The organism is Pelagibacterium montanilacus, assembly GCF_003992665.1.
Taxonomy (GTDB): Bacteria; Pseudomonadota; Alphaproteobacteria; order Rhizobiales; family Devosiaceae; genus Pelagibacterium; species Pelagibacterium montanilacus.
Window position 1 is genome coordinate 57,286 of record NZ_RZMX01000006.1, and the last position, 84,821, is coordinate 142,106.

Consider the following 84,821-nt stretch of genomic DNA (forward strand, 5'->3'; position numbering starts at 1 on the left):
GATCTCGCCCGCGAGGCAACCGCGCTCAAGGGAAAGCGACGGCGCAAGGGCAACATCACGCTGCCGGTCGGAAATGACGCCGAAGGCTGGTTCGCGCTGCGGCAGGCCGAATGGTTCAAGTTCCGCATGCCCGGGGGGCAGCGCAGCGCCATTCGCCAGTTCGCCGCCCTCGTCGGTTTCGATTTCAACATGCCGGTCACGGTCTCACGTGAGGGCGCGGTGCCGGGCGATCGCCTCGTGGGCATCCTGCACCAGAGCGGCACTATGACGGTCTATCCGATCGACTCCGACGCGCTGGCAGACTATCACGATCAGGACGTGGGCTGGATCGACGTCCGATGGGACCTTGAGGGTAAGCCTGAGCGCTATCACAAGGTCTCGATTGCCCTGCAGTCGGCCAACCGCCCCGGCGCGCTCGCTCAGATTTCCTCCGCGATTGCGGCGTGCGATGCAAACATCTCCAACCTCGTGATGCGCGCCCTGTCGTCTGACTTCCACGAGATGATTTTCGAGCTCGAAGTGCGCGATCTGCCGCAACTGACGGACGTTCTGGCGACGCTTAAGCGGACGCCGGGATTGACGCGCGTGGCGCGAGCCAGCGTGTTGCAGGCCAGCGCCATCGAAGGCATGGAGAAGGTATTCGAACATAACGGAGATTCAACGCCATGACCCAGGACGAAGTGCTCGACGTCTTCCGCCAATCCGATGCTCTGCTGGATGGCCATTTCATCCTGTCGTCCGGCCTGCGATCGCCGGTCTTTCTGCAGAAGGCGCGCGTTTTCATGTACCCCGAGCGGGCCGAAAAGCTCTGCAAGGCGCTCGCGGAGAAGATCCGCGCCGAGGTCGGCGCGGAGATTTCACAGGTAGTGTCGCCCGCCATGGGCGGGGTCATCCCCGGCTATGAGACCGCGCGCCATCTTGGTATCCCAGCGATCTATACCGAGCGGGTTGAAGGTCAGTTCGAGCTGCGGCGCAGCTTTGCGGTGCAGCCGGGCGAGAAGGTGATCGTCGTAGAGGATATCGTTTCCACCGGGCTCTCGATCCGCGAGTGCATCGATTGCGTGGTGCGGCTGGGGGCCGATGTGGTCGCGGCGGCCTGCATCGTCGACCGGTCGGGCGGTGAGGCCGATGTGGGTGTGCCGCTCGTTGCGCTGACCCGCTACAAGGTGCCGGCTTACGCCCCCGATGCGCTGCCACCCGAGTTGGCAGCCATCCCTGCGACCAAGCCGGGCAGCCGGGGCCTGCAATGATCCTGGGCCTGGGCAACGACATCTGCGAAATCGCCCACGTCGAGCGGACGCTCGAGCGGTTCGGAGAGCGCTTCATACAACGGTGCTTTACCGAGATCGAGCGCAGCCGATCCGATCGCAGGCGGAACCGCGCCGCGTCCTACGCCAAACGCTTTGCAGCCAAGGAGGCATGCGCGAAGGCGCTGGGGACAGGCCTTTCAAACGGCGTATTCTGGCGCGACATGGGGGTGGTCAACCTTGCGAGTGGAAAGCCGACCATGGCGCTGACCGGTGGCGCGGCCGAGCGCTTGGCCATGATGGTCCCTGAGGGCCACGAGGCACGGATTCACGTGACCATCACCGATGACAACGGCCTTGCGCAGGCGTTCGTCATCATAGAGGCGCTGCCGGTTGACCGGTCCCAGCCACTCCCTTAACACAATGACGCAATTGACCCGAACATGAGCGAACCGATGTCGGAAACTGACAAAAAGAAGAAGTCCGGCAAGGGGGAGCTTCGGGAAACCGTGGTGATCCTGGTCCAGGCGCTGTTGATCGCACTGGTGTTCAGGACGCTGGCTTTCGAGCCATTCTCGATTCCGACTGCCTCTATGCAGTCCAACCTGTTGATCGGCGACTATATCCTCGCGTCCAAATACAGCTACGGCTATTCGCGCTATTCGCTGCCCTACACCGAGATGCCCTTTCGCGGTCGCTTGCTGGGCAACACGCCCGAGCGCGGCGATATGGCGGTCTTCAGGCCAGTTCCCCAGACCGACAACTACGTCAAGCGCGTCATCGGCCTGCCCGGTGATACGATACAGGTCATCGAGGGCATCCTGCACATCAATGGCGAACCGGTCGAACGCGAGTCCATCGGCCGGATCGAGGACGTGGACAGCAACGGCTTGACCCTGCCAGTGTCCGCCTATCGCGAAACGCTGCCCAACGGGGTGAGCTATACGATCCAGGAAGTGTCCGACAGCGCCCAGTTCGATAACACCGCCGCCTATCAGGTTCCCCCGGGCCACTACTTCATGATGGGTGACAATCGCGACCGCTCGCTCGACAGCAGGTCGCTCAATTCGGTGGGCTACGTGCCGTTCGAGAATTTCGTCGGAAAGGCCCAGTGGCGCTTCTTCTCGATCGAGGGCAACATACCGCCTTGGCAGATATGGCGCTGGCCCGGTAGCGTTCGCTGGGATCGCATGTTTACCTCGGTATACGATTGAGCATGAGAGCCAAGGAAAAGGAACAGATCGAGCAGCGGCTCGCCTACAGCTTCTCAGACCAGACCTTGCTCGAGCGCGCGCTGACTCATTCTAGCGCCGTGGCGCCATCGCGTCGTACTCGCGAATCCTACCAGCGGCTCGAGTTTTTGGGCGACAGGGTGCTGGGGCTCGTGGTTGCCGATCTCCTGTGCAACCGGATGCCCCTGGCCAATGAGGGCGAGCTGTCGCGCACGCTCAATAGCATGGTCCGCAAGGAGAGCTGTGCGCGCGTGGCCCGCAAGCTCGGGCTTGGTGCCTTCCTGCGGTTGGGCGACAGCGAGGCCCGTACAGGGGGCGCGGACAAGGATGCCATTCTGGGCGATGTCTGCGAATCCCTGATAGGTGCGATCTTCGCCGATGGTGGCCTGCAGCCGGCCTATGAGTTCGTGTCCCGCATGTTCGGCGATGATCTCGATCTCGCCCATGCGCAGCGCGCCGATGCAAAGACCACGCTTCAGGAATGGGCTCAGGCCCAGGGGCTCGAACCGCCGACCTATTCTCTGACCGCTCGGTCAGGCCCGGATCACGCTCCGGTTTTCACGATCTCGGTGGAGGTGCGCGGATATCCCACGGAATCCGCGACCGGGGCATCAAAGAAACTGGCGGAGCATCAGGCCGCCGAAAAATTCCTGATGCGGGAGGTCGTATGGACGACGGATCGATGACTGAGGCTTCTGGCGCCGGCCCCACCCGTTGCGGTTTCGTGGCTCTGCTCGGTGCTCCGAACGCGGGGAAGTCGACGCTGCTCAATGCTCTTGTGGGCGCAAAGGTCTCGATCGTCACCCACAAGGCGCAGACGACACGCGCCCAGGTTAGGGGCGTCCTGACCACGGGTCGGGATCAGCTCGTGTTCATCGACACGCCGGGCGTGTTCCAGCCCAAGAGGCGGCTTGACCGCGCCATGGTCAATTCGGCATGGACCGGGGCAGGGGACGCCGACATGGTCGCGCTGATCGTGGACGCCCAGAAGGGGCTGACCCCGGAGATCGAGGTTCTGGTTAACGGGCTCGACGTGATCCGTCAGCCCAAGGTGCTGGTGCTCAACAAGATCGACAGGGTACGCCGGGAAACGCTTCTGGAGCTCTCGAGCAAGCTCAACGAGAAGGTACGGTTCGAGACCACGTTCATGATCTCGGCGCTCAACGGCGACGGCGCGCAGCATGTGGTGAACTGGTGTGCCGCCCAGGCGCCCGAGGGGGAATGGCATTTCCCAGAAGAGCACCTGACGGATCTCACGCTGGCCCTCACGGCTTCCGAGGTGACGCGCGAAAAGCTGTTCATCCGCATTCACGACGAGATCCCCTATCAGGCAACCGTCGAAACCGAGGCGTTCGAGGTCCAGGCCAACGGGTCTTACAAGATCAACCAGGTGATCTATGTAACCCGGGACACGCACAAGAAGATCGTGCTCGGGGCCAAGGGCCAGACGATCAAGACGATCGGCGCCGAGGCGCGGGCCGAGATGATGGAGCTCTTCGAGGTTCCTGTGCACCTGTTCCTGTTCGTCAAGGTGCGCGCCAACTGGGCCGATGATCCCGAGCGCTATCGGGAAATGGGCCTCGACTGGACCAAGTGACATGGAATGGACCGGCGAGGGGCTCATCATCGGGGTCCGCCGGCACGGTGAGTCCAGCCTTATCGTGGAGGCGATGGTCCCCGGACGCGGGCGGTGCCTGGGGCTGGTGCGCGGCGGGCGGACCCGCAAGCAGTCCGCGTTCCTCCAGCCGGGAAATTCCGCACAGCTCGTCTGGCGGGCGCGGCTCGAAGATCATCTGGGTCAGTTCACCGTGGAAGTCACGCGGGCGCGGGCCGCGGAGATCATCGCCGACCGGCCCCGGCTTTATCTCAGTCAGTTGCTCTCGGACCATCTCAGACTGTTGCCGGAACGCGATCCTCACGACGGCTTGCTCGGTCAGGTGATCGACCTCATGGAACGGGAGCGCTCCGAGCCCGATCTCGGCGCTGCGTTGGCACGCTTTGAGCTCTACCTTCTCGAAGAGCTCGGGTTCGGGCTCGATCTTTACTCCTGCGCGGCCACGGGTGTTGACACCGACCTCACACATGTTTCACCCAAGTCCGGGCGCGCGGTTTCGGCCGAGGCGGCTCAACCCTATCTCGACAGACTTCTGCGGCTGCCTGCCTTTCTGATCGACGATGTGGAGCCGGGCGCCGATGATCTGGCTGCCGCATTCGCCTTGACGGGGCATTTCCTCGATAGGCACGTCTGGACGCCCCGTCAGATCGAGCCGCCGCCGACCCGGGACTGGCTGATATCCAGACTGTCGGGCACTCTAGCCCACACATGATTCGCTGAACGCAACCACGAGCACGCACACCATGGCCGACATCATCGATCCCCCTGCGGGAAGTGAGCGTATCGTCGATCTCAAGCAGGCGCTCGAGGAACGATATCTCTCCTACGCGATCTCGACGATTACCCAGCGGGCATTGCCCGACGCGCGCGACGGGCTCAAGCCGGTTCACCGGCGCATCTTGCATGCCATGCGTCTGCTCAAGCTCGACCCGGGACAGGGCTACAAGAAGTCAGCCCGTATCGTGGGCGACGTGATCGGCAAGTTCCACCCCCATGGTGATCAGTCGGTTTACGATGCGCTGGTGCGGCTCGCGCAGGATTTCGCCGTGCGCTATCCGCTCGTTGACGGGCAGGGCAATTTCGGCTCGGTCGATGGCGATGGCGCGGCCGCCATGCGCTACACCGAAAGCCGAATGACGGAAGTTGCTTCACGCCTGCTCGAGGGGATCGGTGAGGACGCGGTCGACTTCCGAAAGACCTATGACGGGGAAGACGAGGAACCGATCGTCCTGCCGGCCAACTTTCCCAATCTGCTGGCAAATGGTTCAAGCGGTATTGCGGTCGGCATGGCCACCTCCATCCCGCCACACAACGTGTCGGAGATCTGCGACGCGGCGCTCCATCTGCTCGAAAACCCGACGGCGGTATCCAGCGACCTGATCCGCTTCATCCCTGGTCCTGACTTCCCGACCGGCGGTGTGCTGGTCAACGACCCGGCGGCCACCGAGCAGGCCTATACGACGGGCCGGGGCGGGTTCCGCGTGCGGGCCCGGTGGGACACCGAGGACAATGGCCGCGGCACCTACCAGATCGTGATCACCGAAATTCCCTATCAGGTCCAGAAGTCGCGCCTGATCGAGAAGATCGCCGAACTGATCTTTGCGCGCAGACTTCCGCTTCTCAAGGACGTGCGAGACGAGAGTGCAGAGGATATCCGGCTGGTTCTCGAGCCCAGGTCCCGGACCGTCGATCCGGTGCTGCTGATGGAGTCCATGTTCAAGCTCACGGATCTCGAAGCGCGGTTTCCGCTGAACCTGAACGTTCTGGACAACGGCTTGATTCCACGCGTGATGAACCTCAGCGAGGTCCTTCGGGCGTGGCTCGAGCATCGGAAGGTGGTGCTGGTCCGGCGCTCGCGGCACCGGCTGGGACAGATCGAGCACCGGCTGGAAGTGCTCGGCGGCTATCTCGTGGCCTATCTCAACCTCGATGAGGTGATCCGGATCATCCGTGAGGAGGACGAGCCGAAGGCCGAACTGATCAGCCGGTTCAACCTGACGGACGTTCAGGCAGAAGCGGTCCTGAACATGAGGCTGCGGTCTTTGCGCAAGCTCGAGGAAATCGAGATCCGCACCGAACACGACAAGCTCAGCGCCGAAAAACAGCAGATCGAGACGCTGCTGGGCTCGGAAAAGCGTCAATGGGGCGAGATCCGGAAACAGGTGGAAGTCCTGCGGGCCTCTTATCCCAAGCTCGCCGCTGACGGCAGCCGCCACCCGGTGGGTGGGCGTCGCACCACCTTCGCCGATGCCCCCGACACCGACATTGCCGATATCGAGACCGCGATGATCGAGCGCGAGCCGATCACGATCATTCTTTCCGAGAAGGGTTGGATTCGTGCGCTCAAGGGCCACAGCAACGACCTGTCGACCCTGGCCTTCAAGGCCGATGATCGGTTCAAGCTGGCTCTCCAGTGCGAAACGACCGACAAGCTGCTCATGCTTTCCACTGACGGACGTGTCTATACACTGGGCGCCGACAAGCTTCCGGGGGGGCGCGGCCATGGCGACCCGGTCCGCATCATGGTCGAGATCGAGGAGGGGCGCGATATCGTGGACCTGTTCATCTATCGGCCAGGCCAGAGGCGGCTTCTGGCGTCCGACGCCGGCAATGGCTTCCTCGTTGCCCAGGACGATCTGGTGGCCAACACCCGAAAGGGCAAGCAGGCCCTCAACGTCTCGGGCAAGGTGGAGGCGCGTATATCGGTGCCGGCAGAGGGCGATATGGTCGCCGTCATCGGTCAGAACCGAAAGCTTTTGGTGTTCCCGATCGACCAGGTCCCGCAGATGACGCGCGGCAAGGGCGTGCGGCTGCAAAAGTACAAGGACGGCGGTATTTCCGATGCCCGGGTGTTCAGTTCCGAGACAGGGCTGACCTGGACCGACAGTTCGGGACGCAACTTCACCAAATCCATGGGTGACCTGACCGAATGGCTCGGTGAACGGGCGCAGGCTGGCCGTCAGCCCCCTCCAGGATTCCCACGCAACAACCGGTTTTCGGGATAGAGCGCTTCCTGCTCCGGTGGCAGAGAAACTGAAACGTTCAGGAAGTTGTGTTGAGGCGTTTTTGCGAGGCCGGCAGCTTTGGCTTGACGGCGCGCGTCAGCTCGCAGGCACCGAGAAGGTGACGACGATGGGCAGGTGATCGCTGGCTGAGGGGGCAGCAGTGTCGATCGAATGAACCGACAGGCCGCCCCGGGTCAGCACGTGGTCGATCGGCAGGATGGGCAGTGCCGGCCGCCAGGCACCGAGATAATGCCAGAGCGCGGGAAAGGTCGGACGGTTGTAGGTGTGCCGCCTGAGGCCCGCGGTATCGACGAAGCCGCGCAGCGCATAAGACCAGGGGGTGGAGTTGAAATCCCCCACCATGATGATCGGGTCCGGCGTGCCCACCAGCGCATCGGCCAGTGCGGCGAACTGGGCCGTCTGGCGCGTGATCGGCGCGGGCCAGTCATTGTGGGTGGTGGCCAGCGAAAAAGCCCGGGAGGCCTCGGGATCGAACCGCACCATGATCCGCGCGGTCCGGTCCGTGCTGACGGCGCTGGCCGAGCAGGCATCCTGGGAGAGCGGCTCGAACGCCAGCTTGGAATAAAGCCCGACAAAGGCGCGCTGGCCCCCGACGCAATACTGGAAGTGGTCGAAGCGCTCGGTCAGCTCTGTGTGGATCGCGCGCCGAACCTGGGGGCTGTATTCCTGCAGAGCGACGATATCCGGATCGATGGTATCCAGTGTATCGAGGATCAGCTCAGGCCTTTCGTTCCGACCGAAGACATTGAAGGTGACCAGCCGGTAGACCGTGGAGTCCGGTGTCTGCTCATCCATGCCTGCGTTCCATCCGCGAACGGCCTCCGGGATGTAGATCATCGAGGAGGCCACCACGCCTGTGGCAGCAATCGTTAGGACGAGCGCGCGCCAGGGCTCGGCGCGGATCATGAGGGCGGACAACACCAGAACCGCGATCAGCCCCGAGAGCAGCAGTGGCTGAAGGTGGTTGAAGAGGTCGAGCACGGGGTGCACGAAGCCCAGCGCAGCGGCGACCGCAAAGCCCGCCAGCAGAGCGCATCCTGCAACCCAAGCTGCGCGTAAAGCAACGATCATGAGAGACATGAACCCGCGCACGACCTAGCTGTCGTTTCCCTGCCGATCGACAGACAGGCGACGCCATCCCTGCGCCCCGCGCTGGACTTCCAATGGCTGGAACGAGGCCTTGTAGGCCATCTTGCGGGAGCTCTCGACCCAATAGCCCAGGTAAAGGCGCCGCCCGGGCATCGCGCGTGCGCGCTCGATGTGGTCGAGGATCATCATGGTGCCGAGGCCACGGGCGGGCATGGACGGGTCAAAGAAGCTGTATACCATGGACAGCCCGTCTCCCATGACGTCGGTAAGCGCGACGGCGACCAGCCGGCCCGAGTCTTCGCCCGACGAAAACCTGTACTCTACGAGGATGGAGTCGACCGGTGTATCCTCGACCATGAACTCATAGTCCAAGTAGCTCATCTGGGACATTCCGCCCCCGTCATGCCGGGCCGCCAGATAGCGCTGGAACAGCTCATACTGTTCGGCGGTAACGATGGGTGTGCAGGACTGCGAGGCAATGTCGCTGTTTTGCCTGAGGTTCCGGCGGTGACGCTTGGCAGGCACGAACTGATCGGTGACCACGCGCACGGACTGGCAGGCATCGCAATCCACGCAGGCAGGGCGATAGATGAGGTTCTGGCTGCGCCTGAAGCCGTGATCGGACAGCAGCCCGTGCAGAGCACCGGCCCGCCGTCCGCTGAGATGGGTGAACAGCTTTCGCTCCTGCCGGTTCTCGAGATAGGGGCAGGGTGTAGGCGCTGTCAGATAGAACTGAGCACTTTCGGGCGTGTGATCCATTGTCGACCTTTTGGGGTCCCTCCGACCGCGACCCTTGCTGCAATCTAGACCTCGACGAAACGACCCGCAACAGCGGCCATAGGCGAGGTCGACATTTGGGGGCGGATCAAGCCTCGATGGTCGGGCCCGTTCCTGCTGCCCACCGCCGCTCCATGGGCGAACGTCGCACCATGAGTACGCCTGCCACGAAATCGTGAAGCAGCTGGCGGCGGCTAGTGAACAAGCCCAGCAGCAGCACGAAAGGAGTGAGCAAAGAACACGAGACCCAAAACAGCACAACGTGGATCATCGCCATCCAGCCATTGAGCGGCGTGTCCCGGGTCGGGGTGAGCACGATATCCATCGCGCGCATGCCGAAGGTTGCGCGAGACGAAGAGCCCAGGGTCAGCGCGTAATAGAGCACCAGCATAAGCGGGCCGACCAGAGGAAAGGTCAGCCACGCAAGGCCCAGGGTGAGGATTCCAAGGATAGCGGCGGCGATGAGTCCGGCAACCGTCAAGGCCCCCACAATCACGCAGTCGATGATGAAAGCAAAGACCCTCCGCGAGAGGATGCTCTCAAAGAGCGCGGGGGAGTCAGCGGGGGTAGGGAGGTTGTCCCGCATCGTGCGCCCAAAAAAATCGCTTGCCATTGTGTGATCCTTGTAACTTTCGGCAACAGATTGGATTTTCATGCCGCCGATGCAAGGCCAACGGGGTTACCGATTGAGCTCGCGGGCCATCTCCAGCGCGAAATAGGTGAGGATGCCCGAGCATCCGGCGCGCTTGAAAGCCATAAGGCTCTCAGCCATCGCCTTTTCCCGGTCGATGGCGCCGGCGGCCCCAGCAAAGCTGATCATCGCATACTCGCCGGAGACCTGGTAAGCAAAGACCGGCACATCGAAGCGGTCCTTGGCCATCCGGCAGATGTCGAGATAAGGCATGCCGGGCTTGACCATGATCCAGTCCGCACCTTCAGCGATGTCCTGCTCGATCTCGCGCACGGCATCTTCGTGGTTGGCCGGATCCATCTGATAGCTCAGCTTGTCGCCGCGCAACCGGGCGCCCGAGCCGACTGCCTCGCGAAACGGCCCGTAGAATGCGGACGCGTACTTGGCGGCGTAGGACATGATGATCGTCTTCTCGAAGCCTTCGTCGTCGAGGACTTCCCGGATGGCGGCAACGCGCCCGTCCATCATGTCCGAGGGCGCGATGATGTCGGCACCCGACTGGGCCTGGACCAGCGCCTGCCGCGTCAGGATATCGACGGTTTCGTCGTTGAGGATTTCCTCGCCGGCCATGACGCCATCATGGCCGTGGGTGGTGTAAGGGTCGAGCGCCACGTCGGCCACGAGCCCGATCTCCGGCACGGCCTCCTTGATAGCCGAGAGCGTCCGGCACACCAGATTGTCGCGATTGGTGGCCTCTGACCCATCTTCGGTGCGTCGGGCCGGATCGGTGTTGGGAAAGAGCGCGAGTGCGGGAATGCCTTCGGCACGGGCCTCGCGCGCCGCGGCGACGGCCAGATCGATCGTGAGCCTGTCCACGCCCGGCATGGAGGCGACCGGCTGTCGCTCATTTGTGCCCTCGATCACAAAGATCGGCCAGATGAAGTCCGAGGGCGACAGCTGGGTTTCACGGACAAGCGCGCGGCTCCAGCCGGCCATGCGCGGACGGCGCAGCCGGCGTCCGGCGAGGAAGCTCATGTCATGCTTTGTGTGTGGTCCGGTCAATATTGGTCTCCGATCAGCTTTGCCATCGTCTCTACCAGCACTGGCCCGATCAAGCCAACGGGTCTTGTCGGCACCGGCCAAATCACTATAGCTCTTGGCGCAAGGGGGATCCGCCATGGATTTGCGCGCAGAACCGGCCGACAAGGGCGCACGGCTGCTGTCGTTAGCGAGCCTGCTTCTGGGCCTGGGGGATGCCATGAGCCTTCTGGGCGTGAGCACGGGCGGTGCCAGCCCGGTGACAGCGCTGGGCGCGTCCGGGTTCGCCATGCTCGCGGTTCTGTGCATTGCAAGACTCTTTGCCGCTGTGGGGCTGTGGATACAGTCGGTCTGGGGCGCGGTGATCTTTGGCGGATCGCTGCTGGCCGAAGTGGTGCTTTTCGTTGCCGCACCGTCACTGGTTGGGACGTCTTTGATCGGATTTATCTTCAAAGTTGCCCTCTTGCTGGCAACCATAGCCCTGCTGCTGTTTGCGCGCAGGGCGTCGGTCAGACGCGCCGGCGATTAACGCCCAATCCCATATCGAAGGGAGAATCGGAGCGTCGGCGAGGCTTGGCGCAAGCCCCGAGCGCGCATGGAAACCCGCGGTCAGCGCCGCGTTCACGGGCTGTAAAGGTTACAGAATTCGTACGCGTAGTAACGTCTCGAAAACCAAAAAAACCCAAGTTTTCCCGTAAGATAAAGTTAAGGCTGTCTCTTAAACCGTTCTTATGTGGGCGTGGCTAGATTGCCCATACAGACACGAAAAATCGTGCGAATTTTTACAGTGAGGCAAAACCGATGGCTAACAACACTTCCGCGGCGAGGGCAGGTTCATCTGAACGGCAAGACAGTTTGAAGCCGTTGTATCTCGAGGCAGTCTCGCGCGTTGAGCGGCTGCACCGGCGGTTGCTCGATCTGATCAAGGACGAGTTCGACCGCATGGGCTGGGACGATATCAATCCGGTGCAGGCACTGCTCATGTTCAATATCGGCGACAGCGAGCTAACGGCAGGCGAACTGCGCACTCGCGGCTACTACCTGGGCTCCAACGTCTCGTACAACCTCAAGAAGCTGGTTGATATGGGCTACATCTTCCAGGAGCGCTCCAAGACCGATCGCCGGTCGGTGCGCATCCGTCTGACGCCCAAGGGTGAGGAAGTCGCGGAAGTGATCGACGAACTTTACGATCGCCACCTCAACTCAATCGAGAAGGTCGGCGGGCTCGGCGAATCAGAGTTCTCGGGGCTCAACACCGCGCTGTCGCGACTGGAGCGGTTCTGGGTCGACCAGATTCTCTACAAGCTCTGATACCCTCGGCTGTTGCACGTACGCCACATCGACTTGGAAACGCCGGGCGCTCGTCCGGCGTTTCTTATTTGCGCCGCAAATAATCTATAGCCGCTGGTGCATCTGGAAAGCAGCCGAGGGTGGAATCGGTCAAACCCTGTTGAAGGGGCGTTGAGACCGGCAAGCCATTGGTGCAAAAGGGACGGCAATAGATATATCTGCCGCCAATCCAGGTTCAGTTCGGTGACAAGAGGAATGTGTTAAACCATGGCCACGACCAACAGGCGTCATGCACTCAAGCTTCTTGCGGCTATGGCGGCGGGCGGAGCAGTCCTGCCTTCGGCGGCGCATGCGTCAATCTTCGGGTCGTTCGCGACCAGCCGTGTGCTGCGCGAGACCGATCGCGAAGCCAATTCCCGAATCGCCATGGAGGCGATTGGTGGCACCGACCCGATCATTTCGATCGATACCGAGTACAATCTCCAGCGCGTTGCTGAATACTATCAGCGGCTCGTCGCCAATGGTGGCTGGCCCGCGCTGGAGACCAACGTCTATGAGCTGCAGCTTGGCTCCAACACTCGGCCTGTGCGCGATCTTCGCACGTTCCTGATGTACACTGGCGACCTTGCGCAGGAGGAGGGCGTGTCCGATCTGTTCGACGCGCCCGTGGACGTGGCGGTCAAGGGGTTCCAGGCCCGCCACGGCTTGCAGATTACAGGGATCGTTGATGAGCCGACCTATTGGGCGATGTCGGTTCCCGCCGCCGAGCGGCTACGGCAACTCGAGCTCAATCTCCAGCGTGTGCGCGGTCTCGAGGGTCATCTAGAGGCCGACCGCTACGTCAACGTTAACATCCCGGCCGCAACCATCGAGGCGGTTGAGGCCGCGCAGGTTACGCGTCGGCATACGGCCGTGGTCGGCCGGATCGACCGTCAGACTCCGATCCTTCAGAGCCGGATTCATGAGATCAACTTCAATCCGTACTGGACCGTGCCCAAGTCGATCATCGAGCGCGATATCATCAAGCTGATGAACGACAATCCTAATTACCTCGCCGAGTACAACATCCGTATTCTCGACGGCAACGGGAACGAGATCCCGCCCGAGCAGATCGACTGGTCGACCAACGAGGCGGTCAATTACACGCTGCGTCAGGATCCCGGCTCCGAGAACTCGATGGGGCACGTCAAGATCAACTTCCACAATCCGCACGCCGTGTATCTGCACGATACCCCGCAGCGCGCGCTGTTCACTGAGTCGGCCCGCTTCCATTCCTCGGGCTGCGTGCGCGTTTCGGACGTGGATGCGTTCGTCGCCTGGATCCTGCGCGAGAACAACTACGACATCATTTCGGTCAACACCGCATTTGCATCAGGGGACCGTCAGGACGTGTCGGTGAGCAATCCGGTACCGATTCTCACGACCTATTTCACCGCCTGGGCGAACCGGAACGGTGTCGTGAGCTTCCGCGACGACGTCTATGATTTCGACGCCGAGGGTCGAGTGGACTTCCCCGAAATAATTTCCTGACTCCTTAGGGAGCCGCCCGCGTGACCACCTCATCGAGCGGCCCCCGAGAAGTTCTCTTCGAATTCAGGCCGATGGGTGCCCAGGTCCGGGTCGCAGCCATCGATTCGGCGTCCGGCGTGGAGGTGGTAATCATTGCCCCGGCGAGTTCGTCCCAGGCTCAGATGAAGACGGTTGCGCTGGCCAAGCTGCGCCGGCGTCTTGGCGCCGCCCCCGGTTCCGGCCAGCGCTAGCCTGGCCCTCAACCGGTGTGTCAGAAGCCCTATGGGAAGCGGCTCGGTGCGGCATCTTTGTTTTGGATTCGCGGGCAGGGCTGTGTTAAGCGAAGCGCGCTTCTTCACACGACAATCCCAACGGTCGAGGTCTGCCGATGAGCGCCACCGAAACAGCGATGTCCTTTCCGGGCTTTTTCACGCGCACGCTTGCCGAGGCTGACCCCGCGGTCGCAGCGGCCGTCGGTGACGAGCTCACGCGTCAGCGGACCGAAGTCGAGCTGATTGCGTCCGAGAACATCGTTTCCCGGGCAGTGCTCGAAGCGCAGGGGTCGGTGCTCACCAACAAATACGCTGAAGGCTATCCCGGCCGCCGCTACTATGGTGGGTGTCAGTTCGTCGACATCGCCGAAGAGCTGGCCATCGATCGCGCCAAGGAGCTTTTCGGGGCCGCGTTTGCCAACGTGCAGCCCAATTCTGGCTCCCAGGCCAACCAGGGCGCGTTCCAGGCGCTGGTCAAGCCGGGCGATACCATTTTGGGCATGAGCCTGGACGCTGGCGGTCACCTGACCCATGGTGCGCGCCCCAACCAGTCCGGCAAGTGGTTCAATGCCGTCCAGTACGGCGTGCGCAAGCAGGACGGTCTGGTCGATATGGATCAAGTCCGCTCGCTCGCCCTCGAGCATCGCCCCGCCATGATCGTAGCAGGCTTTTCGGCCTATTCGCGCGTGCTCGACTGGGCTGCGTTCCGCGAGATCGCCGATGAAGTGGGTGCCTATCTGCTGGTCGACATGGCCCATGTGGCCGGGCTCGTCGCCGCGGGCGTCTATCCCAATCCTGTCCCCCATGCCCATGTCTGCACGACGACAACGCACAAGACTCTGCGCGGGCCGCGCGGCGGAATGATCCTCACCAATGACGCGGACGTGGCCAAGAAAGTGAACTCGGCGATCTTCCCCGGCATCCAGGGCGGGCCGCTGATGCATGTGATCGCAGCCAAGGCGGTTGCGTTCGGCGAGGCGCTGACGCCCGAGTTCAAAGCTTATGCCAATCAGGTTGTCTCCAATGCCCGGACGCTGGCCGATGCCCTTGTCAGAGGCGGGGTGGATATCGTGACCGGTGGCACCGACAACCACTTGATGCTCGCCGATCTCCGGCCCAAGCAAGTGACGGGCAAGGCCGCCGAGGCGGCGCTGGAACGCGCGCACATCACGTGCAACAAGAATGCCGTTCCATTCGATCCGGAAAAGCCTGCGATCACCTCAGGCATTCGTGTCGGGACCCCGGCTGCGACGTCTCGCGGTTTTGCCGACAAGGAATTCCAGCTCGTGGGTGAGCTCATGGTCGAGGTGCTCGACGGGCTGGCCGCGAACGGGGAAGACGGCAACGGATCGGTCGAGGCGGACGTCAAGGGCCGGGTCATGGAATTGACCAGGGCGTTCCCCATCTACAGCTAGCAAGGCAGGGTCATGCGCTGCCCCTATTGCGGAAATGACGAAACCCAGGTCAAGGACTCCCGTCCGACCGAAGATTCGAATGCAATCCGCCGCCGCCGCATCTGCATCGGCTGCGGCGGGCGCTTCACTACGTTCGAGCGGGTGCAGCTGCGCGACCTGACGGTGGTCAAGAAGTCTGGCCGCAAGGTGCCCTTCGACCGCGAGAAGCTCTCGCGCTCGGTGACCACCGCGTTGCGCAAGCGCCAGGTCGATCCAGAGGTTGCCGAGCGCATGATCTCGGGCGTGGTCCGGCAGCTCGAAAGCCTGGGCGATGTGGAAGTCACGTCCGAGCAAATCGGTGAGTATGTTATGGACGGGCTCAAGGAGCTCGATGACGTCGCGTTCGTGCGCTTCGCCTCCGTTTACAAGAATTTCTCGAGTGCAGACGACTTCCAGTCGTTTCTCACCGATCTTGTCGAGGCGGAAACCGCAGCTGAGCGCGATCCCGAAGGCGAGGCGTGACAGCCATCGGCAGGCAGGACCTGCGCTGGTTGGATGCAGCCGCGCGTCTCGCCATGCCCTACAGGGGCACGACGGCAGAAAATCCCACCGTGGGTGCGATTGTCGTGGCGCAGGGCAGGGTGGTGGGCCGGGGCGTCACAGCGCCAGGCGGACGCCCGCATGCCGAAGTCTTGGCGCTTGAATTGGCAGGCGAGGCGGCGCGGGGCGCCACACTTTATGTCACGCTTGAGCCCTGCGCTCACTGGGGGCGGACGCCCCCCTGCGCGGACGCGACGATCGCCGCGGGCGTCGCGCGTGTGGTCTGCGGCGCCAAGGACCCCGACCCCCGGACCGCCGGCACCAGCATCGCAAGAATGCGCGACGCCGGGCTGATCGTGGATGTCGGAGTGGCCCTCCCCAGCGTCGAAACACTTCATGAGGGATTCTTTTCACGTATGCGGCGTGGACGTCCCTTCGTTTCGGTCAAGCTGGCGGTCTCACCTGACGGCTATATCGGCCGGCCCGACGCGCCCAATGTCCCGATCACCGGGGAGGCTGCGCGCGCATGGACGCATATGCAAAGGGCCATGGCCGACGCCGTGGCCGTGGGCGGAATAACGGCGCGCACGGACAATCCCAGGCTCTCTGTGCGACTGGCCGGGCTAAAGGACAGGCAGCCGCTTCGCGTCGTGTTCTCAGGGCGCCATGAGCTGCCTGCCAACCTGAATCTGTTTGCGAAAAATGCTCCGCAAGAGACTGTGGTCATTGCAGACTCTGCGCCCCCCCCTGCGGCTGATGATGGGATTGCGGTGCTTGCCGTGCGCGGCACCGATGGGCGGCCCGGACTGCGCGAGGCGCTCGGCGCCCTGGCCAGAATGGGGGTGTCTTCGGTTCTTGTGGAGGGCGGCGCGGCGCTGGCCGGTGCGCTGCTCGAGGAGGGACTCGTCGACCGCTACCATCTGCTCGAGGGGGCCGTTGCCATCGGCGCAGGCGGTGTACGCGCGACTGTTCACTCGTCATTGCCGGAGCGTTTGCGCGAGCTGGGTCTTTCCGAGGTTGATCGGGTCGAGCTTGGGTGCGATAGACTGCGCACCTTCGAATGGGCTTGAGCCTTCATGTTTACTGGAATCATCACCGATATCGGCATCCTCGATCGGGTCGAGGACGACCCTGAAGGGCGTCGGCTGCGCATCGCGACAGCCTATGACCCCGCGGGCATAGACCTCGGCGCGTCGATCATGTGCGAGGGCATCTGCCTCACCGTGACCCACAAGGGCCGCCAAGGCAACAAACGCTGGTTCGACGTTTACGCGGCGCGGGAAACCCTTGCCGTCACTGCGATCGGGTCCTGGCGCGAGGGCCGGCGGATCAATCTCGAGCGGTCGCTGGCCGTCGGTGCCGAACTCGGTGGCCATATCGTCACCGGGCACATCGATGGGCTCGCCACTATTGTCGAGCGCACGGAGATCGGAGACCAGATCACCTTCGGTCTGGAGGCGCCAACCGAGCTTGCCCGTTTTGTCGCGCGCAAGGGCAGCGTCGCGCTCAACGGCACCTCGCTCACCGTCAATTCCACTGAAGGCTCCCGCTTCAGCGTGCATCTCATTCCCCATACCCTGTCGGCCACCAACTGGACCGACTATCACGTGGGAGACAGCGTCAACCTGGAAGTCGACGTCATGGCGCGCTATGCAGCGCGCCTGCTCGAAAGCCAATCACACGGAAACGATACGATGACCACCGACACTGCCGACGAGCGCACGAGAATACTGATTGTGGAGGCGCGCTTTTATGACGACCTCGCTGACGCCCAGCTTGCCGGCGCCAAGGCCGCGCTCGAAGCGGCAGGCGCGCGGGTAGACGTCGTCACCGTTCCCGGCGCGCTCGAAATCCCTGCAGCGATCGCATTCGCGATCGAGGCCGGTCGTGAAGGCACGCGCACGCGGTACGATGGCTACGTCGCGCTTGGATGCGTCATTCGCGGTGAGACCACCCACTACGAGATCGTGTCAAACGAGTCGGCACGGGCGCTGATGGACCTCGCCGTCAACCAGCGGGTCGCGCTGGGCAATGGCATTCTGACGGTCGAGAACGAAGATCAGGCATGGCGGCGTGCGAGGGCAAGCGAGCTGGACAAGGGCGGGGACGCAGCCCGCGCCGCGCTGGCGATGATCGCGCTCAAGCGCAAGACGGAGGCCGGCAAATGAGCGACGGCGATGATACCGGGGTCAAGCCTGCCAATCAGCGTGGATCGGCGCGGCTCGCAGCCGTTCAGGCGCTCTACCAGATGGATGTCGGCGAAATCTCGCTGGAGGAGACGCTGTCCCAGTTCGAGCGGTTCCGGTTGGGTCAGGAGATCGAGGGCGACGAGTACCTTCCCGCGGATGCGGACTATTTCCGGCACATAGTCCGGGGTGTGGTCTCACACCAGCTCGCGCTGGATCCCATAATCGACAATACGCTACAGCAGGGCTGGCCGATCTCACGAATCGACGCGACCCTACGCGCGCTTCTGCGCGCCGGGGTGTTCGAGCTGACCCGCCGCAAGGACATTCCGTTCAAGGTTGTGATCCGCGAATATGTGGATGTGGCCAAGGCCTTCTACGAGGACGATGCGCCGCGCATGGTCAACGGAGTGCTGGACGCCGTCGCCAAGAAGTACTCGGAAGGGTACGGGGCCTGACAGGCGATCGGGCCGGAGCGCATCCGGCCCGTCATAACTTTCTCGATCAGATAGAATTGAGCAGCGACTGGATAAACGACTGGTCCTGCCCGAAGGACGGCGTGCGGCGCTGTTCGATGGCGAAGACGCGCCCATCCTGCAGCGAATAGACCGCCGTATCCGCAACGCGGTTGTTGGAGTCGAAATACACCGCGAGAACGGTGCGCTCACGCGAGGTCGTGAGGCCGAAAGCCGTCTGCTGCACGCGGGTCTCGACATAATACCAGGCAGTTTCGCTGTCGAAGACGCTGGTCGTCTGCGGCGAGCCGAGCACCACACGAACGAGATCCTGGCTGGAGCCGGGTCGGACTTGCTGGATCGCATCCTGGGGTATGACGTACCCTTGGGTCCGGGTCGAGACGACGCCGGTGCTGGCGCATGCGCTCAAGGCAAGGCCGAGTGCGGCTGCAGTCACTATCGGGGCGAGGCGGGCAAGTGCGGTACGCGCAGTCATCGAATTGACTTTCCTCATGGCTCTCGACTATAGCCTCGCGCAACGCGCCGAGGACGTCGGTGTTGTTTAGCCGTCCGAGGACGGTTCTGGCAAGCGACCAATCCAAATGCAACCGCTTGCACCCGGATTTCCAACAAGGCGTATTTCGAAATGATCCTGCGTTTCTTTCGCTCGACCAAATCCGACGACGCTCTTTACGCCGTTTACAGCGCCATTGTGGCGCAATCCCGGCTTCCTGTGTTCTATGAGGCATGGGGTGTGCCCGACACGGTGACCGGCCGTTTCGACATGATCTCACTGCACACGGCGATGGTCTTTCGAAGGCTGCGCTCGCCGGATACGCGCACGCGTGATTTCGCCCAGGGCCTCTTCGACGTCTTTTTCAAGGATATGGACCGGGCCCTGCGCGAGATGGGGGTAGGGGATCTCTCGGTCGGCAAGAAAATCGAGAAGATGGGCAGTCTTTTCTATGGGACGCTGACCGCCCTTAACGATGCGCTCGATGCGCCCGATCCGATGCCCGGGCTGCGGGCGGTCATCGCACGCAACTTCCACGACGGGGAACAGCGCCCGCATCTGGACGCTTTCGCAACATACATCGTAGCGTGCGACCGCGAACTTGCGACCCAGGATGTCGAGGCCATCAAGGCTGGCACCATAGCTTTCAGAGAGGCCAAATGACTGGCGATGCCGATCACATCGATCTCGATGCGAGCATGCGGTTGGACAAGGTTACACCGACCGGACGCACGGAAACGATAGGCACGGACGAGCAACAGCGCGAGCTGCTGGCCAGGCGCTATGGAGTGACCAAGGTCGGCGCTTTCAGCGCCCGCGTCACGCTGACCCGGTTTCGGGGCGGCTATCGTGCACAGGGCGTTGTCGAGGGCTGGGTTGTGCAGCCCTGCGTGGTGACTGCAGAGCCAGTGACCCAGGATATCTCCGAGCCAATCGACAGGGTGTTTCTTCCTGGGGCTCCTCCCTCCGAGGATGTCTCGAGCGGCGCCGAGGTCTTCGTCAATCTCGAGCGCGATGACCTTCCGGACTATTTCGAGGGCGACGAGATTGATCTGGGCGAACTCGTCATGGAGGTATTCGCGATGGCGGTCGACCTTTACCCCAGGCTGCCCGGCGCCGAGTTGCCCGGTGAGGTCCTAGGCGACGATCCCGCCGAGCTGTCTCCGTTCGCTGTTCTGAAAAACCTGCGTGACGACAAGGGCAATTGAGTTTGCACGGTTGGGTGCATTGAGTATGGTGCGGCAACCGCCGGCAGGGAGACCGCGGGTAACAAAGGCGAGCAATGAGTGGGACTATAACAATCTCCGTGGACGCGATGGGCGGAGACAACGCGCCACATGCGCCGATAGAAGCCGCCCGGCTGCTTCTGCGTGAGCGGCCGGACGTCAGGTTCATCTTCCACGGGCGCAAGGCGGATGTTGCGCCGTTGATCGAGGCGCGCCCGGACCTCGCCGCAGTCAGCACCATCAAGCACGCCGATGTCGTGATCACCATGGACGACAAGCCCAGCCAGGCGCTGCGCAAGGGCCGGGACACGTCCTCGATGTGGTCCGCTATCCAGGCGGTCAAGGATGGCGATGCGCACGTCGCGATATCTGGCGGCAATACCGGCGCGCTGATGGCCATGTCCACGTTCTGCCTCCGGCCCATGGAGGGTATAGCCCGTCCCGCCATCGCGGCGATCTGGCCGACGCTCAAATCGGACATCATCGTTCTGGACGTCGGCGCCACCATCGGTGCGGACGCCGAACTCCTTGTCGACTTCTCGATCCTTGGCGCTGCGCTGGCCAAGGCGCTGTTCGACATGAACAGCCCGACCGTGGGCCTGCTCAATGTCGGTGTCGAGGAGGCCAAGGGCAATGAATCGGTCAAGGACGCCGCCAAGATTCTTTCGGAAACGCGCGGCGCCGGGTTCACCTATCACGGGTTTGTCGAGGGCGACGATCTGGGCAAGGGCACCGTAGATGTCGTTGTGACAGAGGGTTTTACCGGCAATATTGCGCTCAAGACCGCTGAGGGTACGGCGCGGCAGGTCGGAACCTATCTGCGCAACGCGCTCATGGCGGGGTTCCTGTCCCGCGTCGGTGCGCTCCTTGCCCGCGGGGCTCTTTCGGCGCTTCGCAGCAAGATGGACCCTCGAACCGTCAACGGCGGCGTGTTCCTCGGACTTAATGGCGTCGTTATCAAGAGCCATGGTGGCACCGACGAGGTCGGGTACAAGAGTGCTCTGGGGCTCGCGTACGACATGGCGCGCAACGATGTGCTGGGCAAGATCGGCGATGGTATCGCCAAGCTCAAGCCGTTGAAGGGTGCCGAACACCAACACCAAGAGGAGACTCCCTCGGCGTGAGCAGAATTCAGTCCCAGGTCCGCGGAACGGGCGGTTACCTCCCCGAACGCATTCTGACCAATGACGAGCTCTCCAAGTTCGTCGACACATCCGACGAGTGGATTGTCCAGCGCACCGGTATCACCCAGCGCCATATTGCGGCTCAAGGCGAGCTGACTTCGGATCTGGCGCTCAAGGCGTCCCAGAACGCGCTCGAGAACGCAGGGCTTACACCGGAAGATATCGACCTGATCGTCGTCGCGACGACCACGCCTGACCGGACGTTTCCCGCGACCGCTGCAATCCTGCAGAATAAGTTGGGCATGCGCCACGGCGTAGCCTTTGACATCCAGGCGGTCTGCTCGGGATTCGTGTTCGGGGTCGCGACGGCCGATAGCTATATCCGCAGCGGCATGGCGCGGCGTGCACTCGTCGTGGGCGCCGAGACGGCATCGCGCATCCTCGACTGGTCCGATCGCACGACCTGCGTCCTTTTCGGCGATGGCGCCGGCGCAATGATTCTGGAAGCGACCGAAGTCGCCGATGATGCTCCGGAAAAAGGCGTGCTGGCCTGCAGCCTGCGCACCGATGGCGGGCATTGGGACAAGCTCTATGTCGATGGCGGCGTCTCCTCGACGCGCAGCATCGGTCACCTTCGGATGGAGGGCAGGGAAGTTTTCAAGCACGCAGTGGGCATGATTTCGGACGTCGTCGAGGATGTGCTGGAAAAGTCGGGCAAGACGACCGGGGATCTCGACTGGTTCGTGCCTCATCAGGCCAATCGCCGGATCATCGATGGAGCGGGCAGGAAGCTGGGCGTGCCGGAAGCCAAGGTCATCGTGACCGTGGATCGACATGCCAACACGTCGGCAGCCTCTGTGCCGCTTGCCCTCGCGGAAGCATCTGCGGACGGTCGGATCAAATCGGGTCAACTGGTGATGATCGAAGCCATGGGCGGTGGCTTTACGTGGGGCGCGTGCCTGCTGAGGTGGTAGGCGTTGACCCCGCCCCATTGGGGGCGTTAAGTATTTGAAAGTCCGGGGTAGCGCGTGCCCGGAACGTTGAGGGGTATGCAATGGCGGGAAAAACGGTCACCCGTGCGGACCTGGCGGAGACGGTCTATCAGTCCGTCGGCCTGTCACGCACCGAATCGGCCGATCTGGTGGAGCGCGTTCTTCAGATCATGGCCGACTCAATTGCCACCGGAGACAATGTGAAATTGTCATCCTTCGGCTCGTTCCAGGTCCGATCGAAGAATGAGCGGGTCGGGCGAAATCCCAAAACCGGCGAGGAAGTGCCAATCCTGCCGCGTCGGGTGCTTGTGTTTAAGCCATCCAACGTCTTGAAAAGCAAAATCAACAAATCTATGGTTGGGTCTGGAAAATAGACACTTTTTGACCGGAGCCAGCGTTGGACAAATCGCCAGACGCCTTCCGGACGATCTCCGAAGCGGCCGAAGAACTCGATCTTCCTCAGCATGTCTTGCGTTTCTGGGAAACGCGATTCAGCCAGATCAAGCCGCTCAAGCGGGGTGGTGGAAGACGGTACTATCGTCCCGATGACGTCCAGCTTCTCAAGGGCATCCGACACCTGCTCTACGATCAGGGCTTCACGATCAAGGGCGTGCAGCGCATCCTGAAAGAGCAGGGCGCCCGTCACCTCGTTGCGATCGGGGAAACCGGTTCGATACAGCCTATCGCGCCGCAAACTTCCGATGAGGACGTCCACCCGGTTGTTGTCCCGGCAGAAACTCGACACGAGCCTGCGTTTGAACCACCAAATGAGCCCGTACTCGGGCAGGTCGACCGGTATGCGCTGGAGCAGGCCCTGGCCGAGCTCCTGGAGTGCAAGCGGATTCTGGATGCTGCACGTGATGCTTAGTTAACCTGAATTTTTTGATCAAGTAATGTTGACGGCGCCGTGGCGTGCCGACATAAAACATGACCGGTGCGGTCTGGTTATCTGACCGCGCGCGACTTGATCTCATTCAGGATTGGACGTTCCCGTGTCACACCATCACAGCCTTCTTCGTGTCTCCTCTGCGGTCGTCGCTCTTGCGCTGGTGGGCGCTCCGTCAGCTTTTGCTCAGGACATCACGGTCGAGCACGCGCAGGGCGAGACCACGCTGACGGGTACGCCTGCGAAGGTCTTTACCTATGACATGGCCACGCTCGACACTCTTGACGCGCTTGGTATCGAGGTGCAGGGCATCCCTGACGCCAACCTGCCCAACCACCTTCAGGATTACGCTGACACACTCAAGATCGGCTCTCTGTTCGAACCTGACTACGAACTGGTCGCCGCCGAGCAGCCTGATGTGGTGTTCGTCGCCGGTCGATCCTCGAGCGTGTATCCCAACCTGTCCGAGATCGCGCCGACCGTCGATCTCTCGGTGGACTGGACCGATTTCCCCGGCACGATCAAGGAGCGCTCGCGCACCGTGGGCGAGATATTCGGCGAGCAGGAGGCGGTCGACCAGTTGATCGCCGAACTCGATGGTGACATCGCGACGGTGCAGGAGCACGCGCCGACCGTGGGCAATGCGCTTATCGTCATCACTGCAGGGGGCAGGGTAACCGCATTTGGACCGGGCTCGCGCTTTGGCTGGCTGCACGATGACCTCAACATCGTCCCGGCGATAGAGGACGTGGAAGCGGCGACCCATGGCGAGGCCGTATCGTTCGAATTTCTACTGGAAACCGATCCGGACTGGCTGTTGGTGATCGACCGCGATACGTCGGTGGGCGAGGCCTCCCAATCGGCTCAGCAGATCCTAGACAACGAACTGGTCCATGAGATGAGCGCCTGGCAGAACGACCAGGTGGTCTACCTGGATCCGGTGAATTTCTACATCGTCAATGGCGGGCTCAACACGCTGCACACCATGGTGCGCGAAGTGGGCACCGCCATCGGCGCCGACCTCCGATAGCGGGCATCGACGCGCGCTGGATCGCCCTGCGCGCGTCGGCCCCCGAAACGGCCTCACACCGTGCCCGGATTGGCAATCGCAATTTTGTTCACTGGCGCCCTGGCAGGTGTGAGCCTGTTTGTCGGCGTGTCCGACGTCTCTCCTGCCGCGCTCCTTGCCGGGGGCGTGGATGGCCGCGCGGCACAGGTCCTGCTCATCAGCCGCGTGCCCCGCACCCTTGCCATCATCCTCGCCGGCATGGGCATGGCCATTGCCGGCATGATCATGCAGATGCTGGCGCGCAACCGGTTCGTGGAGCCCTCCACGGCAGGGACCGTCGAATCGGCAACACTCGGCATGCTCGTGGTTATGATCTTCGCCCCGGGTCTTCCGGTGATCGGCAAGATGCTTGTGGCTTCGCTATTCGCACTGGCCGGGACTGCGCTGTTTCTGCGGATTCTGCGCACCATTCCGCTGCGTTCGGTGCTGCTCGTGCCGCTGGTGGGCATCATGCTTGGCAGCGTTATCGGGGCCGTCACCACGTTTTTCGCCTATCGGTTCGAGTTGATGCAGTCCCTGGGGGCGTGGACCACCGGCGACTTCTCGGGCGTGCTGCGCGGGCGCTATGAGTTGCTCTGGATTTCAGCCGGCCTGACCGGTGTCGCTTTTGTGGCGGCAGACCGGTTCACGGTGGCGGGCATGGGCGAGGATTTCACCACCAATCTCGGTCTCGACTACAACAAGGTCATGACCCTGGGCCTCGTCATCGTCTCGCTGGTCAGCGCCACGGTGGTGGTCAATGTCGGGATGATTCCGTTTCTCGGTCTGATCGTCCCCAACGTCGTCTCGCTGATGATCGGGGACAACATGCGGCGCTCGGTGCCGTGGATCGCGGTCCTCGGCGCGGGGTTCGTGCTCGCCTGTGACATCATTGGCCGCGTGATCCGCTACCCCTACGAGATCCCGATCGGAACCGTGGTCGGTGTCGTCGGGGGCGTGATGTTCCTTTACCTACTCCTCAGGCGCGAGGCGCGGCATGGCTGATCTCGTCATGTCGGTTCGCCGCCGGTTCACCCCGGGCCTGATGGTCGGCATTCTTTCAGGCATCGCGCTGGTCCTCGCTGTCCTGTTCATGACCGTCGAGGCGCGCGGAAACTGGGGTTTCGTGCTGCCGTTCCGCGGGGTGAAGCTGCTCTCGCTGGTTATCGTGGCCTATGCTGTCGCGCTTTCTACCGTGCTGTTCCAGACCATCACCAACAATCGCATCCTCACGCCTTCGATCATGGGCTTTGACGCGCTCTATGTCCTGATCCAGACAACGGTCGTCTTTTCCTTCGGCGGGCTGGCTGCCGCGACGGTCGATCCCTACCTCAAATTCGCCGTCGAACTCGGCGCCATGATGATCTTTTCGGTTCTGCTGTTCCGGCTGATGTTTTCAGGCGCGCAGCGCAGCCTGCACCTGCTGGTTCTTGTGGGCATAGTCATTGGCACGCTGTTCAGGTCCACCTCGGGCTTCATGCTGCGCATCATTGATCCCAACGAGTTCGCCATGATTCAGGATCAGATGTTTGCGAGCTTCAATTCGGTGCACAGCCAGCTGGCCTTTCTGGCTCTGGGCATCGTCTGCCTCGTCTCGCTCGTCGCCTGGCGGATCGGGCATGTCTTTGACGTGCTCACCCTCGGGCGCGACAACGCGATCAATCTCGGTGTGCCTTACAAGCGCACGGTCATGCTGATTCTGCTGCTCGTCACGATTCTTGTGGCGGTCTCAACCGCTCTGGTGGGGCCAGTGACCTTCTTTGGGCTTCTGGTCGCCAATCTCGCCTACATCCTCGTCGGCACGGCGCGGCATCGCTACGTCATTCCCGCAGCCGCGCTGCTGGCCGTCATCTGCCTCGTGGGGGGGCAGATGGTCCTCGAGCGGGTGTTCAATTTCAATTCGGCGCTATCGATCATCATCGAGTTCGTAGGCGGGCTGATGTTCATAGTGCTGCTGCTGAAGGGTGCCGCCCGATGATCATTGCCGATAAGGTTTCCAAGGCCTATGGCGAGACCTTCGTGGTCGACGCCGTCAGCATCACCATTCCTACCAAGGGCATCACCTCGATCATCGGGCCGAACGGAGCCGGCAAATCGACGTTTCTCTCAATGGTCAGCCGACTGCTGGGCATGGACGCGGGCACCGTCAGCGTGGATGGGCTGGACGTCACCCGCACACCGAGCGATGCGCTGGCCCGCAAGCTGTCCATCCTGCGCCAGGACAATCACATGTCCACGCGCCTGACGGTCCGGGACCTCGTGTCGTTCGGTCGGTATCCGTACTCGAAGGGCCGGCTCACAGTCGAGGACAGGGAGCATATCGAACGCGCACTGGACTACCTGCATCTCCATGAACTGGTCGATCGGTTCCTCGACGAGCTTTCCGGTGGCCAGAGGCAGCGGGCCTTCGTCGCCATGGTGTTGTGCCAGGATACAGACTACGTGCTGCTCGACGAGCCGCTCAACAATCTCGACATGAAGCATGCCATGCGCATGATGAAGCTGCTCAAGGGGGCCGCCCAGGATTTCGGAAAGACGGTGGTCCTGGTGCTGCACGACATCAATTTCGCCTCATGGTATTCCGACTACATCGTCGCCATGCGCGAAGGCAAGGTGATCCGCCAGGGGCCGCCCAGCGAGATTATCGAGCCGGCGGCGCTCAAGGCCATCTACGACATGGACATCAACGTCCACGAAATCGGTGGGCATCGGGTGTCGCTCTTTTACGACTGAGCGGCCCGTCAGCGCCCGAGGCGACGCAGCCCCCAGATTATGGCAAAGACGATGGTCGCTGCCAGAACGATCCAGAACAGGGCGACGAGGGCCGCGGCACCAATCAGCGCACCGAGTGCCTCCCAGAATCCTAAAGTGCCGATCAGGATCGCCAGCAGGACTAGAATGACTATCGGCATCGGACTGTTTCCCCGCGTTAGATGACTTCGGGAAGCTAACCCGCAGGCGTGATTCCCGATAGGGGGCCGTCGCAATGGCATCTAAAGTCTGCGCGACGAAAAAGACGCCATGGCCCGGGAACTTCTGAGGATACCGGACGTTTGAGTCACGGTTTCTCGAGGAAGGGCTTTCATCATGATCAAGCAGATATCTGTAGTCGTCGTTCTCGCCGGTTCGCTGGCATTGGCTGGGTGCACTACCACCGAGCGCGCCATGACCGGCGCCGCGATCGGCGGCGCGGGCGGCGCCGTTGTCGGCAACGCGATTGCCGGACCGGTCGGCGGGGCCGTTGGCGCTGCGGGCGGCGCGGCAACCGGCGTCTTTGTCGCCGACAACATGCGCTAAGGACGCGCGGCCTTGCCGCGGCGCTTCTCTTTATATGTGAACGATGCCGCTCCGGGGAACCGTCCCCGGGGCGGTATTGCGTTTGGATCGAACCTCGTTCCTCGAAAACCGGCGCATCGGAGACTCATAGTTCCTGTTGGTCCAATTAGAAAAGGAAATGCACTAGCCGGGTCTCTATCCTTCACTCGTCGTCTGAATCCTGCTTGTCGGACCACCAATGGGCATAGGGCGTGTTTTCGATCATGTGCCGGTTGTAGTCGGGTGCGCCATCGCTCCACCAGACAGGTCCGCGTTCGCCCAGACCTCGCTTGGCTGCGTCTACCCGGGCGCGGGCGTCAGCCTCGGCGGTCTTATCGCTTGATCGAACGGCCTCTCTGACGTCCCTGCGCGCCCTCATCAGTGACGCGACGAGTCCGGTCTGCTCGCTCTCACTCAGATCGGGGCGGGTCGCTCGCCACAGGCGCCCCTTGACGACGATGTATCGCCTGTCCGGCGTCATTGGCGGCATTCCGACCTTCCTCCGTGGTCCGAGATGAGGCGCCATCCAGCCCGATTGACCGGCTGGACCGTTCGGAATTGCCAATGCGCGATCGGAAACGAAGGTTGCGGAGGCGGAGAGGAGCCCAGGCCTGCCTGGACCTGCAAAGGCAGGTCTAGTGGCGCGCCTCCCCAGGGGGAGCGGCACGATACACGTTGTGAATATTGGGAATGGTCGGAGCGGCCGGATTTGAACCGACGACCCTCTGTCCCCCAGACAGATGCGCTACCAGGCTGCGCTACGCCCCGACGTGCAGTTCACCTATATAATCGCGCTCAATGATGCAAGAGCGCTCTCGGGCCAATTTGCACTTCCATCAGGCTTTTCTTGCGCGTAGTCACGAACGCGGTGCTGCGGGCAGGGGTGAGGCATAGGCATGTTCTGGGACTGGGGGCAAATTCTGGCGCGCTGGGCGGTGATCGATCCGTCCGCCAATCCGACGCTGGTCAACCTCTCGGAAAACCATACCTTCCGCATCGACGCTCCAAATGGCGCACGCTCTATCCTTAGGGTCCACCGGCCCGGCTATCACAGCCTCGCCGGCATCAGGAGCGAATTGGAGTGGATGGAGGCTCTTCGCGCCGACACCGGTCTTTTCACCCCCCGCGCCATCGCCGGCACCAACGGGGACCTGGTTCAATCCGGGCCATTCCAGCGCGCCGACGATCTCCGGTTCATGGTGCTCTTTGCTTTCGAGGATGGTGAGGAGCCAGCAGTCGGCGACGATCTCGAGCCGGTCTTCGCCCAGCTCGGGGGGCTCGCGGCGCGGTGCCATGCCCACGCTCGAAAGTGGACGCCTCCACGCTGGTTCGAGCGCCAGCGCTGGACCGAACGAGCCATACTCGATCCCGAGGCGATCTGGGGTGATTGGCGCGCCGGACCCGGCGTTGCAGGCCCGTTGCGGTCAATTCTCGACGCGCTCGATCAGAGATTGCGGGCCGATCTCGCGGCCTATGGCGCGGAGCCGGATCGGTTCGGACTGATTCATGCTGACATGCGGCTGGCCAACCTGCTGGTTGCGGACGGCGTGACGCGGCTTATCGACTTCGATGATTGCGGCTATTGCTGGTTCGGGTACGACTTTGCCGCCGGCGTATCGTTTTTCGAGGATCACCCGATCGTCGGAGCACTCAAGGCCCGGTGGCTGGAGGGCTATCGTGCGATCGCGGAGTACCCCAGGGCCGACGAGGACATGCTCGACGCCCTCGTACTGTTGCGCCGGATGGCACTGCTGGCCTGGATGGGCACTCATGAAGAAGCGCAGATCGCGCAAGATCTCGCGCCGGTTTACGCGCAGGGGAGCGCAGAACTGGCGGAGCGTTATCTCACAAAAGGTCAGATCACCGCCGATTGAACCTTCAGGGAAGCCCGCCCTCGGCGCCAGCGTCGCGACGGTCATAAGCGGCGACGATGCCCCAGACCAGTCCCGTGACCAGGAACCAGTGCCTCCAGTGGTCGGTGTCGATGATGGCCGAGAGCAGGATCATCGGCACGAATGTTCCGTATACGGGGATGAGCAGCACGCGGCTGGGGGAGGCCCGCAGCAGGGCCTTGGCACCCTTCGCCAGCGTCCAGACGACCAGCACCATATAGACCATCCCGCCGCCCCATCCATAGGCATGGAGGACGTTGACATAGGTATTGTGCGGCTGCTCGGAGATGCGCAGATAGCCGAATTCGAGCGGGCCCAGCCCGAGCGGGTGAGTGAGCGCCAGGTCAAAGGCGTAGCCGATTCGCCCGAATCGCCCGGTCTCTCCGGAGTCATAGCTCTGGGTAAGCGCGAAACGATCCGCAAACAGGGCCGCCACGTCCTCGACACTCAGGAGCGCCACCAGGGCAAGAGACATGGCCATCAGGCCAGCCATGGCGATGAGCAACATCCTGACCTTGTCGCGCCCCGAGGCTTCGAGGAAGAAACACAGCACGAACACCATCGCCGCAGATGCCGCGAAATGGCCCCAGGCCCCACGCGAGAAACTCAGGAATATGCCAGTGAACAGCACCAGGAACAGCACCGCATTGCGAAGCGGTAGCCGCTCACGCCCTAACAGCAGCCGCTGGAGCAGGATCATCGCCGGCAGGACGAGGAAGGGTCCGAAGACGTTGGGATCCTTGAAAAAGGCCTTGGCGCGCCCGAAGCGCAGCAGCAATTCTTCCCCGGGTATGACGCCGAGATAGGCGAGGCTGCCGACCGCCGCACTCACAACCGCGGCGGCAATATAGGCCGATCCGATCAGCCTGACATTGCGCAGTGGGGATTGGGCGACGAAATTGGCGGCGAAATAGCTGGTCAGCAGCAGGAAGACGGTGACCAGCGTGTAGATCAGCGTGGTATCGAGGTCGTTGTAGCGAACCTGGAAAACCGCGATCAGCGCAAAGGGCACGAAGCAAACGAACATCCCGAGCAAGGGCAGGGTGCCGGGATAGACCCGGAACCCAGCAAAGATCGCGAGGCCCAGCACGGCGAGAAACAAGAGCTCGTAGGGCGCGGGTTCGATGAGGACGAAGAAGCCCGAGAATATCCAGAGCCCGATCATCACGCGCAGGAGCGTGGCCGCGCGCGCGGCCATCCACGGGCCGCCCGAGGCCCGCCCGACCGTGGCGCCGCCGGTCGCGGTCAAAAGGCGTTCTCGTTCTTGGTCAGAAGCGAAACCGGTGTCATCGCCAGGATGTAGAGGTCGAGCAGAAGCGTCCAGTTTTCAATGTAGTAGAGGTCGTGGTCGACTCTCTGCATGATCTTTTCGATCGTATCGGTTTCCCCACGCCATCCGTGGATCTGCGCCCATCCCGTGATGCCGGGCTTGACCTTATGGCGCCCGAAATAGCCTTCGACGGCCTCGTGATAGAGCTTGTTGGCGGCCTTGGCCTCGAGCGCATGAGGACGCGGACCCACGATAGAGAGTTCGCCCTTGAGGACGTTCAGGAGTTGGGGAAGCTCGTCGATCGATGTGCGCCGGATGAAGCGCCCGACCGGGGTCACACGGGGGTCTTGGCGCGTGACCAGCCGGCTCGCGGCAGCGTCGGCGGTCTCGACATACATCGAGCGGAATTTGTAGATCTCGATCAGGTTGTTGTTAAAACCATGCCGCTTCTGGCGGAAAAATACCGGCCCCTTGCTGGTGGCCTTGATCGCAATGGCTGTGCCGATCATCACCGGCATCAGCACGATCAGCGCGATGAGCGCGACGATCTTGTCGAACATCCATTTGAAAATGCGGTTCCAGTCCGAGATCGGCCTGTCGGCTATCTCGAACACGGGCAGATTGCCGATATAGGAATAGGTCTTGTCGGTGAAGCGCAGCTTGCTCATATGCGCACTCAGCCGAATGTCGACGGGCAGGATCCAGAGCTGGCGGAGCATGGTGAGCAGCCGCGCTTCGGCCGACAGCGGCATCGAAACGATGATGAGGTCGATGCGTGCGCGGCGTGAGAATCCCACGAGATCGGAGACCTTTCCCAGCTTGGGAATGCCCGCAACCACGGGCGGAGAGCGCTTCTCGTCCCGGTCGTCGAAAAGCCCCAGGAGTTCGATATCTCCGGACGAGCCGCTCTGGAGTGCGCCGATAAGGGTTTCTGCGGCCTCTCCACCGCCGACGACGACGGTTCTGCGGCGCAACCGGCCCTGCCTGCTCCAGCGCAGCACGACGGCCCGCAAGGCGAACCGGAAGGCCACGAGGCCAACTGAGCCGGCAAGAAACCAGGTGGCCAGCCAGACGCGCGACACCAGCTCCCCGGCCTTGAAGGCATAGAGCGCGGCAACCACGAGCAGGATCACCAGCGCCCAACCGAGAAGGACCCGCAGGCTCTGGAGATAGAGGGTGCGATACGCCGCGATGCTGTGGGTCCGGGCGACGTTAAAGGCGATGTTGGCCAGCAGCGTGGTGCCGAGTGCGAGAGGGATGTAGAGTTCGGGTTGATTGAAGTTCAGATAGAGCGCGAAGATCGCCATGCCGATGACGAACAGCACTCCCGCCTCGATCAGCTGGGCGACGCCGGCCACGACCTTGTGAGAATATCCGGACTCGACCGGTTGACTAGCGATTCCCTCGGCTGCGTCCGAGAGCTTGCCGCCTGGCGAGCCGGTTCCCGACATGTGGTCGATCACAGCCTGTTTGGTGTCCACCCGGAACATGCGCATACCTATCCTTTCGCTTGCGGACTGTAGGTGCGCAGGTATGAAAACTCGGTGAAATCCGGTGTTAAATGACCATTCACGCGCTCGCGATGACGCGGGTGTAAACGGCCTCTATCCCGCCTGCCATGCGGTCGAGTGTAAAGGCATTGCGAACGTGATCGAGACGGGCTTCGGTCCGCGCGCGCTGGGCGTGCTGGCGGGCAAGAGCCTCATTGAGCGCGGCGCCCAGGGCGTCACGGTCATCGGGCGGAACGAGTGTGTCGCGCGTGGGGCCGAAGATTTCCGGGATGCCGCCAACATCGGTTGCCACGACAGGCCTGCCCGCCGCTGCGGCTTCCATGACCACGTAAGGCAGCGATTCGGCGCGCGAAGGGACCACCACGCAATGGCCCATGGCAAAGACGGCACGGGCGGGCTGGACGCCCACGAAGCGGACCCGTTCCGCCAGTCCCAGCTCTTCCGTCATGGCTCTGAGCCGGTCCGCATCCGGTCCGTCACCCGCCACGGTCAGCGTAGCGGGGCGGCCATCGGGCCTGACAAGGGGAGCGAGCGCCCCCAGCAGCAGGTCCAGGCCCTTGAGCATGCGCAATTCGCCGATGAAGACGAAGTCGGTCCCATCGGCGTCCAGCGTTACTGGCTCGAACTCTCCTGGCCGCAGGCCGTTGTGGATAACCGTCCCGCGCGTCGATGGATCGGCGACCTTTGCCGCATAGGCCGTCCGGGCGTGATGGCTCTCAAATATCAGGGCATCGGTCCGCCCGAGAAGGGCCTTTTCGAGCTGCAGGAATGTCCAGCCGGAGGCCGTTCGCGGGTCGTAGTGCAGAACGCCGCCATGTGGGGTGTAAACGACCCTGACCTGCTCCTGGGATAATGCGGCCAGCCGCGCCATGAAGCCGCCTTTTGCGCCATGGCCATGCACGATCCCGACGCCCAGCTTCCGGGCGAGCCTGGCGATCCTGATGGGTGTGATGGCATCTGCAAGCCCCAGCACCCTGGGGATGGGAAGGCGATGGATCCCCAGCGTCGCGTGGGCGCCAAGCGCAGTCAGACGCCCCTCTGTGGCGGCGTTGCCCGTGCTTTCATCCACGACCACGCCAACGTCGTGACCGCGCGATGCGAGCGCTTCGGTGAGATCGGCAACGTGTCTAAACAGCCCGCCGACCGGCGCGCGCATGACGTGAAGAATGCGCATGGAGCGGCCTAAAGCCAGCGTTCTGAGATGACGATCGTGTCGCCGGGCTGGATGGGGAAGTCGAGTCCGACATTGCCTCGGACCATCTCTTCGCCCTGCCGGCGATAAACCGTCGCGTTGGTCTGGTTCGCTGTGTCGGAATACCCCCCGGCAGCGCTGACCGCAGCACGGACGGTCATGCCGTAGACATAGGGGAGCTGGCCAGCGCTGGCGATTGCACCCTGAATGAAAAAAGGACGATACTCAGCAACTTCCACCGCGACATTCGGGCTGCGCATCAACCCGTTGGCCAGCGCGGATGTGATCCGGGCGGCCGCGGCTTCCGTCGTGATTCCACGGGCCGAGACGGTTCCGACGAGCGGCATGGCGATGTCGCCGGCATCGTCGATGCGGTAGGTGTTAGTGAGTTCCTCGTCGCCGTAGACCGAGACGCGGACCACATCGCCCGAATCGAGCCTGTAGGGCCCGGCCTGCTCGACGAGATAGGTGGCAGGGCCATTATGTGCGCACGCGGAAGCGAATGCGACGAGGCAGAGCGCGATCGCCATTCTCAAGATGTGCATTTCGGCTACCTGCAGACTTAACCCGACGGCCAAGCTCGCATTTCATGGTTAAGAACTGATTATCACGCCCTCTGGCGGGCTCGCTTAACCGATTGCTTACCATGTGGGGGCCATAAGCAGGAGCCGGTGTCCTACTCTGCGGCAGCAATCCAAGAGGGAACGCGATGTCCGCTTCCGATTTCCGTCAATCACCGGATGCGAGTATCGACCTCGGTGCCGTTGCGCGCGCAATCCTGCGCCGACTGCCCGGCATTATCCTTTTCACACTGGTTCTGTGCGGGCTCACCTATGCGGGCCTCAACTTCCTGCCGCGTCAGTACGAATCCAGCGCCAGCCTGCTTGTCGAGCCGCGACTGAACTCGTTCACGCGCGCAACAACGGATACAACGACAAGCCTTCTGATAGATGATGCCCTGGTGGCCAGCCAAGTGGAGTTGATCAAGGCGCGCGATACGATCACTGATGCGATCGAAATTGGCGGGCTTGCCAATGAGCCGGCTCTGGCACCATCCCGTGGGCCTTTCGGTTTGCTCGGGCGGGGCGATAATCCGAGCGAGAATGCACTTGTCGGAGCAATAAGCGAAGATCTTCGGGTCGTCCAGGAGCGGTCCTCGCGTCTCGTAACGATCACGTTCCGGTCCACTGACCCCGAAATCGCTGCGCGCGTGGCCAATGCCGTGGCGCAGGCCCATATCGGCCGGCGGGCAGGCCAGCAGATCAGCGACACAATCGATGCAACGGCCTGGCTCGAACGCGAGATTTCGGACCTGCGGTCGCGCGTTGCTGAAGCCGAGGGCAGCGTAGCCGAATTCCGCGTGGCCAATGATTTGTTTTTGGGCTCCAACAGCACCAGCCTCGTCGACCAGCAGCTCTCCGAGCTTTCCACTCAGATCACCGCCACTGCAGAGCGGCGCAATGCGGCGCAATCGAGGGCAGAGCTTATCAGGAGTCTCCTTGATTCCGGCCAGTCGGTGTCCGGTGTCAGCGATGTGCAGGGCAATGCGATCGTCCAGCAACTCAGCCAGGACAAGGCGCGCCTGCAGGGCGAGCGCGCCGAGCGGTCCGCCACGCTGTTATCCAATCACCCATCGATCCGGGCGCTCGATGCCCAGATCAACGAGATCGACGCCCAGATCGCCGAAGAGGGGCGCCGGGTGGCCGACGCGCTCGATGTGCAGGCGAGGATCGAAGCCGATCTGCAGGGATCGCTGCAAGCCGATCTCGAGCAACTCAAGTTGACCGCCGGAACGGCCACCCGCGACGGAGTTTCGCTGGCCGAACTCGAGCGCGAGGCGACGGCACAGCGTGAGTTGCTCAACGCCTATCTGATCCGCTTCAGCGAGGCACGTGCCCGCAGCGAAAACGAATCCGTGCTGCCCGACGTGCGGCTGGTCAGCGCCGCCGCCATATCCAGCTCGCCGGTCTTCCCGCGGACGACGCTGACATTGCTTGCGGTATTGCTCGGGGCGGTCACGCTTCAGGTCGGAGCCATCATCTTTGCGGAGCTGCTTTCGGGCCGCGCTCTTGTGGAAAACCGTGGCGGTCCGCGGGGCGGCGGAGTTGGAGGCCCATCAGGCGACCGAGCTGATGCGCCAGAGCCTGAACTGAGGACCGAACCCGGTCCGGCGGCCGACGTAGTGCCCTCGATCTTACCCGGAAAACCGGCCGTGGCCGTGGCGACTCCGGCCCGCCGCGCGTTCGACGACATCGAAGAGATCGCCGCGCGGCTGCAGGCCGATGGCGAGCGGCGCATCGTTATCGCGTCGATGGGCAACGACAAGGATGGGCGTGCCTTTGCAGAGCGCCTGTCGGCCCGTCTGGTTCGGGACGGGCTGAGCGTGGCCGAAGTGGATGCCGCAAGCCGCGTGCAGGGCCTCGAGCTCGGGCTGAGCGATCTGTGCGCCGAGGAAGCCGATTTCGGCGATGTGGTCTATCGCGACAAGGACGACAGGTTCGCCTTCGTGCCCTGGGGGCAGACCGCTGCCCTGCCTCGGCACACCCGTGCCCCGGGAACGCTTGTGGATGCGCTTGCCGATATCTACGAGATGGTCATCGTGGTAACGGGCAAGCTGGGCGTGTCCTCCACCCTGCCGCTGTTTGCGGACGAGCAATCGGGTTGCCTTGTGCTTGTCTCCGGGGCAGAGGATGGCGAAGACATCAGGGTCGAGGTCGAGGCGCTCGGATTTGGCACTGTGCGCACAGCCCGCTGGCGTGAGCGCCAGTCCGACGTTGCCTGATCCGTCCCGTCCCGCCGACCGGAGAATGTCATGTCGCGCTACAGCATCTACCGGATGGCGTTCGAGGCGCTTGCGCGCATCAATGCAGGGCCGGCGATCCGCAAGCTGTCGCGCGCGCGGGGGGTGATCTGGACGCTCCATCGCGTTCTGCCCGAGGCGCCCGAAGCCTTCGCGCCCAACGCCATTCTCCAGGTGACACCCGATTTTCTGGAGGCGGCGATCATAAAGGCCCGTGAAAGCGGGTTCGATATCGTGGACATGGACGAGGCGGCGCGCCGGATTAAGGCGGAACCGCCCGAGCGGCCCTTCGTGGTCCTGACCTTCGATGATGCCTATCGCGACAATCTCGTTCACGCCCTGCCGGTCCTCAGGCGCCAGAATGCGCCCTTTACCCTTTATGTCCCGACCGCGCTCGTGGACGGGGAAGGCGAAGTCTGGTGGCAGGCGCTCGAGGACATGGTCTCTGCCAATAACGTGGTTGTGGCGCCCGGCGCTTCTGGACCGCGGTACATGGACACGGGGACCCTCGAGCAGAAAGAGCGCGTCTACGGGGCGCTTTATGCCGAATGCCGCGCCATGCCCGAACACAAGCGGGTGGGGATGATTGCGGAGATGGCCGCGGATCATGACCTTGATCTGGCGGCCCATTGTCGGTCCCTGATCATGGATTGGGACGAATTGCAGACCTTTGCGCGGGAGCCCCTGTGCACGCTCGGGGCGCACACGGTGCACCACTTCGAGCTCGCCAAGCTCAGCGCCGCCGAGGCGCGGGTGGAGATCGAACAGTCCGCCAACGTGCTGTCGGCGGCCTTCGGTGTGCGGCCCGTGCACCTTTCCTATCCCATAGGTGCCAAGGTTTCGGCGGGGCCGCGCGAATTCGCCATCGCGGGCGATCTGGGGTTCGAAACCGCTGTAACCACGCGTCCCGGTGGCCTATATGCCACCCATCGCCAAACGATGACCGCCTTGCCCCGGATATCGCTCAATGGGCGGTTCCAGGACCCCCGCTATCTCGATGTCTTTTTGACCGGCGCCATCTTCACGCTGCAGGCGGGCAGGGGCTGAGGATCAGTCTGGCCGCGCCATCCAGCGGATGATGGGCATGGCCGGCAGAATCCAGGCGAGTCCCATGAGAACGAAGAAGACGAGATGGACCAATGCATGGGCGCCCACAAGGAGCAGCTCGTAGAGCCACATGCCCAGAACGGTCCAGACGACCAGCGTGACGAGCGTGAGAATGGTTCCCACGGCCTTGCGTTGTCTCTGGGTCAATAGGGGCTCCGGCCTGCGGCGATTGTGAACATTGCATTGGCTCGAGGTTGGCTTTAGCAGTTCCGCCAGTTTAGACAAACCGGGTGTCATCCGTGAGCACGCTTTCCGTCGCAGCCCCTGCAATGGATACCGACCGGCTCAAGCCGGTTCGCATCTGGCTCTATGTGCTGGCGGCGTTCGTTCTGGTCATGGTCTTTGTCGGCGGCGCCACCCGGCTGACGGAATCAGGCCTTTCGATCACGGCCTGGAAACCCATTTCAGGGATTATCCCGCCGCTCTCGGACGCCGACTGGCAGGCCGAGTTCGAGGCCTACCGGCAGATCCCGCAATACCAGCAGGAATTCGCCGGCTGGATGGGTGTCGAGGAGTTCAAGCTCATCTTCTGGTGGGAATGGATCCACCGGTTCCTGGGCCGGATGCTGGGCTTTGCCTTCGCCATTCCCTTCGTGATCTTCCTCGTCCAGAAGCGCATTCCCGGCTCACTTGCCGCGCCGCTCGCCGGCCTGTTTGTGCTGGGTGGGTTCCAGGGACTGCTGGGCTGGTGGATGGTGTCCTCGGGCCTGAGCGAGCTGACCTCGGTTTCCCAGTACAGGCTTGCCGCGCATCTGAGCGCGGCCTGCGTGCTGCTGCTGGCTTTGGTGGGCGTGGCCCGGTCGATCAGCCCGCCGGTGGAGACGCGCATCGCTGTGCCGCGCGGCTGGACCTATGCGGTGTGGGGACTGCTTGCACTCTTGTTCCTGCAGATCGTGTTCGGTGCCTTCGTGGCGGGTCTGGACGCAGGGCATTCGCACAACACCTGGCCGCTCATGAACGGTGCGCTTGTGCCGGCGGGCCTCATGGGGATCGACCCGGCGTGGCGGAGCCTTTTCGAGGACGTGATGACCGTGCAGTTCGTCCACCGGATGATCGCCTATGCGATCGTGCTCTATGTGGGCGTGATGGTCTGGGTCGGCGCCAGGCGCGTGGGACTGGAAGGGGTGCACGGCTGGATGGGGCGGATCGCGTTGATGACGCTGTTGCAGGTCGTTCTGGGGATCGCCACGCTGCTGACGCTGGTGAACATCCCCCTCGCGCTAGCCCACCAGATCCTCGGCTTCATGCTGATCGCCATGGTCATGGGCTATATCATTGACATGCGCAGGGTTTCTGCGCGGTAAAATGATACCGCAATCGCAAGCCTATGAAAACGTTGACGAAAATATTTGCGCTTGACGGTGGTGTCGCGTCTCGCTAATACGCCGCCGACACATCGCTCCACGATTGTGACACGGGCCGCTCCAGCGTGAGCGGTTTGTCATATCTGCCAGGGAAACCGAACCATGAAAACCTACTCTGCCAAGGCTGGCGAGATCGAGAAGAAGTGGGTCGTGATCGACGCCGAAGGTCTGGTCGTCGGCCGCCTCGCCGCTCTTATCGCCACCCGCCTGCGTGGCAAGCACCTGCCGACTTATACGCCGAACCAGGACACCGGGGACAACGTCATCGTCATCAATGCCGACAAGGTGAAGTTCACCGGCAAGAAGCTCGATGACAAGCGTTTCTACTGGCACACCGGCTATCCCGGCGGCATCAAGGACCGCACCATGCGCGAGCTGCTCGAGGGCCGTTTCCCCGAGCGCGTCGTTCAGAACGCCGTGCGGCGCATGCTGCCCAGCGGTCCGCTCGGGCGCACCCAGCTCGGCAATCTGCGCGTTTATGCCGGCGCCGAGCATCCCCATGAGGCCCAGCAGCCCGAGGCGCTCGACGTCGCTGCGCTCAACACCAAGAATGTAAGGGTGTAATCCAATGTCCGAGACCATCAACTCCCTTGAAGACCTCGGCACGGCCACCCAGACCGAGACCTCCGACGCTCCGGTGCGTGTTCAGAAGCTCGACGCTTATGGCCGCGCTTACGCCACCGGCAAGCGCAAGGACGCGGTCGCCCGCGTCTGGATCAAGCCCGGCAGCGGCAAGATCACCGTCAACGGCAAGGAGCACACCGCTTACTTCGCGCGTCCCGTGCTCCAGATGATCCTCCAGCAGCCGATCGTCACTGCCGAGCGCGTCGACCAGTACGACGTCGTCGCGACCGTAGCCGGTGGTGGACTCTCGGGCCAGGCCGGTGCCGTACGTCACGGCATCTCCCAGGCTCTGACCCTTTACGAGCCGGAGTTGCGCGGCGTGCTCAAGCGCGGGGGCTTCCTGACCCGCGACAGCCGCGTGGTGGAACGCAAGAAGTACGGTCGCGCCAAGGCTCGTCGGTCCTTCCAGTTCTCCAAGCGCTGATTACTGCGCCAACCCATCGGCAAAAGGCCCCGCAGCGCGGGGCCTTTTCTTTTTTCAACGCACTGGTCAATCGTCATAGAGCGCCTATATACCCAAGCGCGGACGCTGAACCCGGAGACAACCGGGCGGCGGACGACCTGCCATTCCGGAGGCGAATCCCTTGGATACACATGCTCAGGCCGCCGTGGAGATCTCCGGCCTCTACAAGACCTATGACACCGGCTTCAGCGCCCTCAAGAACATCGACCTGACCATCCATAAGGGCGAAATCTTCGCGCTTCTGGGTCCCAACGGCGCGGGTAAGACCACCCTGATAGGCACCATCTGCGGGCTCGTGCGCCCCACCTCGGGTACCATCAAGGCCGGCGGATATGACGTGGTCCGCGAGTTCCGAAAGTCGCGCGCGATCATCGGGCTGGTGCCCCAGGAGTTGACCACGGACCGGTTCGAATCGGTCTGGGATACGGTCGTCTACACCAGAGGTCTGTTCGGCAAGCCGCGCGATGACGCCCATGTCGAGAAGGTGCTGCGCGATCTCTCCTTGTGGTCCAAGCGCAACGACAAGCTGATCACGCTGTCGGGCGGGATGAAACGCCGTGTCCTGATTGCCAAGGCGCTGAGCCACGAGCCCGATATCCTGTTCCTCGACGAACCCACCGCAGGGGTGGACGTCGAGCTGCGCAAGGACATGTGGGCCGTGGTCCGCGAGTTGCGCGAGAGCGGCGTGACGATCATCCTGACCACCCATTATATCGAAGAAGCCGAGGAGATGGCCGACCGTATCGGCGTGATTTCCAATGGCGAAATCATCCTTGTCGACGGCAAGGACGAGCTGATGCGCAAGCTGGGCCGCAAGGACCTCGTGATCCAGCTCCAGGAGCCGCTGGATGCTGTTCCGGACTCGCTGGAAGAGCTGGGGCTGGGCCTTCGCGATAACGGCAACGAGCTGATCTATTCCTATGACAGCACCGCCGACCGCACGGGCATTGCCGGGCTGATGGCCGCGGTGCATCGCGAGGGAATCCGCATCAAGGACCTGAGCACGCACCAGAGTTCACTTGAAGAGATTTTCATCGGGCTTTTGAAGGACCGCACATGAATATCCATGCGATCAAAGCCATCTATTATTTCGAGATGGCGCGCTGGTGGCGCACCATCTTGCAATCGATCATCTCGCCGGTCGTTTCGACCGCGCTGTATTTCGTGGTCTTTGGTGCTGCCATCGGCCAGCGGATCGAGTCGGTCGAGGGGGTGAGCTACGCGGCCTTCATCGTGCCCGGGCTCATCATGCTGTCGCTGCTCCAGCAATCGCTGTCCAACGCCTCGTTCGGGATCTATTTTCCCAAGTTCGCCGGAACGATCTACGAGATTCTCTCGGCTCCGATATCCCATATCGAAACGGTCATCGCCTTCGTGGGCGCAGCGGCCACCAAATCCATCGTTCTCGCGCTGATCATTCTGGCGACGGCGACGCTGTTTGCCGATATCCGGATCGATCATCCGGTGTGGATGGTTGTGTTCCTGATCCTGACGGCGGTGACGTTCTCGATGATCGGGTTCATCATCGGCATCTGGGCCGAGGGCTTTGAAAAGCTGCAGCTCGTCCCGCTCCTGATCGTGACTCCGCTCGCGTTCCTCGGCGGCACGTTCTACTCGATCTCGATGCTGCCCCCGGTCTGGCAGACAGTGACGCTGTTCAATCCGGTGGTGTATCTCGTCAGCGGGTTCCGCTGGAGCTTTTACGGGGTCTCGGACGTCGATGTGGGGATCAGCCTTGCGATGACGCTGCTGTTCCTGGCGATCGCGCTGGCCGTCGTCGTCTGGATATTCCGCACAGGATACCGGCTGCGCGCCTGATCGGCACGGCGTTCGTGTTCAATGGCATCAGGCCCGGCGGCGCTGCGCCCCGGGCCGGAAATTGGCCATCACGCCCTCGATGAACTTGATCGCGTTAGCCTTGCCGTCCTCGGCCCGCAGGCGTGCGCCGAGGGCCTGGGCGTTTTCCTTGTACTCGGGCGCGGTATCGAGCGCCTTGAGGGCATCGGCGAGGATGTCCGCGGTGAGCTTGCGCCGGCGCACGGGCTTGGGACCACACCCGAGCTCGAAAATGCGACGGCCCCAATAGGGCTGGTCGACGGTCTGGGGCACGACGAAGGTGGGCAGGCCCTGATGCAGACCGGCGGCCGTCGTGCCCGCGCCGCCATGGTGGACCACGGCCTTCACGTGCTTGAACAACTGGTCGTGGGGCGCGCGCTCGATCACATAGACGCTGTCCGGCATGTCCGAGGTGTTGATGCCGCCCCAGCCGCGACCCACGACGACGCGGCCCGAGAACTGGGTCATCGCGCCGCGCAGGATTTCGGTGTTGCGCTCGGCGCCGAACGGCATGGATCCAAAGCCCACATAGATCGGGGTGGGACCGGCCGCGAGGAAGGTCCGGAAGCGCGCGTCAGGCTCCCAGCCGGAATTGTCGTCCAGCATCCAGTAGCCGGTGACGATCGAGGAGCGTGGCCAGTCGCGCGGGCGCGGGGAGACCACCTCCGAATAGGCATTGAGCGTCCAGAGCGAACGCCCGTCATTGTCCTTGAAGAACCCGCCCTTTTTGCGCGGCTCTAGCCCCATCAGCTCCCGCCGCAACTTGTTGCGCGGCAGGTTGTAATAGATCTGCTGGACGGTCATGGCCGAATAGGTCAGCCGGTTGATCGCCTTGCCGAAGGTGGGGGCGTAGTGAACGCACAGCGGGAATTCGCTGGTGGCGTTGAGCGGCTGGAGCGCCACCACGATGACCGGGATATCCAGCGCCTCGGCGATATCGACCGAAAAGCTGGTGTTCATGTGCATCAGGATGCAATCGGCCCCCTGGCACATGTCCCACGCGGCGCGGGCCGCCTGATCCACGATCTTCTGGCCCTGGCGCAACAGCCCGGGCGCGTTGACCAGAAAGCTCTGGTTCATCGCCTTGTCGAACTGGCTCTGGGTGACGAATTCCTGGATCGACCCGCCAAGACTGCGGAACTCGATTCCGTAGCTCTCGACCATGGCCGCGAAATCGTCGGTGGCGCCCAGAACGACGGAATAGCCGCGCGCCTTCATGGCAATTGCAAGGGCCAGATAAGGCTGAACATCACCTTGCGTGCCGAGTGTGGCCATCGCAATGCGTTTCGTCATGGACACCTCACATACGGCCGATGCGGATTGTGCCCGTCATCGGCTCTGGCCTTGCGGCGCCATTTACTTTGCCGTCCGGCGGCAGTAAGAGGGCCTCGCGCCACGACTTCATTTGCATAATCCCGACATGAGAGCAAGTCAGATGCCATCGCCGAAAAGAGCCGCGCTTCTGGGAGCTTCGGGCTACACCGGGGCCGACCTTCTGCGTCTTGGTGTGCGTCATCCCGGCCTCGAGTTCGTTGCCCTGACCGCCAATACCCATGCGGGCAAGCCCATGGCGTCGGTGTTCCCCCATCTGGCCCATGCCGGCCTCCCCGATCTGGTCGCCAATGACGACGTCGATTTCTCTGACGTCGACGTGGTGTTCGCCGGGCTGCCGCACGGGGCGAGCCAGGAGCTTCTCTCGCGCATCGTCGATTCTCATCCCGATCTGGTGGCCATCGACATGGGAGCCGATTTCCGGTTCCGGGATCCTTCCCATTACGGGCCAGTCTATGGTGCCGATCACGTGGCGCCCCATCTTCAGGCTCAGGCGGCGTATGGGCTGACCGAACACAACCGCGATTCGATCCGCTCATCCCGGATCATCGCGTGCCCGGGCTGCTATCCGACCGCGACGCTGCTGGCGCTGCTGCCGCTGGTCAAGAGCGGCGCGATCTCGGATCAGGACATCATCATCGACGCCAAATCCGGTGTTTCCGGGGCAGGGCGGGGGCTCAAGCAGAACACGCTTATGGCCGAGGCCGGTGAAAGCCTGACGCCCTACGGGGTGGGCGTGCATCGCCACGCGCCCGAGATCGAGCAGGAAATCGGGCTGGTCGCGGGCAAGCCCGTGAGCGTCAATTTCACGCCCCATCTTGTGCCCATGGCGCGCGGCGAGCTGATCACGGCTCATGTGCGGCTCGGCAGCGCAGCCAATGCGGCCGAAGTGCGCGAGGCGCTCAAGGCGGCCTATCGCGACGAGCCGTTCGTGCGGATCGGGGAGGCGGGAGAGATCCCCTCGACCGGCCACGTCCGGGGCTCGAACTTCTGCGTCATCAACGTCTTTGACGACCGCATCAAGGGCCGCGTCATCGTGATCGCGACCATCGATAATCTCGTCAAGGGAAGCGCCGGGCAGGCGATCCAGAACTTCAACGTCGTCTTCGGCTTTCCCGAGGCGACCGCTATCGAGGCTCTGCCGCTCTTCCCTTGAGGGAATCGAGCGACAGGGCCGGTAAAGATCACGGTCGCTTCGGCCAGATCCGTGGCGCCGTTCACAGTTTGAACACCATGATCGTTTGATACTGACCGGGTGCGGGTCGCGATCCGTCGCGCCGCACGGCCGGAGCCAACAGGGGTAAGCAGTTTCCCCTACCGAGGATATCATGAGCGAAGAATTTCATCGCATCCGCCGCCTGCCGCCCTACGTTTTCGAGCACATCAACCCCATCAAGGCTAAGGCAAGAGCCGACGGGGTGGATATCATCGATCTGGGCATGGGCAATCCCGACCTGCCCACACCCCAGCACATCGTCGACAAGCTCAAGGAGACGGTGAAGGACCCGCGGACCCACCGCTATTCCACCTCGCGTGGTATTCCGGGCCTGCGCAAGGCTCAGGCGTCCTACTATGGCCGCCGGTTCGGGGTTAAGCTGAACGCCGATACCCAGGTCGTGGCCACGCTGGGGTCCAAGGAAGGCTTTGCCAACATGGCGCAGGCGATCACGGCGCCGGGCGACGTGGTGCTGGTGCCCAATCCGACCTATCCGATCCACTCGTTCGGCTTCATCATGTCAGGCGGCGTGGTGCGCTCGATGCCCGCTGACCCCAACGAGGATTTCCTGCGTTCGCTGGACCGCGCGGTGCGCCACTCGATCCCCAAGCCGATCGCGCTCATCCTCAACTATCCGGCCAACCCGACCGCCTACGTGGCGGATCTCGAGTTCTACCGCGAGGTGGTGGAGTATTGCCGCAGGCACGAGATTTTCATCCTCTCGGACCTCGCCTACTCCGAGATCTATTTCGAGGACGAGCCGCCGCATTCGGTGCTCGAAGTCCCGGGCGCCATCGACATTTCGGTGGAGTTCACCTCCATGTCCAAGACCTTCTCCATGCCCGGCTGGCGCATGGGGTTCGCCGTGGGCAATGAGCGCCTGATCGCGGCGCTGGCGCGGGTGAAATCCTATCTCGACTATGGCGCGTTCACGCCCATCCAGGTGGCCGCCGCCTCCGCGCTCAACGGCGATGATTCCTGCATCGAGGAGGTGCGCAACATCTACCGGCACCGCCGCGACGTGATGGTGGAGAGCTTCGGGCGGGCCGGCTGGCACATTCCGACGCCGGCGGCGACGATGTTTGCCTGGGCACCCATTCCCGACCAGTTCGCGGAACTGGGAAGTTTGGAATTCGCCAAGCTGCTGATCAGGGAAACCGGGGTCGCAGTGGCGCCGGGGGTCGGGTTCGGCGAATATGGCGACCAGTATGTGCGTCTGGCGTTCGTGGAGAACGACCAGAGGATAAGACAGGCGGCGCGGGCCATCAAAAAATTCCTCGGCAGCGGCGCAAGTCACGGAAATATCGTGGCTTTGGGCCAGCGATAGGGCAAATCCTTCTCGCGTGCAGGTCCGCTGATCTGCACGTGATCCGGGCCTGATCGTGTTTGATCGTGCAAGTTGACCATGATCGGCCTTCACGATCGAGGCGCCCGGGGTTGACCGGATAGGTTCTTTCCTATTTAGAGATAGGAAATTGCCATTATTCCGAATTGGTCCCATGAGCGACATCGAGAGCTTCAAGCAATCCGTAGAAACCTTCATCGCCTCGCGCGGCTGGAGCCCGACCCGGTTCGGCCGTGAAATCGCGGGCGACCCGTTGTTCGTCTTCGACCTGCGCGAAGGTCGCGAGCCGCGCAGCGAAACCCGCGAGAAGATCGTCCGCGCCATGCAGGCGCAGCGCGAGAAGCGACCGGTGGTCAACCGCCCGCTGCGCATAGGCATTGCAGGGCTGGGCACGGTCGGCGCGGCGCTGATCCGAATCCTCGAGACCGACGGCAAGGCCATCGCCAGCAAGCTGGGGCGGGAAGTGGTCGTGTCCGCGGTCAGTGCGCGGTCACGCTCGCGGGATCGCGGTGTGGACATTTCCGGTTTCGACTGGTTCGACGATCCCGTGGCGCTCGCCAAGTCCCCGGACGTCGACCTGTTCGTCGAGCTGATCGGCGGGGAAGACGGGCCGGCCTTTGCGGCGGTCTCGGCGGCGCTCGAGCGCGGCTGTCCGGTGGTCACCGCCAACAAGGCGCTGCTGGCCCGGCACGGGGTCAAGCTCGCCCAGATCGCCGAGAAGGGCGACGCGCAATTGAGCTTCGAAGCCGCTGTCGCAGGCGGCATTCCGGTGATCAAGACGCTGCGCGAGGGGCTGGGCTCGGCCTCGATCACGCGCGTCTACGGGATCATGAACGGGACGTGCAACTATATCCTCACCCGCATGGGCAATGAGGGAATATCGTTCGATACCGGCCTGAAGGATGCGCAGGATCTGGGCTATGCCGAGGCGGACCCGAGCTTTGATATCGATGGCTATGACGCCGCGCACAAGCTGGCGATCCTGACCAGCCTGTGCTTTGAGACCGAGATTGCGACCGACCAGGTGTTCGTGGAAGGCATTTCGCGCATCACCCAGGCCGATATCAAGGTTGCCGCGGATCTGGGGTTCAAGATCAAGCTGCTGGGCATCGGCCGGCGCACCCCCGACGGGATCGAGCAGCGGGTGCACCCGACGCTGGTGCGCAAGACCTCGGCGATCGCCGGAGTGGACGGCGTGCTCAATGCCGTGGCGCTGGAAACCAACCACGTCCAGGAGCTGATGCTGGCCGGGCCGGGCGCGGGGGGCGACGCGTCGGCGGCCTCGGTGCTGAGCGACATCCTCGACATCGCGCGCGGCGCGCGGGTGCCCCCGCTCGGCGTGCCCTCGAGCGCGTTGCTGCCCTATACCCGCGCGCCGATGCGCGTCCATGAGGGCGGCTATTATATCCGGCTCAACGCCCGCGACGTGCCCGGAGCCCTTGCGGCGATCGCCACGCGGATGGGGGAATCCAACATCTCGCTGGAAAGCGTCATCCAGCGCCCGGACCTTCGGGCCGTCTCGCCGGAGGCCGAAGCGGAATCGACCCGCACGGTGGTGCTGATCACCCACGACACCATCGAGAGCGCAGTGCGCGAAGCGCTGGCCAAGATCGCCGAGGATGGCTTCATCGTCGACGAGCCGCAACTCATCCGCATCGAGGAGTTTTGATCGGCGCCAGTCCGCGTGCCGGTCTCCCTGTGCTAGGGATGGGGGAACCATAATGGAGGACCTTATGACCAAAGCACCATTTGCAGCATTGTCCACCCGCCGGGGGCGCGCCGGCCTGCAGGCCGCCCTTGTCGCGGTGCTGGCCGCCGGAGCGCTTGCAGTCGGGCCGGCGAGTGCCCAGGAGGACGGCGCCGAGATCACCGATTTCGACTGCTCGGTAGCCTACGCGGTGCTGGGCCTGGGGCGCGAGGACGTCCGCGATGTCACCATGCAGCTTGCCGGCGAGGCGCTGACGCGGGTGTTCGCCGAAGATCCTACCATGGAGCGCGCCGAGCTCGAGGGCGAGGTGCAGGAGGCGATCGACACCCGCATGAACCGTGTGCTCGACGGGGACGAGGATGTGCAGCGCGTGGTCGAGGACGTGCGGGCCTGCAACGCCCGCTACGGCGTCGAGCAGTGGTAGGACGGCGCGTCCCCATCTGACGGACGAGAACTGTGACGGCCTTTCAAACCGACGGTCCAGCGCCTATGTGAAAGCAGGGACGGAGATCGACTGAGGCCCGGAACAGGGGATCCTACAATGGCGAACGACAGCACGGCAAAGCGCGCCGAACTCCACCGCATGGTCTATGCCAAGCATATGTGTCCCTGGGGGCTCAAGACTCTCGATCTGCTCAGGCGCGAGGGCTATGCGGCAGATGACCGGCATCTGTCCTCGCCCGAGGAAACCGAGGCGTTCAAGCAGAAGCACGACGTCAAGACCACGCCGCAGACGTTCATCGGCGGCGAGCGGATCGGCGGCTATGAGGACGTGCGGCGGTATCTGGGCAAGCCGGTGCGCGACAAGAAGGCGGTGACCTATCGGCCCGTCATCGCGCTTTTCGCCATGGCGGCACTGATGGCGCTGGCCGCGAGTTGGGCGGCGTTCGGGACCGTGGTGCGGGTCGAGGCTGCCGAATGGTTCATCGCGATCTCGATGTGTCTTCTGGCGCTGCAAAAGCTCAAGGACGTGGAGAGCTTTGCGACCATGTTCCTCAATTACGACCTGCTGGCCCAGCGCTGGGTGCGCTATGGCTATGTCTACCCCTTCGCCGAAGGGGCAGCGGGCGTTCTGATGATGGCGGGTGCGCTGATGTGGGTGTCGGTGCCCATCGCCCTGTTCATCGGCACGGTGGGCGCGGTCTCGGTGTTCAAGGCCGTCTATATCGACAGGCGGGAGCTCAAATGCGCCTGCGTGGGCGGGGACAGCAACGTGCCTTTGGGGTTCGTCTCGCTGACCGAGAACCTGATGATGGTGGCCATGGCCGTCTGGATGCTGCTCAAGCCGATGGGCGTCGGCCTCTGACCCCCGGTTCAGGGGCTGTTGGAGCCCCGTAAACCGCATGACATTCCGTGGCAAGGGGGCGCCCCATGCCACGGATCTTTCTTTTCATTCCTGCATCGATAGCTGCGCAGGGCGCGCGCCCGGGTCGTGGCGCCCGATGAGCCGGCCTGGGCTCAAGGGCCAGGACGGGTTCTGGCGCTGGCTGAAGGGCAGGGCGAAGCTGGGCGCATCGGCAAACGATGTGCGGCCCAGGGCTGATCTGGCACAGATCAGAAAAGAGGGGGGCGAGACCATGGAGCCGGCGAGATCGCGGGATTACGAGGCCGGACGGCATGCGGCCGAGCCGCCGGTTACCGTCGATCTCGCCTCCGAGATCGTCGCGCACCTGCCCGACGACACGCCGCCCGCGCTTGTGGGGCAGGTGCTGCTCGAAGCGGTGCCCGGGGTGACCCATCTCTGGTACGGGCCGCGCTTTCGCCGGGATTTTCGCGAGACCGGGCGCATGGCGCCCCTGGCAGCACTCGCCGTGCTTATGGTCCGGCACATCGATTCCGAGACGTTCAACCCCTACACGCTCAGGGATCACGGTCAGCTCATTTTTACCCAGGCCAGCCCGGCAATTCTGGGGTGGTTCGCCGGACAGCTCGAGGCGCGGGTCGCCCGCCTGGGGAACTGGATCGACATGACAGGGCCCACCGACCACGTGGCGATGGCGGGTGAGCGCCTTGCGCGCATGGCGCCCGATTGCGCCGGACCGGTGGTGGCGTTAGGGCAAACAATGAGGGAGGCGCACAAGGCGCTGGCAGCCCAACGCGTGGAGGCAGTGATCGCCGAATGCGAGGCGCGGGCGGGATTGGACTGGGACGGCATGGCTGTCGGTGGGCGGCTGGCGGAAGTCTGGCAGCCGGCCTATCCAGAGCTTTGCGCGCAGATCATGGACCTCTTCGCGCGCCACGGGGTCAACGCGGACGGGGCGCCGACGGGCGAGAGGCTCTGGCGGATGGCGCGGATCGATTTCGACGATTATCGTGCCCATCTGGGCTGGCCGCCCCATGCCGGGAAAGTGGCGGACAGGCTGTGCGCCGAGATTGGGGGCGACGACGTCGATATTGTCGATTTCGCTGCCGGGTCCGCTTCATCGATCCTTGAATTCAACTACTATCCCGGGGACGAGGCGTTCAGGCAGTGCCTCGCCGAAGCGTGCGCCCGGGCGCTTGAAATCCATAAGCCGCCGCCGGCCGGACTGGTCCGTCTGGACGATATACTCGCCGGGCGTCAGCCCGATGACGACTGATTGGCGACGCCGAGAGTGAGTTGCGAGCCTTGCCACGCATCGGGCCATGACGTTATGTCGGGAGGCCGGCGGGCAGGGAGCAGCGCCGGGCACAATGGTGCGGCCTGTTCCCGGGGAGCGCGTCGATGTCAGCGACGGCAAGCGAGAAGAAACCATCAGCCGTTGACGGGCGCCTGACGCTCGAGATCGCGCGGATCACCGAGCGCGCGGCGGTTGCGGCCGCCGGATGGCGTGGCAAGGGCGACGAGATGCGGGCCGACCAGGCCGCCGTGCAGGCCATGGAAACTGCGCTCGATGAAATCGACGTCGACGGCAAGGTGGTGATCGGCGAGCCGGCCGGCGCCGAACGGCTGGCTCTGGACCAGAAGGTGGGACGCGGCGCCGGGCCGGTGATCGACGTGGCGGTCGACCCGCTCGAGGGCGTGACCGGGTGTGCCAAGGGCCTGTCCAATTCGCTCTCCGTCCTGGCGTTCGCCGAACCGGGCGGGCTGCTGCACGTGCCAGACGCCTATATGGAAAAGATCGCCGTGGGCCCGGGCTATCCCGAGGGCATCGTCGACCTCGACCAGTCCGCGACCGAGAACGTCACCGCGCTGGCCAGGGCCAAGGGCGTGGCGGTGACCGATATCGTCGTGTGCATGCTCGATCGGCCGCGCCATGGGCCTTTGCTCGCCGAATTGCGCGGGCTGGGCGTCGCGGTCAAGCTGCTGCCCGACGGGGACATCGCCGCGGTGATCCACGCGGCCAACTCCGACGATACGGGCATCGACGTCTACCTCGGCTCGGGCGGGGCGCCCGAAGGCGTGCTGGCGGCGGTCGCGATGCGGTGCATCGGTGGGCAGATGCAGGGCCGTCTGATTCTCGACACCCCCGACAAGCGGGCCAAGGCGCGGGAGTTCGGGCTTTCCGACCCGAACCGGAAATACTGGGCCAATGAAATGGCGCGGGGCGACGTGCTGTTCGCGGCAACGGGGGTGACAGACGGGAGCCTGTTGCGCGGCGTGCGGATGCTCCCGAGCAAGGTGGTGACCTCAAGCGTGGTGATGCGATCCTGGTCGCGCACCACCCGCTGGATTACCGCCGAACACCGCCGGTAGACGCCCGGAATGCCCTGCCGATCGGATGGCGGTCAACGCGCCAAGCCGACGATTTGGCCTGATCTACAGACCAAAAAAGTTCTCCGAATTTTCCTTGAAGCGCTTCAGGCGACGCGGCGAGGATGAGCGATGCGCACCGAGGATCCCTGGACCGTATCCTCTGTGGTCCCGGTGAGCTTGCCCTGGGAGGGCTGCTCCACATCTTCGGGACGGCTGGTCATTGCACCGAGATGGGTCAGCGTCGGGGTGACATAGGTGCGCGGACGTGGTCCTGCGATCTGGAGGAACAGGCTGGCACGGGCACGGGCCGAAGCATATCTCGTCATATCAGGTCTCCGCTCGGACACGGTGTCCAAAGTCTCGAAGTGTGCATCCGGTTCCCATATCAGTGTGTTTTCCGTAAGGCGCGGCTGTGGCTGGAAGCGGGCCATGATCAAAGGCCCATCACTTCGCGGGCGCGCTCTTCGGCGGTGTCGCCAGCAGCGACAATTTCGGCCTCGTCGCGCCCCAGATTGCGCGCAGCACTTTCCGCTGCGGTACGGGCGCTGGCGACGACCTGGATGCGCTGCTCGTCCGAGAGATTGTCCGACGAAAAGCTCGCGACGCCAGAGATGATGGCGTCGATGCGCTCGTCCAGGGTCTCGGAGACCTGCGAGCCCATGGCTGCGAATTCCTCGTTGATCCGCTCCATTGCATTGGTGCCCATGTCCGCGGCCTGGTCGGTGGACTGCTCGGTCTGCTCGAGGATGGAATCGAAGGTTTCTGCAGCCTGCTGCTCAATGCTGTCGATGGTCTGCTGGATATCGGCGTCGGTGCCCAGGTTCTCTGCGGTCTCGGCCTCAGTGTCAGCCGGCTGCTCGACGGGCTCTGCCTGGGTCATGGCTTCCCCTTCGATCGACGCGTCCGGCTCCGTGGTCGCGGGCGGCGGGCTGTTGCCTTCGCAGGCGGCGAGGGCCAGGGCGGAAATGGCAACGAGGGGGAGAAGCAATCTGGTATGCATGTGATGACCTGTAGGCTATCGATTTTGTGCTCAATCGTGTGAATTGCAAAAGAAATCGGGATCAGCGGTGATTGGCTGTGTCGATCCGGCTCAGTAAAGGGCCTATAAGCATCCCCATGAAGCTAGACGTTCAGCCTTTCCTTAACGTTACCAATTCCGTTACCGGCAGGGTATGGCACGACCGCCTCGACCCGGCGAGCGCGCGTATGGCCGGAGCCATCGGGCAGCAGACCGCGCTGTCGGAAATTCTCTCGCGGATCGTTGCGGGCAGAGGCGTAACGGTCGATGGGGCCGAAAGTTTCATCAATCCGACCCTCCGCGACATGATGCCCGACCCCGCCACCCTCGCGGACATGACCCCGCTCGCCCAACGGCTGGCCCAGGCGGTCTCTGTCGGGGAGACGGTGGGGCTATTCGCCGATTACGACGTGGACGGGGCATCCTCCGCGGCGCTGATGATCCGCTATCTGCGGGCCTGCGGGTGCCCGGTGGTCTGGCACATCCCCGACCGCATCTTCGAGGGCTACGGCCCAAACGCCGCCGCGCTCGACGGGCTGATCGCGCAGGGCGCGACGCTGCTGGTGATGCTCGATTGCGGGACGACCAGTGCCGGGCCCATCGCCCACGCCCGGCAGAAGGGCGTGGACGTGCTGGTGCTCGACCACCACCTCGTGGCCGGGGATTTGCCGCCGGCCAATGCGCTGGTCAATCCCAACCGTCCCGACGATATTTCAGGGCTGGGGCATCTGTGTGCGGGCGGCGTGACCTTCATGGCGCTGGTGGCGCTCAACCGCATCCTGCGCGAGTCGGGCAGGGGCGGGCTGCCGGACCTGATGACGCTGCTCGACCTCGTGGCGCTGGCCACGGTGTGCGACGTGGTGCCGCTGACCGGGCTCAACCGGGCCTTCGTGGTGCGCGGCGTCGAGGTCATGCGGGCCGGACGAAACCCGGGCCTGCGGGCCCTGGCCATTGCAGCGCGGCTCTCGGGGCCCGTCGCGCCCTATCACCTGGGTTATCTTCTGGGCCCGCGGATCAATGCCGGCGGGCGGATCGGGGATGCGGGGCTGGGCACGCGCCTGCTCTCGACCGAGGACGAGCACGAGGCCCTGACCATCGCGGCGCAGCTCGACGAGCTCAACCAGGAGCGCCAGCGCATCGAGGCGCGGGCTGTCGAGGAGGCCTGCGCGACCGCCGAAATGGAAATCGGCGACGGCGAGGGCCCGCCCGTGCTGGTCGTGGCTTCGCCCGACTGGCATCAGGGGGTGGTCGGCCTCGTGGCCGCACGGCTCAAGGAGCGGTTCAACCGTCCGTCCTTCGCGATCGCGCTGGGGCGGGATGGCGGTGGCACCGGCTCGGGCCGGTCGATCCCCGGGGTCGACCTGGGCAAGGCGGTGATCGGGGCGGTCTCGGACGGGGTGATCACGAAAGGCGGCGGGCACGCGATGGCCGCGGGTGTGACGCTCACCGGCGGTCAGCTTGGTGGCTTCCGCGCCTATCTTGCGGACGCGCTGTCCGGGGACGTCGGCGTGGCGCGTGAGCAGAGGGCGGTGCGGATCGATGCGGCGCTTACCGCGCGGGCGGCCTCGCCGCAATTCGTCCACGACGTCGAACGCGCCGGGCCCTTCGGGGCGGGCAACCCGACCCCGCTCTTCGCGCTGCCCGCGCACAAGGTGAAATTCGCCGAAGTGGTGGGCGCGGGCGGGCACGTGCGGCTGACGGTCTCGGCTGGCGACGGGGCCAATCTCAAGGCGATCGCGTTCCGCGCTGCAGGCACGCCGCTGGGCGCCGCGCTGCTCAAGGCGCGGGAGGGGGGAACGCTGCATCTGTGCGGCTCGCTGGCGCTGGACCATTGGCAGGGCAGGGAGACCGTCCAGTTGCGCGTTGTCGATGCCGCGGTTCCGTGAAACTATCGGTCGGGCTGATCCGTAAGAACCACACGGGCGTAAGTAGCCGACAGGTATGGTTTTTCGGGAAAGGCCGCGTATGGCGCCGCATTCAATCGCAGTTATCGGTTCGGGTATCTCAGGGCTTGCTGCAGCCTGGCACCTCTCAAAGACCAGCCGGGTCACCCTTATCGAGCGCGAAGAGCGCATAGGCGGGCACACCAACACTGTCGCCATGGATACGTCCCAGGGGCCTGTTCCGGTCGATACCGGTTTCATCGTGTTCAACGAGGCGAACTATCCCAACCTCACGGCGATGTTCGATCACCTGAAGGTGGCGACCGCGCCCTCGCATATGGGCTTTGCCGTTTCGGTCGGTGAAGGCCGGCTGGAATATAACGGCGAAAAGCTGGTCGGCATGTTCGGCCAGAAGCGCAACCTGTTGCGGCCAGAGCATTGGCGGCTTGTCCAGGACATCGTGCGATTCTTCCGCAATGCCGAGCGCGACATCCTCGACATGCCGGCCGACATAACGGTGGCGGGGTTTCTCGAGCGCTGCGGGTACTCCGAAGCGTTTATCGAGGACCACATCCTTCCCGTGTCCGCGGCCATCTGGTCGACCCCGTCGCGGGGCATGCTCGATTTCCCTGCCCATACCTTCGTGCGGTTTTTCTCCAATCATGGTCTGTTGCGGATTCTCGGGCGTCCGTCCTGGCGCACGGTGATGGGCGGAGCGCAGGAATATGTCTCGCGCCTTCTGGCCGACGCCAAGATGGACGTGCGCACCGGGGTCGAGATTACCGCGATCCACCGCAAGCCGTCAGGCGTCGAGATCACCGACAGCACGGGGCAGGTCCAGCGGTTCGACGAAGTGGTGCTGGCGTGCCACGCCGATGAGGCGCGCAGGATGCTGGCCGACGCTTCGCCCGACGAGGCCGATCTTCTGGGCCGTTTCCGGTTTTCCACCAACCATGCGGTGCTGCACTCGGATCCCGCCTTCATGCCGAAGCGGCGGCACCTGTGGTGCGCCTGGAACTATCTGCGCCCCGCCGGCAACGATGACGATGCCTTGAGCGTTTCGTACTGGATGAACCGCCTGCAGCCGCTCGAGACCCGACAGAACGTGTTCGTGACGCTGAACCCCTACAAGGATTTCGCGCCCGGTTCGATCCACTACGAGACCGACTACCGGCACCCGATCTTCGACAGTGCGTCGGTGGACGCGCAGAGCCGGATCGGGCGGATACAGGGCGTGAACCGGACGTGGTTTGCCGGGGCGTGGCTGAGCTACGGCTTCCACGAGGACGGCCTGCAGGCCGGGCTTGAAGTCGCCGAGCGGATCGGTGGGCTGGACCGGCCATGGACGGTCGAACGTGCGCGCGACAGGATCGCGCACAACTGGATCGAAGGAGAATCGGCCAAATGGGCGGCCGAATAGACACCGATGGATCCAGCGAGAGTTCGGCGCTTTACGTGGGCGATGTAGTCCATCATCGCGTCTGGCCGCGCCGTCACAAGCTGCGTTACCGCGTCTTCTCGGCGCTGCTGGACCTCGACCACATCGACGACCTTGATTCAAAACTCAAGCTGTTCTCTGTAAACCGCTGGAATATCTTTTCTCTCAGGTTCAGGGATTTCGGCGCGCGTGACGGCTCCAACCCCAAATGCCACGCGATGGAGCGTGCGCGAGCCGCCGGCGTGGCCGACAGGGTGGAGCGTGTCCGGATGCTGGCTTACCCACGCATTCTTGGCTACGCGTTCAATCCGCTGACGGTCTATTACCTCGAGGATGTCGATAGCCGGACGGTGATGCTGATCTACGAGGTGCGCAACACCTTCGGCGAGCACCATTTCTACGATTACGTCGTGGATGGCGATCCGATCGAGATCGGGCACACCGAGCCCAAGGCGTTCTATGTGTCGCCGTTCAATACGCTGGAAGGCCAGTACCGCTTTTCGGTGCGCCCGCCGGGGGACGCGGTTTTCACAGGAATCACCCTTACGACCGGGAAGGGTGCGATCCTGACCGCATGGTTTGATGGCACGCGCGAGCGGCTGGACGACAAACGACTGGCAAAGCTCGCACTTGCATATCCCCTGATGACAATTAAGATTATTGCCGGAATACATTGGGAAGCGCTCAAGCTCTGGCTCAAGGGCGTTCCTCATACGATCGGCCTGCGCGCGCACCTCAAGGATGGAAAGCGCAAGCCGGACGTATCGACGGCGGGAGAAGAGGCGAGGTCTCTCAATGAGTGAAGCGACAGCTGGCACCGGGCGCGGGCCGGCGGGCCCCATAAAGCGGATAGGCTCGCTGCTGATCGAGAAGATCGGGACGGCTCTGATCGGCGCGCCCAAGCACGGCGCAGTGACCGTGACGCTGCCCAGCGGGCGCGCCCGCACCATCGGCGACCCGCGCACCGGCGAACATGCCTATCTGCGCATGCCAAATTTCTCGGTGATCGGCCAGAGCATGCGGCGCGGCACGGTGGGCTTTGCCGAAGCCTATATGCGCGGGGATATCGAGGTCGAGGACCTGACCAAGCTGTTCAGGTTCTTCCTCCAGAACCAGGATGTGTTCGACAACGCCAATCCCGGCCTGTTCCGGCGCGCGGCCAAGGACCTCGCCTATCATATGGCGCGGCCCAACACCAGGGAAGGCTCCCAGCAGAACATCGCCGAGCACTACGACCTCGGCAATGATTTCTACGAGATGTGGCTCGATGAAACGATGACCTATTCGTCGGCCTATTACGCGGGCAGGGATATGTCGCTCGCCGACGCCCAGCGCGCCAAGTACCGACGTATCATCGAGATGTGCGGGATAGAGGCGGGTGGGCGCGTGCTCGAGATCGGGTGCGGCTGGGGAGGATTTGCCGAGACCGCCATCGGCGAAGCTGGCGCTCATGTGCGGGGCATCACGCTCTCGCGCGAACAGCTCAAATACGCCCGCGACCGGCTGGCCCGGCAGTCCATGGACGGGAGTGGCGCGCTCGTGTTTGAGGATTATCGCGATACCGAAGGGCAATTCGACCACATCGCCTCGATCGAGATGATCGAGGCCGTGGGCGAGGAGCACTGGCCGCAATATTTCCAGACCGTGCACGATCGGCTCAAGCCGGGCGGCACCGCGGCGATCCAGGCGATCACCATCCGGGAGAAGGATTTCGAGGACTACAAATCGGGTCCCGATTTCATCCAGCGCTACATCTTCCCCGGCGGAATGCTGCTGACCAAGCCGGTGATGAAGGACGTGGCGGCAAAGGCGGGGCTCGTGCTCGAGCAGACCGACTGCTTCCGGCACGACTACGCCAAGACCCTGCGCCTGTGGCGCGAGGCGTTCCTGGCGCGCTGGCCCGAGATCGCCAAACTTGGCTATGATGAGCGCTTCAAGCGCAAATGGGTCTATTACCTCGCCTATTGCGAGGCCGGATTCACCGAAGGCATGATCGACGTCGGCATCTACCAGTATCGCCGGCCGGCCTGAGTGGCGATCAGATGGGTTGTGCTTGATGCATTACAGCACAGCCGCCTTGCCCTGTTTCCAGATCAGCTCTGGCGGATCAGCCGGCTCATCAGCGCGAAAAAGAGCGGGTAGGGCAGAAGCCTGATCGTCTTGAGGATCAGGACGAACCGCAGGGGGAAGGCGATCTCGAACTTTTTTGTGTCGAGCAGCCCGTCCGCTATGCGCTTGCCCGCGTCTTCGGCTTCCATAAGGAATGGCATGGGAAAGTCGTTCTTGGCCGTGAGGTCGGTCTTGACGAACCCGGGGCAGACGATCCGGACCGAGATATTCTCGGGCGCGAGCTCGGTGCGCATGGTCTGGGCGAGAGAAATGAGCGCAGCCTTGCCCGAGCTGTAGGCCGCTGCGCGCGGCAGGCCGAAATAGCCGGCCACCGAGGCCACGATGGCGATCTCGCCCGCCCCCTGACGGCGCATCTGGCCGATCACCGGATCGAGCACCCGCATGGCCCCGAGGACATTGGTGTCCATCATCGCGGCGAATTTTTCATACTCGTAGACGCCGGGTTTGGTGACGTCCCAGGCGGCGACGGAAAAGACGACGAGATCGATGCGCCCGAGATCGGACGCGATTCTCACGGTGACCTCACGGCAGGCCTCGGCATCGGTGACGTCGAGGGGGTAGGGATGGGCGCCGTGGCTCGCCTTGAGCGCATCGAGCGGTTCGGTGCGCCTACCCGAGATGGCCACGGTCCAGCCGCGCGCGGACAGCTGCTTTACCAGCTCGGCCCCGATGCCCGAGCCGCCGCCCAGAACCCATGCAATGCCTGCCATATCAGATCCCGACCAGCGGCTGGAGCAGCTTCATGAGCCGTGAGCGGAAATTGAGCTTGGCGTCCACAGCGATCAGACAGATGCAGTCTTCGCCCATCTCGGCGATCGGCTGGTGCTCGACGTCCTGATCGTGGTCCGCGATGTCACCAACGCCGAACCGGCCGAACCGGTCCGAATAGGAGCCGCGCAGGATCAGCGTCAGCTCGTGTCCGCCATGGCCGTGCTCGGGCACCGCGCGACCCGCGCCGACCCTGAGCAACATGAGCCGCGACTGCGCGTGGGGCGAGACGGGCAACTCGCAGGTGGCAACACCGCCGCCGCGACCCTTCCAGGGCAGGGCGTCGAGACCTTCGGGCGCATAGCGGGCGAGTGGTGCAGGCACGTCGGCACCGCGCGGCTGCATGCGGATCGGATCCTCGGCGGGCGCCTCGTCGAGCCGGCCCAGCAGTGCATCGAGCGCATCGTCGGACACAGGCTCTTCCTCGACGCCGGCCAGAAGCGCGCCGCCGATCACGTCGAGCCTGTCGAGCTGAGCGCGGCAGCCCTCGCACATGGCAAGGTGCGTGGAGATGACCAGCGCATAGGGCTCATCAAGCGACCCTGCGCTGAACGCCATGAGCGTGGTGATGTCGGGGTGATGGGAAACGGTCATTGCAGATCCTCCAGAAGAGGGCGCAAGCGGCCATAGGCAAGGCGCAGTCTCGACTTCACGGTGCCGAGCGGGATGTCGAGGCGTTCGGCAATGTCCGAATGCGTCATGTCGCTCAGAAAACTCAAACGTATCACTTCCTGTTGGTCCTTCGGCAAATCCCCCAGCGCCGTCTTGACCCGAGAGATGATCTCCTGCTGTTCAATCCGTTGGAGGCCGTTCGGCGTGTCGTCGGTCGTCTCGATGCCCTCGAGATCCTCGTAGGGCTTGTTCGACAGCCGGCGGAGCTGATCGATGCGCAGATTGCGCGCGATCGTGAATATCCAAGTCACCGCTGCACCGCGATCGGGACTGTAAAGGTGCGCCTTACGCCAGACGGCGAGCAGCGTTTCCTGAACCAGATCCTCGGCCAGCGCGCCGTCGGCTCCGAGTTTGAGCATCATCGACTTGAGCCTTGGCGCAAGCTGCCTGAACAGCTCTGCAAGTGCCTTGCGATCCTTGCTTTCGGCGATTCTCGCCAGAAGATCGGCCGGATCTGCAATCGACTTGGCCTCGGGCACGGGCTTGGATGTGGTGTCGCTCATGTCTACTGCATACACCATAGCCTCCAGTGGGTTTAGTCCCTTTACGAGGCGGGCCGGCCCCCGGATCACAAAAATTCGTGCGTTTCGGGAACCGATCGGGCGTCGCAGCGTTCGGCCTGGTTCGGGAGGCTGAACCCATGATCGAAATCACCCAATTGCCCGACAATGTGATGGTCTTGAGGGTCGTTGGCCAATTGAGCGCTGACGATGTCGATCACGGTGCAAAGGCGCTGAAATCGCGCCTGAGCGGCAACCGGAACGTGGGACTGGTCGCAGACCTCGCCCAGATGGACGGGATGACGCTCGAAGCGTTGCTGACCGATCTGTCCTATCAGAGGAACTTCTTCGGCCACTGGCACCAGTTTCCACGCGTCTCGGTCATAGCGCGAGGCGGGATGCAGCCCCTGGTCGCCAGGGCGGTCGGAGCGGTGCTGCCCCAGATCGAGGTCAGGGCTTTCGAGCCGGCCAATGCCGAGCAGGCGATCGCATTTGCGTCAGGCCGAGAGCGCGTCCAGAATCCGGATCCATGACCTGATGCCCCGGTGGTAGCTGGCCAGATCGTATTTTTCGTTGGGCGAGTGAATGCGATCGCCCGTCTGCGCGAATCCGATCAGAAGCGACTCCATTCCCAGCTTGCGCTTGAAATCCCCCACGATGGGGATCGAGCCGCCCGATCCGGCGATGGCGGCCTCGCGGCCCCATTCATCGGTCAAAGCGCCGAGCGCGCGGGTGAGGAATTCGCTGTCGGAGGGGATCGAAGTCGCCGGGCTGCCGCCGTGCGATTTGAAGGTCACGGTGCAGTCCTCGGGCAGCCGGGCGCGGACATGGGAGCGGAAGGCTTCCCTGACCCTGGCGGGGTCTTGATCGCCCACCAGGCGGAACGATATCTTGGCGCTGGCGCGCGCCGGGATGACGGTCTTGAAGCCCTGGCCGGTATAGCCACCCCACATGCCGTTGATCTCGCAGGTGGGACGCGCGGCGATCTGCTGGAGAACGCTACGGTCCTTCTCGCCCGCAGGGGCGCTAAGGCCGACATCGCCGAGAAATTCGGATTCATCGAAGGGCAGGCGCTGCCATTGGGCGGCGACCGCATCGGGCAGGTCCTCGACGCCGTCATAGAACCCTTCGATGGCCACCGAGCCATCCGGATTGCGCAGGGAAGCGACGATCTCGGAGAGGAGCTGGAGGGGATTGCGCGCCGCTCCGCCATACATGCCCGAATGCAAATCCCGGCTGGCAGCGGTGATCTCGACTTCCTCACCAACCATGCCGCGCAGCATGGTGATGATCGAGGGCGTCTCCCGGTCCCACATGTCGGTGTCGCAGACGAGCGCCACGTCGGCTGTGAGCTCCGACGCGGTTTGGTCGAGGAATGGGCCAAGCGATGCCGATCCGGCTTCCTCCTCGCCCTCGAACAGTATGGTGACGGGGATGGGCAGGGCGCCACGCACCGCCTTGAAGGCGCGGCAGGCCTCGACGAACGTCATCAACTGCCCCTTGTCGTCCGAGGCCCCGCGGGCGCGGATGACCTTCTGGCCGCCCTCCTCGCCGATGGTGGGGGTGAAGGGAGCGGTGTCCCACAGCTCGAGCGGATCGACGGGCTGGACGTCGTAATGGCCGTAAAACAGCACCGAGGGGCCGGTCGCGGACCGATCATGGCCCACGACCATCGGGTGCCCGGTCGTGGGGCGAACAGAGGCGTCGAATCCGAGCTCTGAAAGCTGGCCCGATAGCCAGTCCGCCGCTGCCTGGCAGTGCGCGCCATAGTCGGGATCGGTCGAGATCGAGGGAATGGCGAGAAGCGTGAACAGGCGCTCCAGGCTCCGGTCAATCCCGGAATCGGCATGGGCGAGCACGTCTTCGAGCGAAGCGTCGGGGCGGGGCAGGGTCATGGCTGTCTCTCGGGACGAAAAGGGGTCAGGCGCGCCCGGCGGTCCAGCCGATGATGCCGTCCGTGACCTCTGCGAGTGCAGCATTGAGGGCGGGGATGGCAAGCGCCGGGGTGATCTCGGCAAGCGCGACATTGGCCGAGAAGGTCTCGGTGGCGAGCACGCGGCGGTTCCAGTCGTCCACCAGCCGCACGGTGATCGAGACCGCCGCCGTTGCCGGCGCCGTCGACGCGTCGATCTCGAAGGCGCGGATATCGGTGGTGAGCAGCAGATCGGGCTCGATGCGGTCCGAGACGCGGCCCACATTGGTGATGCCGCGATCCTGGAACGATTGCAGGAGCCTGGTCTGGACCAGCCGGGGCAGAACGTCGGACCACTGGGACTGGCCCAGATAGCTCAGAACCCCGCCGGGCTCGCGCACGACGATGCGCTGGGTGTCATAGGTCTGGATGGCCTCGGGCTCGGTGATGAGCACGGTGCGGCCCAGACGCCGCCCGGAACCGGACGTGGGGGTGGCGGCCAGATCATAGGTGACGGGCGTCATGCCCGGCAGGGCGCAGCCTGCGAGCAGTGCCACGCCAGAGCCGGCCGCGAGCGTGAGCAGGCGGCGGCGCGTCAGGGCTCCGGAGCGTGCAGGCGTCGTCTTGCTCATCGTCTCTGGAAGTCCCTTACTGAATCCCCGCCGAACAGCAGGACCTGGGGGTTGCGCTCGAAATTGGCCAGTATGCGATCGAGGCGCCGGAGCGTGCCCCGTGCCTCGTCCGCCAATGCAGTGTATCCGCCGAGCCCACGGCTCGTAAAGGCATTGATCCCCGTGGTGATTTCGGCGGACCGCTCGTCGAGTTGACCGGCGAGGTTGCGGATCGCCGTGGCGGCGAGGGCGAGTTCCCCGAAGAAGTCGGTTCCCTCATCGGACCCCATCATGGCGTCGAGCCTTGCGGTGATCGTGTCGATGCGATCGGCGGCCCCGAGGAGCGAACCGGTGAGGGTTTCGGTGTTGGTCAGGATGGCCTCGACCGCTGGTGCGTTTTCCCCGAGCGCAGTCGAGAACTGCTCCACATTGTCGAGCGCGCGGGCGATGATCTGGGGGTCGATGGCGTCGGTGGCCTCGTCGATAAGGCGCAGGGTCTGGTTCAGGCCATCGGAAATGTCAGCCAGATTGCTTGCGAGGGTGCGCGCGTCGAGGAACAGGCCTTCGATGTTGTCGGTGTTGTTGGCGAGGGTTTCGGCGAATGCGCCGACATTGTCAAAGGTCTCGCGCAATTGCCGGGGCGGTATGGCTTCCACCACCCGTCGGACGTCGACGGTGAGATTGCGCAATTCTCCGGCAAGCGGCTCGACCTGTTCGCTGACGGCGGACATGGAGGTGAGGAAGTCTTCCAGCCCGTCGGCATTGGACGCCAGCGCTCCGGTGAAGGCCTCGGTGTTGGAGATCGAGGCCGAAAGGCTGGTTTCGTTGGCGTCAAAGAAGGCGTCTATGCGCGAGAAGGTGGAATTGGCCGTCTCCATGGCGGTGCGCGCGTTCGAGACGATGGCCTGGAAATCCTCATCTCCCCCGGCAGTGTCGGCGAGCCGGACCAACGAGGAGGAGAGCGTTTCGAGATTGGCGAGGGTGGAGGCCACGCGATCCTCGTTGGCGCTGAGGAAAGTGTCAATGCGCCCGAAGGTGCTTTCGGCGGTCACTACGATATCGCGGGCGCCCTCGACGATGACCTGGAAGTCCGACGGCTCACCCATGAGAACCGGGACGTCCTCGTCCGCGCCAGTCACAATCCGTCCGGCCTCGAGCGTGCCGCCGAGGAGCTGGACGTTGGCCATGCCGGTGAGGCCCTGGATTTCGAGCAGGGCGCGTGTGTCGTTCATGACCGGCGCATCGTCGAGGACGGAAAGCCGGGCGATGACGCGGGCCGGGTTTTCCGGATCGACCCGCACCGCAGTCACATCACCGACGGGAATGCCGTTGAACAGCACCTGGGTGCCGCGGGAAAGCCCGGCGACCGAGCCGGTGAACATCACGTCGTACTGGGTTCGCGCACCGCCCGAATCCGCGGCGGAGAACCAGTAGATGAAGCCGACAAGGGCCGCGACGACCAGCGTGGCAAATGCCCCGACCACGGCATAGTTCGCTCTAGACTCCATGTTCGCTGCCTTTCAGATGACGTGCGCGCGGGCCGTGGAAATAGTCGATCAGCCAGGGATCGTCCGCGTCAAGCATTTCCCGGAGCGTTCCGGCCTTGAGCAGCCTTCCGCCCCCAAGGGCGGCAATGCGCGTGCACACGGTGGTGAGACTGTCGAGGTCGTGGGTGACCATATAGACGGTAAGCCCGAGCGAGTCCTTGAGGTTCAAGACCAATTGATCGAACCGGGCCGCCCCGATCGGGTCGAGCCCGGCCGTGGGCTCGTCGAGGAACAGGATCTCGGGGTCCAGTGCCAGCGCGCGGGCGAGAGCGGCGCGCTTGATCATGCCGCCGGACAATTCCGACGGGTAGAGACTGGCCGCGGACGCGGGCAGGCCGACCTGTTCGATCTTGATCCGCGCGATCTCCCGGCGCAGCTTGCGTGAAATCCCCAGATGCTCGCGCAGCGGGAACTCGATGTTCTCGGCGACCGTGAGCGAGGAGAAAAGGGCGCCCTGCTGGAACAGCACGCCCCATCGGCGCGACTGCGCAAGCCTCTCCTGACCGGACAGCGACGAGACGTCCCTTCCATTGAACTTCACCGTGCCGCTCTGGTGCGCAAGGAGCCCGATCAGCGCCCGCAGGGTGACCGACTTGCCCGAGCCGGACGGGCCGATGATGCCCATCACCTCGCCGCGGGCGACCTCCAGGTCGAGCCCGTCGATGACGCGCCTGGGCCCGAAGGCGACGACGAGATCGGAAATTTCGATGGCCGGGGTCTCGCTCATGATCAGAACCCGATCGCGGCAAAGAACATGGCAAACAGGCCATCGGCGACGATGACAAGGAAGATGGCGCGGACCACCGATGCCGTGGTGTGCCGGCCCAGCGATTCCGCGCTTCCTTGCACCTTGAAGCCCTCGTTGATCGCCACCAGACCGATGATGAGCGCCATCACGGGCGCCTTGACCAGCCCCACCAGCAGAGTGCGCATGTTGAGCGTGGATTGCAGGCGCTCGAGGAAAATGTCGAACGGGATGTCGCCGTAGACCTGCGCCACGATCGCCGTGCCGACCAGACCGGCCAGTGCCGCGATGAACGAAAGCAGCGGCAGACCGACGACCAGCGCCACCATGCGCGGCAGAACGAGCGCGCGATAGGGATCGACCCCCATCACCGAGAGCGCGTCGATCTCCTCGCGCATGCGCATCGAGCCAATCTCGGCGGTGATGGCCGAGCCCGAGCGGCCGGCGATCATGATCGCGGCAAGGAGCAGCCCGACCTCGCGCAGCATCAGGATGGCGCCCAGATCCACGACGTATATCGCGACGCCGAAATTGCGGAGCTGCAGGATCGACTGCTGGGTGATGATGGCGCCGACAACCAGCGCGATGAGCACCACGATGGGGACGGCGCGCAGGATGATGAGGTCGAACTGATTCACATAAGACGATGCGCGGGAAGGCCCGCGATGGAGCACGGCGGTGACCAGCGAGACGAGAATCTGGCCCAGCACCGCCATCAGGCGGACGATGTCCTCACCCGCGCCGACGATGAGCCGTCCGAGCGTATCGAACGGCCGGACGAACCAGGCCTGGTGCGTCGGCGCCGGCTGGACGGCGGCGGGGGGCTGGGACTTGATCCGCTCGATCAGGGCGAGGTGCCGGGGCTCGGCATTGACCAGTTCGGGACGCGCGGCCTGATCGTCCCGGCCACCAAGCCCGAGGACCAGCCAGGCTCCGATGGTGTCGAGCGCGAGCACGTCCCCCATGTCGATGCGGGAAACCGGGCTGCGGTCGGAGGACCGAGCCGCGTCGACCGCGCGCTCAAGCGTGCGGGCATGGGCCGAGGTCCACGCGCCGGAAAGCTTGTAGGCCGGTGCGCCGTCACTCTCTGCGCGCACAAGCTGCGGTTCCTGTCCGATCGATCGGGCGGTCATTGCGGTGTGTGTGATTCCCCGGCGTGAAAGCGGGCCGCGCTCCAGAAGGAGGCCAGCTCGCCTTTGTCGTTGAGCGTATTGTTCGCTTTGCCGGCCCGGAGTCAAACGGGTTTGCCCGCATCGCCTCCGATTTCGGGCCGGGTGGGGCGTTTTGGCCATAACGGATGGCTTACACGCGGAAGACGACGCTCATCGTGCCGTCGCTTTCAAGGACGAGGTTCTCGACACGCTCGAGATCGTCGCCCCCTTGAGCGCGGATCGCGCTCCAGGCCTCCTCGCGGGTGACGCGCTGGAGTCGCATGGCGTCGTCGCAAAAGGCGCCCTTGTGCACCAGAAGCGTCGGTTCGGAGCGGACCAACGCGGCGAACCCGCGCGAACGGACCGAAACATAAGTGACGAGGAACTGCGCGCAGATGAGCACCGCAAGCGCCGCTGCGCCTTCCGCCAGCGCCACCGATTCCTGAAGGATGATCGCCGAGAGCGTGGAGCCCAGCGCAACGGTGACCACGAGATCGAACGCGTTGAGTTTGGCGAGGGTGCGCTTGCCGGAAATCCTCAGGAAGATGACCAGCGTCCCATAGGCGAGCACGCCCACCAGAAGTGTTCGCACGATCCCTTCCCAGTCCTGGAAGAGCATTGCCGAGATATCCATGAGCCCGCCTGTTTCGCCTGTGTGCCGTGGCACGCGAACGGGTGCGCACGGTGTCGGTTCCGTAAGCGTATCTGGGGGTGGCGATCAGTCGGTGATCGAGGGCTTGCCCGAGCGGAGCTTCTTGATCTTGCCGGTGCGGGCCTTGGCTTCGATCCGGCGGCGCTTGGAGGCGAGGGTCGGGCGCGTGGCGATGCGGCGCTTGGGCGGGGTGGCCGCGCGCGAAAGGATGTCCACCAGCCGGTCCGTCGCGTCCTTGCGGTTCTGGGGCTGGCTGCGGAAGCTGTCCGCAAAGATCACCACGATTCCGTCCTTGGTCAGGCGGCTGCCCGCAATCCTCGCGGCGCGGCGCTTGACCGGCTCGGGCAGGGAGGGCGAGCCCATGAGGTCGAACCGGAGCTGGGCCGCGGTTGCCACCTTGTTGACGTTCTGCCCGCCGGCGCCCGAGGCGCGCACGAACGAGAAGTCGAGTTCCTCTTCATCGATGGACAGCGAATCGGTGACTGGAATGGGGCGCATGGACCAACCGCGTCAGCGTCGATCACCGCAGCGAACGATCTCTGTGGAGGAACTGGCGCGCCCTAGGGGAATCGAACCCCTGTTTCCGCCGTGAGAGGGCGGCGTCCTAACCGCTAGACGAAGGGCGCGGGATGGCTGAGCCATCGGTACTCCCAAAGCACCCGCCGCGCAACATCCAGAGGATGAACAAGCGAAAGCCAGAGAAGCAGGTTGGCGCGCCCTACGGGACTCGAACCCGTGTTTCCGCCGTGAAAGGGCGGCGTCCTAGACCACTAGACGAAGGGCGCTAACAACCGTGAGGCGGTGTATAGGGGGCCGGATTTGCGCTGGCAAGACCCAAATTCGGCTCCTGCCGGCTTTTTTGACGTTTGCGTGCGTCAGCAGCCGTTGAAGGTGATCGGTCCTCTGCGCGGCCGGTCGCGCACATCCACGTGGATGAAGCGCTGTCCGGGGTAGCACCCCAGCCCGCCCACATGAGAATTGCGGTAGGCGTAGGCAATCAGGCGCTGCTTGTCGACGCCGGGGATGTAGAGGTCCGCGGCCATACAACGCGTATGATAGGAAGCCGACGCTCCGCCCACCGACGCATTGTGCCAAGGCGTGCGATAGCCCGAACTCATCACGACCTTCTTGCCGAAATGGCCCTCGATGTCCCAGATCAGAAGCCGGAGCCTGGGGGTAAGGCAAAGTGCGTTGACCCGATCACTAGTGACCAGAGTCCCCCAGTCGGATTTGAGCCCGGAATAGCCCACCCCGCTGCTCGAGGCGAACATTGCCATGGGCGCGCAGGCGCCCAGAAGCAGGACCATTGTGATGACGACGGAAAGGATACGCATAAAACTACCCGGGGTTTCGAAACTGAAAATTTCCCAACCTCGGACATGAAAATACCGGCGGTTGGCTAACCGCCGGTCAATTGGAATGGTTAAAAATGTACTGATCCGCGCAGCGGGGCGGCTACCAGGTGCCGGTGTTTTCCATTGACGCCCAGGGCTCCTGCGGCGCCTTGCGCTCGCCCTTCTGGAGCAGCTCGATCGAGATGCCGTCCGGGGACTTCACGAAGGCCATCCAGCCATCGCGCGGGGGCCGGTGGATGGTGTGGCCCTGATCCTGGATGTGCTGGCAGGTGGCGTAGATGTCATCGACCTCATAGGCGAGGTGCCCGAAGTTCCGACCGCCCGAATACTCTTCGGGATCCCAGTTGTAGGTCAGCTCGACCTTGGCATCCTCATCGCCGGGGGCGTGCAGGAAGACCAGGGTAAACCGGCCCTTGTCGTTTTCCTTGCGGTGGGATTCGACCAGACCGAGCGCGTCGCGGTAAAAGCGAAGGCTCTCATCGATGTCCTTTACGCGGACCATTGTGTGCAAGTATTTCATGGGTTCACACTCTCCTGAAAACGTGCGCCCGAACAGGCGGGCGCGACTGGCAGACTGCCTAGAGCATTTGAGCTCCCGATGGAATCAGAACCTCGGCCCGAGGGTTTTGATCTCTCGCGCGTGCCGGCAGGATAATTGGTCGAGCTTGGGGCGAGGCGCGCCAGCAAAACCCGCACATGACCTGCAAGGTTGCACGGGCGTGGAGTTTACTGGCCGTATTGGGCCAACAAATTGTTTAATGGTCCTTAACTTTTGGAATTGAATCGGCCAAAGTGTGTCCATAACGGGTTTACCCGCGGTTGCGGGATTTCGAGTAGTTGAAGAGAGTGGTTTCATGGGGGCGAAAGACGACGGGAGCGCGCGGGGGGCCGGCGCCGGGCGGGACGAGCAGGCCATGACCGGTGCAACCGACATGGATGTGATCGAGATCGCCGGGGCCATCAAATGGTTCGACGCGGGCAAGGGATTCGGCTTCATCATTCCCGACGATGGCGGTCCGGACGTGCTGCTGCATGTCACCTGTCTTCGGCGGGATGGCTTCCAGACCGCCTATGAGGGCGCGCGGATCGTTGTCGAGGCGCTGAACCGCCCGGGTGGGCTGCAGGCCTTCCGGATCGTGTCCATGGACGAATCGACTGCCCTCCACCCCTCACAGATGCCGGCGCCGCGCACCCATGTGCAGGTGGAACCGACCTCGCCTCTCGAGCGGCTCGAGGTGAAGTGGTTCAATCGGGTGAAGGGATTCGGCTTTCTCTCGGCAGGCGAAGGGCATCCCGATATCTTCATCCACATGGAAACGCTGCGCCGCTTCGGGCTGACGGAGTTGCGCCCCGGGCAGTTCGTGCTCGCCCGCTATGGGGATGGCCCCAAGGGCCTTATGGTCGCCGAAATCCGGCCCGATGGCTGGGGCGAGGGACCGTCCTCGCACTGAAGCCCTCGCCCGGTCCAGACGTCTGCGCCTTGGCGCCGTTCCTCGGAAACGGGCTACGCGGTGACGGGCGGGCACGGGACTCACTGTCGACAATCCACCGCCGCGCGCAGTTTCGCGGACACGATCGGGTCAGGCGCTGGAAAATTGCGTCCGGGGGAGCCAGAGTGCATGGATCGGGTAACGCCGATCGTTTCGGACAAGGCAGGACCGGGAGCCAGATGAGCGAGCAAAAGAAATCAAGGATCGACCCGCGGGTGATGGTGGGCGGGGCTGTGGCGCTGGCGCTGCTGCTCGGGCTGGCGCTATGGCAGACCTTCGGAGCGAGTTCGGCCATTGCCAGCGAAGACCGGGTGCTGATTCATTCGGGCACCGGCACGCATTCCTTCGCGGTCGAGATTGCCGACACCAACGACACGCGTGCCCAGGGCCTGATGTATCGCGAGGAACTGGCGCCCGACGCCGGCATGCTGTTCGATTTCCAAGAGGAACGGCCGGTCTCGTTCTGGATGGAGAACACCTACATCCCGCTCGACATGCTGTTCATCCGTGCCAATGGCGAGATCGCGCGCATCCATGAAAATGCCCGCCCCCTGGACCGCACCGGCATCCCCTCGGGCGAACCGGTGCGATTCGTGCTCGAGATCCCCGGTGGGCGATCCTCGGAACTGGGCATTGCGGCCGGCGACCTCATGGAGCATCCCCGCGCCGAGCAGTAGCCGGTGCGGGCAGGGGCCTTGGGCCCCCGCCGGCCTCCTGTCAGCGCACGACGAGGACGGGAATGGTGCTGGCCGTCAGCACCTCGGTGGTCTGGCTGCCCAGCAGCATGCGGCGGAACCCGCGTCGGCCGTGCGAGGCCATGACGATCAGATCGCAGCCCTGGCTCTGGGCAGTCTCGACGATAGCATCGGCGGGATAGCGGTTGGGCAGGTGGCGCGTCTGATACTGGACCCCGGCAGCTTCGGCGAACCCGGCAGCTTGCTTGAGGATATCCGTTACGGCCGAGCGCAACGCAGTGTCATATTCGGCGATGGTGGCGGGGCCGGCCGTGGCGAGGGCTCCGGCGGACCAGACGTCGGTGACCGTCAGGATGTAGACCTTGGCACCGCAGGTCTTTGCCAGCTTGAGACCGTGATCGATCCCTTTGGTGCCCAGTTCAGATCCATCGGTGGCGATCAGGATGTGCTTGTACATTTGGGGCTCCCGCTCCTTGGTTGTGCATGACCTTAGCACGGTGCGGCATGCCAGCCTTGATCTGTGTCAAGCGGCGAGAGGCGGAACAATAAGCGGCAATTTTGTCGTCAATTGCGCGAAACACGAAATTGCTTGTGTGCAACTCTTCACATTTGGCGCCAGCAGGAGGGCGCGGCCGTGCAGGCTTCCGTCTGTGTGATATGCACCTTGAGTGAATCCCGTGCGCGGAGAGCGCATTTGCACCCAGAAAGGCCACCGGGCGCATGTCGGATACCCTGATCAGCCTGACCACCGTACCCAAGCGGTTCGAGACCACGCTTCCGCGCGTGCTCGATAACCTTGCGGAGCAGTCAGTGGTCGATAGGGTTCTGGTCAATATCCCGCACCATTACCGCAAATGGGGGGCCGCGCATGTGCCGCCCTGCCTCGAAAAGCACCCCAAGGCGCACTTGTTTCGCCCCTCGATCGACTACGGCCCGGCCACAAAGCTGCTGGGGGCGCTGGAATATGTGCGCGGCAAGGTGGGGATCGAATACATCGTGACCTGCGATGACGATGTGCTGTTCAAGAGCCCAAGGCACATAGAGCACCTGATTCGATGCGCGAGAATGCTGCCCGATTGCATTGTGACGATTGGGGGAATCCGGCTCGATCACCTACCGTTCAAGCGCAAGGACGGGCTGGAAAAGGGCGAGCGCTACACGCCCGTGCACGCTCCTCAGGGGTTCCGCGGCGTTGTGTATCCCGCCAAGGCGCTGATGGCCGACACCCGGTCCTTCTCGCTCATGCATGAGCTGCCGTCCGGAATCTTTCACGACGACGACGCCTATTTCGGCATCGTAGCGGGCGCCATGGGGATTCCGGTGATATCCGTGCCCGGGCTCAGCCCCGTGGTTGCCGGCGGTCACATCGGCAGCGCTGTGACGGAAGGGGTGGACGAGGATCGCATTACCAATGAGGCGAACCTCTATTCCGCCGGGGTGGAGCAGGGCTATCTGACCGTGCCGGCAAAGCCCTATCGGATCGGGACGCTCGCGCGGCTGCGCATGTGGCTCTCCTATCAGCAGACAAAGATCACGCGGCAGCGTTAGGGCCCTGACGGCCGCCAGGCTATGCAGTTTGGAGGTGGGGGCGAGAGATGGTACCATGCGGAAGGCGGTGATCATGCCGCCCACTCCCGATTGATCGGAATTTCATGAACATTCCTGTTTGGATTAAACCCGCCGCCTATGGCGCGGTGCTCGGCGGCGTAGCCGTGGCCATTGTCGGCTTTGCGTGGGGCGGCTGGGTGACCGGCGGCAGCGCCGAGGCCTCGGCGAAGGCGGCTGCAGACGCGAGCCGGACAGACCTCGCCGCTGCGATCTGTGTGCAGAATTTCATGGCGGACGACAACGCCCGCGAAAACCTGGCCGAGCTCAAGGAACTCTCCCGCGCCACGCTGCAACGCGACTACATCGACGAAGGCAATTGGGCCGCGATGCCCGACCGTGACGAAGCCGCGCGCTCCACGACCACGCTCTGCGCACGCATGCTCGCCGAGATCGAGCCCACCGAACTGCCCGTAGTCGAAGGCGGCGAAGTGGTTGAGGAGGGCGAAGTCATCGAGGCTGAAGCCATGGAAGCCGAGGAGCAGGCCCAGCCGGTCGAGGACGAAATTGCACCGGTCGAGCCTCCGGTAGAGGACCTCGAGACCCAGGAGCCAGAGGCCGAAGCGCCTGCGGCCCAGTAACGCCTCCATCCATTCCAGGATATGCAAAATTGAAAGGCGCCCCGCAGGGCGCCTTTTTCAACTGTGCGAGCGTCTAGAGCATATCCTGTTCTGATTGAATCAGAACAGGAGCTCCAAGTCCTTGATGTGTCGCGTTTCCAAACCGGAAAAGTGTTTCAACTTCTTCTGGAAACGCTCTAGCGGATAAATGGGCGCGGCGCCGCGACCGCGAGAGCTGCCGTTCCGATCCCACTCGCACTCAAGCGGCACGGGCAGAGGTCGCCATGGCCAGGACAGGTGCGGTGACCATCGCGAAACGCCGGCGGGGCCATGACCCCACGGCCGGCTCAGTCCATGAGTTCTTCGGGCAGCGTTCCGATTCTGAACAGAATCTGGGGCTCGTCATAGCAATCGGTTTCCACATCAACTTCCTGGGAGAAGGCGACGACCCCCGCCTTGGAAGGGGCGATCCGCTCGGCCGTTGCAATGGCGCTTTCTGCGGACTTCGCTCTCTGGAGCGGATCGGACACAAGCTTGCGTCCCCGCTGCTGGAACGACTGGATCAGGAACGTGGTGGTCATTGTGCCTCGCTGGTTGACGGGCATTGTAGCACCGGCGAGGCCCAAGCGGCGGGATTGATTTTTGGGCCGTGGCGTAGCGGGATGATGGGTTGGTGCTGCGCGGCGAGGGCCGTGCGAACCGCCCCCTTGGCCCTGCCTGGCGCCGCGCAGCGGCGCAACATTCATCAGTCCTGAAGATAGTTGGCTCCCCGGGCCGGATTCGAACCAGCGACCAACCGGTTAACAGCCGGTTGCTCTACCACTGAGCTACCGGGGAACAAGGCAGCGCTGCTTGGCAGGTGGCGATGATCTAACCAATTTGATCGGGCTTGCCAACCCCCATTTGGCACTTGTTTGCCGGTTCTGCGACGCGGGCAGGTCCGCGCGTGGCAGGGCGCTCTCATCGGCGGGCAATGCCGGAGGTGCGGCGCTGGAAGGCGAGCAGGTCCGGCAGGGTATTTACTCCGGCGAACGGGTCTGGCTTCGCAGGCGTTTCATAGTCCAGCTTAACGGCCCCCAGCGACGCTGCGATCGCATGGAGCGCAGGGCCACGGGCGAGACCGCGCCACGGCGCGAGCGCCGCAACGAGATCCAGGGCAGGCCAGAGGCCACAGGCAGGGTGCAGCCGGCCCGCGAAGGCGGCTGTGACGCAGGGGTTGGCCGCGGCAAGGCAGCGCTCAGCGAAATCGCCCGGCAGAAAGGGCGTATCCACGGGGGCCGAGAGCAGGCTGGCGGACGTGCCGTGCGTCCTGATGGCCCAGAGCGCTGCCGTCCACAGCCCCGCGGCAGGCCCCGACGGGCCATCGGGGAGATCGGGCAAGACGGCATCGAACGCCGCAGGCGGCGCGCAGCGATGCGCCGCGTTCTGCGAGAGGACGACACAATCGCATTGAGGGGCGAGGCGGGCGTGGACCAGCGCAAGGAGCGGCCGATTGGCGAGCCTGAGATCACCCTTTCTGACGCCCCCGAGCCTTAGGCCGCTGCCCCCGCCGAGAATCACGCCTACAATCGCCATGCTGCCCTCGATCGGCACCAGCCCGTGCCCGAATTGACCGCGTTGCCCCGCCTGCTGACCCGCCGGTCATCCGAGATGGCGCGCTGGGCAACAGGTAACGCAAAACCAAGGAGGCACCAAGAACGGTTGGATCCCCGAATGCTGCGGATATGGCGGGGTATGACGCAATCAGGCGCGCAACAGAGTTCCGGTTCTGATTGGATCAGAACCGGATTCCCAAGTCTTTGATGTGTCGCGTTTCCGAAGAGGAAAAGTGTTTCCACTTTTCCTGGAAACACTTCGGCCGCCCCACGTGTTCGGTGATATTGGGGCGGCCCGTCAGGGCTGAAAATCAGGACCGCTGATAATCGATGCTCGAACAGAGAATCGCGGCCTGGCAGCCGGTAATCGTGAGGGTGTCGGGCCCGGTCTGCTCGACCGTGGCTGTCGCGTTTGTGCCGTTGAGGCCAATGTTGCCCTCCCAGGTGTTGGGGGCGACAAGATCGCCCTGGACGACCTCCTGGCCAACGAGCTGGAGGTTCTCTTCTGTACGGGAATCGCCCTGGATGTCGTTGAGAACGCCGCACAATTGCGTGCCGTCGCCGCAGAGTTCGAACGTGAAGGTCGTCCCCCACTGGTCGACCCAGGTGCCGCTGGGATCCATGTCCTGGGCGAGGGCAGGTACGGAAAGAAGGGCAGCAATCGTGGCTGCTGCAGCGAAGGATTTCATCATCGTCATGCTCCATTGCGTCGTCGGACTTGCCGTTCGACGCGCTCCTGATGTCAGCCCCCGCCGATCACAAACGTATCGACGTGTCGAATGGTTGCCGCCGCAAATGGGGCAATGCGGGGGCAAGGGCAGACGTATGGAAAAAGCATGGCGCGGGGCAGGGTGGCCGGAGACGAGCGCCCCTGCCAACGGCAGGGAACGCGGCCGGAGGGCTGTCACATCGCCGGACCTGCAATCGAGGGCCCGGCGCGACTGTGATCAGTCCAATACGTCTCCATCCGAAACGCCATCCTGGTCGCTGTCCGGATCAAGCGGCTCGCCAAGCCTGCTTTCGATGAATTTCCGCGGGCTGGGCGCGGACGCGCATGAGATATAGGTGTTTCCACGGCGGTCCGTGAAGGTCGATGTCACCTTGCCCGGAACCGTGCACTCCATGGTCGCGGGATCCACGCCATTGGGATTGTAGCTCATCGGTGCGGTGAGCTCGACCGCTCCGGCTGATCCCGTAAGGCCAAGTGCGGCGAAAGCCGCGATAAGGTATTTCATCGGTCCCCTCCTGTTGGCGAAGGCGGTTCGCCACGCGGGCAACGCCGCCTGCTTTGCTCCCCGGACAGCGGACGGCGCTTTTGCCCCGGCCCGTTCTCCACTGAGAGCGGGCAGACTAGCGCACTGCTGTCTGGTGGGCAAATTTGAAGCCCGAGGTGGGACGGGCGGGGATAAGCCGGAGTGATCGCTGTCGGCCATGATCACAAGAAGCCCGGATATCCGTAGTGGCCCTAATCGCGTTGATCCTACGATCAACTATGGTCCGCCCGGTCGAACTTGGCGGGGAGACTACCCATGCGTATCGAACTCGCGGTCGCGGCCGCGCATCCGGAATTCAATCTCGTGACCTTGAGGGACGGCACCGTCCGCCCGATCAGGGAATATTATGACGAAGACGGCAGGATCACGCTCGGTCCGGTCAATGCGGTGATGTGCTCGGTCGATCTCGATGACGCCGCTTATGCGCTGGTCAATCTCGAGGACTTCGTCGTGGGCCTGCTTTGCTAGAGGGCGCACAAGGCGTTCGTCCCGGAGTGGCCGGGAGCCGATGATTGGCGCCGGGTCCGCCGCAGGAGGCCAAGCAAGCAGATGGAAAACAAGCCAATGGAGCGAGCCCCGGACCGCACGAAGACGGTCCGGGGCTCAAGTCAGGCCTGATCAGGGAGGCGGCGACTGGTCGACATCACTGGAGGGCGCCGACCGGCCGCGTTCGCTCTCGATCAAGTCATCAAGGAGCAGGAGGCCATAGACTCTGTCGTCCAGTGCGACAGAGCAGGAACCATCCCGGGTTTAGAAGCTGTAGTTCAAGCCGATCTTGGCGGTGTGCAAGTCGTCATCGAATGTGAACGGCGATTCGTCTGGCACTTCCCCATCGTAGGTGGCGGTGCCGAAGTTCATGTAAAGATATTCTGCCTTGAACGAAAGATTGGCATCCACCGCCATTTCGACACCGCCGCCCAGTGCCCAGCCAAACCGTGCGCTCTCGCCGTAACCTGCCTCTTCACCATCGAATCCCCACTGACCGCCTTCGTCTTCCGAGCCAACGCCATCGAACTCCCCGGCACCAGAACGGATGTGCGCGAGCACGCCGCCCGCCTTGCCGTAAAAGAGAACTCCGTCGCTCGCAAAGCCAGCTCTGCCGGCTGCAACCGCGTAGGGGCCATACTCAGTGAGCATCGCGGGCTGCTGGTTCTGTGTCTGATCGATGTCCTGCCACAAGTGCTGGTTGGAGAGGTAGCCCGCCTCGAGTTCAGGACCGAAAACCAAAGAACCGTGCTGGAAATTATAGCCGAGAGTCAGACCACCAAACCCTCCCAGGCCGTCGCGGGTATACGAATCCGAATCATCGAACTCGACGCCTTCAAGGTCTGTCGCCTCGGTCTGCGCGCGCGCGATGCCTGCGAAAACACCAACGTATCCGCCGGTCCAATCGAAGGCGACTGGCTGAGCAGCGTCAACCACGGGCGCTTCAATGATGGGATCGGCGCCGTATGCCGCCGTGCACAGAGCGGACGATGCGGCAGCGGCCAGCCATAGCGAAGAAAGTCTCATGAATCATGCCCTTATGTTCGATTTCAATTTCACAATCGCGAAATTTACCGAAGACGTCTGTAGCTTCCATGCAACACCACAATGGCCGCGACCCATACTGGCTGGCCATAGCGCGCGTTCTCATCGGGCAATCATGCGCCTATAGGAGACATCGACGGCGGGAATGAACGAGGTTCGGAATGTGGGACGCAATTCGAGCGTTCCGCATGCGTGCGTGTAACGCCTTCCCGAAAAAGCGCTGACTTTCCGTATCCGACCTGGAGGAATGGAGGCCTCGACCGGAATCGAACCGGTGTGGACGGATTTGCAATCCGCTGCGTCACCACTCCGCCACGAGGCCTCTGGCCCGGTTTTTCCAGCGTTTCCGGAACAGTGTCAAGGCAGCAATTGCACACAGTCCGTTGCGTGTGTGCAAAATCTGTTCTCGCAGCGTTCACGCCCCGCCCATGAGCCGGTGCACCCGGACGCTGGTTCGCCGCATTTTCGCGTCGCGTGCTCTCAGTCGCTGAACCCGACTTCGCGCAACTCGCTTGCGCAGCCCGTGCAAGGTCATATCTTTCGCATCGGGCAGCGCCTGGATGAAGGCATCGGACTGCATCATGTCGTGCCACACCTCCCTCAGTGCACTGTCTCCGGGACACGTCATCCCCAGGCTGTTACGGCAGAATGGCGTGGACGGCAGCGTTCCCTCGCTCATGGGCTCGAGGACCGCGCGCAGCTCGTCGCACACGCCGATCGCTATCTCCTCACCAGTTCCCCATTCTTTTCCGGGGTGAACACAAGCGATTTGCCCAGTACCCTATCGTCGCGGTAGCGGACCCATGTGATCGGGGCGATGTCCTGACAGCGCAGTCCCCGCTCGGGCGAAGCCGGAACATACCCTGCCGGACGACATACATGACCTCCGGCCTGCCGGTACCATCGGTACTGCCCATGACTCAGGCACGACTGCCAGTCCAAAGTGATCGCGAACCGATCCCGCCGATCAGAAGCCCGATGCGAGCCAAGCGACATAGGCACAGTAGGCGAGCAGGAATGCAGCGCCTTCCCAGCGCACCAGTCGTCGGCCTGAATACCCGAATGCCATAAGGAGCGCGGTTGCCGCGAGCATCACCCAGATGTCCAGGCGGGCGATCTCGGGAGGAACGGGAATGGGTCGCGCCAGGGCGGTCACGCCGAGAATGAAGAGCACGTTGAAGATGTTCGAGCCAATGATGTTGCCCAGTGCAAGATCGGTGTGACGGCGGATCGCGGCGATCACCGACGTGATCAGCTCGGGGAGCGAGGTGCCGACTGCCACCACGGTAAGCCCGATGATGGTTTCGGACACGCCGAAGGCGCTCGCGATTTCGATGGCGCTCGAGACGACGAGCCGCGCGCCCAGGATCGTCAGAGCGAGCCCTCCGATGATCAGGACGATGGACAGGGGCAAAGGCTGTCCTGCCGGACGGTTGCCTTCGACACCGTTCGATGAAGCAAGTGCGGCGGCGGGCCGGTCGGTTCTGTAGCAGTAGGCGACGTAAGCGAGCAGGGCGAGGATCAGAAGGATGCCCGAAAAGCGGCCCAGAGAACCCATGAGCACGATTGCCAGGCCGGCCAAGGCAGACATCACAAGCACCGTGCCGTCTCTCCGCAGCACCGAAGGGTCGACCACGACAGGGCAAATCAAAGCGGTCACCCCGAGGATGAGAAGGATATTGGCGATGTTCGAGCCGACGACATTGCCGACGGCAATGCCTGGGGCACCATCGAAAGCCGCCTGAACCGAGGTCACGAGTTCGGGGAGCGAGGTTCCGAAGCCCACCAGTGTGAGCCCGATCAGGAGCGGGGAAAGCCCCAGTCGCGTCGCTATGGCAACCGCGCCGCGGACAAAGCCCTCGCCACCGGCAACGAGAAGCATCAGGCCAAGCGCGAAAAGCAGGTAAGTCATGGTGAACTCTCCGGTGATGACAGTCGGCTGGGCATAATGCGCCTGACCGGTTCGCGATTCTAATGGGCGGCGGCAGCGACGTGAATATACAGATCGCCTTAACTGCTGCTTAACTCTTTCTGTTGGGAACAGGGTGACAAGGCGAGACCTTGTCTCCAGCAGCCTTCCTATCCTACCGTCAGCATCTACGATGAGTTGATTGCCGCAAACGCAGCAGGAGAGCAGCCGGCCATGAAGTATGTCGTTCGTATCGTCGCTCTGATCGCGGTTGCTTTCGCGCTCTACGTCATCGTTGGCGAACAACTCGTCGGCACCAGCGGCACGGCTTACGTCAATGCGGAACTGGCGGAATCGCGTGCTCCGCTGTCCGGGTACGTTGCGCTTGATGCCCTCCGGCCTGGAACCCGGGTCCAGTCAGGGGAAACGCTCGGCAACGTAACGGCGCGGGCAGCGACAGTGGCACGGGTCGACAGTCTCAATGAGGCGCTCGCGCTTGCGCGCGCCGATCGAGACGCGCTTGCAGAGCGGGCGGAGGGAGGATCGGAGGAGACCGAGATAGACCTGACCCTGGAAACCCTGCGGGCTGAGGCGCGACTTGCGGCGCTTGAGTCCTTGAGCGAGCAGGCGAGCGTGGAGCAGTCGCGGCGCCTGTCCGGCGCTCTGCAATCGCCGGCCTCGGGCATCGTTTGGTCAACCCCGGTGAACGATGGCGAGTTCGTGGTCGAGGGCAACACCGTCAGCATCATCGCTGACTGCGCGACGGCCTTCGTCCATGCCGGCGTCGACGAACGCCTCTACAACAGGCTGTCGATCGGGGACGTCGCCCAATTCCGGTTCCATGATGGGCCGGTGATCGAGGCGACCGTGTCTCTGCTCGGTGGCACCGGTCCGCGCCAGCTTTACGACACGTTGGCGATCGCGCCGCCGCAAAGCCTTACCGATGGGTATCTTGTGCTGCTTTCAGCTCCCGCACTGGCAGGCCCGGACTCCTGCCAACTCGGACGAAGCGGGCGGGTGGTGTTCACCGAAGGTCCGCTGTCCTTCCTGACCGGGCTATGGGATCGCGCAGGGTCCTGACCATGTACATCTTTCCGCAGGAGGTCATTGTCTGGGCGCCGGCCCTGCTGGTCGTGGGGATCGCCTACGGCATCGTGCCTGAGCTGGAGCGAGAGAACGCCCTGCACCGCAGTCTCCTGGCGCTCGCGGCAGGTCTGCTCAGCCTGCGTTACTTGTTCTGGCGCTTGACCGACACGCTGGCGCCACCCGGCATGAACTGGGATGCACTCGCAAGCTGGAGCTTCTTTGCCTTCGAGGCGGTGGCAATGGTGTCGAGCCTTTCCGCATTCGCCTTGCTGTCGCGTCATCGCTCGCGGTCCCAGGACGCCGATCTCCGCCATGGCTGGTGGGGGCAGACTCAACCCCGCGTGGCAATCCTCATCGCGACCTACAACGAGGAGTGGCCGGTCCTAGAGCGCACGATTGCCGGGGCGCTGGCCCTGCGCTGGCAGAACAAGCGCATATACGTGCTGGATGACGGCCGCCGCAGCTGGCTCGCCGATGCCTGCAGGCGCATGGGCGTGACCCATCTGACGCGACCGGACAATGCCCATGGCAAGGCGGGCAACATCAACCATGCGCTGGCCGAACTGCGCGCCGGCGCCGAGGTTCCGGACTTCGTAGCGGTGCTCGACGCCGATTTCGTGCCACACCTGGGATTCATTTCGCGCTCCTTGAGCCTTTTTGAGGATCCCGCGATCGGTCTGGTCCAGACGCCACAGCATTTTTTCAATCCCGACCCGATCCAGCACAATCTCGGCATCTCACGTTCTTATCCCGACGAGCAGCGCTTCTTTTTTGATCACCTTCAGCCGGCGCGCGACGCCTGGGGCATTGCAGTGTGCTGCGGCACCTCGTCGATTGTGCGCTGGCAGGCGCTGGAACAGCTTGGCGGCTTTCCGACCGATAGCGTGACCGAGGACTATTTGCTGAGCGTGCGGCTGCAGGAAAAGGGGTTCGCGACGGCCTATCTCAACGAGGCGCTGAGCGAGGGACTCGCACCCGAGGGGCTGAAGGAATATATCACCCAGCGCGCCCGCTGGGGCATGGGATTGATGCAGATCGTTCGCAGCGTCAGTGGCCCACTGAGGGATAACAGCCTGCGGCTCGTTGATAGGTGGAGCCTGCTCGACTCGTTCTTTTATTGGGCCTCCATTTTTCCCTTCAAGCTGGCCTGCATCATCTATCCGCTGCTTTTCTGGTACTTCGGCGTGATCGTGGTGGACGCTCAGCTTGATGAAATCATCTCGCACTTCGCGCCGTACTACCTCATGACGATGGTGTTCATGAACTTCGTCTCGCGCGGCCTGTTTGTGCCTGTGGTCCATGATGTCGGCCAGCTCGTCGGCTCGGTCGAGATCACACGCGGGGTCTATACCGGTCTGTTGCGTCCACACGGTCAGAAGTTCAAGGTTACCATGAAGGGCGGGGACCGAACCCGGGTGATCGTGCAATGGCCAATCCTGCGGCGCTTTGCTGTCCTTTTTCTGCTGACGTTTGGCGGTCTCCTGATCGGCCTTCTGTCCGACTATACGTTCAACGGGCAGGCCGGTGACGGCAAGGTCATCATCCTGTTCTGGAGCATCTACAATCTCGCGGTGCTGCTGCTGGTGATGCTGGTCTGCGTCGAGCAGCCGCGCACCGCTTCGGTGCTGCGCAGGGTGCCCGAACGGGTCCGGCTGGAGATCGGCGATGCCATGCGCGAAGTCTGGCTGGCGGATATAAACGAAGAAGCGATGCGCTTAAGGGGCATCGAGTTGCCTGCCGGCAGCATTGTGCGCGCGCATATCGACCAAGTGGGAGAGGTGGAGGGCCAAGTATTGCGGAGTATTGGCGGATCGACAGAGGTCGCGATCACGCTCAACGAAACTCAGAGACAGGACTTGCTGGAAAAGATCCACACCCGTGAAGGTGAGCCGGGCACTGGTCTCGTCGCAACGGCAGCATTGTTGGCCGGTATCGCCCGGCGTGTGGTTTCGGGAGGAGTGCGCAACGCGTGAGGTGCATCAGGGCTGCTTGGGTCCAGATTGCAGGCGTGCAATAGCATTCGAGAGCTGCGCTGCCTCGCGGTAGGGGCGCTGTTCATCAACATACCCTACATCCTCTCCCTTAGAGAACCGGCTCACTGCGTCGACCAGCCGAGCCAACGGCCTGAACAGAAGCGAACTCAGCAGGGTTAGCGCCAGCAAAGCCCCAATCAGCGCAAGCCCGCCTCCGATCAACATCGTGCGCTGGAACTCGTTTTGAGCATCGACGATAAAGCTGGAATCGAGCCGCGCGACAATCGCCCAGCCGAAACGCGGGAGATCGTCGAAGGTGACCTCTGGAATGACGAAACTGAAGTACTCCTGACCGCCCGGCCATGGGCCGACAAACGTTCCCGACCTGCCGAGCGCAGCTGAGCGGACGGCCGGCACGTCTGCCAGATCGACTACCTCCGCGCCCTCAAGCGTACTCAGAAGAATCTCACTTTGGGTGTTGGTCAGAACGGTTTCAAGGCCGAGCGTTTCGGATCCTGTGGTCAAGACCTGTTGCACCCAGTTCCAGTCGATATGAACGCCGAAGACACCGGCAACGCTTCCATCCGCACGCCGGATGGGGGCCGAAAAATCGATGAAGCGCAAAGTGTCTCCGCCACCAGGCTGGAGAAGGTCGGCCAGCAGCACAGCTTCGTGGACGTCTCCTGCAAATGGGCCTTCGAGCCCGCGCTGGAACCATGGGCGCTGCGAAACATTGGCGTCCACGAGCAAGGCATCGGTCGCAGCGATCACCGCGCCGTCTGCACCCACCAGGCCCGCCCACGACAGATGTCCGCCGGTCCGGCCGAATCCATCGACTGCTGCCTGCAACACTTCGGGGTCCTGTTCGAGATCGACGGCCTCGGCGAATTCCTGAACGCGCTGCCACTCGGAGTGCAAGGTCCCGGCGAAGTACTGCGCCACGGCTTGTCCACGCGCTTCGACAGCGCGGACCGATGTCGACTGGGTATATTGCGAGATGCCCTGCAGGAAGTAGGCGCCGACGCCGGCGAAGGCAATAAGCAGGATGAGGGTGGTCAGCGACAGGACTAAGGCGCGCAGTGACATTGTCGGCACTCGATACGTCATTCCGAACGATCGTGAGTGTACCGCAGTACTCAGCAGGATCAACCGTTGGCTAAGGCGGCACTGCTCGTCATCGCTGAAGTGGGTATGAATGTCGCCTCGGGCTCACGCAAGATGCACACAGCCGGCCTGAACGGATCGGCGCGACGTATTCGGACAGCAGAGACGGGCGGGGCGGCTGGGATACCGGAAGGCAGAATCCTTTTACACAGCCTGCCGGAGCGCATCGGATTTTCTGGGTTCGTCAGATACGAGAATGTAAACCGGGAAGGCTGAGACGCCAGCGAGTCCGGGTCGCACCGGGATCGACCATCAGCCTCTTGATCAGCGGATCCAAGGTTCAAATCCTTGCACGCCACCGTTCTCCCCCACGTTTAGCAGCTTTGCAGAATATGCGTACGTCGTCGGTCGTGATCGACGCGCCACGCTTTCTCCTGCTGCAGCGCGCCGCCGACCCGGAAAAGTGTTTCCACATGTCCTGGAAACGCTCTAACTGCATCGATTTCGAGGGGAGCTTGGCATGGGGTATGCGGGATAAAGCAACATAATCAAGGGCGTGGCCACGAGGCCTCTGGGGCGGTTCTTGTTGGGTTTCGGAGCCCCGGTGAAGCTGACATTGCTCCGGAGGACGCTCCGGGGCACCGAAAACGGGTTCGGCTATTCGCCGTCACAGCGGCTGATGCGGTGTCGCTGCACGCGCCAGATCAGTCCAGCCCGGCCGCCTCGCGAAGTGCTGCGTTGATCCGCTCCTGCCAACCGGGGCCATCATCCTGAAAATGGGCCAGAACGTCGCGGTCGATCCGGAGCGAGACAAGCTCCTTGCCGGTAGGGATGGTGGTGGTCCGGGGCAGAGGTTCGGCCGGCCTGGTGGTCGCGGACTTGAAGGCGGCTTCTGCCTTGTCCCGTGCGCTGGTCGGTCTGTGGGGCGGACGGGCCATGGTCTCTCGCGCCTCGTGGAGAAACAAAATGACCCGACCAGGGGTGGAAACTCCGGTCGGGCCACACCCATGGTCGGCGAAGACCAGAGGCTTGTCTGTTCGATAGACCAGTACGGTGGCGCGGGCAAGCATTTTCGGCGAAGTGCTGAGCCGGGCGGGTTCGCCACAAGGGACGAGAAATCGGTGCACGACAACTTGAGGCGATCCAAGTCGGAAAGCTCCCGATGGGAAGCACTGTTGCTGATCGAGGCATTTTTCTCTGGCGTCACAGAACAACGTGCATTAATAGTTCGTTAATAATTGAAGCTCGCAGATTGTTGCGAGGAACAGCGTGACGGTCAGCGTGCGGGGGGGCGGTATGGATCTGCGCCTCGAACACGGGCTATCACGCCCCGTTCTGGAGGAACACAATGAAATATGTGGTTGCAGCGCTGGCCGCGCTGGGCTTGGGGACATCCGCATTCGCGGTCGAGATCACCGTGCCCATGGGCTACAATCCTATCGGCATCGATCCCGTGACGATGGAATGCACGGTGCCTGGCAAGGTGACGAGCGTTTTCACCGATCGCAACGGCAACAGCTACGTCTCGTGCACGTCGCAGGGCGAGCCGCGCCAGTTCATCGACAGCAAGCTGGACCGGAATTATCCGGAGTTTGAGGACAAGGTAATTTGCCTCTTTGGCAGCAACGGCTGCGATGACATTATTGTTGATAATAGTCAGAGTTGACGTTGATTTCTGTGTCCTGACCGTTATCGACTAGATCGTCCGGCACAAGAACGAGTTCGGCGCGGCTTCGATCACCGTGCCGAACTGCATTTTTGCCATCAGCACCGATCCGGTAACAATCGAGTGCACCGTCCCCGGCAAGGTGAAGAGCACGTTCACCGACCGAACTGGCAACACTATGCGTCATGCAGTTCGCCCGGGGAGCCGCGCAAGTTCATGACAGCAAGCTGGGGAGGGGAAGCGACGACGAACCCTGCCAACCCCAGACGCAATGTTCATCATTCGCTGTTCTGAGGTGCCTAAGAGTCGGTTTCGAAACTCATGACTGGCGGGCCAGTCGCCTCACGAGGAGCATGACCGAGGCGGCGTAAAGGAAGGTGGCTGCTGAATTGATGGTGGCCTCGAAGTCCTTTGCCAGGCGCCGGTTGCGGCAGATCCACGCAAAGAAGCGCTCGACCACCCATCTGCGTGGCAAGACGGCAAAGCCGACCTGATCCGGGGGCTTCTTGACGATTTCGACGATGATGTTGGTGGCGGTGGTCACGCGCTCATGATTGTAGCCGCCATCGGCCCATACATGTTTGATGAAGGGGAGCAGAGGGCGCGAGATCTGTAGCAGTGGTCCGCCGCTGTCTCTGTCCTGGATGTCGGCCGGATGCGGCTCGACCAGTAGCGGCCGCCCATCGGTATCGACCAGTGCATGGCGCTTGCGCCCTTTGATCTTCTTTCCTGCATCGTAGCCACGCGGGCCGCCGGCTTCGGTGGTTTTGACGGATTGGCTGTCGATTATGGCTGCGGACGGACTGGCCTCGCGGCCGGCGCGCTCACGGTCCATCATGACCAGGGCATGGTTGATCTTCTCAAAGACCGAGCCGTCGCGCAATGCGGCGAACCACCGATAGACGGTCGGCCAAGGCGGAAAGTCCGAGGGTAGGAGACGCCAAGTGATGCCGCCGCGCAGGACGTAGAAAATTGCGTTGATGATCTCGCGCATCGGCCAGGCCCGGGGCCGCCCCGTTCTACAGGCCGCAGGCAGGTGCGGCTGGATCAGGCGCCACTCCACGTCCGTCAGATCGGTCTGGTATCGCGTGGCACGACGGTTATGCTGTTCACGGGTGGTCGGGGTCCACATGACATTCTCCATGCAGGTCAGCAAACCGCTTGGAATCATGCCAACCTCGACCGCTCAACCCCTTTCGAAACGGCCTCT

General features: G+C 63.3%; 95 protein-coding genes, 5 tRNA genes and 1 pseudogene (1 of these 101 running past the window's edge). 57 read left to right on the plus strand and 44 right to left on the minus strand.

Going from position 1 to position 84,821, the window contains the following annotated elements:
- The 8 genes in view from EO136_RS01445 to parC are tightly spaced (at most 36 nt apart) and all read left to right on the plus strand, a layout consistent with a single transcriptional unit that may run on beyond the window.
- On the plus strand, positions 1-669 hold the 3' end of the coding sequence (locus EO136_RS01445; RefSeq protein WP_127142696.1) for a RelA/SpoT family protein. It extends 1,608 nt beyond the left edge of the window; the window shows 669 of its 2,277 coding nt (coding positions 1,609-2,277); its start codon lies off the left edge, out of view; it ends in the stop codon at positions 667-669.
- On the plus strand, positions 666-1,250 hold the full coding sequence (gene pyrE, locus EO136_RS01450; protein ID WP_127142697.1) for an orotate phosphoribosyltransferase: 585 nt from the start codon (positions 666-668) through the stop codon (positions 1,248-1,250). The genes EO136_RS01445 and pyrE overlap by 4 nt, the downstream gene beginning before the upstream one ends.
- Positions 1,247-1,666, plus strand: a complete 420-nt coding sequence (gene acpS / locus EO136_RS01455; protein ID WP_127142698.1) for a holo-ACP synthase — start codon at positions 1,247-1,249, stop codon at positions 1,664-1,666. Before pyrE ends, acpS begins: the two co-directional genes overlap by 4 nt.
- Positions 1,667-1,702: 36 nt before the next feature.
- Positions 1,703-2,461 carry a signal peptidase I gene (gene lepB, locus EO136_RS01460; RefSeq protein WP_127142780.1) on the plus strand — a complete coding sequence of 253 codons (759 nt, stop codon included), beginning with the start codon at positions 1,703-1,705 and terminating at the stop codon, positions 2,459-2,461.
- Positions 2,462-2,463: 2 nt separating this feature from the next.
- Entirely contained in the window at positions 2,464-3,165 is a 702-nt protein-coding gene (gene rnc, locus EO136_RS01465) for a ribonuclease III (RefSeq protein ID WP_127142699.1), read from the plus strand.
- Entirely contained in the window at positions 3,147-4,076 is a 930-nt protein-coding gene (gene era / locus EO136_RS01470; protein WP_164730387.1) for a GTPase Era, read from the plus strand. Before rnc ends, era begins: the two co-directional genes overlap by 19 nt.
- 1 nt (position 4,077) lies before the next feature.
- Positions 4,078-4,806, plus strand: coding sequence for a DNA repair protein RecO (recO, locus tag EO136_RS01475; RefSeq protein WP_127142701.1), 729 nt, complete (start codon positions 4,078-4,080; stop codon positions 4,804-4,806).
- A 31-nt stretch (positions 4,807-4,837) separates the two neighbouring features.
- Complete coding sequence (gene parC / locus EO136_RS01480; protein WP_127142702.1) at positions 4,838-7,099, plus strand: DNA topoisomerase IV subunit A; 2,262 nt, start codon at positions 4,838-4,840, stop codon at positions 7,097-7,099.
- A 96-nt stretch (positions 7,100-7,195) separates the two neighbouring features.
- Here the strand turns inward: parC and EO136_RS01485 are convergent, their stop codons facing one another.
- The 4 genes from EO136_RS01485 to hemB form a co-directional block, all read right to left on the minus strand.
- On the minus strand, positions 7,196-8,191 hold the full coding sequence (locus tag EO136_RS01485; protein ID WP_164730388.1) for an endonuclease/exonuclease/phosphatase family protein: 996 nt from the start codon (positions 8,189-8,191) through the stop codon (positions 7,196-7,198).
- Between the two features lie 24 nt (positions 8,192-8,215).
- The gene (locus EO136_RS01490) at positions 8,216-8,968 is read right to left on the minus strand and encodes an arginyltransferase (protein WP_127142704.1); all 753 of its coding nucleotides are present in this window, start codon (positions 8,966-8,968) and stop codon (positions 8,216-8,218) included.
- Between the two features lie 106 nt (positions 8,969-9,074).
- Positions 9,075-9,641, minus strand: coding sequence for an RDD family protein (locus EO136_RS01495; RefSeq protein WP_127142705.1), 567 nt, complete (start codon positions 9,639-9,641; stop codon positions 9,075-9,077).
- A 24-nt stretch (positions 9,642-9,665) separates the two neighbouring features.
- The gene (hemB, locus tag EO136_RS01500) at positions 9,666-10,652 is read right to left on the minus strand and encodes a porphobilinogen synthase (protein WP_127142781.1); all 987 of its coding nucleotides are present in this window, start codon (positions 10,650-10,652) and stop codon (positions 9,666-9,668) included.
- A 142-nt stretch (positions 10,653-10,794) separates the two neighbouring features.
- On the opposite strand from hemB, the gene EO136_RS01505 reads away from it, so the two are divergent.
- From EO136_RS01505 to nusB, 10 genes and pseudogenes are all read left to right on the plus strand, one after another.
- The gene (locus tag EO136_RS01505) at positions 10,795-11,184 is read left to right on the plus strand and encodes a DUF6163 family protein (protein WP_127142706.1); all 390 of its coding nucleotides are present in this window, start codon (positions 10,795-10,797) and stop codon (positions 11,182-11,184) included.
- Between the two features lie 272 nt (positions 11,185-11,456).
- Positions 11,457-11,966 (plus strand): transcriptional regulator LdtR, encoded by a 510-nt coding sequence (ldtR, locus tag EO136_RS01510; RefSeq protein WP_127142707.1) that lies wholly within the window; start codon positions 11,457-11,459, stop codon positions 11,964-11,966.
- 246 nt (positions 11,967-12,212) lie between these two features.
- Positions 12,213-13,475, plus strand: a complete 1,263-nt coding sequence (locus EO136_RS01515; RefSeq protein WP_127142708.1) for a L,D-transpeptidase family protein — start codon at positions 12,213-12,215, stop codon at positions 13,473-13,475.
- Positions 13,476-13,495: 20 nt separating this feature from the next.
- Complete coding sequence (locus EO136_RS01520) at positions 13,496-13,705, plus strand: DUF6898 family protein (RefSeq protein ID WP_127142709.1); 210 nt, start codon at positions 13,496-13,498, stop codon at positions 13,703-13,705.
- A gap of 137 nt (positions 13,706-13,842) precedes the next feature.
- Entirely contained in the window at positions 13,843-15,141 is a 1,299-nt protein-coding gene (glyA, locus tag EO136_RS01525; RefSeq protein ID WP_281280365.1) for a serine hydroxymethyltransferase, read from the plus strand.
- Between the two features lie 12 nt (positions 15,142-15,153).
- A complete protein-coding gene (nrdR, locus tag EO136_RS01530) occupies positions 15,154-15,642 on the plus strand; it encodes a transcriptional regulator NrdR (RefSeq protein WP_127142710.1) in 489 nt (162 codons plus the stop codon).
- Positions 15,639-16,730, plus strand: coding sequence for a bifunctional diaminohydroxyphosphoribosylaminopyrimidine deaminase/5-amino-6-(5-phosphoribosylamino)uracil reductase RibD (ribD, locus tag EO136_RS01535; protein WP_127142711.1), 1,092 nt, complete (start codon positions 15,639-15,641; stop codon positions 16,728-16,730). The genes nrdR and ribD overlap by 4 nt, the downstream gene beginning before the upstream one ends.
- Before the next feature lie 6 nt (positions 16,731-16,736).
- Positions 16,737-17,345, plus strand: a pseudogene (locus tag EO136_RS18775) (riboflavin synthase); the annotation flags it as partial.
- 9 nt (positions 17,346-17,354) lie between these two features.
- The gene (locus tag EO136_RS18795; protein WP_246018237.1) at positions 17,355-17,828 is read left to right on the plus strand and encodes a 6,7-dimethyl-8-ribityllumazine synthase; all 474 of its coding nucleotides are present in this window, start codon (positions 17,355-17,357) and stop codon (positions 17,826-17,828) included.
- Positions 17,825-18,304: a transcription antitermination factor NusB gene (gene nusB / locus EO136_RS01545; RefSeq protein ID WP_127142712.1), complete on the plus strand. Its 480-nt coding sequence runs from the start codon at positions 17,825-17,827 to the stop codon at positions 18,302-18,304. The genes EO136_RS18795 and nusB overlap by 4 nt, the downstream gene beginning before the upstream one ends.
- Positions 18,305-18,350: 46 nt before the next feature.
- On the opposite strand, the gene EO136_RS01550 is transcribed toward nusB, so the two are convergent.
- On the minus strand, positions 18,351-18,797 hold the full coding sequence (locus EO136_RS01550) for an outer membrane protein assembly factor BamE (RefSeq protein ID WP_164730391.1): 447 nt from the start codon (positions 18,795-18,797) through the stop codon (positions 18,351-18,353).
- A 150-nt stretch (positions 18,798-18,947) separates the two neighbouring features.
- Here EO136_RS01550 and EO136_RS01555 point away from each other — a divergent pair, with 150 nt between their 5' ends.
- From EO136_RS01555 to EO136_RS01600, 10 genes are all read left to right on the plus strand, one after another.
- Positions 18,948-19,478 carry a ubiquinol-cytochrome C chaperone family protein gene (locus tag EO136_RS01555; protein ID WP_127142714.1) on the plus strand — a complete coding sequence of 177 codons (531 nt, stop codon included), beginning with the start codon at positions 18,948-18,950 and terminating at the stop codon, positions 19,476-19,478.
- Positions 19,475-20,023 (plus strand): YceD family protein, encoded by a 549-nt coding sequence (locus EO136_RS01560; protein WP_127142715.1) that lies wholly within the window; start codon positions 19,475-19,477, stop codon positions 20,021-20,023. The genes EO136_RS01555 and EO136_RS01560 overlap by 4 nt, the downstream gene beginning before the upstream one ends.
- Before the next feature lie 74 nt (positions 20,024-20,097).
- Complete coding sequence (gene plsX / locus EO136_RS01565; protein ID WP_127142716.1) at positions 20,098-21,165, plus strand: phosphate acyltransferase PlsX; 1,068 nt, start codon at positions 20,098-20,100, stop codon at positions 21,163-21,165.
- Positions 21,162-22,139 (plus strand): beta-ketoacyl-ACP synthase III, encoded by a 978-nt coding sequence (locus EO136_RS01570; RefSeq protein WP_127142717.1) that lies wholly within the window; start codon positions 21,162-21,164, stop codon positions 22,137-22,139. The genes plsX and EO136_RS01570 overlap by 4 nt, the downstream gene beginning before the upstream one ends.
- Before the next feature lie 80 nt (positions 22,140-22,219).
- A complete protein-coding gene (locus EO136_RS01575) occupies positions 22,220-22,531 on the plus strand; it encodes an integration host factor subunit alpha (protein WP_127142718.1) in 312 nt (103 codons plus the stop codon).
- A 23-nt stretch (positions 22,532-22,554) separates the two neighbouring features.
- The gene (locus EO136_RS01580; protein WP_127142719.1) at positions 22,555-23,025 is read left to right on the plus strand and encodes a MerR family transcriptional regulator; all 471 of its coding nucleotides are present in this window, start codon (positions 22,555-22,557) and stop codon (positions 23,023-23,025) included.
- 124 nt (positions 23,026-23,149) lie between these two features.
- A complete protein-coding gene (locus tag EO136_RS01585; protein WP_206513245.1) occupies positions 23,150-24,073 on the plus strand; it encodes a siderophore ABC transporter substrate-binding protein in 924 nt (307 codons plus the stop codon).
- A 60-nt stretch (positions 24,074-24,133) separates the two neighbouring features.
- On the plus strand, positions 24,134-25,096 hold the full coding sequence (locus EO136_RS01590; protein ID WP_127142720.1) for an ABC transporter permease: 963 nt from the start codon (positions 24,134-24,136) through the stop codon (positions 25,094-25,096).
- Positions 25,089-26,069 (plus strand): iron chelate uptake ABC transporter family permease subunit, encoded by a 981-nt coding sequence (locus tag EO136_RS01595; protein ID WP_127142721.1) that lies wholly within the window; start codon positions 25,089-25,091, stop codon positions 26,067-26,069. The genes EO136_RS01590 and EO136_RS01595 overlap by 8 nt, the downstream gene beginning before the upstream one ends.
- A complete protein-coding gene (locus EO136_RS01600) occupies positions 26,066-26,824 on the plus strand; it encodes an iron ABC transporter ATP-binding protein (RefSeq protein ID WP_127142722.1) in 759 nt (252 codons plus the stop codon). Before EO136_RS01595 ends, EO136_RS01600 begins: the two co-directional genes overlap by 4 nt.
- Before the next feature lie 8 nt (positions 26,825-26,832).
- On the opposite strand, the gene EO136_RS18500 is transcribed toward EO136_RS01600, so the two are convergent.
- Positions 26,833-27,003 (minus strand): hypothetical protein, encoded by a 171-nt coding sequence (locus EO136_RS18500; RefSeq protein WP_164730392.1) that lies wholly within the window; start codon positions 27,001-27,003, stop codon positions 26,833-26,835.
- Between the two features lie 175 nt (positions 27,004-27,178).
- Between EO136_RS18500 and EO136_RS01605 the strand changes: the two genes are divergently transcribed.
- On the plus strand, positions 27,179-27,388 hold the full coding sequence (locus EO136_RS01605; protein ID WP_127142723.1) for a hypothetical protein: 210 nt from the start codon (positions 27,179-27,181) through the stop codon (positions 27,386-27,388).
- Between the two features lie 181 nt (positions 27,389-27,569).
- Here the strand turns inward: EO136_RS01605 and EO136_RS01610 are convergent, their stop codons facing one another.
- Together EO136_RS01610 and EO136_RS01615 are read right to left on the minus strand one after the other, a co-directional pair.
- Positions 27,570-27,896 carry a hypothetical protein gene (locus tag EO136_RS01610; RefSeq protein ID WP_127142724.1) on the minus strand — a complete coding sequence of 109 codons (327 nt, stop codon included), beginning with the start codon at positions 27,894-27,896 and terminating at the stop codon, positions 27,570-27,572.
- A gap of 201 nt (positions 27,897-28,097) precedes the next feature.
- Positions 28,098-28,174, minus strand: a tRNA-Pro gene (locus EO136_RS01615).
- A gap of 128 nt (positions 28,175-28,302) precedes the next feature.
- Here EO136_RS01615 and EO136_RS01620 point away from each other — a divergent pair.
- Positions 28,303-29,280 (plus strand): phosphotransferase enzyme family protein, encoded by a 978-nt coding sequence (locus tag EO136_RS01620; RefSeq protein ID WP_127142725.1) that lies wholly within the window; start codon positions 28,303-28,305, stop codon positions 29,278-29,280.
- A 4-nt stretch (positions 29,281-29,284) separates the two neighbouring features.
- Here the strand turns inward: EO136_RS01620 and EO136_RS01625 are convergent, their stop codons facing one another.
- The 4 genes from EO136_RS01625 to EO136_RS01640 form a co-directional block, all read right to left on the minus strand.
- Positions 29,285-30,547 (minus strand): O-antigen ligase family protein, encoded by a 1,263-nt coding sequence (locus tag EO136_RS01625; RefSeq protein ID WP_127142726.1) that lies wholly within the window; start codon positions 30,545-30,547, stop codon positions 29,285-29,287.
- On the minus strand, positions 30,544-32,058 hold the full coding sequence (locus EO136_RS01630; RefSeq protein ID WP_127142727.1) for an undecaprenyl-phosphate glucose phosphotransferase: 1,515 nt from the start codon (positions 32,056-32,058) through the stop codon (positions 30,544-30,546). Before EO136_RS01630 ends, EO136_RS01625 begins: the two co-directional genes overlap by 4 nt.
- 79 nt (positions 32,059-32,137) lie before the next feature.
- Positions 32,138-33,253, minus strand: a complete 1,116-nt coding sequence (locus tag EO136_RS01635) for a glycosyltransferase family 4 protein (RefSeq protein WP_127142728.1) — start codon at positions 33,251-33,253, stop codon at positions 32,138-32,140.
- 8 nt (positions 33,254-33,261) lie between these two features.
- Complete coding sequence (locus EO136_RS01640) at positions 33,262-33,816, minus strand: polysaccharide biosynthesis/export family protein (RefSeq protein WP_127142729.1); 555 nt, start codon at positions 33,814-33,816, stop codon at positions 33,262-33,264.
- Positions 33,817-33,980: 164 nt separating this feature from the next.
- On the opposite strand from EO136_RS01640, the gene EO136_RS01645 reads away from it, so the two are divergent.
- Together EO136_RS01645 and EO136_RS01650 are read left to right on the plus strand one after the other, a co-directional pair.
- Positions 33,981-36,053: a GumC family protein gene (locus EO136_RS01645; protein WP_127142730.1), complete on the plus strand. Its 2,073-nt coding sequence runs from the start codon at positions 33,981-33,983 to the stop codon at positions 36,051-36,053.
- 30 nt (positions 36,054-36,083) lie between these two features.
- Complete coding sequence (locus EO136_RS01650) at positions 36,084-37,118, plus strand: polysaccharide deacetylase family protein (RefSeq protein WP_127142731.1); 1,035 nt, start codon at positions 36,084-36,086, stop codon at positions 37,116-37,118.
- Positions 37,119-37,121: 3 nt separating this feature from the next.
- Here the strand turns inward: EO136_RS01650 and EO136_RS01655 are convergent, their stop codons facing one another.
- Positions 37,122-37,325 (minus strand): DUF2842 domain-containing protein, encoded by a 204-nt coding sequence (locus EO136_RS01655; protein ID WP_127142732.1) that lies wholly within the window; start codon positions 37,323-37,325, stop codon positions 37,122-37,124.
- Positions 37,326-37,417: 92 nt separating this feature from the next.
- On the opposite strand from EO136_RS01655, the gene EO136_RS01660 reads away from it, so the two are divergent.
- From EO136_RS01660 to EO136_RS01680, 5 genes are all read left to right on the plus strand, one after another.
- Entirely contained in the window at positions 37,418-38,482 is a 1,065-nt protein-coding gene (locus tag EO136_RS01660) for a COX15/CtaA family protein (protein ID WP_246018233.1), read from the plus strand.
- Between the two features lie 162 nt (positions 38,483-38,644).
- Positions 38,645-39,106, plus strand: coding sequence for a 50S ribosomal protein L13 (gene rplM / locus EO136_RS01665; RefSeq protein ID WP_127142733.1), 462 nt, complete (start codon positions 38,645-38,647; stop codon positions 39,104-39,106).
- Positions 39,107-39,110: 4 nt separating this feature from the next.
- Positions 39,111-39,590: a 30S ribosomal protein S9 gene (gene rpsI / locus EO136_RS01670; protein WP_127142734.1), complete on the plus strand. Its 480-nt coding sequence runs from the start codon at positions 39,111-39,113 to the stop codon at positions 39,588-39,590.
- A gap of 160 nt (positions 39,591-39,750) precedes the next feature.
- A complete protein-coding gene (locus EO136_RS01675; RefSeq protein ID WP_127142735.1) occupies positions 39,751-40,689 on the plus strand; it encodes an ABC transporter ATP-binding protein in 939 nt (312 codons plus the stop codon).
- Complete coding sequence (locus EO136_RS01680; protein ID WP_127142736.1) at positions 40,686-41,447, plus strand: ABC transporter permease; 762 nt, start codon at positions 40,686-40,688, stop codon at positions 41,445-41,447. The genes EO136_RS01675 and EO136_RS01680 overlap by 4 nt, the downstream gene beginning before the upstream one ends.
- A 27-nt stretch (positions 41,448-41,474) precedes the next feature.
- Here the strand turns inward: EO136_RS01680 and EO136_RS01685 are convergent, their stop codons facing one another.
- Positions 41,475-42,758: a glycosyltransferase gene (locus tag EO136_RS01685; protein ID WP_127142737.1), complete on the minus strand. Its 1,284-nt coding sequence runs from the start codon at positions 42,756-42,758 to the stop codon at positions 41,475-41,477.
- A gap of 142 nt (positions 42,759-42,900) precedes the next feature.
- Here EO136_RS01685 and argC point away from each other — a divergent pair, with 142 nt between their 5' ends.
- The 7 genes from argC (at position 42,901) to glpX (ending at position 50,742) form a co-directional block, all read left to right on the plus strand.
- Positions 42,901-43,953 carry an N-acetyl-gamma-glutamyl-phosphate reductase gene (argC, locus tag EO136_RS01690; RefSeq protein WP_127142738.1) on the plus strand — a complete coding sequence of 351 codons (1,053 nt, stop codon included), beginning with the start codon at positions 42,901-42,903 and terminating at the stop codon, positions 43,951-43,953.
- 172 nt (positions 43,954-44,125) lie between these two features.
- Positions 44,126-45,340 carry an LL-diaminopimelate aminotransferase gene (locus EO136_RS01695; RefSeq protein ID WP_127142739.1) on the plus strand — a complete coding sequence of 405 codons (1,215 nt, stop codon included), beginning with the start codon at positions 44,126-44,128 and terminating at the stop codon, positions 45,338-45,340.
- 340 nt (positions 45,341-45,680) lie between these two features.
- Positions 45,681-47,027, plus strand: coding sequence for a homoserine dehydrogenase (locus EO136_RS01700; RefSeq protein ID WP_127142785.1), 1,347 nt, complete (start codon positions 45,681-45,683; stop codon positions 47,025-47,027).
- Positions 47,028-47,091: 64 nt separating this feature from the next.
- Positions 47,092-47,490, plus strand: coding sequence for a hypothetical protein (locus EO136_RS01705; protein WP_127142740.1), 399 nt, complete (start codon positions 47,092-47,094; stop codon positions 47,488-47,490).
- A gap of 117 nt (positions 47,491-47,607) precedes the next feature.
- Complete coding sequence (locus tag EO136_RS01710; protein ID WP_127142741.1) at positions 47,608-48,372, plus strand: glutaredoxin family protein; 765 nt, start codon at positions 47,608-47,610, stop codon at positions 48,370-48,372.
- A gap of 136 nt (positions 48,373-48,508) precedes the next feature.
- Entirely contained in the window at positions 48,509-49,645 is a 1,137-nt protein-coding gene (locus EO136_RS01715) for a hypothetical protein (RefSeq protein WP_127142742.1), read from the plus strand.
- A gap of 125 nt (positions 49,646-49,770) precedes the next feature.
- Positions 49,771-50,742: a class II fructose-bisphosphatase gene (gene glpX, locus EO136_RS01720; RefSeq protein ID WP_127142743.1), complete on the plus strand. Its 972-nt coding sequence runs from the start codon at positions 49,771-49,773 to the stop codon at positions 50,740-50,742.
- Positions 50,743-50,846: 104 nt separating this feature from the next.
- Here glpX and EO136_RS01725 read toward each other — a convergent pair whose 3' ends face one another.
- Together EO136_RS01725 and EO136_RS01730 are read right to left on the minus strand one after the other, a co-directional pair.
- Positions 50,847-51,068 carry a hypothetical protein gene (locus tag EO136_RS01725; RefSeq protein ID WP_127142744.1) on the minus strand — a complete coding sequence of 74 codons (222 nt, stop codon included), beginning with the start codon at positions 51,066-51,068 and terminating at the stop codon, positions 50,847-50,849.
- A gap of 107 nt (positions 51,069-51,175) precedes the next feature.
- Complete coding sequence (locus EO136_RS01730) at positions 51,176-51,742, minus strand: hypothetical protein (RefSeq protein WP_127142745.1); 567 nt, start codon at positions 51,740-51,742, stop codon at positions 51,176-51,178.
- A 116-nt stretch (positions 51,743-51,858) separates the two neighbouring features.
- On the opposite strand from EO136_RS01730, the gene recJ reads away from it, so the two are divergent.
- From recJ to EO136_RS01750, 4 genes are all read left to right on the plus strand, one after another.
- Positions 51,859-53,646, plus strand: coding sequence for a single-stranded-DNA-specific exonuclease RecJ (gene recJ / locus EO136_RS01735; protein WP_127142746.1), 1,788 nt, complete (start codon positions 51,859-51,861; stop codon positions 53,644-53,646).
- A gap of 79 nt (positions 53,647-53,725) precedes the next feature.
- Positions 53,726-55,063, plus strand: coding sequence for an NAD(P)/FAD-dependent oxidoreductase (locus EO136_RS01740; protein WP_246018234.1), 1,338 nt, complete (start codon positions 53,726-53,728; stop codon positions 55,061-55,063).
- On the plus strand, positions 55,048-55,884 hold the full coding sequence (locus tag EO136_RS01745) for a DUF1365 domain-containing protein (RefSeq protein ID WP_164730393.1): 837 nt from the start codon (positions 55,048-55,050) through the stop codon (positions 55,882-55,884). Before EO136_RS01740 ends, EO136_RS01745 begins: the two co-directional genes overlap by 16 nt.
- Positions 55,877-57,112, plus strand: coding sequence for an SAM-dependent methyltransferase (locus EO136_RS01750; protein WP_246018235.1), 1,236 nt, complete (start codon positions 55,877-55,879; stop codon positions 57,110-57,112). The genes EO136_RS01745 and EO136_RS01750 overlap by 8 nt, the downstream gene beginning before the upstream one ends.
- 62 nt (positions 57,113-57,174) lie before the next feature.
- On the opposite strand, the gene EO136_RS01755 is transcribed toward EO136_RS01750, so the two are convergent.
- Genes EO136_RS01755 through EO136_RS01765 form a run of 3 tightly spaced genes read right to left on the minus strand, consistent with a single transcriptional unit; the run spans position 57,175 to position 59,154 of the window.
- Positions 57,175-57,921 carry an SDR family NAD(P)-dependent oxidoreductase gene (locus tag EO136_RS01755; RefSeq protein ID WP_127142749.1) on the minus strand — a complete coding sequence of 249 codons (747 nt, stop codon included), beginning with the start codon at positions 57,919-57,921 and terminating at the stop codon, positions 57,175-57,177.
- A gap of 1 nt (position 57,922) precedes the next feature.
- Positions 57,923-58,573, minus strand: a complete 651-nt coding sequence (locus tag EO136_RS01760; protein ID WP_127142750.1) for a ChrR family anti-sigma-E factor — start codon at positions 58,571-58,573, stop codon at positions 57,923-57,925.
- Positions 58,570-59,154, minus strand: coding sequence for a sigma-70 family RNA polymerase sigma factor (locus tag EO136_RS01765; protein WP_127142751.1), 585 nt, complete (start codon positions 59,152-59,154; stop codon positions 58,570-58,572). The genes EO136_RS01760 and EO136_RS01765 overlap by 4 nt, the downstream gene beginning before the upstream one ends.
- A 137-nt stretch (positions 59,155-59,291) precedes the next feature.
- Between EO136_RS01765 and EO136_RS01770 the strand changes: the two genes are divergently transcribed.
- The gene (locus EO136_RS01770; protein ID WP_127142752.1) at positions 59,292-59,684 is read left to right on the plus strand and encodes a SpoIIAA family protein; all 393 of its coding nucleotides are present in this window, start codon (positions 59,292-59,294) and stop codon (positions 59,682-59,684) included.
- Here the strand turns inward: EO136_RS01770 and EO136_RS01775 are convergent.
- The 11 genes from EO136_RS01775 to EO136_RS01825 form a co-directional block, all read right to left on the minus strand.
- Positions 59,649-61,046 (minus strand): M20/M25/M40 family metallo-hydrolase, encoded by a 1,398-nt coding sequence (locus EO136_RS01775; RefSeq protein WP_206513246.1) that lies wholly within the window; start codon positions 61,044-61,046, stop codon positions 59,649-59,651. The genes EO136_RS01770 and EO136_RS01775 overlap by 36 nt on opposite strands.
- Before the next feature lie 25 nt (positions 61,047-61,071).
- Positions 61,072-61,695: an ABC-type transport auxiliary lipoprotein family protein gene (locus tag EO136_RS01780; RefSeq protein WP_127142753.1), complete on the minus strand. Its 624-nt coding sequence runs from the start codon at positions 61,693-61,695 to the stop codon at positions 61,072-61,074.
- Positions 61,692-63,182 carry an MlaD family protein gene (locus EO136_RS01785; protein WP_127142754.1) on the minus strand — a complete coding sequence of 497 codons (1,491 nt, stop codon included), beginning with the start codon at positions 63,180-63,182 and terminating at the stop codon, positions 61,692-61,694. Before EO136_RS01785 ends, EO136_RS01780 begins: the two co-directional genes overlap by 4 nt.
- The gene (locus EO136_RS01790; RefSeq protein WP_127142755.1) at positions 63,172-63,948 is read right to left on the minus strand and encodes an ABC transporter ATP-binding protein; all 777 of its coding nucleotides are present in this window, start codon (positions 63,946-63,948) and stop codon (positions 63,172-63,174) included. The genes EO136_RS01785 and EO136_RS01790 overlap by 11 nt, the downstream gene beginning before the upstream one ends.
- A gap of 2 nt (positions 63,949-63,950) precedes the next feature.
- Positions 63,951-65,063, minus strand: a complete 1,113-nt coding sequence (locus EO136_RS01795; RefSeq protein ID WP_164730394.1) for an MlaE family ABC transporter permease — start codon at positions 65,061-65,063, stop codon at positions 63,951-63,953.
- 205 nt (positions 65,064-65,268) lie between these two features.
- Complete coding sequence (locus tag EO136_RS01800) at positions 65,269-65,751, minus strand: DUF421 domain-containing protein (RefSeq protein WP_127142757.1); 483 nt, start codon at positions 65,749-65,751, stop codon at positions 65,269-65,271.
- An 84-nt stretch (positions 65,752-65,835) separates the two neighbouring features.
- A complete protein-coding gene (arfB, locus tag EO136_RS01805) occupies positions 65,836-66,267 on the minus strand; it encodes an alternative ribosome rescue aminoacyl-tRNA hydrolase ArfB (RefSeq protein WP_127142758.1) in 432 nt (143 codons plus the stop codon).
- A gap of 53 nt (positions 66,268-66,320) precedes the next feature.
- A tRNA-Glu gene (locus EO136_RS01810) sits at positions 66,321-66,395 on the minus strand.
- Between the two features lie 83 nt (positions 66,396-66,478).
- Positions 66,479-66,554, minus strand: a tRNA-Glu gene (locus tag EO136_RS01815).
- 90 nt (positions 66,555-66,644) lie between these two features.
- On the minus strand, positions 66,645-67,103 hold the full coding sequence (locus EO136_RS01820; RefSeq protein ID WP_127142759.1) for a YcbK family protein: 459 nt from the start codon (positions 67,101-67,103) through the stop codon (positions 66,645-66,647).
- A gap of 121 nt (positions 67,104-67,224) precedes the next feature.
- Complete coding sequence (locus EO136_RS01825) at positions 67,225-67,644, minus strand: VOC family protein (RefSeq protein ID WP_127142760.1); 420 nt, start codon at positions 67,642-67,644, stop codon at positions 67,225-67,227.
- Positions 67,645-67,978: 334 nt separating this feature from the next.
- Between EO136_RS01825 and EO136_RS01830 the strand changes: the two genes are divergently transcribed.
- Together EO136_RS01830 and EO136_RS01835 are read left to right on the plus strand one after the other, a co-directional pair.
- A complete protein-coding gene (locus EO136_RS01830; RefSeq protein WP_127142761.1) occupies positions 67,979-68,575 on the plus strand; it encodes a cold shock domain-containing protein in 597 nt (198 codons plus the stop codon).
- A 218-nt stretch (positions 68,576-68,793) separates the two neighbouring features.
- Positions 68,794-69,291, plus strand: coding sequence for a DUF192 domain-containing protein (locus tag EO136_RS01835; RefSeq protein WP_127142762.1), 498 nt, complete (start codon positions 68,794-68,796; stop codon positions 69,289-69,291).
- A 40-nt stretch (positions 69,292-69,331) separates the two neighbouring features.
- Here the strand turns inward: EO136_RS01835 and EO136_RS01840 are convergent, their stop codons facing one another.
- Positions 69,332-69,766 (minus strand): universal stress protein, encoded by a 435-nt coding sequence (locus tag EO136_RS01840; protein WP_127142763.1) that lies wholly within the window; start codon positions 69,764-69,766, stop codon positions 69,332-69,334.
- 263 nt (positions 69,767-70,029) lie between these two features.
- Between EO136_RS01840 and EO136_RS01845 the strand changes: the two genes are divergently transcribed.
- Together EO136_RS01845 and EO136_RS01850 are read left to right on the plus strand one after the other, a co-directional pair.
- A complete protein-coding gene (locus EO136_RS01845) occupies positions 70,030-70,857 on the plus strand; it encodes a glycosyltransferase family A protein (RefSeq protein WP_127142764.1) in 828 nt (275 codons plus the stop codon).
- A 104-nt stretch (positions 70,858-70,961) separates the two neighbouring features.
- Entirely contained in the window at positions 70,962-71,495 is a 534-nt protein-coding gene (locus tag EO136_RS01850) for a hypothetical protein (RefSeq protein WP_127142765.1), read from the plus strand.
- Positions 71,496-71,821: 326 nt separating this feature from the next.
- On the opposite strand, the gene EO136_RS01855 is transcribed toward EO136_RS01850, so the two are convergent.
- From EO136_RS01855 to EO136_RS01875, 5 genes are all read right to left on the minus strand, one after another.
- Positions 71,822-72,055 (minus strand): hypothetical protein, encoded by a 234-nt coding sequence (locus EO136_RS01855; RefSeq protein ID WP_127142766.1) that lies wholly within the window; start codon positions 72,053-72,055, stop codon positions 71,822-71,824.
- Between the two features lie 181 nt (positions 72,056-72,236).
- Positions 72,237-72,311, minus strand: a tRNA-Asn gene (locus tag EO136_RS01860).
- A 123-nt stretch (positions 72,312-72,434) separates the two neighbouring features.
- A complete protein-coding gene (gene mobA / locus EO136_RS01865) occupies positions 72,435-73,049 on the minus strand; it encodes a molybdenum cofactor guanylyltransferase (RefSeq protein WP_127142767.1) in 615 nt (204 codons plus the stop codon).
- 331 nt (positions 73,050-73,380) lie between these two features.
- Positions 73,381-73,761, minus strand: a complete 381-nt coding sequence (locus EO136_RS01870; RefSeq protein WP_127142768.1) for a DUF2147 domain-containing protein — start codon at positions 73,759-73,761, stop codon at positions 73,381-73,383.
- A 255-nt stretch (positions 73,762-74,016) separates the two neighbouring features.
- On the minus strand, positions 74,017-74,304 hold the full coding sequence (locus EO136_RS01875; protein WP_127142769.1) for a hypothetical protein: 288 nt from the start codon (positions 74,302-74,304) through the stop codon (positions 74,017-74,019).
- Between the two features lie 294 nt (positions 74,305-74,598).
- Between EO136_RS01875 and EO136_RS01880 the strand changes: the two genes are divergently transcribed.
- Positions 74,599-74,811 carry a hypothetical protein gene (locus EO136_RS01880; protein ID WP_127142770.1) on the plus strand — a complete coding sequence of 71 codons (213 nt, stop codon included), beginning with the start codon at positions 74,599-74,601 and terminating at the stop codon, positions 74,809-74,811.
- A 282-nt stretch (positions 74,812-75,093) separates the two neighbouring features.
- Here EO136_RS01880 and EO136_RS01885 read toward each other — a convergent pair whose 3' ends face one another.
- The 4 genes from EO136_RS01885 to EO136_RS01895 form a co-directional block, all read right to left on the minus strand.
- A complete protein-coding gene (locus EO136_RS01885; protein WP_127142771.1) occupies positions 75,094-75,855 on the minus strand; it encodes an outer membrane protein in 762 nt (253 codons plus the stop codon).
- Positions 75,856-76,121: 266 nt separating this feature from the next.
- Positions 76,122-76,195: transfer RNA gene (locus EO136_RS01890), tRNA-Cys, on the minus strand.
- 93 nt (positions 76,196-76,288) lie between these two features.
- Complete coding sequence (locus tag EO136_RS18505; RefSeq protein ID WP_164730395.1) at positions 76,289-76,456, minus strand: hypothetical protein; 168 nt, start codon at positions 76,454-76,456, stop codon at positions 76,289-76,291.
- A 384-nt stretch (positions 76,457-76,840) separates the two neighbouring features.
- Positions 76,841-77,785 carry a calcium/sodium antiporter gene (locus EO136_RS01895; RefSeq protein WP_127142772.1) on the minus strand — a complete coding sequence of 315 codons (945 nt, stop codon included), beginning with the start codon at positions 77,783-77,785 and terminating at the stop codon, positions 76,841-76,843.
- Positions 77,786-78,016: 231 nt separating this feature from the next.
- Between EO136_RS01895 and EO136_RS01900 the strand changes: the two genes are divergently transcribed.
- A complete protein-coding gene (locus EO136_RS01900; protein ID WP_127142773.1) occupies positions 78,017-78,862 on the plus strand; it encodes an HlyD family secretion protein in 846 nt (281 codons plus the stop codon).
- 2 nt (positions 78,863-78,864) lie between these two features.
- Positions 78,865-80,841, plus strand: a complete 1,977-nt coding sequence (locus tag EO136_RS01905) for a glycosyltransferase family 2 protein (RefSeq protein ID WP_127142774.1) — start codon at positions 78,865-78,867, stop codon at positions 80,839-80,841.
- 6 nt (positions 80,842-80,847) lie between these two features.
- Here EO136_RS01905 and EO136_RS01910 read toward each other — a convergent pair whose 3' ends face one another.
- Positions 80,848-81,927 (minus strand): cache domain-containing protein, encoded by a 1,080-nt coding sequence (locus EO136_RS01910; protein WP_127142775.1) that lies wholly within the window; start codon positions 81,925-81,927, stop codon positions 80,848-80,850.
- Positions 81,928-82,649: 722 nt separating this feature from the next.
- Positions 82,650-82,883, minus strand: a complete 234-nt coding sequence (locus tag EO136_RS01915) for a BrnA antitoxin family protein (protein WP_127142788.1) — start codon at positions 82,881-82,883, stop codon at positions 82,650-82,652.
- A 410-nt stretch (positions 82,884-83,293) separates the two neighbouring features.
- Here EO136_RS01915 and EO136_RS01920 point away from each other — a divergent pair, with 410 nt between their 5' ends.
- Positions 83,294-83,611, plus strand: a complete 318-nt coding sequence (locus EO136_RS01920) for a hypothetical protein (RefSeq protein ID WP_127142776.1) — start codon at positions 83,294-83,296, stop codon at positions 83,609-83,611.
- Between the two features lie 30 nt (positions 83,612-83,641).
- Here the strand turns inward: EO136_RS01920 and EO136_RS18510 are convergent, their stop codons facing one another.
- Together EO136_RS18510 and EO136_RS01925 are read right to left on the minus strand one after the other, a co-directional pair.
- The gene (locus tag EO136_RS18510) at positions 83,642-83,785 is read right to left on the minus strand and encodes a hypothetical protein (protein ID WP_164730396.1); all 144 of its coding nucleotides are present in this window, start codon (positions 83,783-83,785) and stop codon (positions 83,642-83,644) included.
- 145 nt (positions 83,786-83,930) lie between these two features.
- Entirely contained in the window at positions 83,931-84,743 is an 813-nt protein-coding gene (locus EO136_RS01925) for an IS5 family transposase (RefSeq protein WP_127142346.1), read from the minus strand.
- Between the last annotated feature and the right edge of the window lie 78 nt (positions 84,744-84,821).

What these genes read in the sequence shown, in the direction of transcription:
- EO136_RS01895 (WP_127142772.1), bottom strand. Translation starts at nt 77,785, where the DNA reads ATGACTTACCTGCTTTTCGCGCTTGGCCTGATGCTTCTCGTTGCCGGT.
- EO136_RS18500 (WP_164730392.1), bottom strand. Translation starts at nt 27,003, where the DNA reads ATGCCGATAGTCATTCTAGTCCTGCTGGCGATCCTGATCGGCACTTTA.
- EO136_RS01780 (WP_127142753.1), bottom strand. Translation starts at nt 61,695, where the DNA reads ATGAGCAAGACGACGCCTGCACGCTCCGGAGCCCTGACGCGCCGCCGC.
- EO136_RS01685 (WP_127142737.1), bottom strand. Translation starts at nt 42,758, where the DNA reads ATGACGAAACGCATTGCGATGGCCACACTCGGCACGCAAGGTGATGTT.
- EO136_RS01620 (WP_127142725.1), top strand. Translation starts at nt 28,303, where the DNA reads ATGTTCTGGGACTGGGGGCAAATTCTGGCGCGCTGGGCGGTGATCGAT.
- EO136_RS01900 (WP_127142773.1), top strand. Translation starts at nt 78,017, where the DNA reads ATGAAGTATGTCGTTCGTATCGTCGCTCTGATCGCGGTTGCTTTCGCG.
- EO136_RS01855 (WP_127142766.1), bottom strand. Translation starts at nt 72,055, where the DNA reads ATGACCACCACGTTCCTGATCCAGTCGTTCCAGCAGCGGGGACGCAAG.
- EO136_RS01495 (WP_127142705.1), bottom strand. Translation starts at nt 9,641, where the DNA reads ATGAAAATCCAATCTGTTGCCGAAAGTTACAAGGATCACACAATGGCA.
- EO136_RS01560 (WP_127142715.1), top strand. Translation starts at nt 19,475, where the DNA reads ATGACTGGCGATGCCGATCACATCGATCTCGATGCGAGCATGCGGTTG.
- EO136_RS01905 (WP_127142774.1), top strand. Translation starts at nt 78,865, where the DNA reads ATGTACATCTTTCCGCAGGAGGTCATTGTCTGGGCGCCGGCCCTGCTG.
- EO136_RS01490 (WP_127142704.1), bottom strand. Translation starts at nt 8,968, where the DNA reads ATGGATCACACGCCCGAAAGTGCTCAGTTCTATCTGACAGCGCCTACA.
- EO136_RS01915 (WP_127142788.1), bottom strand. Translation starts at nt 82,883, where the DNA reads ATGGCCCGTCCGCCCCACAGACCGACCAGCGCACGGGACAAGGCAGAA.
- EO136_RS01515 (WP_127142708.1), top strand. Translation starts at nt 12,213, where the DNA reads ATGGCCACGACCAACAGGCGTCATGCACTCAAGCTTCTTGCGGCTATG.
- EO136_RS01610 (WP_127142724.1), bottom strand. Translation starts at nt 27,896, where the DNA reads ATGCCGCCAATGACGCCGGACAGGCGATACATCGTCGTCAAGGGGCGC.
- recJ (WP_127142746.1), top strand. Translation starts at nt 51,859, where the DNA reads ATGAAGCTAGACGTTCAGCCTTTCCTTAACGTTACCAATTCCGTTACC.
- EO136_RS01910 (WP_127142775.1), bottom strand. Translation starts at nt 81,927, where the DNA reads ATGTCACTGCGCGCCTTAGTCCTGTCGCTGACCACCCTCATCCTGCTT.
- EO136_RS01600 (WP_127142722.1), top strand. Translation starts at nt 26,066, where the DNA reads ATGATCATTGCCGATAAGGTTTCCAAGGCCTATGGCGAGACCTTCGTG.
- recO (WP_127142701.1), top strand. Translation starts at nt 4,078, where the DNA reads ATGGAATGGACCGGCGAGGGGCTCATCATCGGGGTCCGCCGGCACGGT.
- EO136_RS01575 (WP_127142718.1), top strand. Translation starts at nt 22,220, where the DNA reads ATGGCGGGAAAAACGGTCACCCGTGCGGACCTGGCGGAGACGGTCTAT.
- acpS (WP_127142698.1), top strand. Translation starts at nt 1,247, where the DNA reads ATGATCCTGGGCCTGGGCAACGACATCTGCGAAATCGCCCACGTCGAG.
- rnc (WP_127142699.1), top strand. Translation starts at nt 2,464, where the DNA reads ATGAGAGCCAAGGAAAAGGAACAGATCGAGCAGCGGCTCGCCTACAGC.
- hemB (WP_127142781.1), bottom strand. Translation starts at nt 10,652, where the DNA reads ATGAGCTTCCTCGCCGGACGCCGGCTGCGCCGTCCGCGCATGGCCGGC.
- EO136_RS01800 (WP_127142757.1), bottom strand. Translation starts at nt 65,751, where the DNA reads ATGGATATCTCGGCAATGCTCTTCCAGGACTGGGAAGGGATCGTGCGA.
- EO136_RS01840 (WP_127142763.1), bottom strand. Translation starts at nt 69,766, where the DNA reads ATGTACAAGCACATCCTGATCGCCACCGATGGATCTGAACTGGGCACC.
- EO136_RS01640 (WP_127142729.1), bottom strand. Translation starts at nt 33,816, where the DNA reads ATGCACATCTTGAGAATGGCGATCGCGCTCTGCCTCGTCGCATTCGCT.
- EO136_RS01825 (WP_127142760.1), bottom strand. Translation starts at nt 67,644, where the DNA reads ATGAAATACTTGCACACAATGGTCCGCGTAAAGGACATCGATGAGAGC.
- EO136_RS01885 (WP_127142771.1), bottom strand. Translation starts at nt 75,855, where the DNA reads ATGAGACTTTCTTCGCTATGGCTGGCCGCTGCCGCATCGTCCGCTCTG.
- EO136_RS01505 (WP_127142706.1), top strand. Translation starts at nt 10,795, where the DNA reads ATGGATTTGCGCGCAGAACCGGCCGACAAGGGCGCACGGCTGCTGTCG.
- EO136_RS01595 (WP_127142721.1), top strand. Translation starts at nt 25,089, where the DNA reads ATGGCTGATCTCGTCATGTCGGTTCGCCGCCGGTTCACCCCGGGCCTG.
- EO136_RS01760 (WP_127142750.1), bottom strand. Translation starts at nt 58,573, where the DNA reads ATGACCGTTTCCCATCACCCCGACATCACCACGCTCATGGCGTTCAGC.
- EO136_RS01645 (WP_127142730.1), top strand. Translation starts at nt 33,981, where the DNA reads ATGTCCGCTTCCGATTTCCGTCAATCACCGGATGCGAGTATCGACCTC.
- EO136_RS01700 (WP_127142785.1), top strand. Translation starts at nt 45,681, where the DNA reads ATGCAGGCGCAGCGCGAGAAGCGACCGGTGGTCAACCGCCCGCTGCGC.
- parC (WP_127142702.1), top strand. Translation starts at nt 4,838, where the DNA reads ATGGCCGACATCATCGATCCCCCTGCGGGAAGTGAGCGTATCGTCGAT.
- era (WP_164730387.1), top strand. Translation starts at nt 3,147, where the DNA reads ATGGACGACGGATCGATGACTGAGGCTTCTGGCGCCGGCCCCACCCGT.
- EO136_RS01835 (WP_127142762.1), top strand. Translation starts at nt 68,794, where the DNA reads ATGAGCGAGCAAAAGAAATCAAGGATCGACCCGCGGGTGATGGTGGGC.
- nrdR (WP_127142710.1), top strand. Translation starts at nt 15,154, where the DNA reads ATGCGCTGCCCCTATTGCGGAAATGACGAAACCCAGGTCAAGGACTCC.
- EO136_RS01820 (WP_127142759.1), bottom strand. Translation starts at nt 67,103, where the DNA reads ATGCGTATCCTTTCCGTCGTCATCACAATGGTCCTGCTTCTGGGCGCC.
- argC (WP_127142738.1), top strand. Translation starts at nt 42,901, where the DNA reads ATGCCATCGCCGAAAAGAGCCGCGCTTCTGGGAGCTTCGGGCTACACC.
- arfB (WP_127142758.1), bottom strand. Translation starts at nt 66,267, where the DNA reads ATGCGCCCCATTCCAGTCACCGATTCGCTGTCCATCGATGAAGAGGAA.
- EO136_RS01920 (WP_127142776.1), top strand. Translation starts at nt 83,294, where the DNA reads ATGAAATATGTGGTTGCAGCGCTGGCCGCGCTGGGCTTGGGGACATCC.
- EO136_RS01785 (WP_127142754.1), bottom strand. Translation starts at nt 63,182, where the DNA reads ATGGAGTCTAGAGCGAACTATGCCGTGGTCGGGGCATTTGCCACGCTG.
- EO136_RS01485 (WP_164730388.1), bottom strand. Translation starts at nt 8,191, where the DNA reads ATGATCGTTGCTTTACGCGCAGCTTGGGTTGCAGGATGCGCTCTGCTG.
- lepB (WP_127142780.1), top strand. Translation starts at nt 1,703, where the DNA reads ATGTCGGAAACTGACAAAAAGAAGAAGTCCGGCAAGGGGGAGCTTCGG.
- EO136_RS01750 (WP_246018235.1), top strand. Translation starts at nt 55,877, where the DNA reads ATGAGTGAAGCGACAGCTGGCACCGGGCGCGGGCCGGCGGGCCCCATA.
- pyrE (WP_127142697.1), top strand. Translation starts at nt 666, where the DNA reads ATGACCCAGGACGAAGTGCTCGACGTCTTCCGCCAATCCGATGCTCTG.
- EO136_RS01925 (WP_127142346.1), bottom strand. Translation starts at nt 84,743, where the DNA reads ATGTGGACCCCGACCACCCGTGAACAGCATAACCGTCGTGCCACGCGA.
- glyA (WP_281280365.1), top strand. Translation starts at nt 13,843, where the DNA reads ATGAGCGCCACCGAAACAGCGATGTCCTTTCCGGGCTTTTTCACGCGC.
- EO136_RS18795 (WP_246018237.1), top strand. Translation starts at nt 17,355, where the DNA reads ATGACCACCGACACTGCCGACGAGCGCACGAGAATACTGATTGTGGAG.
- EO136_RS01730 (WP_127142745.1), bottom strand. Translation starts at nt 51,742, where the DNA reads ATGCATACCAGATTGCTTCTCCCCCTCGTTGCCATTTCCGCCCTGGCC.
- EO136_RS01770 (WP_127142752.1), top strand. Translation starts at nt 59,292, where the DNA reads ATGATCGAAATCACCCAATTGCCCGACAATGTGATGGTCTTGAGGGTC.
- EO136_RS01695 (WP_127142739.1), top strand. Translation starts at nt 44,126, where the DNA reads ATGAGCGAAGAATTTCATCGCATCCGCCGCCTGCCGCCCTACGTTTTC.
- EO136_RS01790 (WP_127142755.1), bottom strand. Translation starts at nt 63,948, where the DNA reads ATGAGCGAGACCCCGGCCATCGAAATTTCCGATCTCGTCGTCGCCTTC.
- EO136_RS01715 (WP_127142742.1), top strand. Translation starts at nt 48,509, where the DNA reads ATGAGCCGGCCTGGGCTCAAGGGCCAGGACGGGTTCTGGCGCTGGCTG.
- rpsI (WP_127142734.1), top strand. Translation starts at nt 39,111, where the DNA reads ATGTCCGAGACCATCAACTCCCTTGAAGACCTCGGCACGGCCACCCAG.
- EO136_RS01745 (WP_164730393.1), top strand. Translation starts at nt 55,048, where the DNA reads ATGGGCGGCCGAATAGACACCGATGGATCCAGCGAGAGTTCGGCGCTT.
- mobA (WP_127142767.1), bottom strand. Translation starts at nt 73,049, where the DNA reads ATGGCGATTGTAGGCGTGATTCTCGGCGGGGGCAGCGGCCTAAGGCTC.
- EO136_RS01705 (WP_127142740.1), top strand. Translation starts at nt 47,092, where the DNA reads ATGACCAAAGCACCATTTGCAGCATTGTCCACCCGCCGGGGGCGCGCC.
- EO136_RS01725 (WP_127142744.1), bottom strand. Translation starts at nt 51,068, where the DNA reads ATGACGAGATATGCTTCGGCCCGTGCCCGTGCCAGCCTGTTCCTCCAG.
- rplM (WP_127142733.1), top strand. Translation starts at nt 38,645, where the DNA reads ATGAAAACCTACTCTGCCAAGGCTGGCGAGATCGAGAAGAAGTGGGTC.
- EO136_RS01555 (WP_127142714.1), top strand. Translation starts at nt 18,948, where the DNA reads ATGATCCTGCGTTTCTTTCGCTCGACCAAATCCGACGACGCTCTTTAC.
- EO136_RS01550 (WP_164730391.1), bottom strand. Translation starts at nt 18,797, where the DNA reads ATGACTGCGCGTACCGCACTTGCCCGCCTCGCCCCGATAGTGACTGCA.
- EO136_RS01650 (WP_127142731.1), top strand. Translation starts at nt 36,084, where the DNA reads ATGTCGCGCTACAGCATCTACCGGATGGCGTTCGAGGCGCTTGCGCGC.
- EO136_RS01845 (WP_127142764.1), top strand. Translation starts at nt 70,030, where the DNA reads ATGTCGGATACCCTGATCAGCCTGACCACCGTACCCAAGCGGTTCGAG.
- EO136_RS01630 (WP_127142727.1), bottom strand. Translation starts at nt 32,058, where the DNA reads ATGTTCCGGGTGGACACCAAACAGGCTGTGATCGACCACATGTCGGGA.
- EO136_RS01880 (WP_127142770.1), top strand. Translation starts at nt 74,599, where the DNA reads ATGCGTATCGAACTCGCGGTCGCGGCCGCGCATCCGGAATTCAATCTC.
- EO136_RS01850 (WP_127142765.1), top strand. Translation starts at nt 70,962, where the DNA reads ATGAACATTCCTGTTTGGATTAAACCCGCCGCCTATGGCGCGGTGCTC.
- nusB (WP_127142712.1), top strand. Translation starts at nt 17,825, where the DNA reads ATGAGCGACGGCGATGATACCGGGGTCAAGCCTGCCAATCAGCGTGGA.
- EO136_RS01765 (WP_127142751.1), bottom strand. Translation starts at nt 59,154, where the DNA reads ATGAGCGACACCACATCCAAGCCCGTGCCCGAGGCCAAGTCGATTGCA.
- glpX (WP_127142743.1), top strand. Translation starts at nt 49,771, where the DNA reads ATGTCAGCGACGGCAAGCGAGAAGAAACCATCAGCCGTTGACGGGCGC.
- EO136_RS01680 (WP_127142736.1), top strand. Translation starts at nt 40,686, where the DNA reads ATGAATATCCATGCGATCAAAGCCATCTATTATTTCGAGATGGCGCGC.
- ldtR (WP_127142707.1), top strand. Translation starts at nt 11,457, where the DNA reads ATGGCTAACAACACTTCCGCGGCGAGGGCAGGTTCATCTGAACGGCAA.
- plsX (WP_127142716.1), top strand. Translation starts at nt 20,098, where the DNA reads ATGAGTGGGACTATAACAATCTCCGTGGACGCGATGGGCGGAGACAAC.
- EO136_RS18505 (WP_164730395.1), bottom strand. Translation starts at nt 76,456, where the DNA reads ATGATGCAGTCCGATGCCTTCATCCAGGCGCTGCCCGATGCGAAAGAT.
- EO136_RS01775 (WP_206513246.1), bottom strand. Translation starts at nt 61,046, where the DNA reads ATGACCCTGCCCCGCCCCGACGCTTCGCTCGAAGACGTGCTCGCCCAT.
- EO136_RS01605 (WP_127142723.1), top strand. Translation starts at nt 27,179, where the DNA reads ATGATCAAGCAGATATCTGTAGTCGTCGTTCTCGCCGGTTCGCTGGCA.
- EO136_RS01755 (WP_127142749.1), bottom strand. Translation starts at nt 57,921, where the DNA reads ATGGCAGGCATTGCATGGGTTCTGGGCGGCGGCTCGGGCATCGGGGCC.
- EO136_RS01875 (WP_127142769.1), bottom strand. Translation starts at nt 74,304, where the DNA reads ATGAAATACCTTATCGCGGCTTTCGCCGCACTTGGCCTTACGGGATCA.
- EO136_RS01740 (WP_246018234.1), top strand. Translation starts at nt 53,726, where the DNA reads ATGGCGCCGCATTCAATCGCAGTTATCGGTTCGGGTATCTCAGGGCTT.
- EO136_RS01830 (WP_127142761.1), top strand. Translation starts at nt 67,979, where the DNA reads ATGGGGGCGAAAGACGACGGGAGCGCGCGGGGGGCCGGCGCCGGGCGG.
- EO136_RS01635 (WP_127142728.1), bottom strand. Translation starts at nt 33,253, where the DNA reads ATGCGCATTCTTCACGTCATGCGCGCGCCGGTCGGCGGGCTGTTTAGA.
- EO136_RS01870 (WP_127142768.1), bottom strand. Translation starts at nt 73,761, where the DNA reads ATGATGAAATCCTTCGCTGCAGCAGCCACGATTGCTGCCCTTCTTTCC.
- EO136_RS01710 (WP_127142741.1), top strand. Translation starts at nt 47,608, where the DNA reads ATGGCGAACGACAGCACGGCAAAGCGCGCCGAACTCCACCGCATGGTC.